This is a genomic window from Saccharopolyspora hirsuta, from assembly GCF_008630535.1.
GTDB classification, from domain to species: domain Bacteria; phylum Actinomycetota; class Actinomycetes; order Mycobacteriales; family Pseudonocardiaceae; genus Saccharopolyspora; species Saccharopolyspora hirsuta.
The window spans coordinates 112,517-226,424 of record NZ_VWPH01000015.1 but is presented as its reverse complement, the minus strand read 5'-3'; the positions used below and the strand labels follow the sequence as shown (position 1 = coordinate 226,424).

Below are 113,908 nucleotides of genomic sequence, written 5' to 3'. Positions count from 1 at the left end.
CCCGGCGCCAGCGGCTCCAGCTCCCATGCCGCCACGAGCACCACCCGCACCGGCCGCGCCGCCACCAGCACCACCGACCCCGGTCGCACCACCCGCACCGAGCCCACCGGCACCGGCGCGACCTCCGGCACCGAGCGCGCCAGCACCGGCACCGGCGCCCAGCCGACCGGCACCCATACCGCCAGCACCACCGGGCTTGCCGAGCCCCCCAGCGCCGCCGGGTTTGCCGATGCCACCGGCACCGCCGCCGCGAATCCCACCGGCACCGCCCGGCCCGTTGGGGCCGCCCACGCCGGGGCCGGGCATCAACCCGAAGCCGCCCGGATCACCGGTCCCGCCGCCGCGCCCGGGCAAGCCCGGCAGACCACCGGACGGACCACCGCCCTGCCCGCCCGGCACCCAAGCGGACCCGGTACCGGCCGGAGTGGTGGACCCGCCACCACCACCGGAGATGCCGCCGCCCGGAACACCACCGCCACCGGGAACGCCGCCACCCCTGGACCCGCCCGGGGTCACGCCGGAAGGCGAAACGCCGCCCGGAGGACGGACCTGCGGCGGATCGATCGGCGGCGGCGGAGGTGGCGGCGGGGGCGGAGGCGGCGGCGCGGGCTTGTCCTCGAGATCCCGGAACGCCGGAACAGAACTGTCCACATTGGCGTAAGTCGGGGTCAGCACCCGCCCCATGGTCTCCTGAGCGGCCCGCTCGGCCTGCTGCCGCTCCCGCATCTGCGCGACCGCGTCGGTGCCGCCGGCAATCGGGTTGGCAAGCCCGATCGCGACAGACCGCCCGTAGTGGTGCCCCTCGGGCTCCGGCACCATGAGCTTGGCCTGCCCAGCAGCGGACCCGGCCTCCTCGATCTTGTTGCCGGTGGCCTGGAAGGCATCAGCGCTGTTCGTCATCCACCGCACCAACGGCTCGGAAGACTGGTTGGCCGCATCAGCGGCCTCGCCCTCCCAGCCGCCTTGAATGGCGGAACCGGCCTCCTGCTGCAGCTCCGGGCCGAGCGCCCGCAGCTTCTCAGCGATCTCCCGCCACTGGTTGGCGGCCTCGGCGGTCTTGCCCTGGTCCAAGGACCGCTGGTTGGTGTCGTAGAGCTCCTGGTGCCCGTAGGCCTGCCAGTTCTCCTGCTGGGTGATCGAAGTGGGATCGACGTCCATGCCAGCTGTCAGCTGGCGGTTCTGCCGCTCCAGGCCCTCCCGGAGCCGCGCGTTCTCCTGCTGAGCCCGCTCAGCCGCCTCCTGCCGAGCATTCTCAGCGCGGGAGTCGTACCCGAACAGATCAGCCCCGACGTCGTAGACCTGACCGGCACCTTCAGCAACGGCGTTGCCGACGGCCTTGACACCGTCGACCACCGCGCCACCGATATCACCGGCGACATCACCGGCCCACTCCCAAAACCCCATCAGTCCCCCAAGACTACTTCGGCAATCTCGGCGCGATCTTCTCAGCGATCTTCAACGCCTCACCGCACTCGTCCATTTCCTTGGCACGAAGCAAGCTCACGTCGACGAGGACCACGCCACCGCCTGCATCGACCAGTGCCGTGCACACGTCAGCCTGTGTCGCGTTCTTGCTGACACCGGTCGCCGCCGGACGCCCGTCGACCTGGGTCTGATCGAACTTCGCCCAGCTATCCTGCTTCCCGTATTCCTCGACGGACTTTTCCTCGTTCTTCGAGATGGTGATCCCGAATTCCAGGCTGTCAAAAGCGCAGCCAGGCTCCGAGGAGATACCCTCTTGTTTCTGCCCAGGCCCTTCGAAGCCGAGCGAGGAGAGCTCCTCCGGGGTGAGAACGGTGCAGGGATCAACCTGACCGAGCCCGATGTTCTGCTGAGTTGAGGCGGGGGCATTGGTCGTCTCCCCGCCGGTGCCACACCCAGCGGCGCCCAGTAGAGCAGCGCCTGCACACACGGCGACCACATTTCGAGACAGCATCCTCACGCCTGACTACCCCTTTGCAAGTCTTCACTGATCTGCTCGTCGGTAGCAACGTAGTCCCTCGCCGCTTCACGGAAGAGATCCGCCTTCCGGATCAGCTCGTCACGCAAGGCACCCAGCAAGTCCGCTGCGCCAGTCCCCTCACCGTTCGTGGCTTTCAGACCGAACTTCGCCGCCAGCTCCTGGGCCGATGAGTAATCGCCCAGCCCGCCAACACGATCCAGCCCCGCAGCGACTCGAACAAGCTGGTTAACTTGCATTGCTTTCCGCTCGTACACATCCGCTGCCTTGTTGGCGGCGTCGGGGTTCAGCTTCAGCTGCCCCGAGGAGATCTGCTGCCCGAGCTTGTCGTTCTCCTGCTTGATCGCGCCCAGCGCAACACCAGCGCCGACGAAGCCGAGGGCTGCTCCTGCCCCCATCCCCAGGTCCCCCGACATCTGCGCGTCCGCCATCCGTAGCCCCCTCCGGCACCGATCGATCGACCGGAGGTAAAGCTAGCGAACCCGGCAGATTACACGCGATCAAACACGAAAGATGATCACGTGATCAGCGGCACATCACTCGTTCAGCCCAGCCAGGAAGGACGCCCACCTGGCACGAGAGAACACCAGCACCGGCCCGTCCGGATCTTTCGAGTCCCGCGCCGCGACCAAGTCAGCGGCGGCGGCCACCTCCACACAAGCACCGTTGTTGCCGCTACGACTGGACTTTCGCCACTGCAAGCTGGATGGGCTGACCTTCACTGTCCGCCTCCGCGTCACGTCTTTACCAGCTTCCTGATCAGCGCGAGCGATTCATCAGGCTGCATGGCAGTTTCCTGAAGGTTCTTCGCAGTCATCATATAGGTGGCCACCTGATCGGGGTCCTGGAGATACACGGCGCCGTCCAGCAACTCCGTGTAACCAATGGGCTTGGCGGCATCGAACTCGAACACGAAGAACGGCCCACTCACCGCGGCATGCGGCCCATCCTGGGGACGGATCACCTGAATCGTCACGTTCGATCGTTCCGCCATCCCAAGGAGATGACGGTACTGATCACGCCTGACCTCATCGTCACCAATACGACGAAGCAGGGCCGATTCCTCAATCACAGCGTGGAAGTCGAGGGGCTGAGCCGCGACCAGACGGTCAGCCCGAGCCAAGCGGAACGACACGAAGCGCTCACTGTGATCTGGCCGCACGAAGCCGGTTGCCATGGTCGCCGCGCGAGCGTACTCCTCCGTCTGCAGCAGCCCAGGTAGCAGCGCTGTCTCGTAGTCGAACTCGGACTTCGCCAACCCTTCGAGCCCCACAAAGGTCTTGAACCAGTCCGGAACCACGTTTGCCCAGGGCGCCCACCAGGTACGAGCGTCAGAGCGACCAGTCAGGCTGACCAGCCGATCGGTGTCATGCCGAGGAACGCCGTAGAACTCCAGCAGCGCCGCGATCTCCGACGGTTGTTGCTGGTAGCGCCCCGTTTCCAGATGTGTGATCTTGGCGTGACTGCACCCGAGCACACCGCTCGCATCCGACACAGTGCGCCCCGCTTGGATTCGGTAGCGCCGGAGTTCGTTGCCAATCAGCCATCGCAGCGCCGAGGAATCGCCACGCTCAACCACGCCTGCCTCCAATCACGCCGGAAGTTCAAGTGTGCCGCTCCGAATCGCGCCCCTTTCGGGTGACCAGCCAGGACGTCCACTCAATTCGGTAATCGATTAGCTAACAAGTTAGCACTAGCGTTAGCTTCGTCGTGACCTGGATCACAGGGAGGTTGTTATGCCGGGGTTGCCGTTGTGGAGCCGGGAGGAGTTCATGGCCGCTCTGCAGGAGCTTGCGAGAGAGAACGCTCCTCGGGTGTTCGCGCTGTGCGAGGAGGTCGGCGATCGGCAGGACGGGCACGTCGAGTACTGGGGCATGGCCTTCGACGACGGCGCCGACGTCGTCAGCGCCTCCGGCCAGCTGCGGGCCAGCTTCCAGTCCGCCGAGGCCGCACTGGACCGCCTGTCCAGGCGTGCGAACCTGCACCTCGTCTGGGTTTGACCACGCGGAACCCCGCCGAGGGGCGCCGGACCGGGTGCTCTCGGCAGGGTTCGCCGTCCTCCCACCCCTGCAGCCGAGGGGAGCCGACCTGCATCAGGAGCCTGATGACATGCGACCACGCGCTCGCCAGTACCTTCTTACGCTGCGCTAGCCTGCTCGCGTGGTGACAGGTGAGCTGAAGAACAAGATCGACCGGCTGTGGGATGCGTTCTGGTCTGGAGGGATCTCGAACCCACTAGAGGTGATCGAGCAGATCACCTACCTCATGTTCATCCGTCGCCTTGACCAGATTGAACAGGGTAAAGAGCGCAAGGCGCGCCGCGCCGAGAAACCGGCGGAGAACCTGCTCTACACCGAGGACACACAGCACCTCCGTTGGTCGGTGTTCCAGAACAAGGCCCCCGAGGACATGCTGACCACACTCCGGGACGGTGTCTTCCCGTGGCTGCGCAACCTCGGCGGCGAGAATTCGACCTACGCGCACCACATGAAGGACGCGCGGTTCACCATCACTACTCCGAACCTGCTGACGAAGGCCGTGTCGATGATCAGCGACATCGACATGCGCGACAAAGACACCAAGGGCGATCTGTATGAGTACATGCTCAGCAAGATCGCGACTGCCGGGCAGAACGGCCAGTTCCGCACACCCCGCCACATCATTCAGCTGATGGTCGAGATGATGGCGCCTCAGCCGGGCGACGAGATCTGCGATCCCGCGTGTGGCTCGGCCGGGTTCCTGGTGGCCGCCGCCGAGTATGTCGAGCGCACACACCGCGACGCGCTACTTGCGCCGGAACAGCGAAAGCACTTCAACGAGAGCATGTTCCACGGCTTCGACTTCGACAGCACGATGCTGCGGATCGGCAGCATGAACATGCTGTTGCACGCGGTCGAGAACCCGGACATCCGGTACCGCGACTCACTCGGCGAGAACGTTGCTGACGACGCCAGCCGCTACTCGATGATCCTCGCGAACCCGCCGTTCGCAGGCAGCCTCGACTACGACGCGACCGCAAACGACCTGCAGAAGGTCGTCAAGACTAAGAAGACCGAGCTGCTGTTCCTCGTGCTCTTCCTGCGGCTGCTCAAGAACGGCGGCCGGGCCGCGGTGATCGTGCCGGACGGCGTGCTGTTCGGATCCAGCAAGGCCCACAAGACCGTGCGGAAACTGCTGGTGGAGGATCACAAACTCGACGCAGTGGTCAAGCTTCCCAGCGGCGTGTTCAAGCCCTACGCGGGAGTGTCGACCGCGATCCTGTTCTTCACCAAAACCAACAGCGGCGGCACCGACAAGGTCTGGTTCTACGACGTCACCGCGGACGGCTTCAGCCTCGACGACAAGCGCACCCCACTACTCAGCGCGGAGAAGCTTGGTCCGGTCGTCGACGGTGCACTGACCGACGACGAACACACCAAGAACAACCTCCCCGACGTCCTGGCCCGATGGCACCGTCGCAGCGGCAGCGAACAGGACCGCGCACGCACCGAACAGAGCTTCTGCGTCCCAAAGGAAGAGATCGTCGCGCAGGGCTACGACCTCAGCATCAACCGCTACAAAGAGATCGTCCACGAAGAAGTCGAGCACCGAGCGCCCGGCGAGATCCTGGACGAGCTTGATCGAATCGAGACCGAAATCCAGCAGGGCATGAGCGAGCTCAAGGGGATGCTGGGATGACTTTTGAGTTGGTTCCCCTTCATGAGGTAGCCGAATTTCATAGCGGCGGCACGCCTGATCGGAACCGAGCAGATTATTATTCGGGACGGATTCCGTGGGTCACAGGCGCAGACCTTGACGAAGACGGATCAATTCTGCCTCGTTATATGATTACAGACCAAGCCATTAGCGAATCTTCCACAGGCATTGCCAAAAAGGGCGACTTGCTGCTTGTCACCCGCACAAGCCTTGGAAAGGCCGCCGTGGTGCCTAGTTCCCTTATCTGCTTCAGTCAAGACATCACCGCGGTCCGCACAAACCCCGAAAAGCTCGACGCGCGGTACCTATGGCATTATATTCGATCACAGGCATCCTACTTTGCAAATCGAGCGCGTGGAGCTACAATTAAAGGTGTCACACGCGACGTAGTTCGACATCTACCTATTCCGCTCGCGCCACTACCCGAGCAGCGGCTTATCACGCGGATTTTGAATCACGTGGACTCGTTGCGCGCCAAGCGGCGCGAGGCAATTGCCTTGCTTAACGAGCTTTCCCAGTCCATCTTCCTCGACATGTTCGGCGATCCCGTCAGCAATCCACGGGCATGGACCGAAACAAAACTTGGCGACATGATAGTCGACAACCCAAAAAATGGCCTCTACAAACCGCAGAAATTTTATGGCTCGGGGTATCCGATCGTGCGCATCGATTCTTTCTACTCCGGCAAATTGATCGACCACGGCAAATTCAAGCGAGTCTCAGTAAGTGACAAGGAAGCGGAACAATACTTCCTCAAGGAGGGGGATATCCTAATTAATCGAGTCAATAGCTTGGAATACCTAGGCAAGAGCGCCCTCGTTGAAGGGCTCAGCGAACCGACCCTTTATGAATCAAACATGATGCGGTTTTCCGTAGACCGGAAACTCGCCGATCCTGCCTTTGTGAACACAGTACTGCAAAGCGGGCACATCAAGGGGCAAATTGCCTCAGCAGCGAAGAAGGCTGTCAACCAGGCAAGCATCAACCAATCCGATGTGAAGTCCCTTAGCTTTTATCTTCCCCCGCTCGACTTGCAGAGAGAGTTCGTTCGACGCAACGCAAGAATTCATTCTCACAAGGTAACTATGTTGAACGCGCTCGCTGAGCTCGACGCCCTGTTCGCTTCCCTGCAACACCGCGCCTTCCGCGGGGAGCTGTGGACGGAGGAGATCACTCCGGTAGCCTGATCGCGACGTCACGCTGAAGTGGGGGAGTCGCGACTGTGAGTAACTTCGGGTTCCTGCAGGCTGAGTGGCCGGATCTCCATCGGGAAGCCGTGCAGGCCGAACGGTTGGCGTTCGCTGACCCTCGGGCGTCAGCGTTCTACTCGCGCCGGGTGCTCGAACTCGCGCTGGAGTGGATCTTCGACGCGGATGCTTCGGTGAAGCGGCCGTATCGGACGGACCTGGCGTCGATGATCGCGGAGCCGACGCTCGTGAAGGTCGCGGGTCCTGGACTCCGGGCGAAGATGGACGTGATCCGGCTCCAGGGCAACCACGCGGTGCATCGGCGAGCGCCAGTCGCGAACCGGGATTCCGTGCGCGTGCTCGCTGAGCTGTTCCACGTGCTGTACTGGATGGCTCGCACCTACAGTCGCGACCAGCAGAACCTCCCCGCGCCGGGGCGTCAGTTCGACACCTCCGTGATCCCGCGTCCGGTGCCCGCCGAGGTGCGGATCAAGAAGCAGCGGGAACTCAAGGAGCAGGCCGAGAAAGCCGCGGCGCAGGCCGAGGAGCTTGCGGCGGAACGACGAAAGGCCAAGGAACTCAGCGCCGAGATCGTCGAGCTGCAAAAGCAGATCAAGGCTGCCAAGGCTGCCAACACGTCCATCCCGGACACCCACAACTATAACGAGAAGGAAACCCGCACCCATCTCATCGACCTGCTGCTCAAGGAAGCAGGCTGGGACCTGGACAAGCCGGAGGATCGCGAGTTCCCGGTGTCCGGACTGCCGGAGTCTGCCGCTCCATCCGGCAAGGGCAAGGTCGACTACGTACTGTGGGACGACGACGGCAAGCCGCTCGGACTTGTTGAGGCCAAGCGCACCACGAGGGACGCCAGGACCGGCCAGCATCAAGCCAAGCTCTACGCCGACGCACTCGAAGCCCGCTACGGGCAGCGGCCATTGATCTTCTACACCAACGGTTACGACACGTACTTCTACGACGACCTCAACTATCCGGCACGCCAGGTTCAGGGCTTCTACACCAAGGACCAGCTGCGTGAGGTGATCCAGCGTCGCGCGGGTCGTCGTAGCCTCATGAAGCTGCCGATCAACGAGGAGATCGCGGGACGCTACTACCAGTCGCGTGCAATTCGGCGGATCGCCGAGTCCTTCGAGCAGGACTCAATGCGCCATGCGCTGCTGGTGATGGCGACCGGAACCGGTAAGACCCGCACCGTCGTAGCCCTGACCGACCTGATGATGCGGGCTGGCTGGGCGAGCCGAATCTTGTTCCTCGCTGACCGCACCGCGCTGGTAAAGCAGGCGACCAACGCGTTCAAGCAGCACCTGCCTGGTACCCCGGTGGTCAACCTGCTGCAGGAAAAGGACCCGCACGCCCGCGTGTTCGTCTCGACCTATCCGACGATCATGAACCTGATCAACCAGGTCGACGAGGAAGGCCGGCGGGTGTTCGGGCCGGGGTTCTTCGACATGGTCGTCATCGATGAGGCCCACCGGTCGATCTTCCAGAAGTACAAGTCGATCTTCGACTACTTCGATGCGCTGCTCGTCGGGCTAACCGCCACGCCCAAGGATGAGATCGCCCGCAACACATATCGGGTATTCCAGCTCGAAAACGGTGTCCCCACCGACGTGTACAGTCTCGACGAGGCCGTTAACGAGGGCTTCCTCGTGCCGCCCCGCGCGGTCGAGGTGCCGCTGAAGTTCCAGCGCGACGGGATCAAGTACGACGAGCTCTCTGAAGAGGAAAAAGAAGAGTGGGAAGCCCTCGACTGGGGCGACGACGGACCGCCAGCCGAGGTCAGCTCCGCCGAGTTGAACAAGTACCTGTTCAACGCCGACACCGTTGACAAGGTCTTGCAGACCCTCATGAAGTACGGCCTCAAGGTCGACGGCGGTGACACGCTCGGCAAGACCATCATCTTCGCGGCCAACAGCAAGCACGCGGAGTTCATCGCCGAACGGTTCGACGCGAACTTCCCGCACTACAAGGGATCGTTCGCGAAGGTCATCACCTACAAGAAGGAGAAGGCGCAGAGCCTCATCGACGACTTCTCCGACCCGGCCAAGCACCCGCAGATCGCGATCTCGGTCGACATGCTCGACACCGGCATCGACGTGCCCGAGGTCGTCAACCTCGTCTTCTTCAAGCTCGTGCGGTCAAAGACGAAGTTCTGGCAGATGCTTGGCCGCGGAACCCGACTCGCACCCGACCTGTTCGGGCCGAACAAGAGCAAGGACGGGTTCTACGTCTTCGACGTCTGCCAGAACCTCGAGTTCTTCCGGCAGGACATGCCGCCTGCGGAAGGCAACATCCCGCCGTCGCTGGCGCAGCGGTTGTTCGAGAAACGGGCGGATCTGCTGCAGATTCTCGACGGTCAGATCGAGGACTCCCAGCGCACGACAAAACCTGACTCCGATGGTGCGCACAGTGACGCGGGACTGCGCTGGGATCTGGCAACACGGCTCCACGACGAGGTTGTCCAGATGAACCCGGACAACTTCCTGGTGCGGCCACACCGGGAATACTTCGACACCTTCGCTGACTTCTCCGCCTGGTTGGAGTTCACCCCCGAAGCGCACGCACAGGTCGTCGACCACCTCGCCGGGTTGCCGACCGCGTTCCGCGAAGCCACCGACAACGGGGAGGAAGCCAAGCGCTTCGATCTGCTCACGCTCCGGCTGCAGCTGGCAATCCTGCACGGCGACCCTGGGTATGACAGGTTGCGTGACCAGGTGCGCGAGATCGCTTCCGCACTGCTCGATTCAACGAGGATTCCGGCAATCAGGGCACAGCAGGAACTCCTCGACGAGATCAGCGGTGACGAGTGGTGGCAGGATGTCACGCTGCCGATGCTCGAGAACATGCGGCGCAAGCTGCGCGGACTCGTCCGGCTGATCGAGACGACGCAGCGGAACCCGGTCTACACCGACTTCGAAGACGAGTTGGGCGAGCTGACCTCCGCTTCGTTGAGCGGCATGAACCTCGGCACCGACTTCAGCCTGTTCCAGCACAAGATCCGGATCTACCTGAACACCCACCAGGACAACATGGTCGTCCAGAAGCTCCGGAGGAACCGGCAGATCACCACGACCGACCTTGCTGAACTGCAGAAAGTCTTCGTTGAGAACGGCCTGGCAACCTCCGCGGACCTCGACCTCGTGCACGAACGCGGTGGTCTCGGGATCTTCCTGCGCTCGATGACCGGACTGGAACGGGAGTCCGCGGTGCGGGCGTTCGACCACTTTCAGCAGGGCAAGACGTTCACCGCGAACCAACTACACTTCCTCCAGATGATCATCGACCACGTGTGTCGCAACGGCATCGTCGAGGTCGAAGCGCTCTATGAGTCGCCGTTCACGTCATGGGCTCCATCCGGTCCCGAAGACCTGTTCACCGACGCCGAGGTTGACGGCATCGTGTCGGTAATCCGGTCCCTCAAAGAGACGGCGATCGCCTCAGACGAGGTAGCGTAGGTAGGCATCGTGAGTTTAGCCCCGGAGGGCCTTTCTTCCAAACCGCGACCGGAACGGCAGTAGCAGGACCGATGTCATAGTGCGGACGGCCACCAAAGGCACCGGTGCTGCAGGGTTTTCGCATCGGTCAACGCGAACGGTGCCCCTTGCCCTCCGTATCCACCAAACTGTTGGTCTCCAACAACCGCTACGGGACCGCCTTCTACTGCGCGAAACCCGCCAGGCGACCAGGGTGATCGGCATCTCGAGACCGCTCTTGCCCAATTCCGTCAACCGCCCGCTGACATAGATCCACCTATGCCCGCACACCCCGGCGCATGGTGGCCACCCGGCCGGTGGCGCCCCTCGGCGCGCTGGCCTCTGCTCTGCTGCCGTTCCAGGTTTTGCCCCTCGGCTCCGGAGCTAGCCAAGTGAGCACCTAAGTGATGGTCTGCCTGGCAGCCCTCCTCGGCGCATCGGAGGCTGCACGACCCGAGCGGCCTACAGCAGGTCGGCCTGGTCTCGGCTCCCTCGGTACTGGCATTGGCGACGAGGGCGGTGGTATCTACGAGAACCTGCGCGCCGCCTGGGCTCCATGGCGATCACAACCGCGACCCTCGCGGTCGACGACGCCTACCTCCACTCCCGCCCGAACTGCTGGCCCCTCCCCCGGTCTCGCCGATGAGGACGCGGGCTGACCACACTCGACGCGGTCTGCATCGACATATCATCCCGTATACGCCCCCGGTTTTCCCGCCATCCCAACTAAAGATCTTGCTGCATGACTGACGAACTAGCCGGTACAGCTCAGGCTGAACCAACGCGCGAATTGCCGAGCCTGTCTGAGCTGACTCCGGCAACAACCGCTCTCCCCTGCCTAGTGCTAGTTTCGATCTGTTGCGCAACGAGTTCGGTCGCAGCGCCACGTGTACCGATCCAACCGTCACCCAGCAATCCCGTAAAGAGCGTGTTGTTCAAGTAACGGGGAGTCGACCTGTAATCAATTCTACGCCCCTTCTGTCCAGGTTGCAGATCGACCTCCATCAAAGCTTCAACATGTTCACGAGAGAGGTACATTCCTGGCACAAGGTCTTGAGTCCCAGGATCAAAGGGAACCGGGTCGCAAAACTTAAAGAAGGTCGCCGATTGAATCAAATGTATGTCGTCATGCCGGACATTAGTTTTACATGCATCGTCAATAGTGCGCATCCGAGACAACTCACGACCGAAGTTCTTATCACTGTCTGGCCAATACGTCAGCTCCTCTCCGCTAGAATTAAACTTCTTATACTGAACAAGAACAAATGAGCCATGGAACTTGTTCCAGTAGATTAGATCCACCCCAGTCTGCCGTTCCAGCTCTCGCGCGTTTGCATAGTAAATCAGCAGCTTGCGCTCACCTCTGCCATATCTCCTAATCGTATAATCAATGGAGCCGCCGTGCGACCAGCCAGGAACATACCCCATGTCGTTACGAATCAGGTCATCCTCGTGAGGTACAGCCTCACCCGGTATATCCCGATAGAATCGATCCGAATCCACGGATGACGGCCATTCTCTGATAATATCGCGTCCCATCGAGAAGGCAGTCAGTAGGACATTGCTCGCATCGCGCTGACTTATCGAATTCTCGGTGGCATTTCCAGTCGGCAGCGGAAGCGCCACCTTCCTCAGCAGCTGTTGCAAAATTCCGGCGAGCGCCGGGAGCTCCTGACTGATAGCAGAAATCACACGACTTCCGAGCCCCGTAGTAAGTGGACCATCAAATCGCAACAAAGCAGCGTCACTCTTAAGCTGTGCACTTATTCTAGAGAATGACACCAGGTCTGGCAGTGGATAAAACTCTTCGATTTCGATGCGCCGTTCGTACGAGCTCACCCGCTTACCAGGGACCGCTATCCCCAGGCCAACGACACACTCCTGAGAGCTATTTACGGCGTCAAGGAATACCACAAGGTAGCGACGCCGGAGCTTCCAGTCCTTGACGGGCGGAAGTGGACAAGCGAAAGCTGGACTATCAAAAAGATGCAAGGACTCGTTCAGCAGCTTCGCGCGCATAACGCCGGTAAGTCGGAGCAGCGCGACTCGGGGTTCCATCCGTCTAGCCTCGCATCCCACGACGAGGAGTTCGTGCCCTCCCCTAGCTAGCAGGTGCGGCGAAGCTGTTCCTCGCGACCGTGCACAGGCGCGACCGGCGAGATCTCCGAACGGTTCGAGCTGGACGAATCCGACTAGATCAAGCCGTTAGGAATCCATGGCGCGACGCATTCAGCCCGCTTCACCGAAACCAGGGGCCGGTAGACGTCGACCTATCCGGGCGGCGGGAGCAGGGCCGAGGCCGTGGCGCGGATCGCTTCCAGGGATGCCGTTACCGCTGGGTGTTCTCGGTGGCCGAGGCGGGTTGCCGCGGTGATTCGGCGGGCCGGGGCCGGTTCGCCGTGGAGGGGGAGGCGGACGACGGGCCAGTCGTCGTGCAGGCGGGCCAGGCGCGGGACGAGGATGATGCCGAAGCCGTGGGCCACCAGGGCCGCTCCGGTGTCCCACTCGTTGGCGTAGTGCGCGATGTTCGGGGTGAACCCGGCCGCCATGCAGGCCGTTCGGACCAGGTCGTGGTAGGCGCCGCCGGGGAGCGCCACGATCCACGGCTCGTCGGCCGCGTCGGCGAGGGTCACCGCGCGCAGCTCCGTCAGGCGGTGCCGTGCGGGCACCACCAGGTCCAGCGGGTCGTCGAGCAGCGGCTGCTGGTCGAAGCGCTCGTCGGCCGTGGACGGGGTGTCCGCCGAGTTGATCACCAGGGCGAGGTCGGCCTCCCCGGCCAGCAGCAGGTCGAAGCACCGGGCCGGTTCGGCTTCGATCACCCGGACCCGCAGGTGCGGGTGGCGCTCCCGCAAGGCGGCAGCGGCGGGTGGCAGCAGGTTGGTGGCAGCGGTGGAGAAGCCGCACAGGGTGAACGAACCGCTGGGTTCGTCGGCGATCGACGCGAGCTCGGCGTAGGCGCGTTCGGCTTGCGCTTGAAGCGCTTCCGCGTGGCGCAGCACCGTCCGGGCCGCCGCGGTCAGCTGGATGCCGCGGCCGCGCTGGGTCATCAGCTCGACGCCGAGTTCCTCGGCCAGCTGGCGCAGCTGGTACGAGACCGCCGACGGGGTGTAGTGCAGCGCGGCGGCAGCGGCGGTGACCGTGCCGTGGTGGGCCACCATCTGCAGCACCTTGAGCTTCGGATCGATCATTCAACTATTTTGCACGGTCATCTCGAAGATCGTTTGATTTTCCTTCCGGGTCTCGACGGGCAGCCTGGATGCCGTGACGATGCCGAACCCTCCTGTCGACCGCGCCCGCGAGATGCGCACCGGCGTGTACGTGCTGGTCGTGCTCACCGCCGGTGCCTACCTGCCCAGTCCGCTGTACCCGGCCTACCAGGGGGCCTTCGCGATCAGCGATCTCGCGATGACGCTGATCTACGCGACGTTCGCGCTGGTCAGCGCACCCGCGCTGCTGCTGTTCGGGTCGGCGTCGGACGCCCTGGGACCGCGGTCGGTGCTGCGGGCCAGCATCGCGCTGGCCGCGCTCGGCTCGGCCTGCTTCGCCTTCGCCTCCGGCCTGGGGTGGCTGCTGGTCGGGCGGGCCGCGCAGGGGCTCGCGCTGGGTGCGGCGACCGGGGCGGCGACCACGTTGATCAGCGAGCGGGCCCGGCTCAACGGCGCGGTGCTGGCCAGCACGGCCTTCGTCGCGGGCACCGCCGCCGGACCGATCGCGGGCGGCATCCTCGCCCAGCACGCACCGGCACCGCAGCTCCTGCCGTTCGTCCTGCACCTGGCGCTGCTCGGGATCGGCTGGCACCTCGTCGCGAACCTCTCCGGACGCGCACCGCGGACCGCTCGGTGGGCGCCGACCCGCCCGGAGATCCCGCAGGGGGCCCGGCTGCACTTCGCCGCCGCAGCGGCGACCGGGTTCCTCGCCTGGACGGCGGCGGGCCTGTTCCTGGCGGTCATCCCGGCCCTCCTCGACCGCAGCGGCCAGAGCGACCAGGCGGTGACCGGCGGCATCCTCGGCGCGGTGCTGATCTGCTCGGTGCTGACCCAGCCGCTCGTGCCCCGGCTCGGCACGCGCTCCGCGCAGCTCGTCGGGCTCGGCGCTCTGCTGACCAGCCTCGCCCTGCTGGCCAAGACCGCTGGAGGTTCGCTCCCGATCACCCTGCTCGCGGCGATCGTGGCCGGAGCCGGGCACGGCCTGGCCTACAGCGGCGCGGCGGCGGCCGTCGACGCGGTCGCACCGGCGGGCAAGCGCGGCGCCATCACCGGCGCGCTGAACCTGGCGTTCTACCTGGGTGCCGGGCTCCCCGCCATCGCCGTCGGACTCGTCACGCTCGAATACCCGCTGTCCAGCGCGACGTCGTGGGTCACCACCGCCGCAGCCGCGCTCGTCCCCCTGGCAGCTGCGGCGGTCGCCGTCACCCACCGCCCGGACCGGCACGCGTCCGGAACGCCGGGCGAGCGGGTGCTGCGTCGCTCGCGCTCTGCGGCAGCCGCACCGGAACCACGGCCGCAGCGAGCCACGACCTCGCGCCCCAAGCGCACCGCCACTCACTCCAGTCGTTCCCCGATCGCGTCGGCGAAGCGCTCTTCCGGCTTCAGGTGGCGCAGCTCCGGTTCGGCACGACGTCTCACCCGGCGCTGATGTCCTCGGGTGGTTGGAGGGAGAACGGGCAATCCGGTGCTGGAAAAAATCTGTTGCCGGTGCGGTGGGCCGCCGCCTAGCCTCCTCGGTACACAGGAAAGGAGGTGGTCCGACGTTGAATACCAACAGGACTTGTGAGGTGGCTGTCCGCTAGGACCGCCCACGGCACTCCAGCCGACCCGGCGTGCGATCGTCCTGCGGGACGCGACGCGGGTGAGCGGTCGGCGAATACCAGGCAGCTACCCGACCCCGGGGCCCCGAACTGCGTCCGGTTCGGCCCGTCGGACCACCGACGGGAAGCGGCCCCGGGGTTGCCTGCTTTCCGGGCCCGCCGCAAGTCGACTTCGACGAGTTCTCCATCCTGCTCCGGTCCGCAACCGCAAGTCCTGGTGCAGCACCTCAACAAGGTGTCGCATACGCCGCAGGCTCACAACCCGCCCTCGCAACTCGCACCGCCGCGGGTTCACGGTGCCCACCCCTCAGGGGTTCCTTCCGGCGAAGATGGCCCAACTGCCGTGTATTGGTCATGCATAGGCTGGGCACCCGGAGTCCGGGCGGGCGCTGAGGTTCCGCTACCGGCACCGCCGCGCAGAACGAGGTTGGAGAAGCTGAATACAGGAATCCCCTATCCCGCTGCGGGATTCACCACTGGGTGCGGTCTTCGCGACTTCCTAACGTGTCGGTCACCACTGACCTTGCGTGAGGACGTCTGATGACATCGACCCGATCCGCGGAGCGGTCTTCCAGCGTGCTGCGGGTGGGGGTGGCCGCCGGGGTCGGCACCTCCCTCGAACTGTACGACTTCACCATCTACGGCACGGCCGCGGCGCTGGTGTTCGGCGACGTCTTCTTCAAGACCGGCGACGCCTGGCTGGGCACCTTCCTCAGCCTGTCCACCTTCGCCGCCGGGTTCGTGATGGCCCCTCTCGGTGCCGCCGTGTTCGGCTGGATCGGCGACCGGAAGGGCCGCCGCACCGCGCTGTCCGCCGCGTTCCTGCTGATGGGGCTGGCCACGCTGGGCATGGGCGTGCTGCCCTCGTACGCCGTCCTCGGCGTCGCCGCGCCGCTCCTGCTCGTCACGCTCCGGCTGCTGCACGGCGTCGCGCGCGGTGGGGAGAGCGCCGGTGCCGCGGTGCTCGCGATCGAGCACGCGCCCGTGCACCGGCGCGGCGTGTACGGCTCGTTCGTGGCCCTGGGCTCGCCGATCGGGACGATCATGGCGAACTTCGCCTTCGCCCTGGTCCTGTTCCTGCCCGACGACGACGTGCGGGACTGGGGGTGGCGGCTGCCGTTCCTGGCCGGTGGGCTGGTCCTGCTCCTCGGGCTGTGGGTGCGCAAGGGCGTGGCGGAGAGCCCGGTCTTCCGGACGATGGTCGCCGACGAGGAGCACGACAGCCGGTCGAAGCAACCGCTGCTGGACGTGATCAGGTCCGACTGGCGCCGCATCGGGCTGACCGCCGGGATCAACATCGGGCTCACCGCAACCACTTTCACGCTGGTGACCTTCATGCTGTCCTACGCCACCGCCAGCGCTCCCGAGGGGCTCGGGCTGCCCCGGCAGGCGATCGTGAACGGCTCCCTGCTGGGCCTGGCCTGCCACGCGGTCCTCAACATCACCTCGGCGTGGCTGTCCGACCGCATCGGGCGCAAGCCGGTGATGCTCACCGGTGTCCTGCTGTCCCTGACCGCGGCGCTGGTGCTGTTCCCGATCTCCTCGGCGGGCACCGTCGCCGCGGTCAACACGGCCGTCGTCCTGGGCTTCGCCGGGACCGGGGTGCTCTTCGGGCCGATGTACACCTACTTCTCCGAGGTCTACCCCCGCGAGAAGCGGCAGTCCGGGGTCGGTCTCGGCTACCACCTCGGCGCCGTCCTCGGCGGCGGCATCACGCCGATGATCGCGAACCGGATCATCGCCACCACCGGCAACCCGCTCAACGTCGGCTACTACCTGGCCGCCCTGCTGACGCTGTCCCTGGTCTGCCTGCTGGCCCTGCCGGAGACCGCCCCGGCGCGCCTGGCCAAGCGAGCCGCCCGCACCGGGGCCAGCGCGCCGATGCGATGATCCCGGGACGTGCTGACAGGGGAGGTTGTCCGTGCGACGAGCGCCCAAGGCCCTGCTGTTCGACGTGCAGGGCACCGCGGTGGACTTCCACTCGACGGTCACCGCGGAGGCCCGGCGCATCAGCGCTGGTCGCTGCCCCGAGGTGGACTGGGCGGACTTCGTCCACCGCTGGCGGGCGGCGTACTCCGCAGCGCTCGCGGACACCCGCGGCGACCGGTGGACCAGCGTCCACTCCGTCTACCGCGACTCCCTCGACCGGCTGCTGCAGCAGGACGGCATCACGACCTTCACCGGGCCCGAGCGCGAGGAGCTCGCGCTGGCCTGGCAGAAGCTCGTGCCGTGGCCGGACACCGTTGAGGGCCTGACCCGGCTGAAGACCCGCTTCACCGTCGCGACGCTGTCCAACGCGGACGTGTCCGCCGTGGTGAACCTGTCCAAGCGGGCCGGTCTGCCGTGGGACGCGGTCTTCACCGCCGAGATGGCCGGGGCGTTCAAACCGGACCCGGTCACCTACCGGATGGCGGCGACCTACCTCGGCCTGCCACCGGCGGAGATCATGATGGTCGCCTGCCACAAGTACGACGTCCGCGCCGCGGGCGCGCTGGGCATGCAGACCGCGTTCGTGGCCCGCCCGCTGGAGTTCGGCCCCGGCGGTGCCCCCGACGTGTCCTTCGAGGACGAGTTCGACGTCAACGCGACCGACTTCCTCGACCTCGCCCACCAGCTCGGCTGCTGACCGATCACATCCGGGCCGCGGTGATCAGCGCGCCCACTAAGCTGGTCGGATGACATCGGTCAAGCAGTTCCAGGTCGCTTTCGACTGCGCGGAACCCATGCGCGTCGGCCGCTTTTGGTGCGAGGTGCTGGGGTACGTGGCACCGCCGCCGCCGGAGGGGTTCAGCACCTGGGAGGAGTACAACAACTCGCTGCCGGTCGAGCAGCGGGACTCGTGGTTCGTCTGCTCCGATCCCACCGGGGTGGGCCCGCGGCTGTTCTTCCAGCGCGTTCCCGAGGGCAAGGTGGCCAAGAACCGGGTGCACCTCGACGTGCGGGCCGCGACCGGGCTCGTGGGCGAGGAGCGCCTCGCCGTGCTCGAGGCCGAGTGCGCCCGGCTGGTCGCGCTCGGTGCGGTGCGGGTGCGGCTGCTCCCCGCCGACGGCGAGGAGGAGTCGTGCATCGTGATGCAGGACGTCGAGGGCAACGAGTTCTGCCTCGACTGACGTCCTAGGACGAGATCATCCGGACGAACTCGGCGGCTGCCGGGGAGAGCGGGCCGCGGCGCCAGAACAGGGCGCCGCGGCGCACCACCCTCGGCCGCAGCGGGCGGACGACTGCGCCGCGCTCCCCCGCTTCGCGGGCCAGCGACCTCGGGAGCAGCGTCGCCCCGGCACCGGCCAGCACCAGCGGCACGACCATCGCCTGGTGCGCCGTCTCCACCGCGACGCGCGGCTTCGCGCCCTGCGCTCCGACGGTGTCCTCGATGACTTCGCGCGTCGCCGTTCCGCGCGGGGTCGTGACCCAGTTCAGCTCGGCGAGCTCGGCGCGGCAGAGGCGGTCGCGCTCCGCCGACCCCGGCGGGAGCACCGCCAGGATCTCGCGGCCTTCGAGCACGACGTGCTCCAGCTCGGCGACCCCGTCCGCGGCGGAATCGGCCATGCCGAGCTCGGATTCACCGCTGCGCACCGCGCTGGTGGCGCCCGACCCCAGCTCGTGGTCGGACACGCGCACCGCGACGTTCGGGTGGCTGCGCAGGAACGCGCCGAGCAGGTCGGCGAGCGGGTCCACCGCGAGCGTGGTCTGCGCGACGATGTCCAGCCGGCCCTCGGCGAGCCCCAGCACCCGGCGCACCGAGTCCGCGGCGGTGCTGAGGTCGCGCATGACCTGCCGGGCCGGTTCCACCAGCGCCTCCCCGGCGGGGGTGAGCGCGACGCCGTGCGGGAGGCGGTGGAAGACCTTGCCGCCCAGCTTCTGCTCCAGGGAGCCGATCGCGTGCGACAGCGAGGGCTGCGCGATGCGCAGCGCTTGGGCCGCGCCGGTGAAGCTCCCGCTCTCGGCGATCGCGAGGAAGTACTCCAGCTCCCGGCGTTCCATGCGGCTCCTCCTCACGCGTCGCGGGCGCAGCGGAAGCCGGTGTTGCCGGTGGACGTGTCGGGCGTCAGCCCCTGGCGGGCCGACACCCGGTAGCGCCGGCAGTACGACTCGTGGCACAGGTACGAGCCGCCGCGAGCGCTGCGGCGTCCCGGGCCGAACCAGTCGGCGCACCACTCCCAGACGTTCCCGGTGGTGTTGTACAGGCCGAAGCCGTTCGGCGCGAACTCGGTGACCGGGCACGTCCCGTACCAGCCGTCGGCCCGGTCGTTGCGCTGCGGGAAGACGCCCTGCCAGACGTTCATCCGGTGCTCCCCGCCGGGTTCCCGCTCGTCTCCCCACGGGAAGGCGCAGCCGGACAGCCCGCCGCGCGCGGCGTACTCCCACTCCGCCTCGGTCGGCAGCCGCAGCCCCGCCCAGGTGCAGTAGGCCTGGGCGTCGGTCCACGACACGTGCACCACGGGATGATCCGCACGATCGTCCACATCGGACCCCGGGCCTTCGGGGCGGCGCCAGTAGGCGCCCTCCACCTGCCGCCACCACGGTGCTGAGGCGACGCCCCGGGTGGGCGGGAAGTCGTCGGGCAGCAGGCCCGCGAAGACGAAGGACCAGCCCCACCGCTCCGCCTCGGTGCGGTAGCCGGTGGCGGCGGTGAACTCGGCGAACTCCGCGTTGGAGACCGCGGTGCGGCTGATCCGGAACGCCTCGACCCGAACCGTCCGCACCGGTCCTTCCTCGGGGTACTCCCCGCCGCCCATGAGGAACGAACCGCCGTCGAGCCGCACCATGCCCTCCGCGCGCGGAGCAGCGGCGGGCTCGACGGCGTTCGCCGCCGCCTCGGGCCGTCCGGCCGAGGGGGCGCAGCAGGCCCGCTCAGTCATGGGCGGCCTTGAACCGGGCGCGCTCGTCGGCGGCGTCGTGCAGGTCGTCGCCCAGGTCGACGCGGACCCAGCGCAGCTCGCCGGTGAAGGCGTTGTCGGCCACCGGGTAGTCGTCGGTGACCGGGGTGGCGCGGTCGACACCGATGTCGAAGGTCTCGTCGAAGGCGAAGTAGTACGGGATGGTCTTCGGGACCACCACCTCGCCGACCTGCTCCCCGTCCACGTGCAGCGTCACGTCGCCGCCCCGGCCGACACCGCCGCCGTGATAGGCGAAGTCGACCCGGATCTCGTGGCGGCCGGGCGCCAGCGGTGCGCGCGCCCGCGCCGTGTGCACATCGAGGCCGAAGTAGTTGTAGGCGTAGCAGAGCCGCCCCTCGTGGAAGTACACCGACCAACCGCCGAAGCGACCGCCCTGGGCGATGATCACGCCGTCCGCTCCCCCGCCGGTCTCGACCTCGGCGGTGAACCGGTGCGAGCGGTTCTTGACGTTCGGCGCGGTCTCCTCGGTCAGCCGCTTGGCCCCGGCGTGGAAGGTGATCGACCGGCGCTCGCCCATGAGGTCCAGGCGCCCGGCCTCCTTCGGGTTCTCCCGCTCGGTCATCCGGTCGTCGAGCGGGAACACCCCGTAGCGGCCCGCTTCGACCAGGAACAGCTGCTTGAGCTCGTTGAGCTTGCCCGGGTGCTCGGCGGAGATGTCGCGGGCCTGCGTCCAGTCCACCGAGGTGTCGTAGAGCTCCCACTCGTCGTCGTCGAAGTAGCGCCGCTGCTCGCCCTGGACCATCTCCCACGGCGTTCCGTGGCGGGTCACCGCCATCCAGCCGTCGTGGTAGATGCCGCGGTTGCCGACCATCTCGAAGTACTGCAGCCGGTGCCGGTCCGGCGCGTCGGCGTCGTTGAAGCTGTAGAGCATGCTGGTGCCCTCGATCGGCTTCTGGGCGACCCCGTCCACCTCGACGGGGTGCGGGATGCCCGCCGCCTCCAGCACGGTGGGCACCACGTCGATCACGTGGTGGAACTGGTGCCGGATCCCGCCCCGCTCGGCGATGCCCCGGGGCCAGTGCACCACCATCCCGTCGCGGGTGCCGCCGAAGTGCGAGGCGACCTGCTTGGTCCACTGGTAGGGCGTGTTCATCGCCAGCGCCCAGCCGACCGGGTAGTGCGCGTGGGTCGTGGCGTCGCCGAGCGCGTCGGCGTTGTCCAGGATGAACTCGGCGCTGTCCGGGATGCCGCTGGCGAAGCGGTGCTCGTTGAGCGTGCCGCCGAGACCGCCCTCGGCGGAGGCCCCGTTGTCGCCGAGGATGTAGATGAACAGCGTGTCGTCGAGCGCGTCGAGCTCCTCCAGCGCGTCGACGAGGCGGCCCACCTGGTCGTCGGTGTGCTCGGCGAAGCCCGCGTAGAGCTCCATCAGCGACGCCGCCGCCCGCTGCTCGGTGGCCGACAGCTCGTCCCAGTGCGGGACGCCCTCCGCCCACGGGGCCAGCTCGGCGTCCTCCGGCACCACGCCGAGCTCCTTCTGGCGCTGCAGGGTGATCTCGCGCTGCCGGTCCCAGCCGTGGTCGAACGCGCCCCGGTACTTGTCCCGGTACTCGCGGGGCACGTGGTAGGGCGCGTGGGTGGCGCCGAACGGCAGGTAGACGAAGAACGGGTGGTCCGGCTTCAGCGACCGCTGGTCGCGCACCCAGTCGATGGCGTGGTCGACCAGGTCCTCGGAGAGGTGGTAGCCGTCCTCCGGGCGGCGCGCGGGCTCCAGCGGGGTGGTCCCGTCGAACAGCAGCGGGTACCAGTGGTTCATCTCGGCGCACAGGAAGCCGTAGAACTTCTCGAAGCCCTCCCCCGTCGGCCACCGGTCGAACGGTCCCGCGGCGCTGACGTCCCGGGCCGGGGTCTGGTGCCACTTGCCGAAAGCCGCGGTGTTGTAGCCGTTCCCGCGCAGCACCTGCGCCAGCGTGGCGGCGCTGCGGGGGCGGATGCCGTTGTAGCCGGGTGCGGCGCTGGCCATCTCGGTGGTCACGCCCATGCCCACGGAGTGGTGGTTGCGGCCGGTCAGCAGCGCCTGCCGGGTCGGCGAGCAGATCGCGGTGACGTGGAAGCGGCTGTAGCGCAGGCCGCCGTCGGCGAGCCGCTCGGCCGTCGGCATCCGGCACGGCCCGCCGAACGCGCTGGGCGCCCCGAACCCCATGTCGTCGATGAGCACGACCACGACGTTGGGCGCCGATTCCGGCGGGCGCACCGGTCGCACCGGCTCGAACCGCTGGTCGCGCGCGTCCAGCGCGGTGGCCGGCGGTCCGACCTCGTCCGGGATCGGCAGGCGCTCGCGGGAGCGGACCGCATCGCTCATCCCCAACCTCCTGGCAGCGTCGAGCCCCGCCGCGATGCGCGCAGCACCGGGCGGAACCACCGAACGGGAATTGTCACCGGTCACCCGGCGATCACCGCGAACCCTAGCGAACCGAATTCGCCCCACCAAGCGGCCGAACGCGCCGAAAACCCGTGCACCGCACGAAAACCCGAGCGTACGGGCAGGTCAGGCGACCAGCTGAACGGCGGGAGACCGATTTCGAATATTGCCGATAGAAGCCTTCTATACCCCTGATTCACCGAATCCCGCGCTCACGAATCCCCCGAAGCGCTCGGGCGCTGCCGCGCCCCCGGGGGCCGCGAGTGCGTCCGGGGCCACACCAAAACTCGATGCACTCTGCATCCGAGGGTGCAATAATGCACTATGCAATGAATCGTGCAACGAACATGCGCAGGCGGCGTATGGCGGCGACGGCTGCGCAGGTGACCTCGATCGCCCGCAGGCTGACCGCGGAACGCGGCCTGTCGGGATTCACCGTTGAAGAGGTCTGCGAGCAGGTCGGGATCTCGCGGCGCAGCTTCTTCAACTACTTCGCTTCGAAGGACGACGCGGTCCTCGGAGTTCCCGCCCGCAAGGACGACGACGAACTGACCGCCTGGTTCGTCGCCCGCGGCAACCCGGAGGCCCCCGGGCTCTCGCCGACCCTGCTCGACGACCTCGCCGAGCTGGCGGTGCAGCGCTGGGACGCCTCGGGCATCACCGCCGAGGGCGTGGCCGACGTCCGCGCCGCGTTCGAGCGGGAGCCCAAGCTGCTCACCAGGGGATTCGAGCGGCTGCTGCGCGACGAGCAGTCCGACGTGGAGCTCGTCGAGCAGCGCGAAGGACTGGCCCCCGGCGACCTCCGGGCCGCTGCCGCGGTGCAGCTGATCCAGGTCCTGGTCAGGGCGACCGCGCGGGAGTTCCTCGACCCGACCAGCACCGACCCCTTCGCGGAGATCCTGGGCCGCCGGCTCACCGCCGCCCGCGAGCTCCTCGCACCGGAACACGACCCCGAACGGAAACCATGACCACGACCGCTCCCGCCCCGCTGCTGCTGACCCAGCGGCGGATCTGGATCATCTTCAGCGCGCTCATCGCGGGCATGCTGCTCGCCAGCCTGGACCAGACGATCGTCTCGACCGCCCTGCCGACGATCGTCGGTGATCTCGGCGGCGTCGAGCACCAGGTGTGGATCACCACCGCCTACCTGCTGGCGACCACCATCGTGATGCCGATCTACGGCAAGTTCGGCGACGTCCTCGGCCGCCGCCGGTTGTTCCTGGTGGCGATCGCCCTGTTCACCCTCGCCTCGGTGGGGTGCGCCTTCGCCACCGACTTCTGGGCGTTCGTCGTGTTCCGGGCCATGCAGGGCCTGGGCGGCGGCGGGCTCATGATCCTGTCGCAGGCGATCATCGCCGACATCGTCCCGGCCAGCGAGCGCGGCAAGTACCTCGGCCCGCTCGGCGGCATCTTCGGCCTGTCGGCCGTCGGCGGTCCGCTGCTCGGCGGGTTCTTCGTCGACCACCTGAGCTGGCAGTGGGCGTTCTACATCAACATCCCGATCGGCATCGGCGCGTTCATCATCGCGCTGGTGGCGCTGACCCTGCCGAACAAGAAGGCCTCCCAGCCGATCGACCTGCTCGGCGTCCTGTTCCTCTCGCTGGCCACGACCTGCCTGATCTTCTTCACCGACTTCGGCGGCGACAAGGCGCACGGCTGGACCGCGCCCGAGACCTGGGCCTGGGGCGCCGGACTGCTGGCCTCGGCCGTCGCGTTCGTGATCACCGAGGCCCGCGCCGCGGACCCGATCATCCCGCTGAGCCTGTTCCGCAACCCGATCTTCATCAACGCCACCGCGATCGGCCTCACGCTGGGGCTGGGCATGTTCGCCGCGATCGGCTTCCTGCCGACGTTCCTGCAGATGTCCTCGGGCACCTCGGCGGCCGTCTCCGGCCTGCTGCTGCTGCCGATGATGGTGGGCCTGCTCGGCACCTCGATCGCCTCCGGCGGCATGATCACCAAGACCGGGCGCTACCGGATCTACCCGATCCTCGGCACCATCATCACCGGCGCGGCGATGGTCATGATGACCACGCTGGCCGCGGACACCCCGATCTGGCTGATCTGCGTGTTCCTGTTCGTCTTCGGCGCGGGCCTCGGCCTGATCATGCAGGTGGTCGTGCTGGTGGTGCAGAACGCGGTCCCGGCGGCCATGATCGGCACCGCGACCAGCACCAACAACTACTTCCGCGAGGTGGGCGCCGCGCTCGGCGTGGCGGTGTTCGGCACGATCTTCACCACCCGCCTCACGGAGAACCTCACCGCGGTCTTCACCGGGGCGGGGGCGTCGGCGGCCGATGCTTCGACCGCCACCGCGACCCTCGACCCGAAGACGCTGAGCCAGCTGCCCGAACCGATCCGCGACGGCGTGGTCACGGCCTACGCCGACGCCCTGGCCCCGGTCTTCTGGTACCTCCTGCCGTTCATCGGCATCGCCTTCCTGCTCGCCCTGGTCCTCAAGCAGATCCCGCTCTCGGACGTGGCGGGCCTGGTCGACCGAGGCGAAGCGATCGGCGGCGAAGAGGCGGAACGCCTCGAAGCCGAACAGCGCAAGGCCAAGACGGCGGAACCCGTCGCTGCGGGCGACGACACCCCGACCACCTGACGACTCCTCCGGGACGTGGCCTCCGCGCGAGGCCGCGTCCCGGATCTGGGCGGAGCATCACAGCTGCTGTCCGTTCGTTGCGACTCACGAGTGCACGGTGCGTTCCGGTAGCGTTCCGCAGCGTGGCTCAGGAGACGAACGACGGCACGATGACCACGTGGACGATCCACGGCGAAAAGCTCGTTGACGACACGCGGCGTCTCAAGCTGAGCATCGCCTCGGTGGAGCTTCCCGACGGCGTCCGGTTCGAGCAGTACGTCCTCCGGATGCCCAAAGCGGCCATGACCGTGGTTGTCGACGACGACCACGTCCTGCTGATCTACCGGCACCGGTTCATCCTCGACCAGTGGGTTTGGGAGCTGCCCGGTGGTTACGTCGACCCGGACGAGGCCCCGGAGCTGACCGCAGTGCGGGAAGTCGAGGAGGAGACGGGCTGGCGTCCGCTGTCGATCGAACCGTTCGGGACCTTCCAGCCGATCACCGGCAGCGCGGACTTCGAGAACCTCCTGTTCCTCGCCGAAGGCGCTGAGGACACCGGCCGGGCCGCCGACATCAACGAGACCGCCCGCGTCGCCTGGATACCGCTGGCCGAGATCCCGGAGCGCATCGAGCGGGGCGAGATCCCCGGGGCAGCGGCGCAGGTAGCGCTTTTCAAACTCCTGGCCACCCGGAAGGGCTAGCGTTCCAGAATCCCGGCCGCTCGGAGTTCCTCACCGAGTTCGGCCACGACGGGAAGCGAATCGTGGCGCTGAAGTCGCCGCGCGAAATCCCGCAGATACCCGACCGTCCGAGCGGACTTCAGGCTGCTGGCGAGGCGCAACGCTTCACGTCCGACTGCACAAGCTTGTTCGACTTCGCGGAGGTCCGCCAGAATCGAAGCGAGCAGCGCGGTGTTGAACAGCCTTCCTCGTTCGTAGCCCGCAGTCATCTCCAAGGAGCGACGAGCGAATCGTTCCGCTTGCTCCAGCTCCCCGAGCTCGCGCAGGCAGTGGGCCATCTTCGCGGCGAGGTAGGCCTCGTCGTAGTACGCCAGCCACGTCGGCCTGTCCTGCTCGGGCGCGCGGGTGTAGGCCTGCTCCGCCTCGCGAAGTGCCGCGATGCTGGCCCGCTTCTCCCGCAGCAGCGCGAGCCCATGAGCCTCCATCACAGCGGTTTCGGACACCAGGGCAGCCAGTCCGGTTCCGGAGGCGGTGTCGCGCGCGGCTTGCGCCAGGCTGACCGAGACGGGGCCGTTTCCGGCGTGCGCTGCCTGGTGGCTCATGCCCGCGAGCATCTCCGCGGCCAACGCCGAGTCCCCCGCCTTCTGGCACAGCTGCAGCGCGCGGTGGAGGTGCCGTCGACCGTTCATCGTGTCACCGACGTCGTAGGCCATCCAACCGGCGAGCTGGTTCAGCTCGGCAACCGCGACGACGAACTCCTGAAGAGCGGCACCGGTTCGAGACCGGTGCAGTGCGGGCGCAACCTCTTCGACCAGGTAGGTGCTGACCATCGCCCGTGCGTGCCCGCCACCGAAACGGTTGTCCAGCTGGCGAAATGTCGTCGTCATGTCCCGGAGCGAATCGACGTCGATCGGATCGGGCAGACCGACCGACCCGCTTCGCGGAGGTCGACTTCGCACACTGAACCAGCCGAACCCCGTCGTCGCACGGGGCTTCGCGGGGGCGCTTTCGGGCAGTTTGAACCACAGCACTCGTTCGGGAACGTGCAGCGTCGTGGCCCACGCGGTCAGTTTGGCGAGATCGCTCGGCGGGCTCGCCGACCGTTCAAGTCGGCTGACCTGCGCCTGGGTCAGGTGAAGCCAGCGCCCGACCTCGGCTTGGGTCAGCGCGGGCCGGTGTTCGTGCCGGTAGGCGTGGAGGAACTGCCCGAAATGCCGCGACCTCAGGGCCTCGGTCACCGCAGGGCGCCGCCAGAACTCATCGTCCTTCGCAGTTGGTCGGCGCATTCCTGGACGACCGAATCGACGCGAGCAGGGACTGCAGAGGGTGCCCGGGTTGTCGTTGGCCAACCCTGCACCGCACCCCTCGCACGAGCGTCGGCCTGTCGCGCCCATTTCACCTCATCCGGCCAGTTTCACGGCAAAGTGTAGGGAGCACGACGGGCTGTCACGCACGGATATGCCTCGGACGCATATCGCAATCCGGTCCGTCGTTTCCAGACTCCACCTCGCGCCGGAAAGTCATGTCGTCGGCGCACATCATCCACACCCGCTCGACGTCCAGGACAAGCCGAGGAGGTAAGCACATGACCGAAGTCATCCCCGACTGCGCACCCGCTCGAACGCTCATCTCCGCAGAACTGTTCGACCGGCTCTGCCATCGCATCACCATCGACGAGAACGTCGAACTCGGATTCGCCGCCCAGATCGTGGACCAGGCACTTGCGTTCCTCGGAGCATGCGCGCGATTCCCCGGCAACCGCCTCGCCCCGTCCAAACCGGTGGACATCGGATGGCACGCGTTCATCCTGTACACCCTTGAATACGAGGCCTTCTGCCACCGCGTGGCGGGACGGTTCATCCACCACGTTCCGCAAGACGTGCCCGGCGCACCCGAGCACTCGAAGAACCCGGCCAGCGTCCGGGACTGCACCGTCGACGCGATCCGACGCGCGGGGTACATCGTCGACCCAGAGCTGTGGACCTCGGATGCTTACAGTTGCGGCACCTGCCACGAAGACGGCAACTGCGCCGCGTCCGGCGTCGACGGCAACGAGAACACCGAGAACCGCACCGCGTAGCCGAACAGGGGACCGACGTGATCAGCTGGAACGACCTACCCGCATCGGTGCAGGACGCCGTGCAGGGCCACGTCGGCCCCATCTCGGCCGCTGCCGCGGTCCGCGGTGGGCAGAACAGCGACATCGCCGCAGTTCTGCACCGCGACACCGCCCTTCCCGTGTTCCTGAAAGGCGTGCGCGGTGTGTCGCGGCGGATGCGCTGGCTCCGCAACGAAACGATCGCCGCGCCGCTCACCGGCGGCTTGTCCCCGGGCGTGCTGTTCGCGGAGGACGTCGAGGAGTGGCTGGTCGTCGGCTTCGAGCACGTCACCGGCCGGGCTGCCAGCCTCGCACCGGGCTCACCGGACTTGGCGCTCGTCGCCGAGGCGGTCAACCGCATCGGGACGCAACCGGGTGGGAGCCTGCGCCCGCTTCGTGATCGGTGGAGCGTGACCGACTGGTGGCACAAGCTCGCCATCGCAGCTCCCGACGTAGTGGACGGGTGGGACGTCGACGCTGCCACGCGGTGGGCGCGGACCTTCCCCGAACTCGCCCGCGGCGACCGACTCGCACACACCGATCTGCACGGCGAGCAGTTCCTCATCGACCACGATGAGGTCCGCGTGATCGACTGGGGCTACCCCGGCTGCGGTGCCCCGTGGGTCGATGCGGCGTTCATCGTGCTGCGGCTCATCGAAGCCGGTCACCACCCCGGCGAGGCAGAACGATGGGCGCGAGCCCACCTGGTGCACTTCACCGATGGCGAACACCTCACGGCTTTCGCGATGCACATAGCGGGTCTGTGGGGATACTGGGCCGCCACCGGTGACATTTCCGGCGCACCGGGCCGGGCCCAACTCGCCCGCACGTACGCCGCGTGGCGGTGTGGTGCGGGTCGATCTTCCGGGTGACCCCGGTCAGGAGTTCTGGGTGGCGGTGAGGAAGATCGGGGGTTCTCCTCCTCCGTGGCACTCCACCGCTGCTCCGCTCACGTAGGAGGCCAGGTCGGAGGCCAGGAAGAGGGCCACGTTGGCGATCTCCTGCGGGCGGGCCATCCGGCCGAGCGGGATGGTTCGCTCGATCGCTGCGACGGTTTCGTCCCCGCCGTAGTGGTCGCCGGTCAGCTCGGTGCGGCACAGGCCGACGTTGATCGAGTTCAGGCGCACCTTCGGCGCCCACTCCACCGCCAGGGAGCGGGTCAGGGAGTCCAGGCCCGCTTTGGCCGCTCCGTAGGCCGCTGTGCCCGGTGACGGGCGCAGGGCGCTGACCGAGGAGATGTTCACGATCGCGCCACCTGTTTCCTGCTGCTGCATCGCCGCGTTCGCGGCTTGGGCGACGAGCAGCGGGCCGGAGAGGTTCAGGGCGAAGATCTTGTCGTGGAAGCGCGGTGAGGCGTCCGCCGCCATCGCGTACGGCGCTCCCCCGGCGTTGTTGACCGCCACGTCGAGGCGGCCGTGCTGGGCCAGCAGGCGGTCCACCATCTCGCGGACCGAATCCGGGTCGCGGACGTCGCAGCGCAGGTGCGTCGTGCCCGGCTCCGGATCGTCCACTTCGGAGCGCGCGCAGGTGACCACCTGCGCTCCGGCCGCCGCGAAGGCGGCGGCGATGGCCCGGCCGATGCCCTTGGTGCCCCCGGTGACCAGGGCGACCCGGCCCGTCATGTCCAGCTGAACCGCCATGCGTTTCCTCCGGTGGTCGAGACCCGCCCACCAGGTTACCAAGCAAATGCTTGGGCAAGAAGTGTCCTAGGGCAGGAAGCGCGACCGGCCGTTCGCGGCGAACTGCTCGCGCAGGGCCTGCTTGTCCTGCTCGGTCATCCGCGCGTACGACGGCGTGCCCCGGCCCTGCCACCAGTGCACCTCGTCGGTCGTGCGCCAGCCGTCGGCCTGCATCTCCTTCTTGCGGAGCTTGTTCGACCCGGTGGTGGGCAGCTGGCTCGACACCCGGACGTAGCGCGGAACTCCCTTGGGGCCCAGGTCTTCCTGCGCGGCGAGGAACTCCGCGAGGTGCAGGTCCTCGAACCGGGCGCGGGTTTCCAGCGCCGCCATCACCTGGTCGCCGGAGCGCGGGTCGGGCACCGCGAAGACCCCGGCGGCGATGATGTCCGGGTGCCGCCGGAGGACCCGTTCGGTCAGCAGGGCGGAGATGTTCTCGCCGTCCACCCGGATCCAGTCGCCCGACCGCCCGGCGAAGTACAGGTAGCCCTCGCCGTCGAGGTAGCCGAGGTCGCCGGTCCAGTACCAGCCGTGGCGGACGCGCTCGGCGTTGGCGGCCGGGTTCTTGTAGTAGCCCTCGAACTTCGCGGCACCTTCGGTGTCGACGATCTCGCCGATGGCCTCCTCCGCGTTGCGCACCCGGCCGTGCTCGTCGAGCTCCGCGGGCGGGCACGTCTTGCGGGTTTCCGGGTCGACCACGCGGACACCCGCGTGCGCCGGGACTCCCAGCGCCGACGGCGGCCCGGCGGGTGCTCGGTTGATCATCCCGGCGCTTTCGCTCGACCCGTAGCCCTCGTGGAGCGTCGCGCCGAAGCGGCGCTGGAACTCGGCCCGGTCCTCGGGGGAGGCCTCGGTGCCGAACCCGTGCGTCAGCGTGTTGTCGGCGTCGTCGGGGCGTTCCGGCTGATCGAGCAGGTAGCCGATCGCCTTGCCGACGTAGGTGAAGTAGGTCGCGCCGTAGTGGCGCACGTCCGGCAGGAACCCGGACGCGGTGAACTTCGGCGCGAGCGCCACGCACGCCCCGGCGAGCAGGGCCGGTGCCCAGAGCGCCATCAGGGCGTTGCCGTGGAAGAGCGGCATGCAGCAGTAACAGACGTCGTCGCGGCCGATGTGGTACTTCGCGGTGTTCTGGCAGGCCAAGCCGACGAGGCGTCCTTGCGAGCAGATCGCCGCTTTCGAAGCACCCGTGGTGCCGGAGGTGAACAGCAGCAGCATGCGGGTCGCAGCGCTGACCGACGGGTCTCGGAACGGCTCGGCGGGGGCCGGTGGCTCCGCCGAGTCGACGAGCAGGAAGCGGTCGCGCGGCACGCCGATGTCCAGGCCGTCGAGGAGCTCCGAACCCGCGGTACCGGTCACCACCAGCTGGAGGTCGGTGTGCCGCACCTCCGCCTCCAGGTAGGAGCCGCGGCGGGTCGGGTTGATGCCCACCACCGTCGCTCCGCTGAGCGCCGCAGCACCGAGCCAGAGGACGAACTCCGGGACGTTGTCGAGGAGGATCCCGACGTGGAACGGGCGGTCCTCCTCGCGCAGCTGCCGCAGCCGGGCGGCGCGGGCCGCGCTGTCCCGGACCACCTCGTCCCAGGTCCAGGTCCGCTCCCGGCTGCGCAGGCCGGGACGGTGGTCGCCCAGCCGGTCCAGCAGCAGGTCGGCGATCGTGTCACGTCTGCTCATGGCGGTTCAGCCGACGTATCCGGTTTCGGTGCCCCAGGTCGCCGACCGGGGACTGCTGCGGTCGACCAGCACGCAGCGCGCGCCGGTGAAGTTCGTGGGCATGCAGCGGTTGTTGTGGTTGCACAGCGATCGCACGCCCGCGTCCGCCCGGATGCGGTTGATCAGGTCCGGTTCCCGCAGCAGGGCGCGCGCCATCGCCACGAACTCGAACCCCTCGGCCATCCCCCGGTCCATGATCGACCGGTTCGTGATGCCGCCGAGCAGGACCATCGGCAGCCGCACCGCGGCCCGGATCTGCCGGGCGTCCTCGAGCAGGTAGCCGTCCTGGTAGGGGTACTCGCGCAGCACCGCGCGGCCGAACAGCTTGACCCCGAGCTTGACCGGCTGGGGCATGACCTCGGCGAAGGCCGCCAGCGGCGCATCGCCCTTGAACAGGTACATCGGGTTGCTCAGCGAGCTGCCCGCGGTCATCTCCAGGGCGTCGACCGAACCGTCGGCCTCCAGCCACCTCGCCACCGCGATCGCCTCGTCGAGCCAGAAGCCGCCCGGCACGCCGTCGTCCATGTTCAGCTTGGCCAGGATCGCGATCCGGTCGCCGACCGCGTCGCGCACCGCCGTCATGACCTCCCGCGCCAGCCGCGCGCGGTTCTCCAGCGCGCCGCCGTGCGAATCGGTGCGGCGGTTGAGCTTCGGGCTCAGGAACGAGCTGGCCAGGTAGTTGTGGCCCAGGTGCACCTCGACCGCGTCGAACCCGGCCTCGATCGCCATGCGCGCCGCCCTGGCGTGGTCCCGCACGACGCGGCGCAGGTCCTCCGGCGTCGCCTCGCGCGCGAAGCTGAGCGTGGTCTTCTGGAACTGCCTGCTCGGCGCGAGAGCCGGTGCGCCGTTGGCCTTGGGGTTGGCGACCGGTCCGGCGTGGCCGATCTGCGCGGACGCGGCAGCACCCTGGTCGTGGACGGCATCGGTGAGCTTGCGCAGGCCCGGGAGCGCTTCCGGGGTCCACAGGACCTGGTGCCGGTCGGTGCGCCCCTCCGGGGACACCGCGCAGTAGGCGACCGTGGTCATGCCGACGCCACCGGCGGCGTGCCGGACGTGGAAGTCGACCAGGTCCCGGGTGACCTTCCCCCGGTGGCTGAGGCCTTCGTAGGTGGCCGCCTTGATCGTGCGGTTGCGCAGGGTCAGCGGGCCGATCTTCCCGGGGCTGAAGACGTCCGGGGCGGGGTGGGAGGTGGTGGTCACGAAGCACTCCTGTTCCGCGAGGGTGGTTCAGCCGAAGAACGCCTGGCCGCCGTCCAGCGGCACGGTGGCGCCGGTCAGGTAGCGCAGGTCCGGGCCGACCAGGGCGACGACCGCGCGCCCGATGTCGGCCTCGCAGTCGCCGATGCGGCCGAGCGGGATGGACTCGACGAACTCGGCGGCCGCCTCCGGGTTCCGCTCCGTCCAGGCCGCGAGCCCCGGTGACAGCGCGTGGGGCGCGATGGCGTTCACCCGGATCCCGTCGCGCCCCCACTCCGAGGCAGCAGTCCTGGTCAGCGAGCGCAGCGCCTGCTTCGCCGCGGCGTACGCGCCGTAGGTCGAGGTGTCCCACCGCACCGCCGCCGAGGTCACGAGGTTGATGATCGAACCTCTGCGCGCTTTCAGGTGCGGGTGGCAGGCCTTCATGAACGCGAACGCCGCGAACGGCGCGGTCCGGAAACCGCGCTGGAAGTCGTCGTCGCTCATCGAGAGCAGCGGCCCGAAGCTGCCGGTGTAGGCGTTGTTGACCAGGACGTCGATCCCGCCCAGCGCCCGCACGACCTGCTCCACCAGCGGTGGGACGGCGGCGGTGTCGGCCACGTCGACCGGGAACGGTTCGGCCCGGCCACCGCGCTCCCGGATCAGCGCGCAGGTGGCTTCCAGCTTCGCCCCGGTGCGCCCGGCCACCGCCACGGCCGCGCCCTCCCCGGCCAGCGCGAGCGCGATGCCCTGCCCCACGCCCTGGCCCGCTCCCGTGACCAGCGCGACCTTGTCCCGCAAGACAGCCATGCGATCCCTCCTGCTCGATGCACTTCCCGACCGCAACAGTGCTGCGATCGCCCTCCCGCCGAGCGCTCTGTCCCGCTCAGCGGGAGGGCGGCCGGGCGGCGCGCGGGCGATTTCGCGCTCCGCCCCCACGGTCAGCGCGGTCGCGGCAGGTACTTGGCGATGAACAGCCCCTCCGCCGAGACGCAGACCTCGCCGCGCGCCTCGATCGCACCGGTCGTGCGGATCTTGCGGCCGTCCGCGGCGACCTGCCGAGCGGTGACGGTCAGCGGCTCGAACAGCGGGGTCGGCCGGTGGTAGCGCAGGGTCAGCTCCGCCGTCATGCCGGGGAGCCCGGCCCGGTGGTTGGCCACGCCGAGCGCGTGGTCGAGGAGGAGCGCCGAGATCCCGCCGTGCACGTGGCCGGGCGGGCCCTGGTACGGCAGGCCGAGCGTCAGGACGCCGCGCACCGAGCCGTCGGCCCGAGCGGTCAGGTGCAGCGGCGGTGCGATCGCGTTCTCCGGGCCGGTGACGGGGTCGTGGCGGGTGAAGTCCTCCCGCGCCCACATGTCGACCATCCGCTGGTCCCGCTCAGGTGCGTGCTCGTCGAGGTGGTCCGCGACGGAGTTGAGCTGGTCGGCTATCCGGTCCATCTCGGCCGTCGAGCTGCCTCCGGCGCGCAGCAGCGACTCGATCACCCGGCGGGCCGCCGCCACCGCCGCATCGACACCGTCCTCGCGGGGAGCGCTGGTCAGGTCCGGAGCTGCGGTCACGACGCCACCCCCGAGGCGGCGCGGTTCGGTTCCGGGTCCCGGGGCAGGCCGAGGAGCCGCTCGCCGATGATGTTGAGCTGGACCTCGGTAGTGCCGCCCGCGATGGACAGGCACCGGGTGTTGAGGAACTTCCAGGTCGCGCCGGGGGAATCCGCGGTCGGGCGGTCGAGGTCGGCGTGCAGCGCGGCCGGGCCCTGCCACTCCATCGCGGTCTCCCACACCTGCTGTACGTGCTCCACCCCGAGCAGCTTGGCGATGGACGACTCCGCGCCCGGCTGCTGCCCGCTCAGCGAGCGGATCGTCTGGCGGAGGCCGAGCAGCGCGCCCGCTTGGGCGTCGGCGAGGATCTGCCCCAGCACCGCGAGGCGGTGCTCGTCGGCTCGTTCGGCCGCCAGTTCCAGCAGGGCTTCGCCGCCCGCGCCCAGCGACGAGTCCTGCGAGAGCGCGACCCGCTCGTTGGCCAGGGTGGTGCGGGCGAGCTTCCAGCCGTCGCCGGGCTCGGCGACCAGCATGTCGTCGGGCACGAAGACGTCGTCCAGGAACACCTCGTTGAACAGCGCGTCCCCGGTGAGCTCGCGCAGCGGCCGGATGGTGATGCCCGGGGAGCCCATGTCGAGCAGGAAGTAGGACAACCCCTCGTGCTTGGGCGCTTCCGGGTCGGTCCGGGCCAGGAGGATGCCGTAGTGCGCCTCGGTCGCCACGGAGGTCCACACCTTCTGGCCGGTGATCCTCCAGCCGCCGTCGACCTTCTCGGCCCTGGTGGCCAGACCGGCCAGGTCGGATCCCGCGCCCGGTTCGGAGAACAGCTGGCACCAGGTGATGTCCCCGCGCAGGCTCGCCGGGAGGAACCTGCGCTGCTGCTCCTCGCTGCCGTGCCGGATCAGCGTCGGCACCACCCAGTTCCCGATCACCATGTGGGGGGCCCGCACCTGCGCGGCCCGCATCTCCTCCGCGATGGTGAGCTGTTCGACGGCGTCGGCGCCCCGCCCCCACGGCTTCGGCAGGTGCGGCGCGGTGTAGCCGCGCTCGGCGAGGAACGCCGCGCGCTCTTCCCCTTGCAGCGCAACGGCTTCGGCCAGTTCGGCGCGGACCTCGGCCCGGATCTCCTCGGCCTCCGGCGGAAGCTCCACCGACACCTCGCGGCGAGCACCGCCGAGGGCGAGCCGCGCCACGCGCTGGTGCCAGTGCAAGGTGGGGCCGAGCAGCAGTCGGGTGGTCTGCGCCCGGCGCAGGTGGAGTCCGGCGTCGTGCTCCCAGGTGAACCCGATGCCGCCGAGGACCTGGATGCAGTCCTTCGCGGTGCTGAACCCCGCCTCGACGCTGGTGGCTCCCGCGACCGCGGCGGCCAGGGCGACTTCGTCCGCAGCATCACGGGAATCGTGCGCGCGGGCGGCGTCCCAGGCGCAGGCGCGGGCGGCCTCGGTGCGGGCCAGCATCCGCGCGCAGCGGTGCTTGACGCCCTGGAACTGCCCGATCGGGCGGCCGAACTGCTCGCGGACCTTGGCGTACTCCGCCGCCGTCGTGGTGCACCAGTCGGCGATTCCGCACGACTCGGCCGCGAACAGCGCGGCGGCCAGGTCGTGGGGTCGATCGGCCGGGATCTCCAGGACGTCCGCAGCGGGCACCTGCACCCCGGCCACCGTCACGGCGGCGAGCCGCCGGGTGAGGTCGTGGCTCGGCACCTCGCTCACCTCGGCCGCGCGCCGGGGCAGCACCACCCACGCGTGCTGCCCGTCGCAGTCGACGCGGAGGACGAGCACGTCCGCGAGGTGGGCGCCGAGCACGGGTGTGGCGGTTCCGGTCACGAGCAGGCCGCCGTCGGCGCGCTCGGCGGTGAAGCCGTCGCCGAGCGCGAGCGCACCGGTCGCCGTGCCGTCGGCCAGTGCGGGCAGGTGCTCGTGGTGGCCGGCTTCCGCGAGCACCGCGCTGGCCAGCACGGTCGGCAGGAACGGACCTGGCGCCATGTTGCGGCCGAGCTCCTCCAGGACGACCGCGAGTTCGAGCAGTCCGAAACCCGCGCCGCCGACCGGCTCCGGGAGGTGCAGCCCGAACAGGCCCTGCTCGGCCAGCTGCCCCCAGAAGGGCGGCAGCTGCTCGGTCTTGGCGTCGACCGCCGCGCGCACCTCGGTCTCGGTGATGTGCCGTCCCGCGAAGGCCCGCACCGAATCCCGCAGGTCCCGGTGCTCCTCGCTCAACCCCAGGGTTTCCCGTGCCATCTCAGATCCGTTCGACGATGGTTGCCGTGCCGCGCGGTCGAATCCCGCGCAACTAGAATTCGTTCTCCACGCATCTAATCGGCAGACCAGCGGGCCCGACATGGTCAGACCCGCTCAGTGGGACGGCTCGGGATCGAGAAAGAGGACGCTCACGGGGCGTTGGAGCGGGCGGCGAGGAGCAGGTCGCAGGCGAGGTGGATCTCCACCTCGACGTCGGCCATGGACAGGCGGCCGTTGAGCGCCGAGCTCAGCATGCCGTACCAGCACTCGATGACCAGGCTCACGAGGCGGACGTCCTGGGCCGTGGGGCGGTCGATGCCGAGCATCCGCAGCACCGCCTCCTGCATCGTCTTGTCGATGCGGATCGCCTCGTTCACGGTCGCGGCGTTGGCCTGCACGTTGGACTGCAGCATCGCGCTGGCCAGCAGCGGTCGGCTCAGCAGCTTGCGGCTGGAGCTCAGCAGCAGCTGGCGCACCGCGCCCACCGGGTCCTGCCCGTCCCGCGGCGGGCGCGCCAGGGCGTCCAGCTGCTCCACCTGCTCGGCCAGCACGGCGGTGAACAGGTGCGTCTTGGAGGGGAAGTAGCGGTACAGCGTGGCGATCGCGACCCCGGCCTCCTTCGCCACGTCCTGCATCTGCACGCGGTCGAACCCGCGCTCGGTGGCGAGGGCCGCGGCGGCCCGCAGGATCCGGCGCTGACGCGCCTTCTGCTCCTGCGAGCTGGGCTCGGCGGCCGGTCGGGCCTCGGCGATTCTGGGCACCTGTCCCCCTCGGTCGATCCGGTCCCGCACCCGATTGTGCGGGTGCCCCCGGGACCGTCCCCGCCAACGTACCGCTCACCGGGACCCGCGGTTGCCGACCTCGGTCGACCGCTGCCGGAGTCCTCAGTGGACCCCGTCGGCCAGGCGCATCACCAGGTGCCCCCGGCGCAAGGGGCGTTCCCCCTCGCACGGTTCGCGCAGCATCCGCCCGACCTCGACGAACCCGGCCTCGCGACCCAGCTGCGCCAGCTCGTCGATCGGCCACTGGTAAGCCGTCGCCACCTTGTGGTCGAACGGGGCGACCGGGCCGTCCCCCGCCTCGAAGAAGCCGAGCAGCAGGTGGCCACCGGGCGCCAGCACCCGGCGGAACTCGGCGAAGAACGCGGGCACCTCCTGCGGCTGGGCGTGGATGATCGAGTACCAGGACGCGATGCCGCGCAGCTCGTCGTCGGCCAGGTCCAGGGCGTCCATCGAACCGACCTCGAACCGCAGGTCGGGGTAGGTCTCGCGGGCGATGTCGATCATCGCCGGGGACAGGTCGACGCCGAAGACGTCCAGTCCCAGGTCGCGGAGGTGCGCGGTCACCGGCCCCGGGCCGCACCCGAGCTCGGCAACCGGTCCGGGCTCTCCGGCCCGCACGTGCTCGGCGAACGCAGCGATCACCGCCCGGTCCAGCGGCAGGCGTTCGAGGTCGTCCCGGGCGAGCCCGGCGTAGAGGGAGGCGACGGCGCTGTAGGCGTCCGCCGCCGCGCGGGAGGTGGAAGAAGTCACGACCGAGGACCGTAGCGGTCAGGTCCGACGGCGAGCGGTCAGGTCCCGGCGCTCGCCGTCAGCATCCGGTCCAGCGACCAAGCCCGCTCCGCGCGCATCTGCCAGGGGCGGGTCTTCCGCGGGTGGAGCGCGTCGGAGACCCGGCGGGCGGCGTCCACGACCAGCGGCGCCACCGTCTCCAGCGGGGCGTGGACGCGCCCCACCACCGAGATGCTGCCGACCGGACCCTCCGGGCCGCGGACCGCGACCGCCGCGCACGCCAGCGAGCGGACGCACTCGCCCCGCTCGAAGGCCAGGCCGCGGCGCCGCCGGATGCGGTCGAGCTCCTGGTGCAGCGCGGCGAGGTCGGCGATGGTCCGGTCGGTCAGCCGTCCGATCCGGTCGCCGAGCAGCTCGTCCACCGCTTCGGGTTCGAGCCAGGCCAGCATCGCCTTGCCCAGGGCGGTGGAGTGCGCGGGCGCCCGGCCGCCCACCCGCGAGGGCACGAACGTCGCGAACCGCCCGCCCACCTTGTCCAGGTACCGGACCTCACCCCCGTCGAGCACCGCGAGGTGGACGACCATCCCGGTCCGCAGCTGCAGCTCGTGCAGCAGCGGAGCGGCGGCGCTGCGCAGCTCGCCGTCGGCGTCGCCCCGGCTGCCGAGGCTGAGCACGCGCCGACCGAGCGAGTACCCGGCGGCCCCGTGCTGCAACCAGTCGAGCCGGACCAGCTGGTCCAGGATCCGGTGCGCGGTCGACCTCGGCAGCCGGGTCCGGCGGGCGACGTCCTCCAAGGTCAGCCGGGCCGAGCACCGGTCGAAGGCGTCGAGGATCAAGGTCATCCGCTCGACCATGGACGGCGGCAGTCGAGGAGGGTCAGCGCTCTCGGAAGGGACTCCCACGGTTCCCCCTTCAGCCCGGCCACCGAGGACAAAACTGAAATGAATTACACCAACGTGATCGACGGTAGCAGCGCCCCGCGCAAGGCGGAAGCCTCCCAGCGCCCACCCGGGTGTTCCCGGTGACCGGGACGGGCGTGGAGTTCTCGGCGCCGCTCGGCTACACCTGATCGACGATTCCGACGAGGAGAGCAGCGTGCGATGAGCGATCGGGACGACATCGTGGAGCGGCTGGCCGAACTCGCCGCCGCGATCGACGCCCGCGACTGGGACTCGGTCCGGGCCGCCTTCCTCCCGAACGCCCACGCCTACCGCCAGGACGGCGCGGACGCGATCGTGCGGCACCTCAGCGAGCACCTCGGCGGATGCGGCCCGACCCAGCACCTGCTCGGCAACCACCGCGTCGCGGTGGACGGGAACACCGCGCGGTCGCTGACCTACGCCCGCGTCCACCACGCCGGGGCGGGCCCGGCGGCCGGGAAGTCCTTGGAGTGCATGGGCGAGTACGACGACCGCTGGGTCCGCACCCCGGAGGGCTGGCGGCTGTCCTCGCGCGTCTTCGACATGCGGATCTTCCAGGGCGACTTCGACGTGTTCCGCCCAGCCGAACCCTGACGCAGTGCGTGCGCCGAACGCGCGGCCGGTGTGGCCGCGGCGTCGAACCTGCTACTTTCCGGGCGGGTTCCGATGGGAGCGGGGTGACCGGTGAGAGCGTCGGAGATCGTCCAAGCCCTCGAAGGCCTTCCGGGGATCCGGCCGACGGAAGCGGAAAGCCGCGTGTCCGTGCACGTTCCCGCCCTCGACGACACCGTCTCCATCGACGCCGCCGCGGTGACGCGGTACCAGCGGATCTGGGCGCCGAACGGCGATCCCGCCGTGGAGTTCGTCCTGGAGGACGGGGGCGGGGCGAGACCGCTGATCATCACGGTCGGCGATGTCGTCTACCAGCCGGTGAGCCCGCGGGCGGTCCTCGGCTCGGGCCTCGGCATCGAGATCACCGACGCGCCGCACCTCGTGTCCTACGCGGAGATGGAGGACGCAGCCGAACGCGCGGCCAGGAGGGCCGAGGGACCGGGGCCGTTCGACTTGGACAGCCTCGGCGCTTCGTTCCTCCTCGTGCGGTGCTTCATCGTCGCCGCCACGCTGAACGGACTTCGGCCGGTGCGCAGCGTGGCGTGGTGGCAGCGGGGGTGGGACGCCCTCGGCGGGGATCTGTGGCCGTCGAACTACCGGGCGGACCCGGTGTGGGACGAATTGGCGCTGGAGGCAGCGGACCTGGAGCTGACCAGCTCCGCTGCGCGCGAGGACGGTGGAGCGGCGGCCGCGCGCGTGGGCGTCGAAGACTTCCGGCGGCTGGAGCCGACGCTGACCGCTGTCGGGCTCGACGAGGACTTCGCCTCGCTCTGGCGGGCATCCGTGCCGATCACCCCGGCGCGGTTCGCCGAGATCCTGCTGAACCGGGTGGACGACGCGCGCGCCGACGTGGCTCTCTACCCGGAAGGCGCCGGTAGCGTCGACGTGACGGTGCGGAACCAGGACTCCTCGGCGCTCCTCCAGTTCAGCTGGCCCGACGCGGAAGAGCTGCACGTCGACGAAATCCGGATCACCGGTTCGCTGGCGCACACCGGCCTGTTCCAGCGGCTGATCTTCAACACCGAGCGCCTCGCCAGCGCCTTGGGGTTCCAGCGGATCACGCTGCTGGCCAGCGAAACCGGTGCACTCGCGTTCGCCAGGACGGGCTACCCGAGGGATCCCGAGCTGCACCGGGCGATGCTGCGGAACTTCCGCTGACCGCCCTCACGGACGCAGCCTGCGCCGCAACCTGGCCATCGCCTCGTTCCCCACTGCTGCCTCGGTCTTCTCGTACAAGGCCGAGCAGTGCTCCACCGCCCGCGCCAGGTCGGCCCGGGCCGCGGAGAGCTCGCCGCGCAGCTCGTCCGCTCTCCCCTCCGCAGCGCGGCGGATGTCGCGCACCTCCCGGGAACGGGTCTCGCGGATGCTGTCGGCGGTCGCCGCCACGTATTCGGCGCGTTCCGCACCGCTCCCGTCGCCGCCGATCGCCCGGCCGATCTCCACGAGCCGCGCCACTTCCCCCGCGGGCAGGAAGAACAGCGTGGTCGTGGAGAACGCGCTGAGCGAGGCCTGCCTGCCCCACCTGGTCAGCAGGCCGGACTTCCGGTCGACCAGCGGCGCCAAGGTCAGGTAGAACTGCGGATCGACGGTGGTCAGCAGCGGCCTGGATTCGTCCAATGTGGAGCGCACCGCGTCCACCGCTCGCACCTGCTCCTTCAGGGTCGCGGCGAACTCGGCGGAGCCCTCCGGCGTGCCGCCGTCCCCCAGGAGCCCCTCGGCGAGCGCCAGGAGCCGGTCCCCGCGAACGCACACGTCCTGCAGGGCCACCACCACGTGCACCAGGTGTTCGGCAACCCGCGCGTCCTGGCTGATCCGCCGCCCGTCCAGGAACCGCTCCCAGTACGAGGACAAGATTTCCGCCAGCTTCGAGAGCAACTCGAACAACGCCATCTCCTCCCTCGGGGGGGCGAGGCGAGTGTACTGAGCCCCGGCCGATGCCGGGACCCGTTCGCCCGGGACTCAGTGCGTTGAGCCACACGTACGAGCTATCCTGATACCCCCGGGGGTACTGTCGGGACAGGAGGCGAGAGAGATGCAGATGAAACCCGAACTGCTCGGCGATGCGCTGACGCGGCTGAAGCGGGCGCAGGGACAGCTGGCGAGCGTGATCGAATCGATCGAGGACGGCGACGACTGCGCCGCCGTGCTCACCCAGCTCGCCGCCGTTTCCCGAGCTCTCGACCGCGCCGGGTTCAAGATCGTGGCCAGCGGCATGCGGTACTGCCAGCAGGCCCGGGACGACGGGGAGGAACCCCCGATGACCGAGCAGGAGCTCGAACGGCTCTTCCTCGCCCTCGCCTGACCCGAACCGCACGACAGGTGCGACCAGAGCATACCCCAAGGGGTATCGGAGGTGAACGGACGTGACAGCACCGCCCCAGGTCGGCCAGCTCCAGGTCGAGGTCGTCGAGACCTCCTCGCTGGGCGACCGCAGCTACCTCGCCACCGACGGCCGGCACGCCGTGGTGATCGACCCGCAGCGCGACGTGGACCGCATCATCGGCGCCGCCGGGCGCGCGCGGATCGCGCTGGTCCTCGAAACGCACGTGCACAACGACTACGTCTCCGGCGGGCTGGAGCTGGCCCGGCTGACCGGCGCCGAGTACGGCATCGCCGCGGCCGACCGGGCACCGTTCGCGCACCGCCCGCTCCAGGACGGCGACCTGCTGGAGGTCTCCGACCGGCTCCAGGTGCGCGTCGTGGCCACTCCCGGGCACACCTTCCACCACCTGTCGTACGTGCTGGAGGACGCCGGTGAGCCGGTCGGCGTGTTCACCGGCGGTTCCCTGCTCTACGGGACGACCGGGCGCACCGACCTGCTCGGCGACGAGCACAGCGAGGAGCTGGCCCGGCACCAGCACCGGTCGGCGCGCAAGCTGGCCGACCTGCTGCCCGCCGGGGCGCAGATCTGGCCGACGCACGGGTTCGGCAGCTTCTGCTCGGCGACGCAGGCCAGCGGCGACGCCTCGACGATCGGCGAGCAGCGGGCGGTGAACCCCGCGCTGTCGCTGGCCGAGCAGGACTTCGTCGAGACCACGCTGGCCGGGCTGGACGCCTACCCCGCGTACTACGCGCACATGGGCATCCGCAACATCACCGGCCCGGAGCCGCTCGACCTCCGCGCCCCGGCCGAGGCGCCCCCCGGCGAGCTCGCCGAGCGCCTGCGGCGCGGCGAGTGGGTGGTGGACCTGCGCTCCCGCAAGGCCTACGTCGACTCGCACCTGGCGGGCACGGTCAGCCTCGGGCTGGACGGCCCGATGGCGACCTGGCTGGGTTGGATGATCGAGTGGGGGTCGCCGATCACGCTGGTCGGCGAGTCGCGCGAGCAGATCGCCGACGCCCAGCGCGAGCTGGTCCGCATCGGCATCGACCAGCCCGCCGCGGCCGCGACCGGGCAGCCCGCGCAGCTGGCCGCCGACCCCGCGCAGCTGACCAGCACGCCGACGGCCACGTTCGCCGACCTGGCCGCCGCGCTGGACGGACGGCCCGGCGAGCTCCCGCCCGCCGACGTCGTGCTCGACGTGCGGACGAACAACGAGTGGCGCGCCTCGCACGTCGAAGGCGCCGTGCACATCCCGCTCTACGAACTGGCTTCCCGGGTCTCCGAGGTCCCGGCGGGTTCGGTGTGGGTGCACTGCGGCAGCGGCTACCGCGCCGCGGCCGCCGCCTCGCTGCTCGAATCCGCCGGGCGCGCGGTCGTCGCCATCGACGACTCCTTCGCCGACGCCCGGTCCTCCGGCGTTGCCCTGACCACCGCTGAATGACGACAGCTGAAGGAGAAGCATGACCGACCCGTTACCGTCCACCGTGGATGTCGCTGCGGCCCGGAAGCTGGTGAGCTCCGCACCCCGCACCCGGCTGATCGACGTGCGCACCCCCGGCGAGTTCGCCGCTGCGCACATCCCCGGCTCGCACAACGTTCCGCTCGACCTGCTGCGCGCGAACAGCTCCGAGCTGTCCGCCCACCACTCCGACCCGGTGGTGCTGGTCTGCGGATCCGGCGCCCGGGCGGAGGAGGCGCGAAACCTGCTGGCCACGGCGGGAATCGCGCAACTCGCCGTGCTCAAGGGCGGCATCGGCGCTTGGGAGCAGCAGGGCGCTCCGGTCACGCGCGGCGCCGGGAAGTGGGCGATGGAGCGGCAGGTCCGGCTGGCCGCCGGTTCCCTGGTGCTCACCGGTGTCCTGGGCAGCCTGGTCGCGCCGAAGCTGAAGTGGCTGGCCGGGTTCATCGGCGCCGGGCTCACCTTCTCGGCGCTGAGCAACACCTGCGGCATGGCCCGGGTGCTCTCGCTGCTGCCGTACAACCGCACTCCCGAGCAGGACGCGTCGACGCTGCTCGCCGCGCTGACCCGATGATCCTGGCCGTCGTCTTCGGCGTCGTGATCGGTCTGTCCACCGGTCTGCTCGGCGCCGGTGGTTCGATCCTGGCCGTCCCCGCCCTGGTGTACGGCGTCGGCCAGCCGATGAGCACCGCGGTCCCCACCGCGCTGGTCGTGGTGGCCGCGTCCGCCATCGGCGGGCTGTGCTCCCGGAACCGGCTGCAGCTGGTGCAGTGGCCGGTGGCGCTGGTGTTCGGCGTCGCCGGGATCCCCGGGGCGATCGGCGGGGCCGCGCTCGGCCGATCGCTGCCGCAGGACTGGCTGCTGCTGGGCTTCGCCGTGCTGATGACCGTCGTCGCGGTGCGCATGTTCCGCGGCGGCAAGGAGCACAGCGGCGCCTGCCGGACCCCGGACGGGGAGATCGACCACCAGCGCTGCCTGCCGAGAACGGCTGCCGCCGGTTCCGGGGTCGGCGTGCTGACCGGCCTGTTCGGCGTCGGCGGCGGGTTCGTCGTGGTGCCCGCGCTGTCGATCCTGCTCGGGTTGACCGCGCCGCAGGCCATCGCGAACTCGATGGTGGTGATCGCGATCAACTCGATCAGCGGGTTGTTCGCGCACGCCGGTGCCGCGGCCCAGCTCGACATCGGCGTGCTGCTGGCCTTCGCGGCCACCGCGATGCTGGTGTCGGTCGCCGCCGCCCGCTTCTCCGAGCGGCTCCCCGCGAGCACCGTCCGCCGCGCGTTCGCCTGGGCGGTCCTGGCCGTGGCCGCGGGCGTGGGCATCTCCTCGGCGATCGGACTCGCCACGGCGTAGCGGAAGGAGCGAGGTCGGCCGCAGTTGCGGTCGGCCCCGCTCCGCGCCTACGGGAAGACGATCCGCTTCAGCGATTCCCGCAGCTCGGCGACAGCTTCGGCCGACAGCCCCTCGAAGTACCCGCTGTGCGCCTGGTCCACCAGCTCCTGCGCCTCGGCCCGCACCCGGCGCCCTTCAGCGGTGGCGGCGATCAACCTGTTCCGCCGGTCCGCCGGATCCGGGGTGCGCGCGACCAGGCCGCGTTCCTCCAGCTCGTCGATCAGCCCCACGATCTGGCTGGGATCGAGCCCCATCGTGGCCGCGACGGTCCGCTGGTTCACGCCCGCCGCGTGCTCGCAAGCCAGCACGAGCACCGAGTAGGAGCGCACCTTCAGCCCGAGCGGGACCAGCGCCTTGTTCACCGCCCCGAGCACCATTCCCCCAGCTCGGGAGAGCAGGAACCCGATGTCGTCTGCCAGCAGCTGCGGCCGGGTCTGTGCCATGCACCCTCCTCCGTGTACCCCGCAATCCTAGCAGATTTAAATCATTGACTTTTTCAATGATGGATGCTTGCCTGTGATCCATCCGACAGGAGGGGCACCGATGGATCTGAGCAACAAGGTCGCCATCGTCACCGGCAGCGGGCGGGGGCTCGGGCTCGCCTACGCGAAGGAGCTCGCCCGCAACGGCGCGGCGGTGGTGGTCAACGACGTCGACCGGGCGACCGCGGACGCGGCCGTCGCCGAGGTCGTCGCGGCCGGTGGCCGGGCCACCGCCGTCGTGGCACCGGTCGGCACGGCGGAAACGGCCGAAAAGCTGGTGGCCGCCGCGGTCGAGTGCTTCGGCCGACTGGACGTCCTGGTCACCAACGCGGGCATCCTGCGCGACAAGGTGCTGTGGAAGATGACCGACGAGGACTTCGACGCGGTGATCGACGTGCACCTGCGCGGCACCTTCACCTGCGTGCGCGAGGCCGTGCTGCGCTTGCGCGAGCAGGGCGAAGGCGGCCGGATCATCTGCATCGGCTCCCCCGCCGGGCAGCGCGGCAACTTCGGCCAGACCAACTACTCGGCGGCCAAGGCCGGAATCGTCGGCATGGTCCGCACCTGGGCCGTGGAGCTGAAGCGCGCCGGTATCACCGTCAACGCGGTGTGCCCGGTCGCCGCGACCGCCATGACCGAGACGATCCCGTTCCTCGCACCGCACATCGAGGCGATGAAGCGGGGCGAACCGCTGCCCCCGATCATCCGCCGCGAGGTCGGCATGGGCACCCCCGAGGACGCCGCCGGAGTCGTGTCCTTCCTCGCCTCCGACGCCGCAGCCGAGATCACCGGACAAGCGCTGTCGGTCGGCGGGGACCGGCTGGCGCTGTGGTCGCACCCCCAGCTGACCGCCACCGCCTTCCACGACGGCGGGTGGTCCGCCGAGGACGTCGCCGCCGCGTGGGGGCAGACCTTCGCGGACTCGGTCGAGTCGGTGGGCGAGGAGTTCCCGGCGGAGGTGATGCCGAGATGAGCCCGGCCCGCTACGAGTGCGGCATCGACTTCGACGCGATCGAGGCCATCGACATCCACACCCACGTGGAGATCGACAGCCGCGGACACCGATCGCTGGACGACGAGCTGATGGCCGCCTCCGAGAAGTACTTCAAACCCGGCGCGGAGCGCACGCCCGGCATCGACTCCGTCGCCGAGCACTACCGCGAGCGCAACATGGCCGCCGTCGTGTTCACCGTGGACGCCACCTCGGCCACCGGGCACGGCCCCAACTCCGTCGAGGAGATCGCGGAGCTGGCCGCCGCCCACAACGACGTGCTCATCCCCTTCGGCTCGGTCGATCCCCGGCAGGGCAGGGCCGCAGTGGAGCGGGCCCGCGCGCTGCTCGAGGGGTGCGGCGTGCGGGGCTTCAAGTTCCACCCGAGCTTGCAGGGCTTCGAGCCCGACGACCGGCAGTTCTACCCGCTCTACGAGGTCATCGCGGAGGCAGGCGTGCCCGCGCTGTTCCACACCGGGCAGACCGGCATCGGCGCCGGGCTGCCGGGGGGCCGCGGCATCAAGCTCCGCTACTCCGACCCGATGCTCCTCGACGACGTCGCCGCCGACTTCCCGGAGCTGACGATCGTGATGGCCCACCCCGCAGTGCCCTGGGTGGACGCCCAGATCTCCATCGCCACCCACAAGGCCAACGTCTACCTCGACCTGTCCGGCTGGTCGCCGAAGTACTTCCCGCCCCAGCTGGTCCGGGCCGTGAACTCCGTGCTGCGCGAGAAGGCCCTCTTCGGCTCCGACTTCCCGGTGATCCAGGTCGACCGCTGGCGCCGTGACTTCGCCGCGCTCGACATCAAACCCGAGGTGGCACCGCTGATCTTCATGGAGAACGCGCTGCGCGTTCTGGGCATCAAGCGCTGAGCACACCGACAGGAGTCCCCATGACCACTCACGTCGCGACCCTCGCCGACCTCAAGCCGCTCGAAGGCGAGCCGCTGGGAACCAGCTCGTGGATCGAAGTGCCGCAGCAGCGGATCAACGCCTTCGCCGACGCCACCGACGACCACCAGTGGATCCACGTCGACCCCGACCGCGCCCGGGCCGAAAGCCCGTTCGGCGGCCCGATCGCGCACGGCTACCTGACGCTCTCGCTGATCATCCCGATGTGGGGCGAGGTGCTGGAGGTCGACAGCGCGACCACGGCCGTGAACTACGGGCTGAACAAGGTCCGGTTCACCAACCCCGTCCCCGCCGGCGGCCGGGTGCGCTTGCACGCCGCGCTGCTGAAGGTCGAGGACCTGCCGAAGGGCGGCGTGCAGCTGACCGTCGACGGCCGGATCGAGCTGGAAGGCGCCGAACGGCCCGCGGTGGTGGCCGAAGCGGTGTACCGGTTCTTCGAGTAGCAGGACGCCGAACCGATCGCGCCCGCACCAGGAGCTCGCCAGCAGAACCTTCGAGGAATGTGGAGAGAAGTGTGCCAGCCGGACGAATGCGCACGAGATCGGTCCTGACCAAGGCGGCTGTCGCGACCACGGTGGCTGCCCTGGCCTTCACCGCGAGCATCAGCGCGAGCGGCGCGGAGCCGCAGGTGGACCTGCTGTCGGCCAGGCCCGGCCCGACCGGGACGACCTTCTGGGACGTCCACGAGCAACCCCCGGAGGAGGCGGAGCCCGGCGACATCCACTGGGTCCAGCCGCGAGCCGACGCGCCGAGCGGGGCCCGGGGGTGGAACGTCGTCTACGTCTCGGAGATCCAGCCCGGGGTCAAGAAGTACGTGTCCGGCGAGATCTACGTGCCGGAGGGCAGGAGCAGCGCCCAGCGGGACGTGGTGCTCTGGAACCACGAGACGACCGGATTGCCCGACAGCTGCGCACCATCCCGTCGGAGCCTGGTCGAGGGCGACCGGTCGCGGGTGCCAGCGATCCGAGCTCTGCTGGACCAGGGCCACATCGTCGCGATGAGCGACTACCCCGGACAGGCGCTGCCGGGCCCGTCCCACTACATGGTCGGCCAGGTCAACGCGCGGGCCTCCCTGGACGTGCTCCGCGCCGTGCGGAACCTCCCCGAGCTCAACGCCTCCAACCGGTTCGTCCAGTACGGCTGGTCGCAAGGCGGCCAGACGACCATGCACGTCGAATCGATCGCCCGGACCTACGCCCCCGAGCTCGAAGGCCTCGGATCAGCGCTCATCGCACCCGCCGTCCGGATCCGCGAGCTGACCCTCAACTCGATGCGGAACCCGGAACTGGCCGGGTACGTCATCGCGACGCTGCCGGGAATCAAGGCCGCTCATCCGCAACTGCGCTACAGCGACTTCCTCACCGGCGAGGCCGTGGAGCAGCTGCCGGTGCTGGCCGACGGCTGCTTCGACATCTGGGACAGCGCGAGCTCGCTGCGCGACCCGTACCAGCCGGGCGCCATGTCCCCCGACGGCGCTTGGTGGAAAGCGCTCACCGCAGTCGACGACTTCCGGCCCGCGGGCTCGATGCCGTTCGCCATCTACCAGGGATCGGCCGACACCACGACCCCGGTCGAGCTGACCAGCCGCGAGCGCACCGCCCTCTGCCAGGCCGGGTCCGAAGTGGACTACCACGAGTTCGGCGGGCTCGACCACGAGTCCGTCGTCCCGGAGGCCGCCGAGCAGTTCCCCGACTGGGCCGCGGACCGGTTCTCCGGCGAGCCCGCGCCGAGCAACTGCCCGCAGTCCTGATCGACGCTCGCGCGCCGGGCCCGCCAGAACGACCGCCCGGCGCCGGGCGCAGATCACCGGTCGACCTGTCGGAGCCCGGACATCCCGAAGGAGGCCCACCGCATGCGCAACGAAGGCACCGGCACCTGGCCGCACCGCCGCGCCCGTCTCTCCTCCGGCAAGACCGCGATCACCTTCCGCGGGCGCGCCACGACCTACCGAGAACTCGACGACCGGGTCACCCGGCTGGCGCACGCGCTGCGCTCGCTCGGTGTCGGCCGCGGCGACCGGGTCGCGCTGCTGAGCGCGAACCACCCGGCGTACCTGGAAGCGCTGTTCGCATCCGGGTTGCTCGGGGCGATCTTCGTGCCGCTCAACGCCCGGCTCACCGCGCCCGAGGTGGAGTACGCGATGCGGGACTCGGGCGCCGCAGTGCTCATCCACTCCGGAGCGCTCGGCGATGTCGCTCGGTCCGCCGCCGGTGCGGCGACCCGCGTGGTGCTCGACGGCGCGGCCCCGGAGGCGGTCGGTTACGAGGCGCTGATCGCAGCCGCCGACCCGTCCCGCATCGACGAGGCGGTGTCCCACGACGATCCGTGCTTCATCATGTACACCTCCGGCACGACCGGCCGCCCCAAGGGCGTGGTCCTCACCCACGGCAACATCGTGTTCTCCGCGATGAACGCCGTCATCGACCTCGACCTGGACAACCACGAGACGGCGCTGGTGTGCGCGCCGCTGTTCCACACCGCCGCCCTGGACTTCGTGGCGCTGCCGACCCTGCTCAAGGGCGGCAGGGTGGTCATCGAGGAGGGCTTCGAACCGGGCCGGATCCTCCAAGTGCTCGAACGCGAGCGGATCACCTACACCTTCGGCGTGCCGACCATGTTCGACGCGCTCAGCACCCACCCCGCCTGGGAGGCGACCGATCTGACCTCGATCCGGCGGGTGATCGTCGCCGCGGCTCCCGTCCCGCCGCGCACGCTGCGCGCCTGCACCGAGCGCGGGATCAAGATCTGCCAGGGCTACGGCCTGACCGAGACCGGTCCGGGCGCGCTGATACTCACGCCCGACGACGTGGAGCGCAAGCTCGGCACGGCCGGGGTCCCGCACTTCTTCACCGACGTCCGGATCGTCGACGCCGATGGGCACCAGGTCGGCCCCGGCGAGCGCGGCGAGATCCAGATCTGCGGCCCCAACGTCATGCGCGAGTACTGGAACCGGCCGGACGCCACCGACGACGCCTTCACCGACGGGCGCTGGTTCCGGTCCGGCGACATTGGCGTCGCGGACGCCGACGGGTTCGTGACCGTCGTGGACCGGCTCAAGGACATGATCATCTCCGGGGGCGAGAACATCTACCCCGCCGAGGTCGAGGCGGCGGTGCTGGAGATGCCGGGCGTCACCGGCTGCGCGGTCTTCGGCGTGCCGCACGAGAAGTGGGGCGAGGTGGGCTGCGCCGCGGTATCGCTGGAGGACGGCTGCCACCTCGACCACGAACGGCTCGTCGCGTTCCTCACCCCGCGGCTGGCCAAGTACAAGATCCCCAAGACGCTCGTGGTGCTGGACGAGATCCCCCGCAACGCCACCGGCAAGGTCCGCAAGGACGTGCTCCGGCGCCAGTTCGCCTGAGCCGGTCGGCGGTGTTCCCGACCTGCCGCCCCGCTCGTCACGCCCGATCGAAGGAGCACCATGCCCGCCACCGATGCGACGAAGCATCTCCCGGCACCTGGACGTGCGAAGGAGGTGCGCCGGGTGGTGCTGTCGAGCTACCTCGGCAGCACCCTCGAGTACTACGACTTCCTGCTCTACGGCACTGCTGCGTCGCTGGTGTTCGGTCCGGTGTTCTTCGCCGACCTCCCCCCTGCCGCCAGCACGATCGCCTCGCTCGGCACGTTCGCGGCGGGCTACCTGGCGCGCCCGCTCGGCGGAGTCCTCTTCGGGCACTTCGGCGATCGGGTCGGCCGGAAGGCGATGCTCGTCCTCGCCATGACCGTGATGGGCATCGCGTCCGTCCTCATCGGACTCGTCCCGCCCGCCTCCGCCATCGGCCCCTGGGGCGCGATCGTCCTGGTAGTCCTGCGAATCCTCCAGGGCATCGCGATCGGGGGCGAGTGGGGCGGGGCCGCGCTCATGGCGCTCGAGCACGCCGAACCGAGGAGGCGGGGCTACCTCACCGCGTTCACCAATGCCGGTGCACCGACCGGTGCCGTGCTCGGCACGCTCATGATGACGCTGTTCGCCCTCCTGCCCGAGGAGGAGTTCATGGGGTGGGGCTGGCGCGTTCCGTTCCTGCTCTCGGCCGTCATGCTCGCCGTCGGGCTCTTCGTCCGGACCAAGGTCTCGGAAAGCCCGATCTTCCGAGCAGCTGCCGAGCAGGCCGCTGCCGACCGCGCCGAGCAGAAGGGCGCCCCGCCGATCGTCGAAGTGCTGCGGCGCCCCAAGACCGTCGTGCTGTCCGCGCTCGCGTGCCTGGCGAGCTTCGCCCTGCAGACCGCGTTCACCACCTTCGGCATCACCTACGCCGTGGAACACGGAACATCCAGGCCAGATGCCCTCCTCGGCTTCGCGATCGGGCAGTTCTTCGCGATCTTCTTCATCCTCGGCTTCGCCCGGCTGTCCGACCGGCTCGGCCGCCGCCCGGTGATGCTCTTCGGCCTCGCCGCGATGAGCGTCCTGGTCCACCCGATGCTCCACATGCTCACGACGGGGAACTTCGCCGTCGTCGCCACCGCTTTCACGCTGTACACGTTCTGCCACGGCGCCACCTACGGGCCGATGGCGGCCTACATCTCCGAGCAGTTCGGCACCCGCAGCCGCTACACCGGGGCGTCGCTCGGCTACCAGCTCGCCACCCTGCTCGGCGGCGGATTCACCCCGGTCGTCCTGGCTTCCCTGCACGCGTCCTCGGGCGGCTCCACCACCTTGGTGGGCGGGTTCATCATCGCGCTCGGCGTCCTCAGCGGTGTCGTGCTGCTCCGCACCCGCGAAACCAAGGACAACGACCTGACCGCGGCCTAGCCGCAGAGCACGGCGGCCGGGTTGGTGCGGGTGAGGGCGTCGATCCGGTCGTCGTCGACGCCGAGGGCGCGCAGCTGTTCGGCGAAGATCGTCGGCACGTAGGCGAAGCCGTTGCCGCCGTGGCGGGTCCACATCTGCTTCAGGAACACGTCGTGGCTGAGCAGCACCTGGTCGCCGTGCCCGGCCTGGACGAGCCCGGCCACTCCGGCGGCGGTCGTCGAGGTCGACGGTGCCGCGCCCTCCTTCGGGAAGGTGATGTCCATGCCGATCATGTCGAACTCCAGCCACACCCCGCGGTCGGCGAGCCGCCGCTGGTACGCGGAGTCCTCCGCCGACGGGTCCATGTGCGAGAGCACCACGCGGTCCGGGGCCACGCCGATCTCGTCCAGCACGATGTCCAGCACCTCGTCGCCGCGGCGCTGCCAACCCGGCAAATGGATCATCAGCGGGACCGCGGGGTGGTCGAGCTGGGCGAGCGCTGCGGCGCGCAGGGAGGCGCGCTCGGCCGGGGTGAAGTCCGGCGACACCCCGATCTCGCCGATGATCCCCGGCTTGGCCCGGTGCTCGCCGACGCCGCCGGTCAGCTCCTCACCGATGCTCGCGGCCTGCGCCTCGACCGCCCGGGCCGCGATGCGCTCGCCCTCGAACTTCTCCAGGTAGGCGCCGCAGCCCATGACGATGTTCAGGCCGGTGCGCCGGGCCACCTCGACCAGCTTGTCCGGGTCGCGGCCGATCGCGGCGCTGGAGGTGGCGTCGACGATGGTCCGGCCGCCCACCGCCTGGAACGCGGCGATCTCCGCCACCACGTCCGCCACCGGCTTGGGGGCCAGGTTGTCCGCGCAGCAGTACGGGTCGTGCCGGAGCGCCCACGCCGCCCCGGCGTCCACCGCGCGGTCCACGAGGAACTGGCTGAACGCGTAGCTGGGTTCGTCGCGCACCCCGGACAGGTCGTTGAACAGGTGCTCGTGCGGCAGGACCAGGCCCAGCTCCGCCGCGGGCACCGGGCCGGTCACGGTCTGCGCGGTCATCGCGCCTCGGCCTTCCGCGACGGGATCATCCCGATCCCGGCCGCGACCAGCGCGAGCACGGTGCCGATCACGGTGGCGAGGTGGATCGGGTGCCCGACCGAGGGCACCACCAGGTCCAGCAGCAGCGAGCCGACCAGCTGACCGGCCACCGAACCGAGTCCGAGCAGCAGCAGCCCGAGGCCGCGCACCAGCAGCGCCATGAACCCGATCGACAGCAGGCCCAGCACCCCGCCGGTGTACATCCACCACGTCGGCGGCAGCGAGAACTGCGCGGTGCCCATCGCCAGCCGGACCAGCAGACCGGCCAGCAGCACCACGAACCCGACGAGGAAGTTGAAGGTGATCGACACCAGCATCGAGCCGGTCTCCCGCGCCACGGCGGCGTTGCCCGCCGGTTGCCACCCGGCCAGCAGGCCCGCCGCGAACGGCAGCACGGCCAGCGCGATCGCGTGCGGCACGTGGAAGTTCGGCGAGATGGTGACCGCGGTGGCCGCCACCGCCAGCACCGCGCCGAGACCGCGGGTGACCGAGATCGGCTGCTTCACCGTGGCGGTCACCCCGATGCGGTCGCAGATCACCCCGGAGATGACCAGGCCCGCGATCAGCGTGATCTGGAAGACCGCGACCCCCAGCACCCCCACCGACACGCCCTCGGAGAGCACCACCGCGCCGCCGCACAGCCCGGCCAGGTAGTTCCACCAGCCGATGCGGCGGCTGCGGATCAGACGCGGGATGCTCAGCGCCTGCCGCCGCGTGCTGGGGCGGGCGAACACGATCACCAGCATCAGCACCAGGCCGCTGCCGAAGGAGATCACCGCGGCGCTGTTGCCGTCGCCGACGGTCGCGCCGAGCGCGCCGTTGACCGCGGACTGCATCGGGCTGAGGGTCCCGGCCAGGACCGTCAGCAGCACCAGGACGGTCGTGGTGGCTCCCCGGGCCGCCCGGCCGGTGGTGGTCGGTGGGCTCAGCTCGGGGGCGGGCGTGTTGGTCATGGCGGTGCGACTCCTTTGTCGTCCTCGCTGCACCGGTGGGTTGCTGCGGATTGCTCTAACGCGCGCTGAGGGGACTACCGATCGCCCGCCAGCCAGGAAACCGCCTGGTGGAACAGCCGACGGTACCCGTCCCACTCGAGGAACTCGGTCGGCGCCCAGTGCGGCGAGATGTCCGAGGCGAAGGCCAGGGTGCGGCCCGCTCCTTCGGCGCGCACCGCCAGCAGCGGCCGGGACTCGACGGTGGCGAGCACGGTCGCGTCGGACTTGGCGACCAGCTTCTGGTAGCCGAGCAGGGCGGGCCACTGCGCGTCCAGGCCCTCGGTCACCGGGTGCTCGGTGCCGGTGAGCTCGCCGCAGACGCCTTCGGGGCTCTCGACCCGGTCGTCGTGGGGCAGGATCTCCACCGGCAGCACCTCCTCGATCGGCGTGTCGTGGAAGTTCGCCTTGCCCTGGAAGCCCTGGAAGCTGAGGTAGCCGCCCGCCATCGCCAGGCCGCCCCCGGCGCGCACCCACTCGGCCAGCAGCTTGAGCCGGTTCGGGAACCGGCGGCCCTGGTTGAACACCTGCGGGTGCAGCAGCAGCGAGTTCGCGCCGATGTCCGACAGGATCACCACGTCGTACGCGCCGAGCTCGTCGAGCGACGCGGGGAAGTCGGTCGCCACCGCGTGCGACGGCAGGTGGACCACCTCGTGGCCCTCCGCGCGCAACGCCGCGAGCAACGCCTCGGCCCCGATCTCGAGCTGGGCCCGATCGATGGCGTCGAATCCCTTGACGTCGGTCGTCCTGGCCACCCAGGACTCCCCGGCCAGCAGCACGCGGCTCAATTCCGCCTCCCCGGTTGGAATCTGTTGCGCAAATTTTGCGCTCGATGTTGCGCAAACTAATCCGCGCCGAACCCGCCGTCAAGAGCCCACCTGCGCCGACTAGCCGATACACTGCGCACGGAGCACTCGACGGAAGGGGCGCGGATGACGTTGACGCGCGTTGCGCAACGTGCGCAAGTCTCGACCTCGACGGCCTCGCGGTACCTGCGCGGCCAGCTGAAGGTGCAGCCCGAGACCGCGGCGCGGATCGACGCCGCCGTCCGGGAGCTGCACTACGAGGTGCGCCCGTCAGCCACCGCGGACGGCGGGCGCGAGCACGCACCGGTCGTCGCGCTGGTCGTCCCGGAGCTGGCCAACCCGTTCTTCGCCGCGCTGGCCGAGGAGATCGCCACCGCGGCCGCGGTCAGCGGCGCCTCGCTGGTCATCGGGGTCACCGGTCGGCAGGCGCAGCGCGAGGCCAAGGTCAGCGATTTCGTCGCCGGTGCCGAGGACATCGACGGGATGATCTACGTCGGGATGCACCGCGAGAACCCGCGGCTGCTGCAGGCCATCGCCGACGGGCTGCCGGTGGTGGTGCTGGACGAGGAGATCGCCAACACCGCCGGGGTGGACACCATCGGGGTGGACAACTACGGCGGCGCCTACCAGGCCACGGCCTACCTCGCGCAGCTCGGCCACCGCCGCATCGCGCACATCGCCGGACCCCGGGAGCTGTCCACCACCCGCGACCGGCTGCGCGGCTACCGCGACGCGATGGAGCACGCCGGGCTGGAGGTCGACGAGGACCTGGTCCTGCACGGCCCGTACACCGAGCAGTTCGGCGCGAGCACCTTCCCGTACCTCACCGGCGCGGCGCAGCCGCCCACCGCGGTGTTCGTCGGCAGCGACATCGCCGCGGTCGGCGTGCTCGGCGCCGCCGAGCTGCACGGCCTGAGCATCCCCGACGACCTCTCCGTGGTCGGCTGCGACGGCATCCGCGTCGGCGAGTGGCTGCGCCCGAAGCTCACCACGCTGCAGCAGCCCGTCGCCGAGCTGGCCCGCGGCGCCCTCGAACTCGTCCACGCCCGCATCGCCGACCCCGGCGGCGGCACCGTGCGGCGGAGCCTCCCGCTGCAGCTGGTGATCCGCGGATCCGCCGTTCCGCCCAAGCACTGACCCCGGAGGAGCCCCGTGCCCGACCCGATCGAGCTCGCCCAGCAGCTGATCCGCCTCGACACCCGCGCGGCGGGCGAGAAGGCGGCCGCCGAACTGCTCGCCCCGCTGCTGACCTCCGCCGGTTTCGACGTCGCCGTCGACGAGCCGCGCCCCGGCCGGGCCAACCTCGTCGCCAAGTTCGGCACCGGCACGCCGATCACCCTCACCGGCCACCTGGACACGGTGCCCGCCGACCCGGCGACGTGGTCGTTCGACCCGCACAGCGGCGAGATCGACGGCGACCGGCTGCGCGGCCGAGGCAGCAGCGACATGAAGGCCGGAGTGGCGGCGATCGTCGCGGCCGCCGTGCAGACCGCCCGCACCGCGCCGGAAGAGCTGTCCGCGCAGCTGGTGTTCACCTTCGGCGAGGAGACCGGCTGCGAAGGTGCCGCCCTGCTGCCCGAGCTCACCCCCAGCCCCGCGCTGCTGGTGGCCGAGCCGACCGCGAACCGGATCGTGCTGGGGCACAAGGGAGTTCTGTGGCTGCGGCTGACCGCGCACGGCCGCAGCGCCCACGGCTCGCGCCCCGAGCTCGGCGAGAACGCGCTGGCCGCGCTCGCCGAGACCGCGGTGCGCATCCACCGCGACGCGAGCTGGCCGACCAGTCCGACGCACGGCCCGGCCACGGTCAACGTCGGCGCGTTCCACTCCGGCGTGCAGCCGAACCTGGTGCCCGACCGCGCCGAGCTGATGCTCGACATCCGCACCACCCCGGAGTTCACCGCCGCCGACGCGCGCGAGGCGATCGCCGAACTCGCCCTGCCCGGCACGGAGATCACCGACGAGCTGGACCTGCCAGGTGTCGCGACCAGCGCCGACGACCCGCTGGCCCGAGCGGTCGTGGCGGCGCTGCGCCCGGACTCCCCCGACCAGCAACCCGAGTACGCCACCTACTTCACCGACGCCTCGGTCCTGGCCCCGGCGCTGGGCTCCCCCGCGGTGATCGTCTACGGCCCGGGCGACCCGGACCAGGCCCACGTCAGCGACGAAACCTGCTCGGTGACAGCAATCCGGGAAGCCACCGAAGCCATCACCCGCCTCCTCACCACCTGGCCCTCCGTCCGGGAGGCCACCGACACCGGTCAGGGCACCCGCGGCACGGTCCTCAAGGACGCGGCAACTCGCGCTTGAGGACCTTCCCGGTGGCGGTCATCGGCAGCGCGTCGACGAACTCGACCACGCGCGGGTACTTGTAGCTCGCCAGCCGCTCCTTCGACCAGGCGACGAGCTCGGCTTCGGTGATCCGCGCGGATTCCTCGCGGATCACGAAGGCCTTGACCTCCTCCCCGCGGCTTTCGTGCGGAACACCGACGACGGCGGCGAGGGACACGGCCTCGTGGCTCATCAGCACCTCCTCGACCTCCCTCGGGTAGACGTTGAACCCGCCGCGGACGATCAGGTCCTTGGCGCGGTCGACGATGTAGTAGAAGCCGTCGTCGTCCCTGCGGGCGAGATCGCCCGTGCGGAACCACCCGTTGCGCATGACCCCGGCAGTCGCGTCGGGCTTCCCGAAGTAGCCCTTCATGACGTTGTGGCCCCGAACGGCGATCTCGCCGATCCGGTCCGCGCCGACCACCGCGTTCCACTGCTCGTCGACCAGCCGGACCTCGACGCCCCAGACCGGGAGGCCGATCGAACCCGGTCGCGGGGCACGCCCCGGCGGGCTGAAGATCGCCAGCGGCGAGGTCTCGGACAGGCCGTAACCTTCGTGGATCTGAACGCCGAAACGCTGCTCGAACCGCGCGTGGATCTCCACCGGCAGCGCGGAGCCGCCGGAGATGGCCAGCCGCAGGTTCCCGGCGATCCGACCCACGTCGACGCTCCCGTCGAGCGCCCCCAGCAGACCCCAGTACATCGTCGGCACGCCCGCCAACACCGTGACGTCCTCGCGGGCCATCAGCTCCAGCACCGCGCTCGGTTCGAACCGCGGCACCAGGACCAAGGTCGCACCGACCGAGAACGCCGCGTTCATGTTGATGCTCTGCCCGAAGGAGTGGAACAGCGGCAGGGCGACCAGGTGCGTGTCGGGTTCCGCCGGGGTGCTGTCGAAGAGCTGGTTGGCGGTCAGGGCGTTCAGCACCATGTTGGCGTGGGTGAGCTCGGCCCCCTTCGGCTGCCCGGTCGTGCCGCTGGTGTAGAGGATCACCGCGGTATCGGTCGCCTCGCGGACCACCGTCTCGAACTCGGTCGGCTGGGTCGACAGCGCCTGCATCAGGGTCTCAACGCCACCGAACGGCGCGGCGGCTCCGGGATCGGCGGTGATGATGAACAGGTCCTCGCAGGCCTCGGCCCGAGCCGCGGCAGCCCGGCCGTACTCGCCCGTCGGCAGGCCCGGCGACCCCTCGAAGCAGAAGTAGGCCCGGGCGCCGGAGTCGTTGAGGTGATGGGCGATCTCCCGGTCCTTCAGCAGCACGTTGAGGGGCACGACCACGGCTCCGGCCTTGAGGATCCCGTAGTACACAGCGGGGAACTCCGGCAGGTTCGGGCAGGTGACCGCGACCCGGTCCCCCGGCTCGATCCCCCGGGACACCAGGAGGGCGGCGACGCGGTTGGCGAGTGCTCCGACCTCCGCGTAGGTCAGCCTCCGGTCGCCGCACACCAGGGCATCGCGCGTTGGACAGCTGCGGCTCGAGTCGTCGAGGAACACGGCCAGGTTCAGCATGCTGATTTCCTTGCAGATCGCTGGGAAGTGGGGGCTACCGCGCGGTCACGCGAGTGCGTTGACGATGTCCTCGTCCGGTCGGCCGAGCTCGCGGACGAACTCCTCCGCCGCCGGCCACGGCCCGTATCCGGAAGCGGGGTTCAGGTGCCCGACGGCCCCGAGGTCGACCAGCCGACTCCCCCACTCCCTGGCCAGCTCGGCGACCCGTGCCAGTCGGGCGAGGGGGTCGTTGGTGCTCGCCGCGACGATGCTGGGGAACGGGAGCGGCTCACGCGGTGTCGGGAGCCACCCGTTGTCGCGCAGCTCGCCGGGCCTCGGATAGCCGTCGGGCAGCGGGGATTCGAAGTCCGGCGGGGTCGCCAGCAGCGCGCCCCGGATCGGGCGGGAGTGCCGCTGCGCCCAGTGGACGGTGATCATCACCCCGGCGCTGTGCGCGACGAGCACGATGGGCCCGGAGACCTCCGACACGACGTGGTCGAGCGCCGCAACCCGGGCATCCAGGCTGAGCTCGTCGTGTTCCAGCGGGGGCACGGTGCGGGCGTTCGGCAACGTGTCGGCGAGACGGGTCTGCCAGTGCTCGGCGACGTGGCCGCGCAAGCCCGGGACGATCACTGCGGTCGGGGTCTCGGCGTTGTTCAACTCCTGCTCCAATCCCGTGCTCCGCTCATGCCGAAGCACGTTGGTCGTGCGCCGCGGGCTGCCGCAACGCGGCGGGGTAGCGGCGTTTTCCGATCAGCAGTGCCGCGATGGCTCCGAGGTAGGCCAGCGGCGCGAGCTGCAGCGCCCCCAGCAGGCCGAGGTGGTCGGCCAGGAGCCCGATGGCGAAGGGCCCCGCGGCCAGGCCCAGGATGCTGTTGGCCAGGGTCAGCGCACCGAACCCGCTGGCCCGCACGGACGCGTGGGTGAGGTTGGCGACCATGGCGGTGGCCGGGCCCGACGCACCGGCCGAGAAGAACGCACCGGCACCGATCACCACCAGCTGGGCAGTGCTCTCGCCGAGCTGAAAACCGGTGCCCAGCAGGACAGCAGCGGCCACTCCGTAGCCGGTCGAAGTGGTCCACTTGCGCTCCGGCCGCAACCGGCTGACCCGGTCGGTGATCGCACCGCAGCTGATCATCCCGGCGCCGATGAGCAGGACCAGGACGGCGGAGACGATACCGGCCTCGTCCGGGTTCATGCCGTGGTAGCGGTTGAGGTAGCTGGGGGTCCAGGCCAGCAGCACGGCGGCGACGAACATCTGCAGGCCGCTGCCGAGGTAAGCGGAGAGCACCGAGACGTTCGAGAACAAGCTGGAGAGCGGCGCCCGGGTCCCCTCCGGTTCGCCGACCGCGGCCCGCGCTTCCTCGTACTGGTAGCGGTCCAGCTTGCGCTGGGTGATGGAGAACCGGAACAGGACGACCAGGACCAGACCGACGACGGCCATGAGGGCCAAGGCCCAGCGCCAACCGAACCGGACCGCGATGATGCCGCCGAGGGCGACACCGATCGTGGACCCGAACGAGCCACCGGCCATGAACGCACCGCCCAGCGTGGCGCGGACGTGGGGCGCGAACACGCTGAGCACCACCGCGATGCCGACGCTGCCGTAGGCCGCTTCACCCACCCCGACGAGGAATCGGGCGCCGAGCATCTGCCCGTAGCCGGTCGCGATCGCGCACAGCAGCGTCGCCCCGCTCCAGACGATCGCCATCAACATCAGGCTGCGGACGCGCCCCCACCGGTCGGCGAGGATCGAGAGGGGGAACGTGAGCAGCCCGACCATCATCGCCACGACGCTGGTCAGCGACGCCAGCTGGGAGTCGGACAACCCCCATTCCGCTTTCAGGAAGGGAAAAACCGCGCTGAGAACCTGCCTGGACATGTAGTCCGACAGCAACAGCCCGAAGGTCAGGGCGAAGACGATCCACGGGTAGACCCGCGATCCCGCCACCGCGCGGCCAGGTCTTCCGGGCACTTCCTCGGCGGGCAGGGCGTGCGACTTCATCGTCACTCCTCGACTGGCTCTTCCGTCCGGTGTGCAGCTCGTACCCCTCGTGAAGATTCACGACCGGGGCGCGGCTCCCGGTGGGTTCCGCGCCCCGGTCTCCCCCCTGGACGCCGGTGGGTGCTCCGGCGCCTAGGCGTGGTGGGTGAAGCCGACCTGCCCCGGCTTGCGGTTCGGGGCGAACCCGACCTTGGCGAGGGTCTCGTCGGCGTCGGCGTAGGTCTCACCGAGCTTGTAGATCTCGCGGGCTTCCTTGCCCGTGGCCACCTCTCGGCCGAGCTCCCCCGCGATGCGCACCAGCTGCTCGATCTGCTGGACCGAGGTCTTCTTCTCGCCCTTCCGTCCCCACAGCGTGTCCTCGTTGCCGCACCGGACGTGCAGCCCCATGGCGATCGCCATGGCGTTGACCGGCAGGACGCTGCGCATCAGGGTTTCCAGCGTCAGCACCGCGCCGTCGGGGCAGCGCCGGACGAACTCCATCATGTTGTACGGGTTCGGACCGTCGAACCCGCCACCGATGCCGACCCAGGTGACCATGAACGGTCCGGTGTGGACACCGCGGCGCATCAGCCGCTCCACGGTCTCCAGCTGCGGGATGTTGGCCAGCTGGAAGTGCGGCTGGATGCCAGCGGCCCGGAGGCGCCTGAGGTGCTCCTCGACCCAGCCAGGACCGGCCGGCACGAACATCTCGCGGTAGGCCTCGGCCACCGCCGGGCGGGTGAGCGAGGTGCCCGCGATGTCGTCCTCGGTCATCAGCTCCATGATGTTCATCTGGTTGGTGTTGATGGCGATGGTCACCTGGTCCGGGGCCGGGTCGAGCTCGGCCAGCATGTGCCTGGTGTCGTCGCTGAGCCACTTGGCCTCCGCGCCCTCCCCTTCCGGCGCGAAGGAGATCGAACCGCCCACCTGCAGGATCATGTCCGGGACGGCTTCGCGCAGCCGCCCCAGCAGCTCGTTGAACTTCGACAGCCGCTTGGAGCCCTTGCCGTCGAGCTCGCGCACGTGGATGTGCAGCACGGTGGCCCCGGCCTCGTAGCAGTCGACCGCCTGCTGGACGTGCTCGTCCATCGTCAGCGGCAGGTCCTCCCGGAAGTCGTCCGGCTCCCACTCGGGCCCGTAGGGGGCCGCGGTGATGACGAGCTTCTCCTGGTTCTCCGGGAACAGCGAATCGTCGTGGAAGTGCATGCGTTCCTCTCCTCCTGGCGGATGGCGGGGTGGAAATCTCGGCGGAGATCAGAACGGCCGGTCGCCCACGATCCCGGCGCGCTCCATCTTGCGGACCGCAGGCCAGTAGTCCTGCACCGCGTAGTGCTGCGTGGACCTGTTGTCCCAGATCGCGACGCTGTTCTCGCTCCACCGCCAGCGCACCTGGTACTCCGGGATCGCCGCCTGGCTGATCAGGTAGTTGAGCAGGTCGCTCGCGCCGGGGGCGTAGTCGCTGCCGAAGCGGACGTTCTCCGGCGTGTGGTAGTTGACGAAATGCGTGGTGAACGCGTTGACGAAGAGGATCTTCTCGCCCGTTTCGGGGTGGGTGCGCACCACCGGGTGCTCCGCGTCGGGGTAGCGGGCCTTCAGCTGGTGGCGCTGCTCCACCGGGAGCGCAGCGCCGAAACTGGCCTCGATGCTGTGCCGGGCGCGCAGCCCCGCGATCCGGGTCTTGATGTGGTCGGGGAGCTTCGCGTAGGCCTCGACCATGTTGACCCAGATGGTGTCGCCACCGACCTCAGGTCCTGCCACGCACCGCAGCACGCACCCCATCGGCGGCTCCGCGCGCCAGGTGGCGTCGCAGTGGAACGCGTTCTCGTAGTGCTCGGCCGGGCTGTCGAGATCCTTGTAGATCCGCACCAGTCCCGGGTGGTCCGGGTCGCTGCCTGCCACCGGGTGGTCCTCGAGGGATCCGAAGCGCTCCGCGAAGGCCACGTGGTCGGCCCGGCTGAAGTTCTGGTCGCGCAGGAACAGGACCTTGTGCTGGAGCAGCAGCGAGTGCAGTTCCGCGAACAGCTCGTCATCGCGCGCGACGTCGCCGAGGTCGACGTCGAACAGCTCGGCGCCGATGGTGCAGGTGAGCTTCTGGTGCTTGATCCGGGACGTCTGGACCGCACTGGACATGACAGTTCCTCCGCAGGTTGGTTGATCGTGCTGCCGCCTGGATCTCCGGTTGCCGGGTCAGACGGAGAAGACCGAGGAGCCGATGCTGCGGCCCGATTCCAGGTCCCGGTGGGCTTGCACCGCGTCTTCGAGGGCGTAGCGCTGGTTGATGCCGATCTCGATCCGCCCGTTGGCCACGTGGTCGAACAGCTCCCCGGCCAGCTCCGCGCGCTCGGCGGGGTCGGCGATGTAGTCGGCGAGCGCGGGACGGGTGACGAACACCGATCCCTTGATCGCGAGCTGCATCGCGTCGATGGGCGGGATCGGGCCGGACGCCGTGCCGAAGCACACCAGCAGGCCCCGTCGGGCCAGCGAATCGAGCGAGGCCTGGAAGGTGGTCGCGCCGATGCTGTCGTAGACGACCGGAACGCCCGCGCCACCGGTGATCTCCCGGACCCGCTCGGCCACGTCCTCGCGCCGGTAGATCACGACGTGGTCGCACCCGTGCGCACGCGCGACCTCGGCCTTCTCATCGGTCGACACGGTGCCGATCACGTTGATCCCCAGCAGCTTCGCCCACTGCAGGAAGATCAGCCCCACTCCCCCGGCCGCGGCGTGCAGCAGGACGGTGTCCCCTTCGCGCAACGGGTGGATGCGGCGCAGCAGGTAGGCCGTGGTGAGCCCGCGCATGGTCATCGAGGCGGCCGTGTCGAATCCGATCCCGTCCGGCAGCGGGATCAAGGGATCCGCGGCCATCACGCGCTCGGTGCTGTAAGCGCCGAGCGGGCTCCCGGTGTAGGTGACCCGGTCCCCTTCCCGGACGTGCTGCACCCCTTCGCCGACGGCCTCGACGACACCGGCCGCCTCGACTCCCATGCCGGCGGGCAGCGGTGCCGGGTAGAGACCGGTGCGGAAGTACGTGTCGGCGAAGTTCAGCCCGACCGCCTCGTGGCGGATGCGGACCTCACCCGGCCCGGGGGCTCCGACGTCGACCGCCTCCCACCGCATGACCTCGGGGCCACCGGTCTGGTAGAAGCGAACGGCATTCGCCATGGCCTCCTCCGTTCCGGCCGGAGGCGGTGCTCCAGCCATCTCTGCGTCCGTGTCCGGTTCGCGGCCCGGGTCGGCCGCGGGGATTCGGGGTCAGCTCCACCGGGTCTCGTGTTCGACGACGTCGCGGGGCTCCACCCCGCCACGTCCTCGGGGACCGCCGTACCCGGCCGTCTCCCAGGCGAAATCCGCTGGCAGCCGACGTCCGTCGTGGAGCGTCAGCCAAAGCCTGCGCAGGAGTTCCGCGGCGGTCGAACCGGTGTTGTGCTGCACGTGCCCGTGCAGGACCGAGTAGTTGTTGAACAGCTGGAGGTCACCGGGCTCGATGTCGATGCCGAACCGGAACTCCGGCGAGTACGCGAGCTCGTCGATCAGATCGAGCAGCGCCACGTCCGCAGGCTCCAGCCGAGCCACGTCCGGGTAGCGCTGCGCCGATTCGATGTCCCTGCGCGCATAGCGGAAGCTCAACCTCCCCCCGTACCAGCACGCCAGCGGAACCGAGCGGTGAGGGGGTTCACCGGGGAGCTGCTCGCCCCACCTGTCGAATCCGAAGTGCCGGTACATCCGCTCGACCAGCGGCGGATCGCGCCGGAGCACCTCGTTGTAGAGCGCGGCCGAGCTGACGACGGTGCTCCGCCCACCGGCCCGGGAGCTCAGCATCGCCACGACATCGGACCCGCCGGTCCGGAGCTCCGGCTCCACCTGCCACCCTGCCGGGACGGCAACCGCGCACCGGATGCGAGCGAGCTTGCGGCCGAAGGAGTCCTGCGAGACCGGGAAGCCCAGGTGCTGGGCCATGCCCCAGAAGATCGTGTTGATCTCGGCCGCGTCGTACCGGTCCACCGGAACGCCCTTGAGCACCGCGAATCCGCGTCCGTTCTCCAGCGCGTGCGCGATGCGCCGCAGCTCCGCCCCGAGCGTCGGGAGGGGAAACCGTTCGCGGGTGAGCTGAAGGAGCACGATCCCGTGCTTCCGCACCGACTTCAGCGCGAGCTCGAGCTCGTCGAGGTGGGCGGGCGAGAGCTCGAACCGCCACTCGGCGGGGTCGACCAGATCGGCCGCCCGCCACGCCGCAGCAGTCCGGCAGGGCTCGCGCAGGACCTCGGCGGGAGAAGTCCGGCCGGAGTCCAGCACTCCGCTCTGCACCGCTGGTTCAGCCATGACGTCCTCCATCCGGGGCTCGGAGCCGGATCGGCTGTGGTGGAAGCGACATTAGGCTCCTGGGGACGCCCCGGCTTATCCTCGCGGGACAGAATGCTCATCATTCGGGGACATCGCGGAGGCCTGCCATGAAACCCCTGGCCCGGTACGCAGCGCTGAACAGCTACGTCGAGGTGAGCCGCGCACTGGGCATCGAACCAGCGGGAATGATGCGAGGCGTCGGGCTGGACCCGGCGGGAATCGCGGTCCAGGACAGGTGGATCCCCGCCGCGGCCGTCGCGCGGCTCCTCGAGCAGTCGGCAGCGGCATCCGGGCACCAGGACTTCGGGCTGCTGCTGGCCGAACGCCGCCGCTTCTCCAACCTCGGGCCGCTGAGCCTGGTCATCCGCGAAGAACCCGATGTCCGCAGCGCTTTGACCATCCTCATCCGCCACGAGCACATGTACAACGAAGCGCTGCGGATGCGGATGGCCGTGCTGAACGGGCTGGCGACCGTCCGGATCGGGTTCGAGCTCGGCGATCAGACCGAAACCAGGCAAGCTGCGGAACTCGCCCTGGGCACCCTGCACCGGCTGCTGTGCGGCTTCCTCGGGTCGCTCTGGCAACCGGTCGCAGTCTGCTTCGCGCACCGCGCGCCGGCGGATACGAGCACGCACCGGCGGATCTTCGGCTCCGCGATCAAGTTCGAGCAGGAGTTCAACGGGATCACGTTCTACGAGAACGACCTCGATGCGCCCAACAAGATGTCGGATCCCCTGATGCGCACCTACGCCTACCAGTTCCTCGATTCGCTGGAGGCGCCGAAGGACACCTCAGCGCGGGAGCGGGTCCGAGAACTGATCGAGCTCCTGCTGCCCACCGGGCGGTGCTCCGTGGAACAGGTCGCGCGCAGTCTCGGCGTGGACCGGCGGACCGTTCACCGGCAACTCGCCGACTCCGGGGAGACCTTCTCCTCGATCCTGCGCGCGACGAGGGCCGAGCTGGCCGCGAACCTGGTGGGAAACCGGCGCTACACCTTCACGGAGATCGCGGATCTGCTGTCCTTCTCGTCCCCGGGCAACTTCTCCCGCTGGTTCCGCGGGCACTTCGGTTGCAGTCCCAGCCAATGGCGAAGCCAGCAGCACAGGTCCGGCTAGCCCCCAAAATGCGCCCCCGCAACGGCGAAGCGGGCCGCCCCCAGCAGGAACGGCCCGCTCTGCGGTGCTCGGGTCAGCCGACTCGACGGGCCTGGCGGATCTGCTCGCGCAGCACGTCGGGGCGGTCGCTGATGATCCCGTCCACCCCGCGGTCGATCAGCGTGCGCATCAGCGTTGCGTCGTTGACCGTGTACGGGTTGATGGCCATCCCGTGCGCGTGGACCGCGGCGATGTACTCCGGCGTGGCCTGGGCGTGGTTCGGGTTGACCTGGTTCGAGTAGGTCGCGACCTCGGCGAGCTCGGCCTCGGACGGCGCGCCCAGCACGCCCACCTGCACGCCCGGCAGCAGGCCGTGGAAGTCGCGGACGAAGTCCCAGTTGAAGCTCTGCACCACCAGGTTGCGCGCCTTCGGGTCGGGCCGCACCCACTCCGGCCGCTTCCGCAGCTCGTCGGCGATGCGCTCGGTGATCCCCGGGTACAGCTCCGGCGACTTCGCCTCCAGCAGCAGGCCGGACGGCCCGCGCTGCAGCTCGTCCAGCACCTCGGCCAGGGTCGGGACGCGCTCACCGGCGTACTCCGGCGCCTTCCACGAACCGGCGTCCAGGGTGCGGATCTCGTCGAGGGTGAAGTCCGAGACCCGCCACGGGGCGCGGTCCGGGAACTTCTGCTCGACGTCGGTGGTGCGGGCCAGCGTGTTGTCGTGCACGACGACCAGCGCGCCGTCCTCGGACTGCTGGACGTCGATCTCGACCAGGTCGGCCCGCATCTGCGCGCCGAGCCGCACCGCGGCCAGGGTGTTCTCCGGTGCGTAGGCGGATGCCCCGCGATGTGCGATGGCGGCCACATCGGCCCCGGCGGCCGTGACGGGGGTGGCGACCGCTGCGGGTGCCAGGCCGATCGACGCCACCAGTGCGGCTGCTGCGGCAACCACGGTTCGGCGCAACATGCGAACTCCTCGTCTGCTTTGTCCGAAACGTCGAGCAGATCCTGCGCGCGCCGCCCGTCCACCGGATGATCAATGCCGGACGCGCCGGTGTCCCGCGCGTGAACCTTCGCCGCAGGCCGCGAACCCCGCGATTTCAATGGAAATCGGACGTCCGATTTCCATTGAAATCGCGGAGCACCGCACCGCACCGGACGACTACGCCCGCCCGCCGGACTGCTCCTCGGCGAGCTCGGCCAGGATCCCGGCGACGAGAGCAACCCGGTCGGGGATGCGGTCGACGATCACGTGCTCGTGCAGGGCGTGCGCGCCCTCGCCGGACGCGCCGAGGCCGTCGAGCACCGGAAACCCCAGGGCGGACACGAAGTTCGCGTCGCTCCCGCCGCCGACGCTGATCGGTTCCAGCGGTGCGCGCACGGACGCGGCGACCTCGTCGGCCAGCTCGAACAGCTCCCGGCTCACCGGGGTGAGCCGCATCGGCGGGCGGCTCCACCGCCCCTCCACCTGCACCTGGACGCGCGGGTCGGCGGCGGCCAGGTCGGCGAAGACGGCATCGATCCGCTCCACTTCGGACTGCTCGGCGACCCGGACGTCGATGAGGCAGGTGGCCTCCCCCGCGATGACGTTGCGGGCGGTGCCGCCGCTGATCGTGCCGACGTTGATCGACGTCCCGCGGTCGAGGTCGGCCTCCCGGGAGATCCGGTGGATGATGTCGGCGAGCGCGTGGATCGCGCTGGCTCCCCCGGTCGGGTCGTTGCCGGAGTGCGCCTCCACGCCGCGGGTGGTGATGGTGAAGATCCCGACACCCTTGCGCTCCGCCTTGACGTCCCAGCCCACGCCCGGCTCCAGCACCAGGGTGGCTCGGCAGTCCGGCGCGGCGCGCTCGATGTGCGGCCGGGACATCGGGCTGCCGAGCTCCTCGTCCCCGTTGAACATGAACCGGACCGCCGGGCACGGCAACCCGGCCTCCCGCAGCGCCAGGACCGCCCAAACCCCGGTGACCAGACCGGTTTTCATGTCGTAGACGCCCGGCCCGGTCGCCGTCCCGTCCTCCCGCACGGCGAACGGCCAGCGGTCCACCGTCCCCGCTGGCCACACCGTGTCGTAGTGGCCGACCAGGAGCACCGGCGCGGCGGTGGTCCCGGCGTAGGTCACCTCCAGCAGGTCGCCGTGCTCGGCGTGCTCGTGGCGGACCACCTCGGTCGGCTCGCCGAGCCGCTCCCGCAGCCAGGCGAGGATCGAGTCGGCGGCATCGTCCAGCAACGCCTTGCCGGTGCTGGGCGTCTCGTGGTGCACGAGCATCGAGACATCGCCGAGCAGCTCGTCCAGCCGACCTCGGCACCACGTGGACAACGCCTTCGCGGACAATTCGAGCACCTTCCTGCGCGGGGAACGGGTCATCGGATCGGAACGCCGGGGCCCAGCGGGAGGCCGAGGGCGTACCAGGCCAGGAACATCAGCACCCAGACGGTCAGGTTGACCAGCGCCAGCGGCAGGACCAGCGACATGAGCGTGCCGATCCCGGCGGACGGGCGGTAGCGGCGGATGAACCCGAGCGCGATCACGAAGTACGGGCTCATCGGGGTGAGGCTGTTGGTGGGCGCGTCGGCGATGCGGAACAGCGCCTGCGTGGTCTCCGGCTGGATGTGCAGCAGCATCAGCATCGGCACCAGCACCGGGGCGACCAGCGCCCACATCGCCGAACCGCTGGTGAGCAGCAGGTTCAGCACGCTGATCAGCAGCACCGCGCCGAGGAAGATCACCACCACCGGCGCGTCCATCGAGTCCAGCAGACCCGCCCCGCCGATGGCGATGACCTGGCCGATGTTGGTCCACTTGAAGTAGGCGAGGAACTGCGAGACGGCGAAGAACAGCACCAGCACCGGGACCAGCTCGCGCAGCCCCTGCCCCATCAGCTCGGGGAAGTCCTTGGGCGAGGTGATGGTCCGCACCGTCACGCCGTAGACGGTGCCGATGACCATGAAGAACAGCATCATGACCACCGCGACGTTGTCCATCAGCACCGAGTCCACGATGGACCCGTCCTCGCCGCGCAGCGGCGAGCCGCCCGGCAGCACCGCGAGGACGACGACGGCGAGGTACAGCGCGGCGGCGACCAGCGCCCGCCGCACGCCCTTGCGCTCGGCCGCGGACAGCGACATGTCCGGCAGCTCCTCGACGTCGGTCAGCTCCGGCTCGGCGGCGTTCATGGCGGCGACCCGGCGGGCGACGACGAGCTCGGTCACCACCGTGATCGAGACCGACAGCAGCAGCGAGGACGCCAGCGAGAAGTAGTAGTTGGCCACCGGGGTGACCACGTAGCTCGGGTCGATGGTGTGCGCGGCCGAGGTGGTCAGCCCGGCGAACACGGCGTCGGAGGCCTCGATCACCGGGCTGATGCTGCTGGCGCCGCCGACCGCCACGTAGGCGACCACGGCGCCGATGATCGGGCTGCGGCCCACCGCGCGGAACGCGATCATCGCCAGCGGGATCATCACCACGAACGCCGCGTCCGAGGCGATGTGGGCGAACATCGAGGTCAGCGCGACGGCGAAGGTGACCAGCCCGGCGGGCACCCTGGCCAGCGCGGCCCGCATCATCGCGGCCAGCAGCCCGGACTTGTCCGCGATCGCGACGCCGAGCATGACGACCACGATCATCCCGAGCGGCGGGAAGTTGACGAAGTTGTCGATCAGGTCGCCGAGCATCATCTGCACGCCGGGACCCGAGATCAGGTTCTTGACCTCGACGACCTTGCCGTCCACCGGCGAGACGGCGGAGACCCCGAGCGCGGACAGCAACCAGCTGGCCAGCACCACCAGCGCGCTCAGGATCACGAAGAGCCAGAACGGGTGCGGCAGCTTGTTGCCCACCCGATCCACCACGTCGAGCGCGCGCATCACCAACGACGTCACCGAACGCCGCTGCTTCGCCACCGTGCCCAAGACTTCCTCCCCTCATCACCGGTCGGTGATTTGATCCAGCATCAAACACACGAGTGGAGTAATGTGTCAACATCGACGGATAGGTCGGGCGAATAGTTCACTTCGAGGTGACACTGTGCAACATCTGGATGACGCGGACCTCGACCTCGTCGCCGCGCTGCAGCTCGCGCCCCGCGCGCCGCTGAACGCCGTGGCCGAGGTCCTGGGCAGCTCGGCGACCACCGTCGGCCGCCGGATCCAGCGCCTGCAGGACCAGCGCCTGCTGCGCTTCATCTCCACGGCGCACTGGTCGCTGCTGATCACCGGCAACCCGTACGTGGTGTGGATCAAGTGCGAACCCGGCGCGACGACCGAGGTCGCCGCCGCGGTCCAGCAGATCCCGGAAGCCCAGTCCATCCTGATCACCAGCGGCGACGCGGACATCTACTGCACCATCTACCCGCTGCCCGGAACCGACCTGCGCGGCCTGCTGACCCGCACCCTCCCCGCGACACCGGGCATCGCGTCCATCCAGTCCCACCTGGTCCTGAGCATGTCCCGCCACGCGGTGTCCTGGCACCTGAACCGCCTGACCCCAGAACAAGAAGCAGCGCTCCGCGAGCACGCCGACGCCGACCCGGGCTCACCCCCGGAAACCCTGGACCCGCTCAGCGAAGCCGAGTTCGCGGTCCTGCGCCTCCTCGTCGAGGACGGCCGCCTCACCGCCGCGCAAGCGGCCCGAGAACTGGACGTGAGCCGCTCGACGGCGTACCGCCTGATCCAGTCGGTCCTGGAGAAGGGAGCGGCCCGCCCCCGAGTGGAGATCGAACCGGCGGTCCTGGGCTACCCGATCACGGCCCTGCTGACCCTGGACGTCCAACCCCAACACGTCCCAGAGGTCCTGAAATCCCTGGGAGCCCACCCGTCCGGCCGCTTCACGGTGATGACGGCAGGCCCAGCAGCGATCACCCACCACGGAGTCTTCCGAGACGAAGCGCACCTGGCCCGCTTCACGACCGAAGACATCGGAGCCCTCCCCGGCATCAACGGCCTGAACATGTCAACGGCCCTAGCAGTCCTCCGCCGCCAGTGGATCCCCCGAGAAAACGACATCCACCTCGGACAAAAAGTCCACGACACCCTGGGGCCCAACTGACCTTCGATCACCCCAGGGTGGAGGCTCGGGGTTGGAGGTGGGGGGTGAGGGTTTTCGAGGCGCAGGGTTGGTCGTTGATCAGGCGGACCAGGGTTCGGGCCGCTTCTCGGCCCATCTCCCACATCGGGGAGCGGATGGAGGTCAGGGGGACCGGGAGCTGGGCCGCCAGGGGGACGTCGTTGAAGCCGACCACCGCCACGTCGCGGCCGACCTGCAGGCCCGCGTCGCGGATCGCCCCCATCGCACCTATTGCGGCGAAGTCGTTGACCGCGAAAAGCGCTGTGGGGCGCGGGTTCAGGCGGAGGAGGGATTCCGCCGCTTCGCGGCCGCCGCGCACGTCGAAGCTCGACTGCACGACGTAGCCCTCGCGGATCTCGACACCCGCTTCGGCGCACGCGGTTCGGAAGCCTTCGGTTCGTTCGACTCCGGTGGAGGCGTAGGGCTCGCCCGCGATCACGGCGAGGTCCCGGTGGCCGAGCTCGAGGAGGTGTTCGGCCGCGAGGCGGCCTCCGTGGAGGTCGTCGCAGGTGACCGAGAGGATTCCCGGTAGCCGGCGGGAGGTCAGCACCACCCGGTTGCCGCGGTCGACCAGCTCCGGCACCAGGTCCGCGTCGCTGCGGGCGTCGCCGAGGATCAGGCCGTCCACCCTGGCCGCCAGCAGCGTTTCGACCCGCATCCGCTGGGTCGCCAGGTCGTCCCCGCTGTTGGCCACGACCGTCTGGTAGCCCGCGTCGGCCGAGCCGCTCTCGATCCCCTCGTAGATCGTGGCCAGCACGATGTCGGTCAGCCTCGGCACGACGACGCCGAGCATGGTGGACCGGCCGGTGCGCAGGCTCGCCGCGGCCGGGTTGGGCAGGTAGCCCAGCTCCTGGGCCACCGCGCGGACGCGCTCGGCGGTCCGCCTGCCCACCCCCTCGCCACCGCGCAGCGCGCGGGAGACCGTGGTCGGGTGCACCCCGGCGGCTTGGGCGATGTCGGCGAGCGTCGCGGGTCGCGAGGAGCTCTCCGCAGCTGACCCCGGGTCGGGTGCCCCGAAGTCGACCATTCCGTCAGCCACCGTGATCTCTTCCCTCCGCAGTCCCGATCACGCACATTGTCCCCCACCCCAAGTCCCCTCTTGACGGCGATCGGCATCCCCCGCATGATGCTACGCAATCGTTAGCGCAATCGATAGCGCAATCGTTGGCGGAGGCACTGTGCAGCACCTCGTCCTGCTGGGTACCGGTGGCACCATCGCCACCCGCGGTACCGCTCTCGGTCGCCGGGTGGCCGCGAACGCCACCGAACTGCTCGGCGCAGCAGAAGCCGTCTGGGACCTCACCGGGATCGACGTCGAACCCCGGGACCTGACCGGGATCACGAGCTTCGCCGCCGGGGTGTCCGACGTGCTCGCGCTGGTGGCGGCCGTGCGGCAGGCGGCGGCCGAGGCAGACGGCGTGGTGATCACGCACGGGACCGACACGTTGGAGGAAGCGGCGTTCCTGCTCGCCCTGGCCCACGCCGGTCCGCAGCCGGTGGTGCTCACCGGGGCGCAGCGCCCGTTCGACGACCCGGCACCGGACGGTCCGCGCAACCTGGCCGCCGCACTCCGCTGGGCCGCGGCTCCGGATGCCGTCGGTACCGGGGTGACCGTCGCCTTCGCCGACGAGATCCTGCCCGCGATCGGCGTGCGCAAGTCGCACACCCTCGCGCTCCGGGCGTTCTCCGCACCGGGGCGGTCGCCCGTCGGTCGCGTCGACGAGGCGGGTGTGCGCGCGATCGGGACCTCCCCGCACGCACCGCTGCTCGCACCCGGCACCACCGAACTGCCCAGGGTGGACGTCATCCCCCAGTACCTCGGCGCCGATGCTTCGGCTGTGGACAACGCCGTCGCCCAGGGCGCGCGGGGTGTCGTGATCGCGGCCTTCGGGTCGGGCAACACCACGCCCGCCACGACCGAGGCGTGCCTGCGGCTGCTGGAGGACGGCATCCCGGTGCTGATCACGAGCCGAACCGGCGAAGGCGCGGTGACCGGCCTCTACGCCGGGGGGAGCGCCGATCTCGCGGCGGCCGGAGCCGTGTTCGCCGGGGACCTCTCCCCCTGGCAGGCCCGACTGCTGCTGGCGGCCGCGCTGTCCACTGAGGACACCGACGCCGCGCGGCTCTGCCTCGGCTGGCTGCGCGACGTCGGCGCGGTCGGCCGTTGATCCCCGAGAACAGCGAAAACCCGAACACGAAGGGAAAGTGAGCGCCATGGCCAAGGAGATCCTGGTGGCCTACGGAGTCGACGTCGACGCGGTCGGCGGGTGGCTCGGGTCGTACGGGGGCGAGGACTCCCCCTGCGACATCTCGCGCGGCCTGTTCGCGGGCGAGGTCGCCGTGCCGCGGATGCTGGAGATGTTCCGCCGCGCCGGGCTGCGGACGACCTGGTTCTGGCCGGGCCACTCCATCGAGACCTTCCCGGAGCAGTTCGACGCCTGCGTGCGGGCCGGGCACGAGATCGGGGTCCACGGCTACAGCCACGAGAACCCGATCGCGATGACCCGCGAGCAGGAATCGGCCATCCTCGACCACTGCATCCAGCTGATCGAGACCCGCACCGGCAGGCGCCCCACCGGGTACGTCGCGCCGTGGTGGGAGTTCTCCCCGGTCACCAACGAACTCCTGCTGGAGCGGGGCATCAAGTACGACCACTCGCTGATGCACCGCGACTTCGAGCCCTACTACGTGCGGGTCGGCGACTCCTGGACGAAGATCGACTACGACCGGCCCGCCGAGACGTGGATGAAGCCGCTGCAGCGCGGTGAGGAGTCCGACCTGGTCGAGATCCCCGCCTCCTGGTACCTCGACGACCTGCCGCCGATGATGTTCGTCAAGGCCAGCCCGAACAGCCACGGCTTCGTCAGCCCCCGCGACCTCGAGGTCATGTGGCGGGACCAGTTCGACTGGGTCTACCGCGAGTGCGACTACGCGGTGTTCACCATGACCGTGCACCCCGACGTCTCCGGGCGCCCGCAGAACCTGCTCATGCACGAGCGGCTCATCGAGCACATCAGCGGGCACGAAGGCGTCCGCTGGGTCACCTTCGACGAGATCGCCGACGACTTCCTGCAGCGCAACCCGCGCCGCTGACCCCACTCCGGGAGGCGGGCGCCGACCCGCCTCCCCTCTCCTCGGGAGTCCCCTGCCATGACTGGAAAAACCGGTTCTTTACCACCCGGCGGCAGACCGCTGGGCGAGCGCATGATCCGCAGGGTGTCGCTGGTCTGCTTCCTGGCCTGGGTGTTCAGCGTCTTCGACCACACGCTGTTCGGGACGCTGCTGCCCGAGATCGCCGCGGACTTCGGGTGGAGCCCGGCCGAGAGCACCGCGGTGGCCACCTGGGTCACCGCCGGGACCTTCGTGGTCTCGCTCGCGGTGGGGCCGATGCTCGACCGGTTGGGCCGCAAGCCGTCGTTGATGATCACCACCGCGGGTGCCGCGGTCACCTCGGGGCTGAGCGCGCTCACCGGCGGCAAGCTCTCGATGGTCCTGGTCCGCTCGTTCTCCGGCCTCGGCTACTCCGAGGAGGTCGTCAACAGCGTCTACCTCAACGAGGTCTACGGGCGCAACGGCAAGCGCGGCTTCCGGTACAGCCTGGTCCAGAGCGGGTGGCCGATCGGAGCGCTGCTCGGGGCCGCGCTCACCGCCGCGTTCCTGCCGACGATCGGGTGGCGCGGGGTGTTCCTGTTCGCGACCTTCCCGGCGATCGTGATCGTCCTGCTGGCCTGGCGCCTGCCCGAGTCGCCGGTGTTCGTGAACATGCGGCACGTGCGGCAGCTCCGGAAGGACGGCCGCGACGCCGAGGCCGACGAGGTCGCCGCCGCGGCGGGCATCGACGACGAGCGCACCGGAACCCTGCGGGACGTCTTCGCCCCGGGCCTGCGCAAGCACACCATCAGCCTGTCGGCGGCGTGGTTGCTGAACTGGATGGCTATCCAGGTCTTCTCGGTGCTGGGCACCACCGTGCTCATCGAGGCCAAGGGCGTCTCGTTCGACAACGCCCTGATCGTGCTGATCCTGGCCAACGCCGCCGGGTTCGGCGGCTACCTGTTCCACGGCCACCTCGGTGACCGCATCGGCCGCCGCCGCACGATCATCATCGGCTGGTTGCTCGGCGGCGCGGTCATGTCCGCGATGCTGCTCGGCCCGGCCGCACCCGGTTTCGTCATCCCGCTCTACGCGCTGGGCCTGTTCTTCCTGACCGGGCCGTACGCCGCGCTGCTGTTCTACATGGGCGAGTCGTTCCCGGCCCACGTCCGCGGGATCGGCCCGAACACCGCGCACATCATGGGCCCGGTCGGCGCGATCGTCGGCTCGGCGGTGCTGTCGGTCCTGGTCGGCGCGGGGTTGTCGATGACCGCCGCGGCCTTCTGCGCCGGTTCGCTCGGCCTGCTCGGCTCCGGGCTGGCGATGCTGGGCACCCGCCGGATCGACCAGCAGTCCGACGCCGGGGCACCGGCCGCACTGTCCACCGCTGCTCGAACAGGAGATCCGAGTTGAACACCGAGAACGCAGCCCGCGACGACGGCCTAGCCGGGAAGGTCGCCGTGATCACCGGTGGCGCGAGCGGGATCGGCCGGGCGCTGGCCGCGGCCTACGCCCGCGCCGGTGTCACCAGCGTCCTCGGCTACCACCCCGGCGACCCGCACGACCCCGCCGCGGCGGTGGCCGACGTCGAAGCCGCGGGCGGCCGGGCGCTGGCCGTCGCGGCCGACGTGACCGACCCGCGTGCCGTGCAGAACCTGGTCGAGACCGCGACGGGCGAGTTCGGCAGGCTCGACATCGCGGTGGCCAACGCCGGGATCCTGCGCCGCGCGCCGCTCGCCGAGATGACCGACGAGCGCTGGGACGACATGCTGAACGTGGACCTCACCGGCGTTCTGCGGCTGCTGCGCTCCGCTGCGGGCGCGATGCGCGAAGGCGGCGCGCTGGTCGCGGTCTCCTCGATCGCCGGTGGCGTCTACGGCTGGGGCGACCACGCCCACTACGCCGCGGCGAAGGCCGGTGTGCTCGGGCTGATCCGCTCGCTGGGCGTGGAGCTGGCGCCTCGCGGCATCCGCGCCAACGCCGTCATCCCCGGGCTGATCGAAACCCCGCAGTCGCTGGACGAGGAGAACTCGCTGGGCCCGGCCGGGCTGGCCGCAGCTGGCGGCGGCATCCCGGCCGGTCGGGTCGGCCGCGCTGACGAGGTGGCGCGCGCGATCCGCTTCCTGACCTCCGACGACGCCTCCTACATCACCGGACAGCACCTCGTCGTCGACGGCGGGCTCACCGTCCGATTCCCCGACTGACGGAGGGACCGCAGATGAACGACCCCACCCTGGCCGGGCGGCGCTGCCTGATCACCGGTGCCGCCAGCGGCATCGGCGCCGCCATCGCGGTGGCGTTCGCGCAGGCCGGTGCCGCGCTCGCGCTGGCCGACCTGGATCAGCAGCGTCTCGAGCGCAGCGCGGACGAACTCCCCGGAACCCGGCACGCCCTCGACCTCACCGACCCCGACGCGGTCCGGGCGCTCACCGAGGACGTGCTGGCGCAGCACGGCGGAATCGACGTCCTGGTCAACTGCGCCGGAATCCTCACCGAGGTGCCGCTGGTGGAGATGGACCTGGCGACCTGGCAGCGCATGGTCGACGTCGACCTGACGACGGTCTTCCTGACCTGCCGCGCGGTGGTGCCGCACATGCTCGGCGCCGGAGGAGGCCGGATCATCAACGTCGCCTCCCAGCTCGGCCAGAAGGGCGGTGCCGGGCTCACCCACTACAGCGCGGCCAAAGCGGGTGTCATCGGCTTCACCAAGGCGCTGGCCAGGGAGGTCTCGGCGCGGGGCGTCCTGGTCAACGCGATCGCGCCCGGCCCGATCACCACACCGATGATCGACGACCTCAGCCCGGACTGGAAGCGCGCGAAGGAGGCCGAGCTGCCGCTCGGCCGGTTCGGCCTCCCCGAGGAGGTCGCCCCCACCGCGGTGCTGCTCGCCTCCGACCCCGGCGGCAACCTCTACACCGGCCAGACCCTCGGCCCCAACAGCGGCGATGTGATGCTCTGAACCATGTGCGGAGCCTGCGGAACGAGCCGAGCGGGGTGGACCGAGCGCATCGCCCCGCTGACCCCGGGATCGGCCCCGCGCCGGGCCCGCGCGCTGACCGCGCTCCTGCACGCCACGACGTCGGCGACGGCCCGCCGCACCAGGGTCACGACCTGGCCCGGCGGAGGGCTGCGCTGGCAGAGCCCGAAGGGCTGGGAGTTCGCGCCGTCCCTGCTGGCAGCGGCGCGAACCCTGACCATCCAATTCGGACCGCTGGTACCTCCGCCCCGAAGCATCCCGACACCGCCCCGAGAACAGGTCCTGCCCTTCGCGGTCACCGCGGAAGCGACCGCGGTGTGGTGCGCCGCAGCAGTGGAAGCGGGGTGGGCGGAACTGCCCTGCACGCTGCGGCTGGGCGCTAGGACGATCGAGCTCCACGAAGGCCGGGTCCACGACCGACCCCACGAGCGGCCGACCCTCACAGCGTCCTACGAGACGACCGAACTGGCCGCGCACTGGGCGGACTCCCTGCGCGACTTCAGCACGTGACGGGCTGGGCATCGGTCCGTTGCGCTCCACAACTGGCGCCCGCTGGTGATCCTGCTCTCGCTCGCCGCGCTCCAGCTGCCCGTCGGCCTCGCCCTGACCTCGGCCGAGGCCGGAGGGTGTCCCGAACCGGGCGGGCCCGGCGGACTCGCGTCCACAGAGGACCGATCGGGAACTACCCGACAAACCACCCAGGGGCAGGTACCCTTCGGGCAAGCGCAGTCGGCGGGCGGTGCGGGGTGAGCACGCTTACCCTGATCGGCGACAGATCAACAACGCCCGTGCTGCACGACGAAACGCCAGCGGAGGGGCCGTGCTCGAGATAACCGCGCTGACCTGGGTGCTCACCATCGTCCTGATCATCGCGTTGCTGGCCGTCGACCTGATCATGGCCGCAGTGCGGCCGCACCGGGTCGGGTTCGCCGAGGCCAGCGCGTGGTCGGTGGCCTACGTGCTGGTGGCGATCCTGTTCGGCGTGTGGTTCTCGATGCAGTACGGCGGGCAGTTCGGCACCGAGTACTTCGCGGGCTACATCGTCGAGAAGAGCCTGTCGGTCGACAACCTGTTCGTCTTCGTCATCATCATGACCACCTTCGCCGTCCCGGAGGCGCACCAGCACAAGGTGCTGACCTTCGGGATCGTGCTCGCGCTGATCATGCGGGCGATCTTCATCGCGGTCGGCGCGGCCCTGCTGTCGCTGTTCTCCTTCATGTTCCTGGTCTTCGGGCTGCTGCTCATCTACACCGCGGTGCAGCTGTTCCGGCACCGCGACGAGGACCCCGACGTGGAGAACAACGCGGTGGTCAACGCGGCGCGGCGGTTCCTGCCGGTGTCCGACGACTACGTCGGCGGCAAGCTGGTCACCCGCATCGACGGGCGGCGGGTGGTCACGCCGATGTTCATCGTGCTGATCGCGATCGGCAGCGTGGACCTGCTGTTCGCGCTGGACTCCATCCCGGCGGTCTTCGGCGTCACCGCCGAGCCCTACATCGTCTTCACCGCCAACGCCTTCGCGCTGCTCGGCCTGCGCGCGCTGTTCTTCCTGGTCAAGGGTCTGCTCGAGCGGTTGGTCTACCTCTCGACCGGGCTGTCGCTGATCCTGGTGTTCATCGGCGTCAAGCTGATCCTGCACTGGTTGCACGTGGACATCGACGAGCGGGTGCCCGAGATCCCCACGTCGATCAGCCTGGCGGTGATCATCGCGGTGCTGGTGGTGGTGACCGTGGCGAGCCTGATCAAGACCCGCCGCGACCCGTCGGCCAAGGCGCACCCCGGGTCGCTGCGGGCGCACCGCTCCCCCGTCGACGCACCGGACCACCAGGACCGGTAGCGGTCAGCCGCCCAGCTTGCCGAGGAACCAGTCCACCGCCCGGTCGACCGCCGCGCGGGCTTCCGGGTTGGCGCCGTGCCCCTCGAAGCCGTGCGCGGCGTTCGGGATCTCGATGACCTCGAGGTCCGCACCGGCGTCGCGGGCCTTCTCGACGAACGCGTCCTGGGTGGGCACGAAGTACTCGAACTCGTCGCCGACCCGCACCAGCAGCTTGGGCAGCTCGGGGTGCGCGGACACCGCTTCCACGGCGTTGAACCGCGGCGCGTCGCCGGGCCAGTCCGGCGGCGGGGCGAGCACCGGGTAGGTGAAACCGACGGCGCGGAGCCACGACGGCGCGGCGCGCAGCCACGAAGCGGCGATCGGGCCGCCGCCGGAGAAGCACCACAGCGCGATGCGGTCGCCGTCGACCTCGTCGAGCGCGCGGGTCCGCTCGACCACCGCGGCGACGTCGTCCGCGGCCTCCGGGTAGAGCTCGTCGGAGTGGAGGCGGTGGTTGAAGGTGATCCCGACCAGCCCGGACGCCGCGACCAGGGCGCCGTAGCCGATGAACCCCTCCCAGTCGCGCGGCCGGGGCTCCACGTCCTCGGGGACGGGGCCGCCGTGCACGAAGATCACCGCCGGGCGGGGCCCGGTCGCCTCGTCGGGGAGGTGGACGTCCATGACGTCGTCGCGGATTCGCCGCACGGGCTGGACATCGTGGAAGAACGGGACCTCGGCCATACCGGTATTCGATCAGAGCCGCCCCGGCCGCGTCCGGCTTTTGATCAGGGAACCAGGACGATCTTGCCGACCACGTGCCCGCGCTCCACCTCGGCCAGCGCCGCACCTGCTTCGTCGAGCGGCCGGACCTGCGTGACGCACGGGTCCAGCTCCCCGGAGACGACCAGCCGCGCCAGCTCGTCGAGCACGGCGGTGCTGCGGTCCCGCTCGACCGCCCGGCCGCCGAGCTCGGCGACCAGCGGTTTGTCGGCGATCGACAGCAGCATCGACCGGTCCTCGACCAGCTCGGCCACGGTGCGCAGCGCCGCACCGCCGACCAGGTCGAAGACGGCGTCGACGCCACCGGGCGCGGCGGCCCGCACCCGGTCGAGGACACCGTCGCCGTAAGCCACCGGGGTCGCGCCGAATCCCGCGACGAGATCGTGCTTGGCCGGGCTGGCCACCCCCACGACCGCGATCCCCCTGGCCCGCGCGAGCTGCACGACCGGGATCCCGACACCGCCGCCAGCGCCGTTGACCAGCAACGTCGCGCCTGCGCGCAGACCGAGGCCCGCCAGCGCGTCGTGCGCGGTGCCAGCCGCGACCGGCAGCACCGCGGCCGCCTCCGGTGCCAGCGCGGCGGGCCGGTGCGCGGCGAAGGACGCGGTGACCAGCGCCTGCTCCGCCCAACCGCCGACCATGCCCGGGCAACCGCCGAACACCTCGTCACCGACGGAGAACCCGGTCACCCCGGGTCCGAGCGCCGTGACCGTCCCGGCCACCTCGCGCCCGAGGACCGCGGGCCCGGCAACGCCGTAGGTGCCCTCGCGGAGCCGCCAGTCGCCCGGGTTCACGCCCGCAGCGCGCACCCTCACCAGCAACTCGCCCGGCCCGGGCTCGGGCACCGGCACGTCGAGGAAGGTCTCCTGCTCCGGACCGCCCGCCTCGGAGAACCCGTACGCCCGCACACCGCACCTCTTCGCCGTTCGCCTGCAACGCCCTCCGAAGCATGCCAGATCCCGGTCGGGACGGACCCGCGCACAGGTCCGTCCACAGGGGACCGGGATCAGCTCGCGGGGACGGGCTGCTGGATCGGAGCGCCGGTCTTCTCCCGGACCTCGGCCTCGGTGACGCCGGGTGCGAGGGAGACCAGCTGCAGGCCGTCCTCGGTCACGTCCAGGACCGCCAGGTCCGTGATGATCCGGTTGACCACGCCCGCGCCGGTGAGCGGCAGGGTGCACTGCTCGACGATCTTCGGGGTGCCGTCCTTGGCGACGTGATCGGTGAGCACCACGATCCGGCGCGCCCCGACGACCAGGTCCATCGCCCCGCCCATGCCCTTGACCAGGGCGCCCGGGATCGTCCAGTTGGCCAGGTCGCCGTTCGCGGCGACCTGCAGGGCGCCCAGGACCGCGATGTCGATGCGCCCACCGCGCATCATCGCGAACGACGCCGCCGAGTCGAAGTAGCTGGCCCCGGGGTTGACGGTGACCGTCTGCTTGCCGGCGTTGATGAGGTCGGCGTCCTCCTCGCCCTCGTACGGGAACGGCCCGAGGCCGAGGATGCCGTTCTCGCTCTGCAGGGTCACCCGCACGCCGTCCGGGATGTGGTTGGCGACCAGCGTGGGGATGCCGATGCCGAGGTTGACGTAGTCGCCGTCGCGGAGTTCGGCGGCCGCGATCGCCGCCATCTCGTCACGGGTCCAGGTCATGGTTGCTCCTTCGAAGAGTGGCTTGCGGACGCCGGTCAGCCGCGCGGGCGCACGGTGCGCTTCTCGATGTCCTTGACCCGGGGACGGGCCTGGACCAGCCGGTCGACGTAGATGCCCGGGGTCACCACGTGCTCCGGGTCCAGGTACTCCTCGCTGAGGTGCTCGACCTCGACCACCGTCACCTTCCCGCAGGTCGCCACGACCGGATTGAAGTTCCGCGCGCTCGACCGGTAGACGAGGTTGCCCGCCGGGTCGGCGGTGTGGGCGTGCACCAGCGCCACGTCGGCCACGATCGCCCGCTCCTGCACGTAGGTCTTCCCGTCGAACTCCGCCAGCGGCTTGCCCTCCGCGACCGGGGTCCCGACACCGGCGCGGGTGTAGAAGGCGGCGATGCCCGCGCCTCCGGCGCGCATCCGCTCCGACAGCGTGCCCTGCGGGGCGAACTCCACGGTCAGCGTCCCGTCCAGGTACTGCTCGGCGAACAGCTTGTTCTCCCCCACGTAGGAGGCGATCACCTTGGTGACCTGCTGGTTCTCCAGCAGCAGCCCGAGCCCCTTGCCGTCCACGCCCATGTTGTTGGAGACCACTGTCAGCCCGGTGACCCCGCTGTCGCGGACGACCTCGATGAGATCGTTCGGGTTGCCGCACAGGCCGAAGCCGCCGACGGCGATCGTCATCCCGTCTTCGAGCACCCCGGCCAGCGCCTCGGCCGCACTCGAGCGCAGCTTGGACACCTGATCACCTCTCCATCGGTCCGCTGGACGAACAGCCAGCAGTAAAGAGCCGCGCCCGCGTTCACCGCAAGAAACGGCGGCGAATCGCGGTCGAACCGTTCGATCGGCGACCGAGATCAGCTCGATGCGTTCACTCAGCGGACGCTACGATGATGGCCGTGAGCACAACCTCAGTCCTGCTCAACCGCACCTCAGGGGACCGTGACGCGAACCAGCCACAAGAAACCCCCAAACGCAAGATCAACCCCTAAACGCAACCACCACTGTGAATCGCGGAGAGGCGGGACTGCATGAGCACCAGCTCGAACGCCCACCTGGTCGGCCGGGTCGGCGCCGTGCTCCGCGCGCTGTCGGCCACCAACGAGACCGGGGCGGCCACCAGCGACCTCGCCCGGGCCACCGACCTCCCGCGACCGACCGTGCACCGCCTGCTCAGCTCGCTGGCCGAGGAGGGGTTCGTCGACCGCGACCGCCGCACCGGCCGCTGGTTCCTCGGCCCGGAGCTGTACCTGCTGGGCCAGACCGCGGGTACCCGCTACGACGTGACGCACCACGCCCGCGAGAGCGTGCACCGGCTGGCCGCCAAGACCGGCGAGAGCGCGTTCTTCTCGGCCCTGCGAGGTGCGGAAACGGTGTGCCTGCTGCGCGAGGACGGCGACTTCCCGATCCGCTCGTTCGTGCTCTACGAAGGTGCCCGCTTCCCGCTCGGCGTCGTCTCCGCGGGCCTGGTGATCCTCGCCTTCCTCGACGACGCGGAGATCGACGCCTACCTGGACAGCACCGACCTGACGACCCGCTGGGGCCCGTCGCACTCCCCCGAGGCGATCCGCGAGCGGATCGCCCGAACCCGCCGCGAGGGCTACGCGGTCAACCCCGGCCTGATCGTCGAGGGCAGCTGGGGAATGGCGGCGGCGGTCTTCGACCGGGAGGGCCACCCGGCGTGGGCCCTGACCCTGACCGGCATCGAACCCCGCTTCCGCCCGGACCGCCAACCCGAGCTCGGCGCCCTCCTCCTCCACGAGGCCCACACCCTCACCCGAACCCTCGACACCCCGGGAACCCGCTGAGGGGAACCTGAACTCCGTCCTGGCTCACGAGAGCGCCGCGAGTCTCGCGGTGTGTCCGGGGATGTGCTCGGTGGCGCGGAGTCCGACCAGGTCGCCCCAGGGCAGGTGCTGGTCCGGGAAGGTCCGGCCCTCGCGGTTGGTCAGGCGGAGGAGCACCGGTGTCGCGGCGGCGTGATTCGGGATCGTCCTGATCACCGAGGCGAGGTCGGCGGCGTTGCGGCGCACCATGTCGATCCGTCGGCGGTGGCTGGTCGAGGCGATCAGCGCGGCGATGGCGGCTTCGTCCATTGCACTGCTGTTGTCGACGACCGGCGGCACGCCGGTCAGGACGTCGCGGGCCGCAGCAGCGAGGATGCGGTCGCTGAGCGCGATGTGGCTGAGCGTCCAGTCGACGGCCGATCGCGCTTCCGCGGCCAGGGCGGCCGTGTCGGCCTCGACGGCGGTGAGCAGATCGCGATACGCGGCTTCGATTTCTGCGGTGTCCACTGTGGTCTCCTGGGAACGCTGTCAGCTGGTGGCGGGAGTGCGGCGCAGTGCGAGCAGCACGATCAGGCACAGGGCTGCCACGACGGCGGCGAAGGCGCGCACGGCGGGGACGAGGCCGATGCTGGTGGCGAGGAGGCCGACTCCGATGACGGGGAGGCCGACGCCGCTGTAGACCACCACGTAGAAGCTGGACAGGACTTCGGCTCGGCGGTCGGCGGGAGCGGCGTGGTTGATCGCGGTGAGGCCGCCGAGGAACACCAGGCCCTGGCCGGTACCGGCGAGCGCGGTCGCGACCAGCAGCAGGGCCAGCGATGACACGCCGCCCGCGACGGCGAGCAGGACGAGACCCGCGGCCAGCACCGGAAGGCCAGCGCGCTGCAGGGTGTGCGGCGGCTTGCCGTAGGCGATGAGCTGGACGATCGCCGAGAAACCCAGCATCAGCGCCACGGCTCCCCCGCCGAGCAGCAGGTTCGCGCTGTTCGCGAGCGCCGCGACGTAGGTGGGGATGAGCGCGAGGAACAGCCCGATCACGGCGAACGCCAGGAAGTTGGCCGTCCCGCTGGTCGCGAACAGGGACCGCATCGCGGCGGGGACCTCGGGGCGGCGTGGTCGCCACCGCGCCGTGCGCGCATCGGGCAGCATCCAGATGGCGAGCGCCGCCGGGAGCAGCAGCACGATCTCGAGGACGAACGGCAGCACGTGAGGCGCCGGGGCGTATTGGGCGAGCACACCCGCCAGCACAGGCCCCAGACCCAGGCCGCCCACGGACACCACAGTGGACACCAGCGCCGCTTTGCGGTGGTTGCCAACGGGTTCCAGCTCGGTCAGCGCTGCGGTCAGCGGACCAGCCGCCATGCCGACAGCGAGCCCCTGGAGAACTCGGGCGACGAACAACCACCCCGTGTCCGACACGAGCGCGAAACCCGCCGATCCCAGCGCCGCTGCCACCACCGCGGGCAGCAGCACCCGGCGCCGACCGATCGCGTCCGACAGCGGCCCCGCCACCAGCAGCGACGGGATCAGCACCGCCACGTACGCGGCGAAGATCAGCGTGACGACCAGGGGCGAGAACCCGAAGCGCTCCTGGTAACCCCGGTACAGCGGTGTCGGCAGGTTCGTGCCGGTCAACAGGATCAGCAGCGCGTACGCCACGGCCCAGAAGCGCCGTGCCCGCCCACGTCCACCTGGTGCGCGAGCAGGACGGTCCCGTTCCTCGATCTTCATCCGGACCCCCATCAGCTATGTTCGGATTCGCCGAACATAGCACATGTTCGGATCTCCCGAACATGTTTGGTAGGGTGGGGGTCATGGCAAGCCGAACCGCGACCGAGCTCGTGCACCCCGCCAGGGAGGAACTGGCGTTCACCGCCGTGGCCAACGCGCTGAGCGACCCGGTGCGGCTGGCCATCGTCGCGCGCCTGGCCGATGCCGACGGCGAACTCGCCTGCGCGACCTTCGAGCTGCCGGTCAGCAAGTCCACGCAGAGCGGGCACTTCAAGGTCCTGCGCGAAGCGGGTGTGATCCACCAACGCGACGAGGGGACCCGGCGGCTCAACCGGCTCCGCCGCGCCGATCTCGACGCGCGCTTCCCCGGGCTCCTCGACCTCGCCATCCCCCAGGGCCGCGAGGCGATCGCCAGCTGGTCGCGCTGAGCACGAACGGCTCGTGAGCGTTTTCTGGCGCTATGGCACCAGAAAACGCTCACGGTTCTCAGCTCGACAGTTCGGCTAGGACGGTCTGCACGACCTTGTCGCGGGACAGGCCGTAGCGGTCGTGCAGGGTCGGCAGGGCTCCGGCGGCGAGGAACTCGTCCGGCAGGCCGATCGGCACCACCCGGCGGGACAGCCCGGCGCGGACCGCCGCCGAGGCCACCGTCTCGAAGAGGCCGCCGACCACGGTGTGGTTCTCCAGCGTCACCGCCAGGCGGTCGGTGTCGACCTCGGCCAGGACGGTCTTGGCGTCGAACGGCTTGATCGTCGGGGTGTGGACCACGGCGGCGTCGACGTTGTGGGCGGTCAGCTCCTCGGCCGCCTGCAGGGCCCGCATCGTCATGAGACCGCTGGAGATGAGCACGACGTCCCGGCCGCCGCGCAGGACCGCCGCCTCGCCGAGGCGGAAGGTGTAGTCGTACTCGTCGAGGACCGTCGGCACCTTGCCGCGCAGCAGGCGCAGGTAGGTCGGGCCGTCGCTGGCCGCCAGCTGCGGGACCGCCTGCTCGATGTCCACCGAGTCGCACGGGTCGACGATCGTCAGGTTCGGCATGCCGCGGAAGATCGCGATGTCCTCGGTGGCCTGGTGGCTCGGCCCGTAGCCCGTGGTGAGGCCGGGCAGGCCGCCGACGATGTTGACGTTGAGGCCGGGTTCGGCGATGTCGAGGCACAGGAAGTCGTAGGCCCGGCGGGCGGCGAACACGCTGTAGGTGGAGGCGAAGGGCACCAGGCCGACCTCGGCCATCCCCGCCGCCGCGCCGAACAGCAGCTGCTCGGCCATGCCCATCTGGAAGAACCGGTCGGGGTGCTCCTCGGCGAAGACGTGCATGTCGGTGTACTTGCCGAGGTCCGCGGTGAGCCCGACGACGCGCTGGTCGGACTCGGCGAGCGCGGCGAGGGCGTGGCCGAACGGCGCGCTCGTGGTCCGCTGCCCGGGGTCGGCGAACGAGGCGATCATCGCCGAGGTGGTGAGTCGCTTCGGCTTGGTGGTCGTCACTTGGCCCCTCCCTCGTGTCCGGCGGACAGCTGCTGGCGGCACAGCTCCCACTCGTCGGCGTCGATGCGCATGAAGTGCGCCTTCTCCCGGGCCTCCAGCAGCGGTACGCCCCGGCCGATCCGGGTGTCGCAGAGGATCACCGAGGGCTGGCCGGTGTCGGCGGACCGCTCGGCGATCGCGTCGAACGCCGCCAGCAGGGCGTCCACGTCGTTGCCGTCGACCCGCTGGGTGAACCAGCCCGCGGCGGCCCACTTCTCCTCGGCCGGTTCGATGCTCAGCACGGACTCGGTCCTTCCGTCGGCCTGCAGCGCGTTCATGTCGACCAGCGCGGTGAGCCGCCCCAGCCGGTGGTGCGCGGCGCCCATCGCGGCCTCCCACGTCGAGCCCTCGTCGAGCTCGCCGTCGGAGAGGAAGTTGACGACCCGGGCCTGCGAACCCCGCAACCGCAGGCCCAGCGCCATGCCCACCGCCACGGTCAGCCCGTGGCCCAGCGAACCCCCGGAGATCTCCATCCCCGGCGTGTAGGAGGCCATGCCCGACATGGGCAGCCGCGAGCCGTCCGAGCCGTAGGTCTCCAGCTCCTCCACCGGAACGGTCCCGACCTCGGCCAGCGCGGCGTAGAGGGCGATGGCGTAGTGCCCGGTGGAGAGCAGGAACCGGTCGCGCTCGGCCCAGTCCGGGTCGTCGGCGCGGAAGCGCAGCTGGTCGACGTAGGTCGCGGCGAGCACGTCCGCCACCCCGAGCGCCTGGCCGACGTAGCCCTGCCCCTGGACCTCGCCCATGTTCAGGATGTGGTGGCGCATCCGGTGGGCGGCTTCCCGCACCACCTCAGCGCGCGGGCGCTGATCGACAGCGGTCATCGTGCGTTGTTCTCCTTCCTCAGCGGTTCCGCACCGCGGAGACGTCGGTGGCCCGCGCTGCGGTCGAACCGGTTCGCGCGGGCGCGGTTTCCGCGCAGAACCGGGCGGCGAAGGTGGAGATCGCCCCGAGCGCCACGAACAGCAGGGCCGGGCCGACCCAGCCCATGACGCCGAAGAGCGCGGTGGCCAGGAACGGCAGCAGGCCCGCGATGACCGAGGCGCCGTTGTAGCCGAGCGAGATGCCGGACGAGCGGACCTCGCTGGGGAACTGCTCGGCGAACCACGACGCCTCGACCGCGAAGATCGGGTCGTGGCTGAACAGCAGCCCGAGCGCGACGGCGACCACGGTCGCGATCCCGGCCCCGGTGTTGACCAGGAAGAACATCGGGAAGCCGAAGGCGATGGTGAAGATCGAGCCGATCAGGAACACCGGTTTGCGGCCGATCCGGTCCGACAGCGCGCCGAACGCGAGGTGGCTGACCAGCCCCAGCGCCGAGCCGACGATGGTGCCCAGCAGCACGTTCTGCTTGTCGGTGAGCGAGGCCAGCACGACGTAGGACAGCATGAAGCTGGTCGTCACGTAGTACCCGCCGGTCTCGGCCAGGCGCAGCGCCATGATCCGGACCACGACCCGCCAGTCGCGCCGCAGCACGTCCAGGGCCGGGGTCCTGCGGATGGCGCCCGCGGACTTGACCTTCGCGAACTCCGGCGACTCGCCCACCCGGTTCCGGATGTACATCCCGGCGGCCACCATGACCACGGAGGCCAGGAACGGCGCCCGCCACACCCAGTCCCCGGTGAACAGCGCTTCGGACAGCAGGAAAGCTCCGTTGGCCAGCAGCAGACCGGCCGGGATGCCGATCTGCGGCACTGCGCCGAAGAAACCGCGCTTGCGCTCCGGCGCGTGCTCGACGGCCATCAGGACCGCGCCGCTCCACTCCGCGCCGAACCCGATGCCCTGCACGATGCGCAGCAGGATCAGCAGCAGCGGGGCCAGGACCCCCACCTGCGCGTAGGTCGGCAGCACGCCGACGAGCACGGTGGCCACGCCCATCACGGTCAGCGACCACATCAGGACCCGCTTGCGGCCCAGCCGGTCGCCGTAGTGACCGGCGAGGTATCCGCCGAGCGGGCGGAACAGGAATCCGACGGCGAGCGTGGCGAACGAGGCCAGGACGCCGACGATGGCGTTGTCGGAGTGGAAGAAGGCGGTGCCGAAGTAGGCGGCGGAAGCGGTGCCGTAGATGAAGAAGTCGTAGCTCTCCACGGCGGTGCCGATCATCGACGCGAAGGAGACCTTCGCGGGGTTGTCCCGGGTCGAACCGGACATGGCAGCACTCCTGAGGTCGGGGGAACCGGTCAGCGGGACGGGTAGGTCTCGATCACCCGGGAGTCGTCCCGCATGATGAGTCCGGAATCCGCGGCGCGCCGGTACCGGTCGCGCGCGACGTCGAGCAGCGGGGTGTCCGCCCCGACCCGGGCGGCGGCCTCGGCGACCAGCCCGGAGTCCTTGACGAAGATGCCGATCGTGCTGGTGACCTCGACGTCGGTGCCCCGGAGCATGCGCGGGCCGCGGTCGGAGAGCATCCAGGAGGCGGCGGCGCCCTGCTCGACCATCGAGAGCACCGAAGCCCGGTCGAGACCGAGGCGGTCGGCGAGCGCGAGCGCTTCCGCGGCGGCCACGATGTGCACCGAGCACAGGTGCTGGTTGACGACCTTGATCGCCTGCCCCTCCCCCAGACCCTCGCCGACCTCCCGGACCGTGCCGAAGCACTCGAGAACATCGCGCACCGCCGAGATGTCGGCGCTCGCACCGGAGGTGAACAGGGTCAGCTCACCGGTGCGGGCGCGCGCCACGCCCCCGGTCACGGGCGAGTCCACGACGATCGCACCGGCCTCGACCAGCCGCGCGCCCTGCTCGCGCACCGCGTCGGGGCCGACGGTGCTCATCACGATCCAGCGCTGGCCGGTCACCGACCCGGCGAGCGCGCTGGTGACGAGCTCTTCGAGCTGTTCGGGCGTGGCGACCATGACCGCGACGACCGAAACGCCCGGCACGTCAGCGAGTTTCGCGACCGCGGGCACTCCGGCCGCGGTCGCGCGCTCCACTGCGGACGGAAGCGCATCGACACCCGTCGTCGGGTAGCCAGCGGCGACGAGGCGCTGCGCCATCGGCAGGCCGATCGCGCCGACGCCGACGAAGGCGAGGGAAGGGGCAGACATCGTTGTCCTCCATGCGTGCGGGCAGCACGGATCGCGCCCGGCCGGATTTCGGCCGAGCTGGTACCGGGGGCTGGATCAGGACTTGGCGGCCAGCGACGACCAGACCTCGAAGTGGCGGCGCATGGCGAGGCGGGCGCCTTCGGCGTCGCGCTCGGCGACCGCCTCGACGATTCCGTAGTGGACGGTGTCGACGACCCGGGTCTGGCCGGGTTCGACCGGCAGCCGCTCCACCGCGAGGCGCCGCCGTTCGACGACCTCGGTGCGCAGGGCGTGGCTCAGCCCGTCCTGCAGGATCCCGAAGATCGGGTTGTCCACGATCAGGAACAGCTTGCGGTGGAACTCCAGGTCGGCTTCCAGCGCGCGGGCGTCGTCACCCGCCGAGCTGGCCTGCACCATCTCGTCGACCAGCCGCCGGAGCTCGTCCACGTCGTCGGCGGTGGCCAGCCGGGCGGCCGACTCGGCCACCGAGAGCTCGATCATCTCGCGCGCCGACCGGAACTCGCCGGTGCCGAGCTGGCCGAGCTGGCGGGACAGGTCGAAGTACAGCCGGATGAAGGTGGCGTCCGGGACCCGCAGGTAGGACCCGCGCCCCTGGGTCCGCTCCACGAACCCGAGCAGCTCCAGCGTGGCGAGCTCCTCGCGCAGCGCGCCGCGGCTGATGTCGAGCGCGGCCACCAGCTCCCGCTCGGTGGGCAGGCGCAACCGGCCGGTCGCGGCCTCCGGCGTCGCCTGCTCGGCGAGCCGCTGCACGAGAAACGACAGGTCGACGCCCATCCCACTGCCTCCTCACCAGCCGCGACCCAGATTGGTCCGACTAATGCAGGAACCGTAAGGACCTGAAACCGCAGCTGTCAAGACATTGGTCAACCAATCTGCTCGGAGGACGCCGGTCAGTCCTGGAGGTCCACGACGGCCTTCACCTCGTCCGGTCCGGTGTCGAAGACCTCGGTCCAGTCGCGCAGCGGGACCCGGCGGCCGATCAGGGATTCCAGCCAGCCGCGGTCGGCGGCGGCCAGCGCCCGCACCGCCTGGTCGTAGTGGCGCAGGTTGGCGTTCACGCTGCTAACGATGACGTCGTTGTCGAGCATCAGCTCGTCGTCGATCACCGGACCGGCGGGGAACGGCTGGGTGCGGTGGTGGCCCGCGAGGCCGGTCAGCACCGTGATGGCGTTGCGCGCGGTGTGCTGCAGGACCTCGAACACCAGCCTGCCGGATCCGGTCGTCTCGATCACGATGTCCGGCTCGCAGCGCAGATCGTCCAGCGAGGTGTGGTAGGTGGCGCCCAGCGCGCGGACCAGATCGGGCCTCGGCCCCTCGACGACCTCGTCGAGCACGTGCACCTCCAAGCCGCGCTGGACGCCCAGCAGCGCGCCGAGCAGGCCGATCGGACCGGCCCGGGTCACCAGCGCGCGGTGCGGGGCGAAGTAGGCGCGCCGACCGATCATGTCGACCTGCTCCCAGGCCTTGGCCACCACCGACGCGGGCTCGGTCAGCACCCCCAGCGCACCGAGCGCGGGACCGACCCGGATCGCGAACCGCGGCTCGACGGTCCACTGCTGCGCGCCGAAGCCGTCCAGCCCCCGGATGCCGCACTCGGTGTACCGGCCGTTGAGGCAGAAGTCCCACTGCCCGGCGGCGCAGGCCTCGCACGGCTGCGGATCGGGACGCCGGACGACACCGACCACGTGGTCACCGTCGTGGAACCCGCTGATAGCCGGGGCGTGGAGCACTTGGCCGACGGATTCGTGGAAGAGGACCATGCGGTCCCGCCCCGGCGGCAGGACGCCGCGCCCCCGTTCGGCGACGTCGCGATCGATGCGGCAGTACCCCGCCAGCAGCCCCCGCACGAGCAGTTCGCCCGGCTGCGGAACGGGATCGGGCAGCTCGGTGACCGCCGACAGCTCCGGTCGGCCGGGCACCACGGTGGCAGCCTTCACCACGAGCCCCCTCTCGCGACGTCGAGCAGGAACCGGCCCGAGTTCGCTCGCCCGCACTCGATGGCACTGCCAACCAGGCCCTGCTGTCAACGGGTCTTCTCCGGGTGGTCGGCGGGTATCGTGCTGCGGGTGGAACTGCGGCAGCTCGAGCACTTCCTGGCCGTGGTGCGCAACGGCAGCTTCACCGGCGCGGCGCGGGAGGTGCACGTCGTCCAGTCGGCGCTGAGCTCGTCGATCCGCAAGCTCGAGGCCGAGCTGGGCGCCCAGCTGTTCGAGCGCACCACCCGCCGGGTGCTGCTGACCGAGGCGGGGCGGGCGCTGGTGCCGATGGCGCACCGGATCGCGGCCGACGTCATCGCCGCGCGCGGCGAGGTGTCCGCGGTGGCGGGGCTGTCGCGCGGCCACGTGGCCATCGGGACCATCCAGGCGCTGACCGACGTCGACCTGCCCGGTCGGCTCGGGGCGTTCCGGCGGGACCACCCCGGGGTTCGCATCCGCGTGCGCCAAGGGCTCATGCCCGATCTGATGGCTTCGGTCGGCAGCGGCGAGCTGGACCTCGCCTACCTCGCGTTCGACGGACCGCTCGCCGAGGACCTGGTCAGCTTCGCCGAGTGGCGCCAGGAGCTGGTGCTGCTCTGCCACCCCGAGCACCGGCTGTCGCGGCGGCGCCGGGTCCGCCTGGCGGAGCTGGACGACGAGCCGTTCGTGGACTTCAGCGGCAGCGGGCTGCAGGAGCTGGTCGCCCGCCGGTTCGCCGAGGTCGGGATCCGCCGCGACCCGGTGTGCGAGGCCACCCACATGCCGCTGCTGATCGAGCTGGTGGCGGCCGGTCTCGGCGTGAGCATCGTGCCCCGGCTGATCGCGGAGCGGTCCGGGCTCCCGCACGCTCGCGTCGAGCAACCGGCCCTGGCCCGGTCGATCTACCTCGCGGGTCGGCTGCCGGAACCGGTCAACCCGGCTGCCCGCGCCCTGCTCCAGCACCTCGTGGACTGACGTCGGCCGCGAGCAGGAATCCGGTGCCCGCCAGGAGCGCGACCAGTCCCAGCGAGGTCGCGCCGGTGATGACCAGGACGAGCCCGATGACCAGGAACCGCAGGGCGAAGGCGCGCAACACGCCGCGCTCGGCCCTGGTGTGACAACTCGCCATGAACTCAGTGTTGGCCAGGGCTCATTGCGCGGTCCAACGCTTGTTTTCGATGGGATTCATCTCCGAGATCGATGGATGGCCTCCGTCCGGCTCGGGATGCCTTCCCCGCGACCGTGCCCATGTCCGCAGGTGAGAGCCCCTCCAGGCCTGATCGGGGAAGGCATCCCGGCGGACGCGCGGTGAACGGCGCGGGCGATTCCCCTGCCGTGCTGCGGTTCTCGTCACGTTGTGGCCGCAGAGGCCGGATTCGATGCTGACCGCGTGCTGGAGTTCATCGCCCTGTTGGCGGTCGGTGTCGCGGCGGGGGCGTTGAACGCCGTCGGCGGCGGAGGCACCTTCGTCGCCCTACCCGCCCTGGTGGCCGCTGGCCTGCCGCCCGTCACCGCGAACGCGTCGTCGACCGTGGCGCTGCTGCCCGGCGCGCTCGCCAGCGCGTGGGCGTACCGGAACGATCTGGTCCAGGTCGGGACGACGTCGAGGACGGCGCTGACCGCGGTCGGTCTGCTCGGCAGCGCGCTCGGCGCCGGGCTGCTGCTCGCGCTGCCCTCGGAGTCCTTCCGCGTCGCGGTGCCCTGGTTGCTCGCGTTCGCGACCGTGATCCTGGCGTTCGGGCGCAGCATCTCGCAGCTGCTCTCGAAGGCGATCGGTCACCCGGTCAACATGAGCGCCAAGACCGTCCTCATCGGACACTTCGTGCTCGCCGCGTACGGCGGCTACTTCGGCGGTGCCGTCGGGATCCTCATGCTGGCCTTCTGGAGCGTCGGCCTCGGGCTCGACCCCGCGAAGGGCAACCCGACCCGGGTCGCGCAGCTCGCCGCCATCTACGCCACGGCCGCCGCGCTCTTCCTCGTCGCCTCCGACGTCTGGAGCTATCCGGTGCCGGTGCTGGCCGTGCTGCTCGGCGCGATCGGCGGCGGCTTCGCCGGTGCGCGTCTCGTCCGCCGGTTGCCCGCTCGCGCCTTGCGCGGGATCGTCCTGACCACGGCGGTGACGATGACCGTCCTGTACTTCCTCCGCAGCTGATTCAGCGGCTCGGCCGGAATGCGATCGCACGCGTGCTCGCCGCGACCTCCGGCCAGCGCTCGTCGGCCGGATCCGCCGGAAAACCCAGCAGCGGCGCCAAGCGCTTCCACGCGCCGGGGTGGTTCTGCTGGTAGGCCGACAGCACCCGCTGCACCTCCGGACCGTCGAGGAAGCGGTGCTCGGGCTCGGGCCACCGGTGGCCGCCCAACCGCACTTCGATGGCCGGTGCGGCCTGGATGTTGCGGTACCAGTCGGGGTTCTTGCCCCACGCGGCCACCACGACGACCTCGGGCACGTCCGGGTCGTAGCGCACGACTTCCACGACCACCTCCCGCCGGGCCCCGGTCCGCCGCCCTCGGTGCGCGAGGTAGACGAACCGGTGCCCGGCCAGCCACCCGAGACGAGCGCGGTAGAGGTAGATCGGCGCGCGCAGCAGAATTCTCAGCAGGCCGCGCGGTTTTCGATCGGTCAACGCCATCGTGATTCCCCTCGTGCCGCCTGGTCGCGGAGCTGCCCGGTCTTCATCGCGGGGTCTCCACCATCCGGCGCAGGACCGGCAGCACGGCCTCGGATGTCAGCGACGGGTCCAGCGCGCGCTGCATCATCACCCCGTCGATCGCCGCCCCCACCACTGCCGCGGTGGCCTCGGGTTCCGGCACGCCGCGAGCGGCGAGCCAACCGGCCAACCACGCGCGGAACTCCGCGATCACGCCCGCGACCTCGTCGCGCAGCTTCGGATCGCGCGTGGCCGCGAGGTAGGTCTCGGTGAACACCACCGAGGTGGCGTCGTCACCGGTGTACCCGTCCAGCGAGGACACCAGGAGCTCCAGCGCCTCCGCCGGGGTGCCCGCCCGCTCCAGCAACGGTTCCAGCGCCCCGCCGACCTCCCGCATCACCGCGACCGCCGCCGCGGACAGCAGCACCTGCACCGACGCGAAGTGGTAGTGCACCAACCCCGCGCCCACCCCGGCGCGCTCGGCCACCATCCGCGTGCTGACACCACCCCACCCGCGCTCGGCGATCAACTCCGCCGCAGCACCGAGCAGCCGCTGCCGAACCTCACGCCCGCGATCCGCCGCGCTCGGCGACACGGAGCACCACCTCCCGGTTTGGGCAGTCGCCCAAGGCAACTGCCCAAACCGTAGCACCGGCGTCAACGGCGACGCATACGTGCGGTGTGGATCTCAGCTCTCCCCTGTCCCGCGCGGGCGGTTTCCGCCGAGCGCGGCTGGGAACCCGCCCGATCAGCCGCGAGCGTCAATGCCGTCCAGCGATTCCGCGCTCGTCTCGGGGGCCCACGCCCAGCACACGAGGGCACCGATGAACAGCACCACGACACATCCGCCCAGCGCGACGCCCATGCCGTACCCGCTGGCGACGAGCGGCAGCAGGAAGGTGCTGGCCGCGGAGCCGATCCGGCTGGCGGCCACGGCGATCCCCACACCGGAGGCGCGGAGGTCGGTGGGGAAGAGCTCGGGCGGGTAGACGAACTCCAGGTTGACCGCTGCCGCCAGCACGAAGGCGAATGCGGTGAACAGGCTGACCGAGATGACAGGGCCGCCGATGTCGGCGAAGGCCGTCAGCGCGGCCAGCAGCGCACCGCCTGCGGCGAAGGTCCCGATCAGGAAGAGCCGTCGGGAGATCTTGTCGATGATGAGCAGACCGACGATCGCACCAGCCAGCAGGAAGACGTTGTAGAGGGCACCTGCGCCCAGCTTGCTGGTCACTCCGAGCGCCTCCATGACCTGGGGCGAGAAGGTGCCGAGGGCGAAGAACGGGATGACCTGGCAGACGTAGAACAAGGCGCCGACAGCGGTGCGCTTGCGGTAGGCCGGGCTGAACAGAGCACCCGTACCACGTCGGTTGGCGCTCGGCGTCGCCGTGGGCGGGTGCACGTTCGGGCCGAGGTGGCGTCGGACGACTGCCGCCGCCTCGGCGTCACGTCCGTGCCGGGACAACCACAGCGGCGCCTCGGGGACTCCGAGCCGGAAACCGAAGACGAGCAGCGCCGGGATCGCACTGATGGCAAGCATGTAGCGCCAGGCATCCTCCCCCTGCCCGGCGAGAAGGAACCCGACCAGGTATGCGAAGACGTATCCGGCAGCCCAGGCGACAGCCAGCAGGCTCATCAGCCTGCCGCGGAACCTGAGCGGCGCGTGCTCGGTGACCAACGACTTGCTGACCACGTAGTCAGCCCCGAGCACCAGGCCCAGCAGCAACCGCAGGACCAACAACTGCCCCGGGGTCTGGACGAAGAACTGCACCAGCGACAGCACGGCGAACGCCAGCATGTCCCAGGCGAAGATCTGACGACGCCCGATGCGGTCGGCGATCGGGCCGACGACGACCGCGCCGAGGAACAACCCGACCAGGGTGGCCGCACCCAGCAACCCGATCCACAGTGGAGCGAGACCGAGGGAGGTGGTGGCGGCAGCGATGACGATACCGATGATGCCGAGGATGAAGCCGTCGCTGAACTGCCCGCCGGTGCCCGCGACGGTCACCTTGATGTGGAAGCGGGTGAGCGGGGCATCCTCGTAGGCGAGAGCAGTGGTGGCGCTGCGGGCGGAAGTGCTCATGCCGTCCTCCCCCCGCTGCCGGGGCCCTCGAGCAGTCGGCCGGTGGCGGTTTCGTAACCCTCGGTTGCCGCCATCTCGACCCACTGGTCCAACGCGCCGGTGAGGTTGCGCTCCCGGTGAGCGCCGTTCCAGGCCAGGCCGTTGACGCAGCGTCGGGCGAAGGTTTCGGCGGCAGCGGTGACGTCGTCGAAGATGCTCGTCAGCGCGTCGAGGACCACCGGCTCCATGACGTTGAGCTCGAGCTCACCGGCCGCCACGGCGCAGTCCACCGCGAGGCCCTGACCCCGGACCCGGTAGCTGAGCTGCATGACGTACTCGGGAATGACCGGATTGACCTTGGCAGGCATGATGGACGACCCGGCCTGGACTGCGGGGATCGTGAGGTCGCCGAACCCGCCGTGCGGGCCGGAGGACAGGATCCGGAAGTCGGCGGCGATCTTGGCCACGGCGATCGCAGCGCGGACCCCAGCCGCGGCGATCTCGGAGTACGGATCGAGGTGCGCCAGGCTGTCGTAGCGGTTCTCCGCACTGGTGATCGGTCGCCCGGTGAGCTCGGCCAGCACCTCGGCGCACCTCTCGCCGAACCCGTCCGGGGCACCGATGCCCGTGCCGACCGCGGTCGCGCCGATCGGCACCGAGCTCAGCGCTGCGGCGGCGTCGGCCAGCCCGGCCGCGACGCGGCTCGTCACCGCGGCGTGGCCCCGGTGGGTGTCTCCTGCGGTGAGCGCGACCGCGTCCTGCAGGCACGTGCGCCCGAGGTGCGGCGTCCGGTCGAACTCGGCTGCCTTGTCCGCGAAGGCGGCAGACAGCTCGCGCAACGCCGCGACCGGCACCTGGACCAGGTCGAGGATCGTCAAGGCCATCGCCGTCGGGTAGGTGTCGTTCGTCGACTGCGACGCGTTGACGTGGTCGTTCGGGTGGATCTCGACCCCGCCGATCGCGCTCGCCCGCGCCGCGATCACCTCGTTGACGTTCATGTTCGCCGTGGTCCCGCCGCCGCCGTGCACCAGCGGGGTGGGGAACTGGTCGGCGTGCTCACCCGCGATGACCTCCTGACACGCGGTGACGATCGCGTCGCAGCGGGCCTCGTCGAGCACCCCTGACGCGCGGTTGACCCGCGCGGCCGCGAGCTTGACCCGGGCGTAGTTGCGCACGAACGGCACCAAGTCACCGAAGGTGCGACCACGCACCGGAAAGTTCTGCACACCCAGCTCCGTCTGTGGCCCGTAGAGCTGTCGCCGCGCCGTCGTCACGTCCATCTCGGCAGTCATCGGCCGTCTCACTCTCCTCTTCGAAAGCGACCTGGTACAGCGGTTGTCCGCAGTGCCGGAACGCTAAGGCGCAACACCCGATCAGTCCATCCATGTTGCTCGCACGACAACACGTCAACCATTGCGAACAGGCAAATTCCAGATATTCAAGATCGATATGTTGTTCGTGCAGCAACATGGGTGATACTCCTCGGCATGGATTCGGGAGCCGAACGCGTCGCCGCGCTCCTCCTCGCCTTCGGCACGGGCGGCGCGGGAAACGATCACGGGGTGAGCGACCTCGCCCGGGCCGTCGGGCGAGAGAGAAGCCAGGTCTCGCGGATGCTCAAGGCGCTCGAACGCGGCGGCCTGGTCGAACAAGACCCCCAGACCAGGCGCTACCGGTTGGGGTGGAGCCTGCTGGTGCTGGCAGCGAGCGCCGGAGACACAGCGCTGCTCCGTGCGGCTCGACCCGCGCTGCGCGGGATCGTCGCGCGCACCGGCGAGGTGGCGCTGCTGTCCGTGCAGCGCGGGAACAGATCGTTCACCGTCCTGCGCGAGGAATCGAACCAATCACTCCGCGCCGGTGGATGGGTTGGGCGGAGCTCCCCGATGCACTGCACGGCCTCCGGCAGAGCTCTGCTCTTCGACTCCGACGACGAGCTGGTCGAAGCGCTCACCGAAGCGGACCTCCGAACACCCATCTCCGGCCCAGCCGCACCGCGAAACCTCGACGAACTCCTGGAACGACTGCACGACGAGCGCGCCAGGGGCTACGCGACGGCCAGCGAGGAGGTGGAGATCGGCCTGACGTCGGTCGGAGTCCCGGTCCGGGACCACTCCGGCACCCTGATCGCCGTCATCAACATCTCCGGGCCCACTTCACGCCTGATCGGGCGCATCGACGAATCGGCCCGACGGCTGCACGCCGCAGCGACTGCGATCGAGACTGCGCTGAAACTGCCGTACCAGAGCACCTAGGCCTCCGGCCCGGGCGAACGGGCTGCGCTCGATCTGATCGCTCTGCGGGGGGGCGAACGCCGAGCTGGCCTGCCACGCGTGGTGGCAGGCCAGCTCGATCCGTCTCGTCACGCCAGGCCGATCACCTTGGGGACGAAGAGGATTGCCACGTAGTAGGCCATGAACTGGACTCCTGCGTTCATGCCGAACAGGCGGTTCGCCACTCCTGCGAACGTCGCGATCAGCAGCGTCGCCGCCACGCCGAAGGCGCCGCCCTCGTACCAGGAGATCACCACGATCAGACCGGCGAAGGCTCCGATGAGGGCTTCGTGGCTGACCTTGCGCATCACCCACAGGCTCGCCGAGCGGGCGAAGTTCATGCTCAGCGGGTAGGCCACGATCGCCGCCAGCGCCACGCCGACCAGGCCGAAGGCCAGGAACTGCCAGGTCGACATCATCGTGTGCAGGTTGTTCACCTGCCCCGTCGCCTCGTCCACGCCGTACACCGGCGGGGCGTTGAACAGCGGTGCCGCCGGACCTGCCGCGACCGGGCTCAGCGGCAGGCCGAACGCCACCAGCGGGATCAGCGTCTCCGCCAGGTAGGTCGACTCCGTGGTGCCGTTCTTGACCGCGATCACCGAGGTCAGCCGCTCGTAGACGTGCTTGATGCGGGAGCCGACGAGCTCGCCTGCGAGCACCGTCGTGGCCACCGGGCTGAACACGAACGTCGTCGAGCTGACCCCGGCGGCGGCCGAGGTGAGCGCGATCTGGCGCGGGCTGAGCACCTTCACCGGGTTCGGCAGGTAGCCGCTCCAGTCCTTGACCTCCGGGGCCAGCCAGAACTCCTTGCGCCCGGTGCGGGGCAGCGACGCGCGGCCGGTGCGGGAGCCGAGCTGGAGCAGGTCGGCGATCAGCGGCCCGACGGCGATGCCGAGGAAGAAGCTGATGCTCAGCGTCTCCCCGATCGCGTTCTTCGACAGCGCGTTGACCGCGGTCACCAGCAGCACGAACGGCACGATGCACGCGATGCTGGTCCACCGCCCCGGGGAGAAGTAGCCGATCAGCACCGCGGCGACGACGAACACGTACGGCGCGGCGGCGGTGATGTGGGTGCCCAGCGGGGCGAGCACCGCGGCGAGGCCGACCGCCACCGGCACCGCGATGAACGCCGAGAGGATCGCACCGGAGATCGCCTTGCGCAGCGCGATGTGCGGAATTCCCAGCCTGCGGAGCATGTTCGCCTCCGGCAGCAGCGGCACCGCCGTGGTGTCGCCGGGGATTCCCAGCAGCGTGGTCGGGATGGCGTGGGTCATGTGCTTGGAGACCGCACCCGCGATGAAGAAGGTGAACACCCCGACCGGTGGGACGCCGAGCATCACGACCAGCAGCGTCAGCGGTGCCAGCGTCGCAGTTTCGTCCGTGCCGGAGACCATCCCGATCGCGGAGAAGACCACCGCGCCGATCAGGCCCATGCTCAGGGCGATCAGGACGTCGTGGAGGATCACGGCTCGACCTCCTGCCGCCGGGCGAAGGCGTCGTGGAGACCGACCGAGCGCAGTTCCCGCGCCGCGTGCGGCGAGAGCGCACCGGTCGATCCCCTGCCGTTGGCCGCCACGATCTCCTGGATCGCGGCCTGGTGCTCATCGGGTGAGAGCGCGTGCTCGCGCACGGTTCGCTTGGGTGGGAACAACTTCGCGCACACCACCGCCGCCACGATGCAGCCGAGCAGGCCTGCCAGGAGCGAGTACCCGTCCTGCAGTTCCGGGCTGACCGACGTGCCGCGCAGGGCCGCCCCGGCCGCGAGCAGCGCACCCAAACCCGTTGCGGCGCCGAGCAGAACCGAGATCCACAGGTGCTTCGGGTTGACCGCGTCGCCCCAGACCTGCACGTACTCCGGGTCGCTGCTCATCGCCCGGCCTCCGCGCGCAGCTCGGCGAGGACCTTCTCCGCGTGGTCGATGCGGACCGCCTTGTCCCCGACCAGGCGCGCGACGACCGCCGCCAGCTCGTCCTCGGCCGCTCCGGCGGCGACCGCGACGTTGCGGGCGTGCAGCGACATGTGGCCGCGCTGGATTCCTTCGGTCGCCAGCGCCCGCAGCGCGGCGAAGTTCTGCGCCAGGCCGACCGCGGTGATGATCTCCGCCAGCTCGGCGGCGGTCGACACCCCGAGGACCTGCACCGCGCGCTGCGCCACCGGGTGGACCTTGGTGGCGCCGCCGACCAGGCCCACGGCCATCGGCAGTTCGAGGGTGCCGACCAGGTTCCCGTCCGCGTCCCGCTCGAACCGGGACAGCGCCGTGTAGTTCCCCTGGTCGCTGATCGCGTGCGAGTGCGCCCCGGCTTCCACGGCGCGCGTGTCGTTGCCGGTCGCGAGCACCACCGCGGTGATGCCGTTCATGATGCCCTTGTTGTGGGTCGCCGCCCGGTACGGATCGGCCTCCGCCAGCGCGGCGGCGTGGACCACGTCGGCCACCACGTCGGCACCGCCCACCGCTTCGGCGTCGAAGACCGCGCGCGCCCGGGCCAGCCGCAGGTCGGCCTTGTTGGTCAGGATCCGCAGCAGCGGCCGACCGCCCGCGATCCGCCCGGCGCGGTCGGCGATCGCCTCGGCCATCGTGTTGACCGCGTTCGCCCCCATCGCGTCGCGCACGTCCACCACCAGGTGCGCGACGACGTAGCGCTGCACGCGGGAGTCCACCAGCCGCACCACCAGGTCGCGGACCCCGCCGCCGAACTCGACCAGCCGCGGGTCCTGCTGGTTGGCCAGCGCGATCAGCTCGTGCCGCGCCTCCAGCAACCGCAGCCGCGCGGCCTCCGGGTCGGCGGTGTCGACGATCTGCACCTGGGCCTGCATGAGCGGATCGGTGGACGAGGTGGTGAACCCGCCGCGCGCCCGGGCGATCCGGGCGGCGTTGCTGGCCGCGGCGACCACCGACGGTTCCTCGGTGGCCATGGGCACCAGCACGTCGCGTCCGTTGATCGTGAAGTTGGTCGCCACGCCCAGCGGGATGCCGAGCACGCCCACCACGTTCTCGATCATGTGCTCGGCCTGCTCCAGCCCCAGCCCGGCGCTGGGGTCGAACACGGCCAGGTCGCTCTCGTCCGCACCCGCGTGCGCCGCCACCAAGGCCCGTCGCTGAGCGACGGAGCGGTCCTTGAAGCCTGCAAGCCGACTGGTCGACACCGTTCCTCCTGTGCGGGTGATCGGCGGCCGCCTTAGCGTCGGCGCGGCCGCGTCGCCGTTCCGTATGCCGAGGAACTGTAGGCAGCGGTCCGCCCGCGGGACATGGATCAACGTCCCAGCAGGGCACATCGAGAATGTGGCGATCGCACATGCCGATCGCCGTCGGCGAGGGACTGCGCACCCAGCGCTACGAGTCGAGCCGGAAACGCCGTCGCAGCCCCTCCAAGCGCACTGCCACGGAGAGGCGGAAGAACGGCTCCGGCTCGCGCCAGGAGTCGCCGAGCAGGCTCGTGATCCGGTCGATCCGCTGCAGCACGGTGTTGGTGTGCACGCCCATCCGCCGGGCCGCGCGGACGGGGCTCGCGTTGCAGTCGACGAAGTGGCGCAGGGTGGTCAGCAGCTCGGTGCCGCGCTCGGCGTCCCAGCGCAGGACGGGGCCGATCATGCGGTCGACGAACTGGTGCGCGCTGGCCGGTTCAGCGGCGAACATCGAGGTGTAGGGCGCGTACTCGTCGGCATCGGCCGCCGCGGACTCGACGCCGAGCGCGGCGAGGACCTGGCTGCAGTCCCGGACCGCGGCGAAGCGAGCGGCGAGCTCGCCGAGGGCGTCGGCGGGCCGCGCGGCCACCGCCAGGACCTCCTCGACGCCCGTTCCCGCGCGCACCCGGTCCCGCACCGCCGCTGCCGCCTCCCGCGGATCGGTCTCCGGCACGACGAGCGTGACCACGCCCTCGACCTCACCGGCCAGGCCGGACGTCGAGGCCAGGGCGCGCAGCGCCGCCCGGCGGTGTTCCGGGGCGACCACGGCGACCACGACGGTGCGCAGGTCCTCCGGGCGCACCCGGCGTGCGCGCAGCCGGGCCGCGAGGTCGGAGTGCCGACGCACGTCGGGGCTGAGGACGTCGTTGAGCAGCTCGCCGCGGACCCGGTCCTCCGCGTAGCGGACGGCGTCCTGCTTCAAGGTCAGCAGCGCGGTGATCTGCGCGGCGCGCTCGATGGTGCGCTGCTCGACGGCGCCGAGCTCCACCGCACCATCCCCGATGAGCAGCCCGCCGAGCACCATGTCCCCGGCGAGCACCGCGACGGCCGCGCGGAAGTCGCCCGACGGCTCGACCGGCGTGCACCGGCCCGACCGCCTGCTCTCGGCGAGCGCGGACCGGACCGGCGAGGAGTCGATCATCCCCGCCGCGCTGCCGTCCGAGGAGGCGAGCACCGCGTGGTGCTCGTCGACGATGACCACAGGTCGCTCCAGCGCATCGCTCAGCGTCCGGGCGACATCGGTGGCTCCGCCACCGCGCAGGACGGCCGCGGTCAGCTCCTCGTGGACCTGACCGGCCCGTTCCATGGCCTCGACGTGCTGGGCCAGCTCGGCGTACGCGCGCTGCGTCTCGTCCGCGGCGTCGCGCGCCTGCGAGAGCAGCCGGGCGGTCTGCAGGACGACCGCGACGTTGTCCGCGAAGGCCGACAGCAGCGCGACCTCCTCCGGGGAGAACGCGTGCTCGCTGCGGTTGGCGGCGAACAGGACGCCCAGCACGTGCTCCCCCGCGATCAGCGGGACCCCGAGGATGGAGACCAGGCCCTCGGCGCGGACGGCGGTGTCGATGCTGTCCGCGTGCGGCACGTCCCGCAGGTGCGCGTAGTGCGACGTCCACTGTGGAGCGCGGGACTCGACGACCTTGCCCGCCAGCCCCGTGTGCGGCGGCACCCGCAACCGCTGGAACGCGGACGCGATGGCCCCGGCGGTGGACCGCACCCGCAGTTCGCGGGTCTGCTCGTCGAACTCCGACAGGTAGGTGACGTCGGTCCCGGCGAGGTCGTGGGCGCGCCGCACCAGGCCGGAGACCAGCTTGTCCACGTCGTGCAGCGCGGCGAGCTCCCGCGCGCAGGAGAACAGCGCGGACAGCTCCCGGTCGCGCCGGTGCAGCCGGGCCACCACGCCCTGCAGCTCGCGCACCCGCTGACCGACCTGCGCCACCGACTCGGCGTCGAGCTGCTCGGCGGACAGCAGGTCGGCCACCGCGTCGTGCTCGTCGGGCAGGCCCTTCGCCGCCAGGTCGAGCAGCGCCAGCACCGCGTCGACCGAAATGCGCCCGCCCGGTGGCCCGGAAGCACTCATCCCCACCACCTGCGCGAATCGTCCACCGCCCTGTCGACGCATCGTACGCAGCGCAGGTGAGGACCGGCGGCGGCGTGCTCGGGGGAACGCACGCCGCCGCCGGGGTTCATCAGCCGCCGATGGTGGCGGTGTCGATGACGAAGCGGTAGCGGACGTCGCTGTTCTCCACCCGCGCGTAGGCCTCGTTCACCTGGTCCGCGGAGATCAGCTCGATCTCCGCGCCGATGCCGTGCTCGGCGCAGAAGTCCAGCATCTCCTGGGTCTCGGCGATGCCGCCGATCATCGAACCGGCCAGCACCTTGTTGCCGCCCAGCAGCGAGAACGCGCTGTAGGACAGCGGCTCGCCGGGGGCGCCGACGTTGACCATCGCGCCGCCCACCCGCAGCATGCCGAGGTAGGCGTCGACCGGGAGCTTCGCCGAGACCGTGTTCAGGATCAGGTCGAAGCGGCCCTGCAGCGCCTCGAAGGTCGACTCGTCGCTGGTCGCGTAGTAGTCCTTCGCGCCGAGCTTGAGGCCGTCCTCCTGCTTCTTCAGGCTCTGGCTGAGCACCGTCACCTCGGCGCCCATCGCGGCGGCCAGCTTCACCGCCATGTGCCCGAGCCCGCCGAGGCCGACCACGGCGACCTTCTTGCCCGGGCCCGCACCCCACTGGCGCAGCGGCGAGTAGGTGGTGATGCCGGCGCACAGCAGCGGCGCGGCGACGTCCAGGCCGATGCCCTCCGGGATCCGGCACACGAAGGAGTCCTTGACCACCACCTGCTGGCTGTAGCCGCCGTAGGTGTTCTCGCCGTCGAAGCCGACGCCGTTGTAGGTCTGGACGTTGCCCTTCACGCAGAACTGCTCGGTGCCCGCCCGGCAGTACTCGCACTCGCCGCAGGAGTCGACCATGCAGCCGACCCCGACCCGGTCCCCGACCTGGTACTTCGTCACGGCCGAACCGACCGCGGCGACGACGCCCGCGATCTCGTGCCCCGGGACCATCGGGAAGATGGCCCGGCCCCAGTCCTCCTTGGCCTGGTGGATGTCGCTGTGGCAGATGCCGGCGTAGGCGATGTCGATCAGCACATCGTCCGGCCGCAGGTCACGTCGCTCGATCGTCGTCCGCTCCAGGGGTGCCCCCGGGGTCGGGACGGCGATAGCGTTCGTGATCGTGCTCATGAATCCTCCGTGGAAAAGCCGTGCAGCGGGTCCCGATCATGTGAGAGACCTCTTACATTCACGACGTGAGAGGGCTCTTACATATTCCGACCGGGCGATGTGATCCAGGACATGGGCGGCAAGTACCACCACGGCGACCTGCGCGCGGAGCTCGTGCGCGTCTCGCTCGACCTGATCGCCGAACGCGGGCTGACCGGCTTCTCGGTGGCCGAAGTGGCGCGGCGCGCCAAGGTGAGCCCGGGCGCTCCCTACCGGCACTTCCCGGAGCGGGAGAGCCTCCTGGCAGCAGCGGCGGCCACGGTCGCGTGCCAGCTCGCCGAACACGTGCAGAGCGCGGTCGAGGCCCACGACGACCCCGCGGACGCGCTCGCCGCTGCCGCCGGGGCCTACACCGGTTACGTGATCGAGCGCCGGGCGGGCATGAACGTCATCTACGCGGAGGGCCTGCAGGGCCCCAAGCACACCGAGCTGCACGAGCAGACCCGCAGGCTGTCCGACCAGTTCCTGATGCTCTGCCTCGCGGTCTCAGCAGCACCCCAGGACGCGCTCGAACTGATGGAGCAGCTGTTCACCCAAGCCCACGGCTACGGCATGTTCTGGCTCGACGGCGTCTTCACCAGGCACGGCTACTCCCCCGCCCAAGTCGTCCAGAAGTCCACCGCAGCAGCCCGCGCGGTGATCGACGGCCACCGGCACGCCGCGTCGGCGGAGGAGTAGCCGGGGCTTGCTCAGCGGCCTTCGGCTCGGGCGAGTTCGGCCTTCCACTCGCGGAAGCCCTCCTCGGTGCGGCCTCGGCGCCAGTAGCCCGAGATCGACACCTGGTCGCGGGTCAGGCCGCGCTCGCGGAACAGGTGCGGGCGGATGCGGCGCATCACCTCGTGCGCCTCACCATGCACGAAGGCGTGCACCCGCCCCGGCAGCCACTCCAGTTCTCGGACCGCCGCTTCGAGCACACCGTCCGCGCCGATCTCCCGGCGGTGCAGGAAGGTCACCTCGCCGCGGGCCGGGACGTCGAGCTTCGGCTCGTCGGCCTCGGAGTCGACCAGCAGGATCGCGCGGACCACGGCGTCCGGCTGCAGGTCGGCCAGCGCCGCGCTGATCGCCGGGATCGCCGTCTCGTCGCCCACCAGCAGGTGCCAGTCGGCCGTCGGGTCGGGCCGGTAGGCGCCGCCGGGGCCGTTGACCATCAGCTGGTCCCCGGGCGCGGCCGTCGCCGCCCAGCGCCCCGCCACGCCCTCGTCGCCGTGCAGCACGAAGTCGATGGCCATCGTGCCGCTCTCGACGTCCGGGAACAGCGCCGTGAAGGTGCGCACGGTCGGCAGGTCCTCGGCGGGCATCACCCCGCGCAGCGCGCGGACGTCGATCGGGTCGGGGTAGGTCACGCCCGCCTTCGGGAAGATCAGCTTGACGTACCTGTCGGTGCACTCGCTGCCCGCGAACGCCGACAGGTCGTCGCTGCGGAACCACACCCGCCGCAGGCAGGGCGTCACCAGCTCCGCGCTGGTCACGGTCAGGTAAGTCGTCAATCGGACTCCTCGGCTAGCCGGTGCGGGGAAACCCACTTCGTTAGGCAAGGCTAACTTGTCCGGCCGCCCGGTGGCCAGCACGGGACCCGAACGGATGCGCGTGCGGGATCGCCGGTTCCGGTAGCACAGCTCCTCCACAGTGGATCGTCGGGCCGGAGGTCCGGCTCCCGCGCGCACCCCTATCATGATCTTGAACCGGGGCTCATCCGCTCCGCCGTCGCACCCGGCGCAGCGAACATCTCGCGCCGACGCCGAAACCACCAGCCAGGCACGGGAAAGGCGCATGTCCACCTCCGTCGCGCTCGCCACCGAGCAGACCCTGCCGATCCGCCGCGTGGCGCCCCAGGCACCGCCGCTGCGATGGCGGATCCTGGCGATCGCCGCGATCGTGGTGGCCGCGTTCAACGCCCGGACGGCGGTGACCGCGGTCGGTGCGGCGCTGCCCGAGATCCGCGCCGCGCTGGGGCTGGGCACCGCAGCGGTGTCCGTGCTCACCGCGCTGCCCGCCCTCTGCATCGCAGCCACGACGTTCCTCGTCCCGCTCCTCCGCCAGCGCGAAGGAACGCTGACCAGCGTCGTGCTGTTCCTCGGCGTGCTGCTCGCCGGGCAGGCGGTCCGCATCACCCACGGCCAGTGGTCGCTGCTCGCCGGGACCGTCCTGGCCTGCTGCGCGATCGGTGGGCTGCAGGTCCTGCTGCCCGCCGTCTGCCAGCAGTTCGGCGGTTCGCACGCCGCCGCGCTCACCACCCTGTCGGCCAGCGTGATCGGCGCCGGGGCGGCCACCGCGACCGCGACCACGCCGTGGCTGACCTCGATCGGCGGCTGGCGCACCGGGCTGGGCGCCTGGCTCCTGCCCGTCGCGCTCGCCCTCCTGCTGTGGTTGCCGCTCTCCCGCACCACGACGAGCATCGCGGCCCCGCAGCTCGCGCTGCCCCGGCGCGGCTCCCTGCTCCGCAGCGCCCGGGCCTGGTACCTGACGATGTTCATGGGCCTGCAGTCGTTGCAGGCGCTGTCCCTGCTGTCCTGGCAGCCGGTCCTGCTGCGGACCACGGGCGTCGGCCCGGTGCACGCCGCCGCGCTCAGCGCGGGCACCCTCGTGGTCAGCATCGTCGCCTCGGCGGTCATCACCGCCTCCTGCTACCGCAACGCCGCGCTCATCGGCACCTGGATGGTGCTGACCACCAGCAGCGGTGGGATCGGCCTGTTCGGGCTGCTCATCGCCCCGAGCACCGCGCCGGTCGTGTGGGCGGGGCTGCTGGGCGTGGGCATGTCCGCGCTGGCACCCGCCATGGCCGCGATCCCCGCGCACACCACCGACAGCGGCGAGACGACCCGCCTGTCGGCGATGACGCAGGGCTACGGCTACCTGCTCGCCGCCCTCGGCCCGGCCCTGATCGGCGCCCTCACCGACGCCTCGGCGACCGCCGACTGGGCGCTGACGGCCCTGCTGTTCTTCAGCCTCCTCCAGTTCCTCTTCGCCACCCTCGCCGCACGCCCACCGCACGACCTGCACACCTGAGCCCGTCACCCCAGCATCAGCAGGCCGCGCACGACCGCGGCGGCTCCGCCGAGCAGCGCGACGACGATGATCAACCGCCGCCCGGTCCTCGCCGCGATCCGCTTGTCCAGCCACTCGCCCGCGAGCGCACCGACCAGGAGCGCCGCTCCGGCGCACGCCCAGCCGAGCCACGGCACCGGCGGAATCCCCTTCGAAAGCAGGGAAACGACGTTCACCGCGAGCAGGTACGCCTGCGCCGTCGGGATGAGCACGCGTCGCGTCCACCGCTCGGACAGGGCGTAGACCGACACCATCGGTCCGCCGACACCTGCGGTCACGCTCATGAACCCGGACAGCGCACCGGCGACGAGCGCACCCGGCACCCCCCGCAGCAACCGGTGCCGATCCGCCAGCGCGGTGATGCCGACGGCGAGGACCACCATCGACCCGACGAGGACGAGCAGCGGCCCGGGCGGCGCGGCACCGACCACCAGGGCCCCGAGCGGGATGACCGCGATCGCGGGCACCGCCAGCATCAGCACGGACCGCCAGTCGGTGTCGCGCCACGTCCGCGCCAGCACCACCGCGCACAGCACCATGGACAGCGCGTTCGACATGCTGACACCGATGTGCGGTCCCACCGCGGCGACCATCAGCGGGCCGCCCACCAGGCCGAAGCCCAAGCCGGTCGTGCGCTGGGTGAGCGCTCCGATCAGCACGGGCAGCGCCAGCAGGACCGACGTCGCCGCGGTCACAGGGTCAGGGCGGCGTACTGGACCTCGGTGAACTCCTCGAGCCCGACGTCGGCGCCCTCCCTGCCCAGGCCCGACTGCTTGGTGCCGCCCATCGGCGCGAAGGCGACGCTGGGCAGGGCCTCGTTGACCCCGAGGATGCCCACGTCCAGCTGCTCGCCGATGCGCCACCCCGCGCCGAGATCCCCCGCGTACACGTAACCCGCGAGCCCCATCTCGGTGGCGTTGGCCGCGGTGAGCGCCTCGTCGACGGTCGAGAACCGGAAAACCCCCGCCGCCGGGCCGAAAACCTCCTCCCGGGCGAGGCCGACGTCGGTGGGAACACCGGTGAGCACGCACGGTGCGACGTAGCTCCCGGTCCCGGGCAGCTCCTGCTTGCCGCCGTGCAGCTGAGCACCGGCTGCCACCGCTTCGTCCACGAGGCCGCGAACGGCGGCGGCGCGCTCGTCGTCGATCACCGGGCCGAGGTCGGGGCACGGATCGGCGAGCCCGCTGCCCACCGTCATCGCCTCGATGCGGGCGGCGAGCTTGGCCACGAACTCGTCGTGCACGCCGTCCTGGACGAAGAACCGGTTCGCCGCGATGCACGACTGCCCGGTGTTGCGGAAGCGGGCCAGCACCGCGCCCTCGACCGCGGCGTCCACATCGGCGTCGTCGAGGACCAGGAACGGCGCGTTGCCACCGAGTTCCAGCAGCGGCCGCACGATCCGGCGCGCCGCCTGCGCCATGACCAGCCGACCGACCCGCGTGGAACCGGTGAAGGAGACGACCCGCACTGCACGGTGCGCGAGCAGCGCCTCGGTGGCCTCGGGAGCGGGCCCGTGCACGAGGTTGACCACACCCGGCGGCAGTCCGGCATCGGTCAGGCAGCGGATCATCTCGGTGGCCGCGAGCGGCGCCTTCTCCGAAACCCTCGCCACCACCGTGCAGCCCGCGGCGAGCGCTGGGGCGAGCTTGCGCGCCTGGATCGAGCACGGGAAGTTCCACGGCGTCAGGCTCGCGACCACCCCGGCCGGTTTGCGGCGCACGAGGTGCCGCCGCACCGCGACCTCCTCCTGCACCACCGCCCCCTGGGGGCGTCGCGCCTGCTCGGCGAACCAGCGGAAGTACTCCGCGGAGAACGCGATCTCACCGCGCGCTTCGGGCAGCCGCTTGCCCGCCTCTCGGGCGAGCAGCTCGGCCAGCGCGTCGGCGCGCTCTTCGATGAGGTCGGCAGCCGCCGACAGCAGTCGGCCGCGCTCGCGGACCCCGGTACCGGCCCAGCCCGCGAACGCGGCCGCGGCCGCATCCGCCGCCGCGACCGCATCGGCGGCCGCCTGCTCGGCACCGGTCCAGTCCAGTCGGCCGACGAGGCTGCCGTCGGCCGGGTCGTGGACGTCCAGACCCGCCTCGCGGGAGGTCCAGCGGCCGTCGATCAGGACTGTGGGCTGGGTCGGCATCGGTTCCTTCTCCTGTGCTCGGTGTGTCAGTTCGAGTTGGTCGGCGCGCGGTCCGCGCCGACGGTGGTCGGGGCGGTGGTGTCCTCGTCGCCGTGCTCCTCGACGTCCTTGCCCACGGGGTCCCACCGGATGAGCAGCAGCGCGGCGATCGCGACGAGCGGCGCGAGCACGATCGCCCCGATCGTGAAGCGCATGCCCTGCGCGTCCAGCAGCACCGGGAACGCGAAGGCGCCGATGATGCCGCCGACCCGGGTGATCGCCTGGGTGTAGCCGCCGCCGATGCCCCGGATGGCCGTCGGGTAGGACAGCGTGCCCATCGCGGTGCCGACGTAGCCGGCGCCGAAGTTGTGCGCTGCGGAGAACAGCGCGATGAGGATCACCGAGATCGACGCGGCGAGCAGGTGGAACGCCCCGCTGATGATCGCCAGGCAGCCCGCCGTGATGGAGAAGCCGATGAGCCCGAGGCGCCGCAGGCCTAGTCGCTGCGTCCCCGCGACGCACCCGAGCGCGCCGATCGCGCCGATCACGTTGACCGCGCCGGAGAGCACCAGCACGACGATGATGTCCCCGGGGAACAGCTCGTCGAAGATCTTCGGCGTGTAGAGGGAGATCGCGTAGTACTGCGCCGCCTGGCAGACGACGAGGATGCTGACCAGGACCGTCCGCGCGGTGTACGGCGAGCGGAACAGCGCGAGCAGGCTGCCGGGGCGGAACCGCTCCTTCTGCTGCGCTGCGCGCCCGCCGTCCTCCTCGACAGTGACCTCGAGGCCGTAGTTCTTGCGCAGGATCTCCGCGGCCTTGTCCAGGCCCTCGTACTTGGCCGCCCACATCGGGGATTCGGCGGTGTAGATGAACCGCAGGACGAGCACGATCAGCGCGGGCACCGCGCCGAGCCCGATCGACCACCGCCACAGCTGGTCGCCGATTCCCATGAAGTGGAACGGGATGATCGCGAAGAACGCGACGGCCGCCGCGCTGGTGGACATCACCTGGGCCATCGTGACGTTGCGGCCCTTGTTGGAGATCGCGCTGTACTCGGCGACGAAGGCCAGCGCCACCGGTACGTCCAGCCCGACCCCGACGCCCATCAGGAACCGCCACAGGCAGAACAGCTCCGGGTTGGGCGCCGTCGCGGACAGCACGGTGGCGCCCACGAGCAGGAAGAGCGTGATCATCAGCATCTTCGTGCGGCCGACGCGGTCGGTGAGGTAGCCGCCGAACAGCCCGCCGACCATGGCGCCGATGAGGATCACGGTGGAGATGAACGGCAGCGAGTGCAGGCTGATGCCCGAGTTGGTGAGGTTGAACTCGGAGGTGATCTGCACGGTCCCGAGACCGAAGCTGCTCAGATCCCATCCGTCGACGAAGATGCTGCCCAGCGCGACGATCTTGACCAGCACGGGGTTCTTCGGACGGATCCGACCCGAGTCGATCAGGCGCAGGACGTCGTCCGGCTTGCGGAGCACGACGGCGGCGTTGCCTGTCATGGAGCGTTCCTTTGCGTGACAGTGGTAAGACCTCTTGCCAGAAGCTAAGCTAGCGCGGACATCGCGTCAAGATTTGCGGTCGCAGGGAGAAGAGATGTCAGCGTTGACGGATCAGTACATGTTGCGCGAGGTCGAGGAGGTGACGACGGACCCGGAGTCCGCGGGCGCGACCGCCAGGGTGCGCGCCGTGCTCTGCAGACCGGGAGACGACGGTTTCGGTTACCTCACCGGCGAAACCCTCGCCGAGCAGGGCATCGAGACGACCATGCCGAACCTCCCCGACCTCGCGACACCGCCCCTGCGCACCCGCGACGTCGCGGTGCAGGTCCGCTGGGCCGGGCCGGAGGCCGTCCGCATCACGATCGGCCCGGCCGACGTGCCGCGTTTGGCGCCGGAGGGCACCGAGCACGGCATCGTCGTCGAGCCCCGCTACGTCGAGACGCGCACGACGGTCGAGCAGGACGAGCACAACGTGGTGCTGACCGGCGGCCGCCTGCGCGTCGTGCTCGGACGGCGCCCGTTCTCGTTGACCGTCCAGGACATCACCACCGGCGCGACGCTGCTCACCACGGCCGGGAAGTTGCGCCAGGTCGCCGGGTTGCCCATCTCCCCCGCCGCCACCGTCGGCGAATCCGCGGCCATCAACCTCGAACTCGGCCCCGACGAGGAGGTCCTCGGCTTCGGCGAGCAGTTCGGCCGCCTGGTCAAGAACGGCCAGCGCCTGCGCCTGCGCGTCGAGGACGCCCTCGGCACCGGCACCGGCATGGCCTACAAACCCGCCCCGGTCTGGTACTCCACCGCGGGCTACCTCGCACTCGTCAACACCGGGGCCACCGTCAACGCCGACGTCGGCCACTCCCGCAACGGCGTGCTCGGCATCGAGGCGGAGTGCGGCGAACTCGACCTGTACGTGGTCGCCGGGCCCGAACCGAAGCAGGCGCTGACGACCTACACCCGCCTCACCGGGCGCGGTCCCGTCCCCCCGGTGTGGGCGTTCGGCTACTGGCTCGGCCGCTGCCGGTACCACTCCGCCGCCGAGATGGCGGAGGTCGGCCGCGCGCTGCGGGAGCGCGACGTGCCCTGCGACGTCCTGCACCTGGACCCCGACTGGCTCGTCGTGGACCGGCTCAACTGCGACTTCATCTGGAACACCGACCGCTTCGGCGACCGCGCGGAGTTCGTCGCCGCGCTCGACCAGCTCGGGCTGCGGCTGTCGGTGTGGGAGCTGCCCTACCTCGACCCGGCCTCACCCCGCTACGCCGAGGCCGCCGAGCGCGGACACCTCGTCACCGACTCCGACGGCGAGATCGCCACGATCGCCGGTACGCCCGTCCCGGACGGCCGTCCACGCGCGCTGGTCGACTTCACCTCACCCGAGGCCCGCCGGTGGTGGCAGGACATGCACGCACCGTTCCTGGACGACGGCGTCGCCGTGTTCAAGACCGACTTCGGCGAAGGCCTGCCCGACGACGTCCGGCTGGCCGACGGGACCGGTGCCGAGCACGCCCACAACCTGTACCCGCTGCGCTACAACGGCGCCGTCAGCGAGGCCATCGCCGAGCGGACCGGGCGCGCACCGCTGGTGTGGGGGCGTTCCGGCTGGGCCGGTTCGCACCGCTACCCCGCGCAGTGGGGCGGCGACGCGGAGTCCACAGTGTCCGGAATGCGCGCCACGCTGCGCGGTGGGCTCTCCCACGCCATGAGCATGCCCGGGTTGTGGGGACACGACATCGGCGGCTTCTTCGGCCCCGAGCTGACGCCTGAGCTGTACGTGCGATGGACGCAGTTCGGCGCGCTGTCGCCGCTCATGCGCGCGCACGGGCTCCGCCCGCGCGAGCCCTGGGCGTTCGGCGAGGACGCGTTCGAGATCGCCCGCGAGTGGATCCGGCTGCGCTACTCGCTGCTGCCGTACCTGTGGCAGACCGCCCACGAGTCGGCGGAGCGCGGGTGGCCGGTGCTGCGCCCGCTGGCGCTGGAGTTCCCCGCCGACGACCTCGCCACGACCAGGGACGACGCGTTCCTGCTCGGCTCCGACCTGCTCGTCGTCCCGGTCTTCGACGATGCCGGTAAGCCGGTGCGGCGCCGGTTCTACGTGCCCGAAGGCGGTTGGACGGACCTCGTGACCGGAAAGCGCTACGAGGGTCCCGGGCTGCACGAGGAATCGGTACCGCTCGAACGCATTCCGGTCCTGGTGCGGGACGGAGCGCTGCTGCCCCGCGTGGAGCTCGGCGAGCACGTGCGGCGCACCGACGAACTCCTCGACGCGCCTTGGACCCTGCACGCGTACGGAGAAGTCCCCACCACCGCAACGCTGCTCGACTTCAACTCCCGCCCGTTCACGGTCTCGGTGAACGGCGATCAGCTCACCACCAGCTCGTCGACGCCGATGAGCCTCGTCCGCCACACCCCGCAGGAGGCGCGGTCATGACCTCGTCCGAACCCACCCGGCGCAGCACCTCCTGGTTCGGCGCCGAAGGCAAGATGGGCTTCGTCCACCGCTCGAAGCTCTACAACTCGGGCCGCTCGCCGGAGATGTTCGACGGCCGACCGGTCATCGGGATCTGCAACAGCTGGTCGGAGCTCACGCCCTGCAACCGGCACCTGCGCGACGTCGCCGAGGCGGTCAAGCGCGGCGTGCTGCTGGCGGGCGGTTTCCCCCTGGAGTTCCCGACGATGTCGCTGGGCGAGACGCTCATGCGCCCGTCGGCGATGCTGTACCGGAACCTGATGGCGATGGAGGTCGAGGAGAACCTCCGCTCGTACCCGCTCGACGGCGTGGTCCTGCTCGGCGGGTGCGACAAGACCGTTCCCGCGCAGCTGATGGGCGCGCTGAGCGCCGACCTGCCCGCGA

The 113,908-nt window shown here is 70.3% G+C and carries 107 protein-coding genes (2 of these 107 cut by a window edge); 45 read left to right on the top strand and 62 right to left on the bottom strand.

What is annotated here, in order from left to right; translation table 11 throughout:
* From F1721_RS35430 to F1721_RS28865, 5 genes are all read right to left on the bottom strand, one after another.
* A protein-coding gene (locus F1721_RS35430) for a PPE domain-containing protein (RefSeq protein WP_170301637.1) crosses the window boundary here: on the bottom strand, positions 1 to 1,404 show its 5' portion. 117 nt of this gene lie to the left of the window's left edge; the window shows 1,404 of its 1,521 coding nt (coding positions 1-1,404); it begins with the start codon at positions 1,402 to 1,404; its stop codon lies off the left edge, out of view.
* A gap of 13 nt (positions 1,405 to 1,417) precedes the next feature.
* Complete coding sequence (locus F1721_RS28880; protein WP_246155376.1) at positions 1,418 to 1,936, bottom strand: DUF3558 domain-containing protein; 519 nt, start codon at positions 1,934 to 1,936, stop codon at positions 1,418 to 1,420.
* A 2-nt stretch (positions 1,937 to 1,938) separates the two neighbouring features.
* Entirely contained in the window at positions 1,939 to 2,391 is a 453-nt protein-coding gene (locus F1721_RS28875; RefSeq protein WP_150069954.1) for a hypothetical protein, read from the bottom strand.
* A 105-nt stretch (positions 2,392 to 2,496) separates the two neighbouring features.
* Complete coding sequence (locus F1721_RS28870; protein ID WP_150069953.1) at positions 2,497 to 2,682, bottom strand: DUF397 domain-containing protein; 186 nt, start codon at positions 2,680 to 2,682, stop codon at positions 2,497 to 2,499.
* A 14-nt stretch (positions 2,683 to 2,696) separates the two neighbouring features.
* A complete protein-coding gene (locus F1721_RS28865; protein ID WP_150069952.1) occupies positions 2,697 to 3,539 on the bottom strand; it encodes a helix-turn-helix domain-containing protein in 843 nt (280 codons plus the stop codon).
* A gap of 157 nt (positions 3,540 to 3,696) precedes the next feature.
* On the opposite strand from F1721_RS28865, the gene F1721_RS28860 reads away from it, so the two are divergent.
* From F1721_RS28860 to F1721_RS28845, 4 genes are all read left to right on the top strand, one after another.
* The gene (locus tag F1721_RS28860; protein ID WP_211840667.1) at positions 3,697 to 3,960 is read left to right on the top strand and encodes a hypothetical protein; all 264 of its coding nucleotides are present in this window, start codon (positions 3,697 to 3,699) and stop codon (positions 3,958 to 3,960) included.
* 160 nt (positions 3,961 to 4,120) lie between these two features.
* On the top strand, positions 4,121 to 5,638 hold the full coding sequence (locus F1721_RS28855; protein WP_150069951.1) for a type I restriction-modification system subunit M: 1,518 nt from the start codon (positions 4,121 to 4,123) through the stop codon (positions 5,636 to 5,638).
* Entirely contained in the window at positions 5,635 to 6,843 is a 1,209-nt protein-coding gene (locus F1721_RS28850; RefSeq protein ID WP_150069950.1) for a restriction endonuclease subunit S, read from the top strand. The genes F1721_RS28855 and F1721_RS28850 overlap by 4 nt, the downstream gene beginning before the upstream one ends.
* A gap of 35 nt (positions 6,844 to 6,878) precedes the next feature.
* On the top strand, positions 6,879 to 10,319 hold the full coding sequence (locus F1721_RS28845) for a DEAD/DEAH box helicase family protein (RefSeq protein WP_150069949.1): 3,441 nt from the start codon (positions 6,879 to 6,881) through the stop codon (positions 10,317 to 10,319).
* A 786-nt stretch (positions 10,320 to 11,105) separates the two neighbouring features.
* Here the strand turns inward: F1721_RS28845 and F1721_RS28840 are convergent.
* Positions 11,106 to 12,176, bottom strand: coding sequence for a hypothetical protein (locus tag F1721_RS28840; protein ID WP_150069948.1), 1,071 nt, complete (start codon positions 12,174 to 12,176; stop codon positions 11,106 to 11,108).
* A gap of 431 nt (positions 12,177 to 12,607) precedes the next feature.
* Positions 12,608 to 13,525, bottom strand: coding sequence for a LysR substrate-binding domain-containing protein (locus F1721_RS28835; RefSeq protein WP_150069947.1), 918 nt, complete (start codon positions 13,523 to 13,525; stop codon positions 12,608 to 12,610).
* Positions 13,526 to 13,604: 79 nt separating this feature from the next.
* On the opposite strand from F1721_RS28835, the gene F1721_RS28830 reads away from it, so the two are divergent.
* The 4 genes from F1721_RS28830 to F1721_RS28815 all read left to right on the top strand — a co-directional run bounded on the left by F1721_RS28830 (position 13,605) and on the right by F1721_RS28815 (position 18,254).
* Positions 13,605 to 14,972 carry an MFS transporter gene (locus F1721_RS28830; protein ID WP_150069990.1) on the top strand — a complete coding sequence of 456 codons (1,368 nt, stop codon included), beginning with the start codon at positions 13,605 to 13,607 and terminating at the stop codon, positions 14,970 to 14,972.
* A 712-nt stretch (positions 14,973 to 15,684) separates the two neighbouring features.
* A complete protein-coding gene (locus tag F1721_RS28825) occupies positions 15,685 to 17,034 on the top strand; it encodes an MFS transporter (RefSeq protein WP_150069946.1) in 1,350 nt (449 codons plus the stop codon).
* A gap of 31 nt (positions 17,035 to 17,065) precedes the next feature.
* Positions 17,066 to 17,770, top strand: a complete 705-nt coding sequence (locus tag F1721_RS28820) for a haloacid dehalogenase type II (protein WP_150069945.1) — start codon at positions 17,066 to 17,068, stop codon at positions 17,768 to 17,770.
* 49 nt (positions 17,771 to 17,819) lie between these two features.
* On the top strand, positions 17,820 to 18,254 hold the full coding sequence (locus F1721_RS28815) for a VOC family protein (RefSeq protein WP_150069944.1): 435 nt from the start codon (positions 17,820 to 17,822) through the stop codon (positions 18,252 to 18,254).
* A gap of 4 nt (positions 18,255 to 18,258) precedes the next feature.
* Here the strand turns inward: F1721_RS28815 and F1721_RS28810 are convergent, their stop codons facing one another.
* The 3 genes from F1721_RS28810 to F1721_RS28800 are packed head-to-tail and all read right to left on the bottom strand — an operon-like array spanning position 18,259 to position 22,341.
* Positions 18,259 to 19,125 carry a LysR family transcriptional regulator gene (locus F1721_RS28810; RefSeq protein WP_150069943.1) on the bottom strand — a complete coding sequence of 289 codons (867 nt, stop codon included), beginning with the start codon at positions 19,123 to 19,125 and terminating at the stop codon, positions 18,259 to 18,261.
* An 11-nt stretch (positions 19,126 to 19,136) separates the two neighbouring features.
* Positions 19,137 to 20,003 (bottom strand): formylglycine-generating enzyme family protein, encoded by an 867-nt coding sequence (locus F1721_RS28805; protein ID WP_150069942.1) that lies wholly within the window; start codon positions 20,001 to 20,003, stop codon positions 19,137 to 19,139.
* Positions 19,996 to 22,341, bottom strand: a complete 2,346-nt coding sequence (locus tag F1721_RS28800) for an arylsulfatase (RefSeq protein ID WP_150069941.1) — start codon at positions 22,339 to 22,341, stop codon at positions 19,996 to 19,998. The genes F1721_RS28805 and F1721_RS28800 overlap by 8 nt, the downstream gene beginning before the upstream one ends.
* A 407-nt stretch (positions 22,342 to 22,748) precedes the next feature.
* Here F1721_RS28800 and F1721_RS28795 point away from each other — a divergent pair, with 407 nt between their 5' ends.
* The 3 genes from F1721_RS28795 (at position 22,749) to F1721_RS28785 (ending at position 25,686) form a co-directional block, all read left to right on the top strand.
* A complete protein-coding gene (locus F1721_RS28795; RefSeq protein ID WP_246155373.1) occupies positions 22,749 to 23,369 on the top strand; it encodes a TetR/AcrR family transcriptional regulator in 621 nt (206 codons plus the stop codon).
* Positions 23,366 to 25,006: an MDR family MFS transporter gene (locus F1721_RS28790; RefSeq protein ID WP_150069940.1), complete on the top strand. Its 1,641-nt coding sequence runs from the start codon at positions 23,366 to 23,368 to the stop codon at positions 25,004 to 25,006. The genes F1721_RS28795 and F1721_RS28790 overlap by 4 nt, the downstream gene beginning before the upstream one ends.
* A gap of 122 nt (positions 25,007 to 25,128) precedes the next feature.
* Positions 25,129 to 25,686 carry an NUDIX hydrolase gene (locus F1721_RS28785; protein WP_246155372.1) on the top strand — a complete coding sequence of 186 codons (558 nt, stop codon included), beginning with the start codon at positions 25,129 to 25,131 and terminating at the stop codon, positions 25,684 to 25,686.
* On the opposite strand, the gene F1721_RS28780 is transcribed toward F1721_RS28785, so the two are convergent.
* Positions 25,683 to 26,903: a helix-turn-helix domain-containing protein gene (locus F1721_RS28780; RefSeq protein ID WP_170301636.1), complete on the bottom strand. Its 1,221-nt coding sequence runs from the start codon at positions 26,901 to 26,903 to the stop codon at positions 25,683 to 25,685. The genes F1721_RS28785 and F1721_RS28780 overlap by 4 nt on opposite strands.
* Positions 26,904 to 27,250: 347 nt before the next feature.
* Here F1721_RS28780 and F1721_RS28775 point away from each other — a divergent pair, with 347 nt between their 5' ends.
* Both F1721_RS28775 and F1721_RS28770 read left to right on the top strand, forming a co-directional pair.
* The gene (locus F1721_RS28775) at positions 27,251 to 27,745 is read left to right on the top strand and encodes a glycine-rich domain-containing protein (protein ID WP_150069938.1); all 495 of its coding nucleotides are present in this window, start codon (positions 27,251 to 27,253) and stop codon (positions 27,743 to 27,745) included.
* Between the two features lie 17 nt (positions 27,746 to 27,762).
* Positions 27,763 to 28,635 (top strand): phosphotransferase family protein, encoded by an 873-nt coding sequence (locus F1721_RS28770; protein WP_150069937.1) that lies wholly within the window; start codon positions 27,763 to 27,765, stop codon positions 28,633 to 28,635.
* Positions 28,636 to 28,641: 6 nt separating this feature from the next.
* Here F1721_RS28770 and F1721_RS28765 read toward each other — a convergent pair whose 3' ends face one another.
* From F1721_RS28765 to F1721_RS28725, 9 genes are all read right to left on the bottom strand, one after another.
* Complete coding sequence (locus tag F1721_RS28765) at positions 28,642 to 29,403, bottom strand: SDR family oxidoreductase (protein ID WP_150069936.1); 762 nt, start codon at positions 29,401 to 29,403, stop codon at positions 28,642 to 28,644.
* Positions 29,404 to 29,469: 66 nt separating this feature from the next.
* Positions 29,470 to 31,110: a steroid-22-oyl-CoA synthetase gene (gene casI, locus F1721_RS28760; RefSeq protein ID WP_150069935.1), complete on the bottom strand. Its 1,641-nt coding sequence runs from the start codon at positions 31,108 to 31,110 to the stop codon at positions 29,470 to 29,472.
* Between the two features lie 6 nt (positions 31,111 to 31,116).
* Positions 31,117 to 32,349, bottom strand: coding sequence for an NADH:flavin oxidoreductase (locus F1721_RS28755; RefSeq protein ID WP_150069934.1), 1,233 nt, complete (start codon positions 32,347 to 32,349; stop codon positions 31,117 to 31,119).
* A gap of 27 nt (positions 32,350 to 32,376) precedes the next feature.
* Entirely contained in the window at positions 32,377 to 33,135 is a 759-nt protein-coding gene (locus F1721_RS28750) for an SDR family NAD(P)-dependent oxidoreductase (RefSeq protein ID WP_150069933.1), read from the bottom strand.
* A 131-nt stretch (positions 33,136 to 33,266) separates the two neighbouring features.
* The gene (locus F1721_RS28745) at positions 33,267 to 33,884 is read right to left on the bottom strand and encodes a PaaI family thioesterase (protein WP_150069932.1); all 618 of its coding nucleotides are present in this window, start codon (positions 33,882 to 33,884) and stop codon (positions 33,267 to 33,269) included.
* Positions 33,881 to 36,100 carry an acyl-CoA dehydrogenase family protein gene (locus F1721_RS28740; RefSeq protein WP_150069931.1) on the bottom strand — a complete coding sequence of 740 codons (2,220 nt, stop codon included), beginning with the start codon at positions 36,098 to 36,100 and terminating at the stop codon, positions 33,881 to 33,883. Before F1721_RS28740 ends, F1721_RS28745 begins: the two co-directional genes overlap by 4 nt.
* A gap of 149 nt (positions 36,101 to 36,249) precedes the next feature.
* Positions 36,250 to 36,861, bottom strand: a complete 612-nt coding sequence (locus tag F1721_RS28735) for a TetR/AcrR family transcriptional regulator (RefSeq protein WP_150069930.1) — start codon at positions 36,859 to 36,861, stop codon at positions 36,250 to 36,252.
* Between the two features lie 123 nt (positions 36,862 to 36,984).
* Positions 36,985 to 37,632: a class I SAM-dependent DNA methyltransferase gene (locus F1721_RS28730; protein WP_150069929.1), complete on the bottom strand. Its 648-nt coding sequence runs from the start codon at positions 37,630 to 37,632 to the stop codon at positions 36,985 to 36,987.
* A gap of 38 nt (positions 37,633 to 37,670) precedes the next feature.
* On the bottom strand, positions 37,671 to 38,453 hold the full coding sequence (locus F1721_RS28725) for an IclR family transcriptional regulator (RefSeq protein ID WP_246155371.1): 783 nt from the start codon (positions 38,451 to 38,453) through the stop codon (positions 37,671 to 37,673).
* A 258-nt stretch (positions 38,454 to 38,711) separates the two neighbouring features.
* Here F1721_RS28725 and F1721_RS28720 point away from each other — a divergent pair, with 258 nt between their 5' ends.
* A complete protein-coding gene (locus tag F1721_RS28720) occupies positions 38,712 to 39,125 on the top strand; it encodes a nuclear transport factor 2 family protein (protein WP_150069928.1) in 414 nt (137 codons plus the stop codon).
* Between the two features lie 162 nt (positions 39,126 to 39,287).
* On the top strand, positions 39,288 to 40,301 hold the full coding sequence (locus F1721_RS28715) for a hypothetical protein (RefSeq protein ID WP_150069927.1): 1,014 nt from the start codon (positions 39,288 to 39,290) through the stop codon (positions 40,299 to 40,301).
* A gap of 6 nt (positions 40,302 to 40,307) precedes the next feature.
* Here F1721_RS28715 and F1721_RS28710 read toward each other — a convergent pair whose 3' ends face one another.
* Positions 40,308 to 41,027 (bottom strand): hypothetical protein, encoded by a 720-nt coding sequence (locus F1721_RS28710; RefSeq protein WP_150069926.1) that lies wholly within the window; start codon positions 41,025 to 41,027, stop codon positions 40,308 to 40,310.
* Positions 41,028 to 41,175: 148 nt separating this feature from the next.
* Here F1721_RS28710 and F1721_RS28705 point away from each other — a divergent pair, with 148 nt between their 5' ends.
* From F1721_RS28705 to F1721_RS28690, 4 genes are all read left to right on the top strand, one after another.
* The gene (locus tag F1721_RS28705; RefSeq protein WP_150069925.1) at positions 41,176 to 41,445 is read left to right on the top strand and encodes a metal-sensitive transcriptional regulator; all 270 of its coding nucleotides are present in this window, start codon (positions 41,176 to 41,178) and stop codon (positions 41,443 to 41,445) included.
* 61 nt (positions 41,446 to 41,506) lie between these two features.
* A complete protein-coding gene (locus tag F1721_RS28700) occupies positions 41,507 to 42,907 on the top strand; it encodes an MBL fold metallo-hydrolase (RefSeq protein ID WP_150069924.1) in 1,401 nt (466 codons plus the stop codon).
* Positions 42,908 to 42,926: 19 nt separating this feature from the next.
* Complete coding sequence (locus F1721_RS28695; RefSeq protein WP_150069923.1) at positions 42,927 to 43,499, top strand: rhodanese-like domain-containing protein; 573 nt, start codon at positions 42,927 to 42,929, stop codon at positions 43,497 to 43,499.
* Positions 43,496 to 44,275: a sulfite exporter TauE/SafE family protein gene (locus F1721_RS28690; protein ID WP_150069922.1), complete on the top strand. Its 780-nt coding sequence runs from the start codon at positions 43,496 to 43,498 to the stop codon at positions 44,273 to 44,275. The genes F1721_RS28695 and F1721_RS28690 overlap by 4 nt, the downstream gene beginning before the upstream one ends.
* A gap of 47 nt (positions 44,276 to 44,322) precedes the next feature.
* Here the strand turns inward: F1721_RS28690 and F1721_RS28685 are convergent, their stop codons facing one another.
* The gene (locus F1721_RS28685; RefSeq protein ID WP_150069921.1) at positions 44,323 to 44,757 is read right to left on the bottom strand and encodes a MarR family winged helix-turn-helix transcriptional regulator; all 435 of its coding nucleotides are present in this window, start codon (positions 44,755 to 44,757) and stop codon (positions 44,323 to 44,325) included.
* A 100-nt stretch (positions 44,758 to 44,857) separates the two neighbouring features.
* Here F1721_RS28685 and couN point away from each other — a divergent pair, with 100 nt between their 5' ends.
* From couN to F1721_RS28655, 6 genes are all read left to right on the top strand, one after another.
* Positions 44,858 to 45,769: a 4-hydroxyphenyl-beta-hydroxyacyl-CoA dehydrogenase gene (gene couN, locus F1721_RS28680; protein WP_150069920.1), complete on the top strand. Its 912-nt coding sequence runs from the start codon at positions 44,858 to 44,860 to the stop codon at positions 45,767 to 45,769.
* Positions 45,766 to 46,662, top strand: coding sequence for a 4-hydroxyphenyl-beta-ketoacyl-CoA hydrolase (gene couO / locus F1721_RS28675; protein ID WP_150069919.1), 897 nt, complete (start codon positions 45,766 to 45,768; stop codon positions 46,660 to 46,662). Before couN ends, couO begins: the two co-directional genes overlap by 4 nt.
* A gap of 20 nt (positions 46,663 to 46,682) precedes the next feature.
* Complete coding sequence (gene couM, locus F1721_RS28670; RefSeq protein WP_150069918.1) at positions 46,683 to 47,144, top strand: p-hydroxycinnamoyl-CoA hydratase; 462 nt, start codon at positions 46,683 to 46,685, stop codon at positions 47,142 to 47,144.
* A gap of 71 nt (positions 47,145 to 47,215) precedes the next feature.
* Complete coding sequence (locus tag F1721_RS28665) at positions 47,216 to 48,451, top strand: lipase family protein (RefSeq protein WP_150069917.1); 1,236 nt, start codon at positions 47,216 to 47,218, stop codon at positions 48,449 to 48,451.
* Between the two features lie 102 nt (positions 48,452 to 48,553).
* Positions 48,554 to 50,062 (top strand): acyl-CoA synthetase, encoded by a 1,509-nt coding sequence (locus tag F1721_RS28660; RefSeq protein WP_150069916.1) that lies wholly within the window; start codon positions 48,554 to 48,556, stop codon positions 50,060 to 50,062.
* A 60-nt stretch (positions 50,063 to 50,122) separates the two neighbouring features.
* Positions 50,123 to 51,451, top strand: coding sequence for an MFS transporter (locus F1721_RS28655; protein WP_150069915.1), 1,329 nt, complete (start codon positions 50,123 to 50,125; stop codon positions 51,449 to 51,451).
* Here F1721_RS28655 and F1721_RS28650 read toward each other — a convergent pair.
* From F1721_RS28650 to F1721_RS28640, 3 genes are all read right to left on the bottom strand, one after another.
* The gene (locus F1721_RS28650) at positions 51,448 to 52,479 is read right to left on the bottom strand and encodes a phosphotriesterase family protein (RefSeq protein WP_150069914.1); all 1,032 of its coding nucleotides are present in this window, start codon (positions 52,477 to 52,479) and stop codon (positions 51,448 to 51,450) included. The genes F1721_RS28655 and F1721_RS28650 overlap by 4 nt on opposite strands.
* The gene (locus F1721_RS28645; protein ID WP_150069913.1) at positions 52,476 to 53,471 is read right to left on the bottom strand and encodes a DMT family transporter; all 996 of its coding nucleotides are present in this window, start codon (positions 53,469 to 53,471) and stop codon (positions 52,476 to 52,478) included. The genes F1721_RS28650 and F1721_RS28645 overlap by 4 nt, the downstream gene beginning before the upstream one ends.
* Positions 53,472 to 53,545: 74 nt before the next feature.
* Positions 53,546 to 54,286 (bottom strand): glutamine amidotransferase, encoded by a 741-nt coding sequence (locus tag F1721_RS28640; RefSeq protein WP_246155374.1) that lies wholly within the window; start codon positions 54,284 to 54,286, stop codon positions 53,546 to 53,548.
* A gap of 153 nt (positions 54,287 to 54,439) precedes the next feature.
* Between F1721_RS28640 and F1721_RS28635 the strand changes: the two genes are divergently transcribed.
* Positions 54,440 to 55,450, top strand: a complete 1,011-nt coding sequence (locus tag F1721_RS28635) for a LacI family DNA-binding transcriptional regulator (protein ID WP_150069911.1) — start codon at positions 54,440 to 54,442, stop codon at positions 55,448 to 55,450.
* Between the two features lie 15 nt (positions 55,451 to 55,465).
* Positions 55,466 to 56,620, top strand: coding sequence for a M20/M25/M40 family metallo-hydrolase (locus tag F1721_RS28630; protein WP_150069910.1), 1,155 nt, complete (start codon positions 55,466 to 55,468; stop codon positions 56,618 to 56,620).
* Here the strand turns inward: F1721_RS28630 and F1721_RS28625 are convergent.
* The 7 genes from F1721_RS28625 to F1721_RS28595 all read right to left on the bottom strand — a co-directional run bounded on the left by F1721_RS28625 (position 56,595) and on the right by F1721_RS28595 (position 64,434).
* Positions 56,595 to 58,151: a long-chain-fatty-acid--CoA ligase gene (locus F1721_RS28625; RefSeq protein ID WP_150069909.1), complete on the bottom strand. Its 1,557-nt coding sequence runs from the start codon at positions 58,149 to 58,151 to the stop codon at positions 56,595 to 56,597. The two genes, F1721_RS28630 and F1721_RS28625, sit on opposite strands and share 26 nt — an antisense overlap.
* 45 nt (positions 58,152 to 58,196) lie before the next feature.
* Positions 58,197 to 58,802 (bottom strand): RBBP9/YdeN family alpha/beta hydrolase, encoded by a 606-nt coding sequence (locus F1721_RS28620; RefSeq protein ID WP_246155370.1) that lies wholly within the window; start codon positions 58,800 to 58,802, stop codon positions 58,197 to 58,199.
* 13 nt (positions 58,803 to 58,815) lie between these two features.
* Positions 58,816 to 60,135, bottom strand: a complete 1,320-nt coding sequence (locus tag F1721_RS28615) for an MFS transporter (protein ID WP_150069908.1) — start codon at positions 60,133 to 60,135, stop codon at positions 58,816 to 58,818.
* A 132-nt stretch (positions 60,136 to 60,267) separates the two neighbouring features.
* A complete protein-coding gene (locus F1721_RS28610; RefSeq protein ID WP_150069907.1) occupies positions 60,268 to 61,320 on the bottom strand; it encodes a beta-keto acid cleavage family enzyme in 1,053 nt (350 codons plus the stop codon).
* A gap of 48 nt (positions 61,321 to 61,368) precedes the next feature.
* Positions 61,369 to 62,244, bottom strand: coding sequence for a TauD/TfdA dioxygenase family protein (locus F1721_RS28605; RefSeq protein ID WP_150069906.1), 876 nt, complete (start codon positions 62,242 to 62,244; stop codon positions 61,369 to 61,371).
* Positions 62,245 to 62,301: 57 nt separating this feature from the next.
* A complete protein-coding gene (locus F1721_RS28600) occupies positions 62,302 to 63,276 on the bottom strand; it encodes a quinone oxidoreductase family protein (protein ID WP_150069905.1) in 975 nt (324 codons plus the stop codon).
* Between the two features lie 90 nt (positions 63,277 to 63,366).
* A complete protein-coding gene (locus F1721_RS28595; RefSeq protein ID WP_170301635.1) occupies positions 63,367 to 64,434 on the bottom strand; it encodes a TauD/TfdA family dioxygenase in 1,068 nt (355 codons plus the stop codon).
* Between the two features lie 128 nt (positions 64,435 to 64,562).
* Between F1721_RS28595 and F1721_RS28590 the strand changes: the two genes are divergently transcribed.
* Positions 64,563 to 65,570, top strand: a complete 1,008-nt coding sequence (locus F1721_RS28590; protein ID WP_150069903.1) for an AraC family transcriptional regulator — start codon at positions 64,563 to 64,565, stop codon at positions 65,568 to 65,570.
* Between the two features lie 73 nt (positions 65,571 to 65,643).
* Here F1721_RS28590 and F1721_RS28585 read toward each other — a convergent pair whose 3' ends face one another.
* From F1721_RS28585 to F1721_RS28575, 3 genes are all read right to left on the bottom strand, one after another.
* A complete protein-coding gene (locus F1721_RS28585; RefSeq protein ID WP_150069902.1) occupies positions 65,644 to 66,516 on the bottom strand; it encodes a glycerophosphodiester phosphodiesterase in 873 nt (290 codons plus the stop codon).
* A 195-nt stretch (positions 66,517 to 66,711) separates the two neighbouring features.
* Positions 66,712 to 67,881 (bottom strand): M20 family metallopeptidase, encoded by a 1,170-nt coding sequence (locus F1721_RS28580; protein WP_150069901.1) that lies wholly within the window; start codon positions 67,879 to 67,881, stop codon positions 66,712 to 66,714.
* Between the two features lie 29 nt (positions 67,882 to 67,910).
* On the bottom strand, positions 67,911 to 69,413 hold the full coding sequence (locus tag F1721_RS28575) for an AbgT family transporter (protein ID WP_211840674.1): 1,503 nt from the start codon (positions 69,411 to 69,413) through the stop codon (positions 67,911 to 67,913).
* 160 nt (positions 69,414 to 69,573) lie between these two features.
* Between F1721_RS28575 and F1721_RS28570 the strand changes: the two genes are divergently transcribed.
* Positions 69,574 to 70,593 carry an Lrp/AsnC family transcriptional regulator gene (locus tag F1721_RS28570; protein WP_150069900.1) on the top strand — a complete coding sequence of 340 codons (1,020 nt, stop codon included), beginning with the start codon at positions 69,574 to 69,576 and terminating at the stop codon, positions 70,591 to 70,593.
* Between the two features lie 7 nt (positions 70,594 to 70,600).
* Here the strand turns inward: F1721_RS28570 and F1721_RS28565 are convergent, their stop codons facing one another.
* Positions 70,601 to 71,650, bottom strand: a complete 1,050-nt coding sequence (locus tag F1721_RS28565) for a LacI family DNA-binding transcriptional regulator (protein ID WP_246155369.1) — start codon at positions 71,648 to 71,650, stop codon at positions 70,601 to 70,603.
* 139 nt (positions 71,651 to 71,789) lie between these two features.
* Here F1721_RS28565 and F1721_RS28560 point away from each other — a divergent pair, with 139 nt between their 5' ends.
* From F1721_RS28560 to F1721_RS28530, 7 genes are all read left to right on the top strand, one after another.
* Complete coding sequence (locus F1721_RS28560; RefSeq protein ID WP_150069899.1) at positions 71,790 to 72,779, top strand: asparaginase domain-containing protein; 990 nt, start codon at positions 71,790 to 71,792, stop codon at positions 72,777 to 72,779.
* Positions 72,780 to 72,825: 46 nt separating this feature from the next.
* Positions 72,826 to 73,704, top strand: coding sequence for a polysaccharide deacetylase family protein (locus tag F1721_RS28555; protein ID WP_150069898.1), 879 nt, complete (start codon positions 72,826 to 72,828; stop codon positions 73,702 to 73,704).
* 111 nt (positions 73,705 to 73,815) lie between these two features.
* Complete coding sequence (locus F1721_RS28550; protein WP_211840666.1) at positions 73,816 to 75,114, top strand: MFS transporter; 1,299 nt, start codon at positions 73,816 to 73,818, stop codon at positions 75,112 to 75,114.
* Positions 75,111 to 75,905, top strand: coding sequence for an SDR family NAD(P)-dependent oxidoreductase (locus F1721_RS28545; RefSeq protein ID WP_150069896.1), 795 nt, complete (start codon positions 75,111 to 75,113; stop codon positions 75,903 to 75,905). Before F1721_RS28550 ends, F1721_RS28545 begins: the two co-directional genes overlap by 4 nt.
* A gap of 14 nt (positions 75,906 to 75,919) precedes the next feature.
* Positions 75,920 to 76,660, top strand: a complete 741-nt coding sequence (locus F1721_RS28540; protein ID WP_150069895.1) for an SDR family oxidoreductase — start codon at positions 75,920 to 75,922, stop codon at positions 76,658 to 76,660.
* 3 nt (positions 76,661 to 76,663) lie between these two features.
* Positions 76,664 to 77,188 (top strand): hypothetical protein, encoded by a 525-nt coding sequence (locus F1721_RS28535; RefSeq protein WP_150069894.1) that lies wholly within the window; start codon positions 76,664 to 76,666, stop codon positions 77,186 to 77,188.
* A gap of 310 nt (positions 77,189 to 77,498) precedes the next feature.
* Complete coding sequence (locus F1721_RS28530; RefSeq protein WP_150069893.1) at positions 77,499 to 78,515, top strand: TerC family protein; 1,017 nt, start codon at positions 77,499 to 77,501, stop codon at positions 78,513 to 78,515.
* 3 nt (positions 78,516 to 78,518) lie between these two features.
* On the opposite strand, the gene F1721_RS28525 is transcribed toward F1721_RS28530, so the two are convergent.
* The 4 genes from F1721_RS28525 to F1721_RS28510 all read right to left on the bottom strand — a co-directional run bounded on the left by F1721_RS28525 (position 78,519) and on the right by F1721_RS28510 (position 81,659).
* Positions 78,519 to 79,235 (bottom strand): alpha/beta hydrolase, encoded by a 717-nt coding sequence (locus tag F1721_RS28525; RefSeq protein WP_150069892.1) that lies wholly within the window; start codon positions 79,233 to 79,235, stop codon positions 78,519 to 78,521.
* A 44-nt stretch (positions 79,236 to 79,279) separates the two neighbouring features.
* Entirely contained in the window at positions 79,280 to 80,182 is a 903-nt protein-coding gene (locus F1721_RS28520) for an NADP-dependent oxidoreductase (RefSeq protein ID WP_150069891.1), read from the bottom strand.
* A gap of 98 nt (positions 80,183 to 80,280) precedes the next feature.
* Positions 80,281 to 80,925, bottom strand: coding sequence for a CoA transferase subunit B (locus tag F1721_RS28515; protein WP_150069890.1), 645 nt, complete (start codon positions 80,923 to 80,925; stop codon positions 80,281 to 80,283).
* 35 nt (positions 80,926 to 80,960) lie between these two features.
* On the bottom strand, positions 80,961 to 81,659 hold the full coding sequence (locus tag F1721_RS28510; RefSeq protein WP_150069889.1) for a CoA transferase subunit A: 699 nt from the start codon (positions 81,657 to 81,659) through the stop codon (positions 80,961 to 80,963).
* Positions 81,660 to 81,949: 290 nt separating this feature from the next.
* Here F1721_RS28510 and F1721_RS28505 point away from each other — a divergent pair, with 290 nt between their 5' ends.
* Complete coding sequence (locus F1721_RS28505; RefSeq protein WP_150069888.1) at positions 81,950 to 82,726, top strand: IclR family transcriptional regulator; 777 nt, start codon at positions 81,950 to 81,952, stop codon at positions 82,724 to 82,726.
* A 24-nt stretch (positions 82,727 to 82,750) separates the two neighbouring features.
* Here the strand turns inward: F1721_RS28505 and F1721_RS28500 are convergent, their stop codons facing one another.
* Together F1721_RS28500 and F1721_RS28495 are read right to left on the bottom strand one after the other, a co-directional pair.
* Positions 82,751 to 83,212, bottom strand: a complete 462-nt coding sequence (locus F1721_RS28500) for a hypothetical protein (protein WP_150069887.1) — start codon at positions 83,210 to 83,212, stop codon at positions 82,751 to 82,753.
* 21 nt (positions 83,213 to 83,233) lie between these two features.
* On the bottom strand, positions 83,234 to 84,364 hold the full coding sequence (locus F1721_RS28495; RefSeq protein ID WP_246155368.1) for an MFS transporter: 1,131 nt from the start codon (positions 84,362 to 84,364) through the stop codon (positions 83,234 to 83,236).
* A 155-nt stretch (positions 84,365 to 84,519) separates the two neighbouring features.
* On the opposite strand from F1721_RS28495, the gene F1721_RS28490 reads away from it, so the two are divergent.
* On the top strand, positions 84,520 to 84,864 hold the full coding sequence (locus F1721_RS28490; RefSeq protein ID WP_150069885.1) for an ArsR/SmtB family transcription factor: 345 nt from the start codon (positions 84,520 to 84,522) through the stop codon (positions 84,862 to 84,864).
* A 58-nt stretch (positions 84,865 to 84,922) separates the two neighbouring features.
* On the opposite strand, the gene F1721_RS28485 is transcribed toward F1721_RS28490, so the two are convergent.
* From F1721_RS28485 to F1721_RS28460, 6 genes are all read right to left on the bottom strand, one after another.
* Positions 84,923 to 85,918: a transketolase family protein gene (locus F1721_RS28485; RefSeq protein ID WP_246155367.1), complete on the bottom strand. Its 996-nt coding sequence runs from the start codon at positions 85,916 to 85,918 to the stop codon at positions 84,923 to 84,925.
* A complete protein-coding gene (locus tag F1721_RS28480; protein ID WP_150069884.1) occupies positions 85,915 to 86,778 on the bottom strand; it encodes a transketolase in 864 nt (287 codons plus the stop codon). The genes F1721_RS28485 and F1721_RS28480 overlap by 4 nt, the downstream gene beginning before the upstream one ends.
* Before the next feature lie 19 nt (positions 86,779 to 86,797).
* Entirely contained in the window at positions 86,798 to 88,108 is a 1,311-nt protein-coding gene (locus F1721_RS28475) for an MFS transporter (protein WP_150069883.1), read from the bottom strand.
* Between the two features lie 29 nt (positions 88,109 to 88,137).
* On the bottom strand, positions 88,138 to 89,001 hold the full coding sequence (locus F1721_RS28470) for an NAD(P)-dependent oxidoreductase (RefSeq protein ID WP_150069882.1): 864 nt from the start codon (positions 88,999 to 89,001) through the stop codon (positions 88,138 to 88,140).
* 75 nt (positions 89,002 to 89,076) lie between these two features.
* On the bottom strand, positions 89,077 to 89,775 hold the full coding sequence (locus F1721_RS28465; protein ID WP_150069881.1) for a FadR/GntR family transcriptional regulator: 699 nt from the start codon (positions 89,773 to 89,775) through the stop codon (positions 89,077 to 89,079).
* Positions 89,776 to 89,891: 116 nt separating this feature from the next.
* The gene (locus tag F1721_RS28460) at positions 89,892 to 90,938 is read right to left on the bottom strand and encodes a glucose 1-dehydrogenase (RefSeq protein ID WP_150069880.1); all 1,047 of its coding nucleotides are present in this window, start codon (positions 90,936 to 90,938) and stop codon (positions 89,892 to 89,894) included.
* Between the two features lie 129 nt (positions 90,939 to 91,067).
* Between F1721_RS28460 and F1721_RS28455 the strand changes: the two genes are divergently transcribed.
* Positions 91,068 to 91,931, top strand: coding sequence for a LysR family transcriptional regulator (locus F1721_RS28455; protein WP_150069879.1), 864 nt, complete (start codon positions 91,068 to 91,070; stop codon positions 91,929 to 91,931).
* Here the strand turns inward: F1721_RS28455 and F1721_RS28450 are convergent.
* Positions 91,888 to 92,085, bottom strand: a complete 198-nt coding sequence (locus tag F1721_RS28450) for a hypothetical protein (protein ID WP_150069878.1) — start codon at positions 92,083 to 92,085, stop codon at positions 91,888 to 91,890. The two genes, F1721_RS28455 and F1721_RS28450, sit on opposite strands and share 44 nt — an antisense overlap.
* Positions 92,086 to 92,346: 261 nt before the next feature.
* Here F1721_RS28450 and F1721_RS28445 point away from each other — a divergent pair, with 261 nt between their 5' ends.
* A complete protein-coding gene (locus F1721_RS28445; RefSeq protein ID WP_150069877.1) occupies positions 92,347 to 93,108 on the top strand; it encodes a sulfite exporter TauE/SafE family protein in 762 nt (253 codons plus the stop codon).
* Position 93,109: 1 nt separating this feature from the next.
* Here F1721_RS28445 and F1721_RS28440 read toward each other — a convergent pair whose 3' ends face one another.
* The 4 genes from F1721_RS28440 to F1721_RS28425 form a co-directional block, all read right to left on the bottom strand.
* Complete coding sequence (locus F1721_RS28440; RefSeq protein ID WP_150069876.1) at positions 93,110 to 93,586, bottom strand: nitroreductase family deazaflavin-dependent oxidoreductase; 477 nt, start codon at positions 93,584 to 93,586, stop codon at positions 93,110 to 93,112.
* Between the two features lie 43 nt (positions 93,587 to 93,629).
* On the bottom strand, positions 93,630 to 94,199 hold the full coding sequence (locus F1721_RS28435) for a TetR/AcrR family transcriptional regulator (protein ID WP_150069875.1): 570 nt from the start codon (positions 94,197 to 94,199) through the stop codon (positions 93,630 to 93,632).
* A gap of 153 nt (positions 94,200 to 94,352) precedes the next feature.
* On the bottom strand, positions 94,353 to 95,687 hold the full coding sequence (locus tag F1721_RS28430; protein ID WP_150069874.1) for an MFS transporter: 1,335 nt from the start codon (positions 95,685 to 95,687) through the stop codon (positions 94,353 to 94,355).
* Positions 95,684 to 96,958, bottom strand: coding sequence for a lyase family protein (locus F1721_RS28425; protein WP_150069873.1), 1,275 nt, complete (start codon positions 96,956 to 96,958; stop codon positions 95,684 to 95,686). The genes F1721_RS28430 and F1721_RS28425 overlap by 4 nt, the downstream gene beginning before the upstream one ends.
* A 195-nt stretch (positions 96,959 to 97,153) precedes the next feature.
* Here F1721_RS28425 and F1721_RS28420 point away from each other — a divergent pair, with 195 nt between their 5' ends.
* The gene (locus tag F1721_RS28420) at positions 97,154 to 97,918 is read left to right on the top strand and encodes an IclR family transcriptional regulator (RefSeq protein WP_150069872.1); all 765 of its coding nucleotides are present in this window, start codon (positions 97,154 to 97,156) and stop codon (positions 97,916 to 97,918) included.
* A 107-nt stretch (positions 97,919 to 98,025) separates the two neighbouring features.
* Here F1721_RS28420 and F1721_RS28415 read toward each other — a convergent pair whose 3' ends face one another.
* The 5 genes from F1721_RS28415 to F1721_RS28395 form a co-directional block, all read right to left on the bottom strand.
* Positions 98,026 to 99,402 carry a tripartite tricarboxylate transporter permease gene (locus F1721_RS28415; RefSeq protein ID WP_150069871.1) on the bottom strand — a complete coding sequence of 459 codons (1,377 nt, stop codon included), beginning with the start codon at positions 99,400 to 99,402 and terminating at the stop codon, positions 98,026 to 98,028.
* Positions 99,399 to 99,806, bottom strand: coding sequence for a hypothetical protein (locus F1721_RS28410; protein ID WP_150069870.1), 408 nt, complete (start codon positions 99,804 to 99,806; stop codon positions 99,399 to 99,401). Before F1721_RS28410 ends, F1721_RS28415 begins: the two co-directional genes overlap by 4 nt.
* Positions 99,803 to 101,080 carry a hydroxymethylglutaryl-CoA reductase, degradative gene (locus tag F1721_RS28405; protein WP_246155366.1) on the bottom strand — a complete coding sequence of 426 codons (1,278 nt, stop codon included), beginning with the start codon at positions 101,078 to 101,080 and terminating at the stop codon, positions 99,803 to 99,805. Before F1721_RS28405 ends, F1721_RS28410 begins: the two co-directional genes overlap by 4 nt.
* 187 nt (positions 101,081 to 101,267) lie before the next feature.
* Positions 101,268 to 103,196, bottom strand: coding sequence for a helix-turn-helix domain-containing protein (locus tag F1721_RS28400; protein ID WP_170301634.1), 1,929 nt, complete (start codon positions 103,194 to 103,196; stop codon positions 101,268 to 101,270).
* A 109-nt stretch (positions 103,197 to 103,305) separates the two neighbouring features.
* Entirely contained in the window at positions 103,306 to 104,355 is a 1,050-nt protein-coding gene (locus F1721_RS28395; protein WP_150069867.1) for an NAD(P)-dependent alcohol dehydrogenase, read from the bottom strand.
* 111 nt (positions 104,356 to 104,466) lie between these two features.
* Between F1721_RS28395 and F1721_RS28390 the strand changes: the two genes are divergently transcribed.
* Positions 104,467 to 105,072, top strand: coding sequence for a TetR/AcrR family transcriptional regulator (locus F1721_RS28390; RefSeq protein ID WP_246155365.1), 606 nt, complete (start codon positions 104,467 to 104,469; stop codon positions 105,070 to 105,072).
* A gap of 11 nt (positions 105,073 to 105,083) precedes the next feature.
* On the opposite strand, the gene F1721_RS28385 is transcribed toward F1721_RS28390, so the two are convergent.
* Complete coding sequence (locus tag F1721_RS28385; RefSeq protein ID WP_246155364.1) at positions 105,084 to 105,881, bottom strand: siderophore-interacting protein; 798 nt, start codon at positions 105,879 to 105,881, stop codon at positions 105,084 to 105,086.
* 283 nt (positions 105,882 to 106,164) lie between these two features.
* Between F1721_RS28385 and F1721_RS28380 the strand changes: the two genes are divergently transcribed.
* The gene (locus tag F1721_RS28380) at positions 106,165 to 107,400 is read left to right on the top strand and encodes an MFS transporter (RefSeq protein WP_150069865.1); all 1,236 of its coding nucleotides are present in this window, start codon (positions 106,165 to 106,167) and stop codon (positions 107,398 to 107,400) included.
* A 5-nt stretch (positions 107,401 to 107,405) separates the two neighbouring features.
* On the opposite strand, the gene F1721_RS28375 is transcribed toward F1721_RS28380, so the two are convergent.
* Genes F1721_RS28375 through F1721_RS28365 form a run of 3 tightly spaced genes read right to left on the bottom strand, consistent with a single transcriptional unit; the run spans position 107,406 to position 111,057 of the window.
* A complete protein-coding gene (locus F1721_RS28375; RefSeq protein ID WP_150069864.1) occupies positions 107,406 to 108,134 on the bottom strand; it encodes a sulfite exporter TauE/SafE family protein in 729 nt (242 codons plus the stop codon).
* Complete coding sequence (locus tag F1721_RS28370; protein ID WP_150069863.1) at positions 108,131 to 109,570, bottom strand: NAD-dependent succinate-semialdehyde dehydrogenase; 1,440 nt, start codon at positions 109,568 to 109,570, stop codon at positions 108,131 to 108,133. Before F1721_RS28370 ends, F1721_RS28375 begins: the two co-directional genes overlap by 4 nt.
* A gap of 26 nt (positions 109,571 to 109,596) precedes the next feature.
* On the bottom strand, positions 109,597 to 111,057 hold the full coding sequence (locus F1721_RS28365; protein ID WP_150069862.1) for an MFS transporter: 1,461 nt from the start codon (positions 111,055 to 111,057) through the stop codon (positions 109,597 to 109,599).
* Between the two features lie 94 nt (positions 111,058 to 111,151).
* Between F1721_RS28365 and F1721_RS28360 the strand changes: the two genes are divergently transcribed.
* Both F1721_RS28360 and F1721_RS28355 read left to right on the top strand, forming a co-directional pair.
* Positions 111,152 to 113,485, top strand: a complete 2,334-nt coding sequence (locus F1721_RS28360; protein ID WP_150069861.1) for a glycoside hydrolase family 31 protein — start codon at positions 111,152 to 111,154, stop codon at positions 113,483 to 113,485.
* Positions 113,482 to 113,908 carry the beginning of an IlvD/Edd family dehydratase gene (locus F1721_RS28355; protein ID WP_150069860.1) on the top strand. It continues 1,301 nt past the right edge of the window, so only the first 427 of its 1,728 coding nucleotides appear in the window; the start codon lies at positions 113,482 to 113,484; its stop codon lies beyond the right edge, outside the window. The genes F1721_RS28360 and F1721_RS28355 overlap by 4 nt, the downstream gene beginning before the upstream one ends.

Bases quoted from the DNA above. Each gene is read 5' to 3' on its own strand.
- F1721_RS28775 (WP_150069938.1), top strand. From the start codon at position 27,251: ATGACCGAAGTCATCCCCGACTGCGCACCCGCTCGAACGCTCATCTCC.
- couO (WP_150069919.1), top strand. From the start codon at position 45,766: ATGAGCCCGGCCCGCTACGAGTGCGGCATCGACTTCGACGCGATCGAG.
- F1721_RS28720 (WP_150069928.1), top strand. From the start codon at position 38,712: ATGAGCGATCGGGACGACATCGTGGAGCGGCTGGCCGAACTCGCCGCC.
- F1721_RS28645 (WP_150069913.1), bottom strand. From the start codon at position 53,471: ATGACCAACACGCCCGCCCCCGAGCTGAGCCCACCGACCACCACCGGC.
- F1721_RS28740 (WP_150069931.1), bottom strand. From the start codon at position 36,100: ATGGCACGGGAAACCCTGGGGTTGAGCGAGGAGCACCGGGACCTGCGG.
- couM (WP_150069918.1), top strand. From the start codon at position 46,683: ATGACCACTCACGTCGCGACCCTCGCCGACCTCAAGCCGCTCGAAGGC.
- F1721_RS28430 (WP_150069874.1), bottom strand. From the start codon at position 95,687: ATGAGCACTTCCGCCCGCAGCGCCACCACTGCTCTCGCCTACGAGGAT.
- F1721_RS28585 (WP_150069902.1), bottom strand. From the start codon at position 66,516: ATGTTGCGCCGAACCGTGGTTGCCGCAGCAGCCGCACTGGTGGCGTCG.
- F1721_RS28360 (WP_150069861.1), top strand. From the start codon at position 111,152: ATGTCAGCGTTGACGGATCAGTACATGTTGCGCGAGGTCGAGGAGGTG.
- couN (WP_150069920.1), top strand. From the start codon at position 44,858: ATGGATCTGAGCAACAAGGTCGCCATCGTCACCGGCAGCGGGCGGGGG.
- F1721_RS28505 (WP_150069888.1), top strand. From the start codon at position 81,950: ATGAGCACCAGCTCGAACGCCCACCTGGTCGGCCGGGTCGGCGCCGTG.
- F1721_RS28555 (WP_150069898.1), top strand. From the start codon at position 72,826: ATGGCCAAGGAGATCCTGGTGGCCTACGGAGTCGACGTCGACGCGGTC.
- F1721_RS28540 (WP_150069895.1), top strand. From the start codon at position 75,920: ATGAACGACCCCACCCTGGCCGGGCGGCGCTGCCTGATCACCGGTGCC.
- F1721_RS28390 (WP_246155365.1), top strand. From the start codon at position 104,467: ATGGGCGGCAAGTACCACCACGGCGACCTGCGCGCGGAGCTCGTGCGC.
- F1721_RS28660 (WP_150069916.1), top strand. From the start codon at position 48,554: ATGCGCAACGAAGGCACCGGCACCTGGCCGCACCGCCGCGCCCGTCTC.
- F1721_RS28480 (WP_150069884.1), bottom strand. From the start codon at position 86,778: ATGACCGCTGTCGATCAGCGCCCGCGCGCTGAGGTGGTGCGGGAAGCC.
- F1721_RS28860 (WP_211840667.1), top strand. From the start codon at position 3,697: ATGCCGGGGTTGCCGTTGTGGAGCCGGGAGGAGTTCATGGCCGCTCTG.
- F1721_RS28600 (WP_150069905.1), bottom strand. From the start codon at position 63,276: ATGGCGAATGCCGTTCGCTTCTACCAGACCGGTGGCCCCGAGGTCATG.
- F1721_RS28750 (WP_150069933.1), bottom strand. From the start codon at position 33,135: ATGGCTGTCTTGCGGGACAAGGTCGCGCTGGTCACGGGAGCGGGCCAG.
- F1721_RS28490 (WP_150069885.1), top strand. From the start codon at position 84,520: ATGGCAAGCCGAACCGCGACCGAGCTCGTGCACCCCGCCAGGGAGGAA.
- F1721_RS28725 (WP_246155371.1), bottom strand. From the start codon at position 38,453: ATGACCTTGATCCTCGACGCCTTCGACCGGTGCTCGGCCCGGCTGACC.
- F1721_RS28450 (WP_150069878.1), bottom strand. From the start codon at position 92,085: ATGGCGAGTTGTCACACCAGGGCCGAGCGCGGCGTGTTGCGCGCCTTC.
- F1721_RS28420 (WP_150069872.1), top strand. From the start codon at position 97,154: ATGGATTCGGGAGCCGAACGCGTCGCCGCGCTCCTCCTCGCCTTCGGC.
- F1721_RS28470 (WP_150069882.1), bottom strand. From the start codon at position 89,001: ATGTCTGCCCCTTCCCTCGCCTTCGTCGGCGTCGGCGCGATCGGCCTG.
- F1721_RS28380 (WP_150069865.1), top strand. From the start codon at position 106,165: ATGTCCACCTCCGTCGCGCTCGCCACCGAGCAGACCCTGCCGATCCGC.
- F1721_RS28880 (WP_246155376.1), bottom strand. From the start codon at position 1,936: ATGCTGTCTCGAAATGTGGTCGCCGTGTGTGCAGGCGCTGCTCTACTG.
- F1721_RS28810 (WP_150069943.1), bottom strand. From the start codon at position 19,125: ATGGAACGCCGGGAGCTGGAGTACTTCCTCGCGATCGCCGAGAGCGGG.
- F1721_RS28590 (WP_150069903.1), top strand. From the start codon at position 64,563: ATGAAACCCCTGGCCCGGTACGCAGCGCTGAACAGCTACGTCGAGGTG.
- F1721_RS28685 (WP_150069921.1), bottom strand. From the start codon at position 44,757: ATGGCACAGACCCGGCCGCAGCTGCTGGCAGACGACATCGGGTTCCTG.
- F1721_RS28425 (WP_150069873.1), bottom strand. From the start codon at position 96,958: ATGACTGCCGAGATGGACGTGACGACGGCGCGGCGACAGCTCTACGGG.
- F1721_RS28365 (WP_150069862.1), bottom strand. From the start codon at position 111,057: ATGACAGGCAACGCCGCCGTCGTGCTCCGCAAGCCGGACGACGTCCTG.
- F1721_RS28525 (WP_150069892.1), bottom strand. From the start codon at position 79,235: ATGGCCGAGGTCCCGTTCTTCCACGATGTCCAGCCCGTGCGGCGAATC.
- F1721_RS28835 (WP_150069947.1), bottom strand. From the start codon at position 13,525: ATGATCGATCCGAAGCTCAAGGTGCTGCAGATGGTGGCCCACCACGGC.
- F1721_RS28610 (WP_150069907.1), bottom strand. From the start codon at position 61,320: ATGCACTTCCACGACGATTCGCTGTTCCCGGAGAACCAGGAGAAGCTC.
- F1721_RS28800 (WP_150069941.1), bottom strand. From the start codon at position 22,341: ATGAGCGATGCGGTCCGCTCCCGCGAGCGCCTGCCGATCCCGGACGAG.
- F1721_RS28550 (WP_211840666.1), top strand. From the start codon at position 73,816: ATGATCCGCAGGGTGTCGCTGGTCTGCTTCCTGGCCTGGGTGTTCAGC.
- F1721_RS28655 (WP_150069915.1), top strand. From the start codon at position 50,123: ATGCCCGCCACCGATGCGACGAAGCATCTCCCGGCACCTGGACGTGCG.
- F1721_RS28605 (WP_150069906.1), bottom strand. From the start codon at position 62,244: ATGTCCAGTGCGGTCCAGACGTCCCGGATCAAGCACCAGAAGCTCACC.
- F1721_RS28395 (WP_150069867.1), bottom strand. From the start codon at position 104,355: ATGAGCACGATCACGAACGCTATCGCCGTCCCGACCCCGGGGGCACCC.
- F1721_RS28410 (WP_150069870.1), bottom strand. From the start codon at position 99,806: ATGAGCAGCGACCCGGAGTACGTGCAGGTCTGGGGCGACGCGGTCAAC.
- F1721_RS28825 (WP_150069946.1), top strand. From the start codon at position 15,685: ATGACATCGACCCGATCCGCGGAGCGGTCTTCCAGCGTGCTGCGGGTG.
- F1721_RS28695 (WP_150069923.1), top strand. From the start codon at position 42,927: ATGACCGACCCGTTACCGTCCACCGTGGATGTCGCTGCGGCCCGGAAG.
- F1721_RS28765 (WP_150069936.1), bottom strand. From the start codon at position 29,403: ATGGCGGTTCAGCTGGACATGACGGGCCGGGTCGCCCTGGTCACCGGG.
- F1721_RS28575 (WP_211840674.1), bottom strand. From the start codon at position 69,413: ATGCGCGCGCTCGACGTGGTGGATCGGGTGGGCAACAAGCTGCCGCAC.
- F1721_RS28795 (WP_246155373.1), top strand. From the start codon at position 22,749: ATGCGCAGGCGGCGTATGGCGGCGACGGCTGCGCAGGTGACCTCGATC.
- F1721_RS28805 (WP_150069942.1), bottom strand. From the start codon at position 20,003: ATGACTGAGCGGGCCTGCTGCGCCCCCTCGGCCGGACGGCCCGAGGCG.
- F1721_RS28635 (WP_150069911.1), top strand. From the start codon at position 54,440: ATGACGTTGACGCGCGTTGCGCAACGTGCGCAAGTCTCGACCTCGACG.
- F1721_RS28440 (WP_150069876.1), bottom strand. From the start codon at position 93,586: ATGGCGTTGACCGATCGAAAACCGCGCGGCCTGCTGAGAATTCTGCTG.
- casI (WP_150069935.1), bottom strand. From the start codon at position 31,110: ATGAGCAGACGTGACACGATCGCCGACCTGCTGCTGGACCGGCTGGGC.
- F1721_RS28370 (WP_150069863.1), bottom strand. From the start codon at position 109,570: ATGCCGACCCAGCCCACAGTCCTGATCGACGGCCGCTGGACCTCCCGC.
- F1721_RS28465 (WP_150069881.1), bottom strand. From the start codon at position 89,775: ATGGGCGTCGACCTGTCGTTTCTCGTGCAGCGGCTCGCCGAGCAGGCG.
- F1721_RS28790 (WP_150069940.1), top strand. From the start codon at position 23,366: ATGACCACGACCGCTCCCGCCCCGCTGCTGCTGACCCAGCGGCGGATC.
- F1721_RS28650 (WP_150069914.1), bottom strand. From the start codon at position 52,479: ATGACCGCGCAGACCGTGACCGGCCCGGTGCCCGCGGCGGAGCTGGGC.
- F1721_RS28875 (WP_150069954.1), bottom strand. From the start codon at position 2,391: ATGGCGGACGCGCAGATGTCGGGGGACCTGGGGATGGGGGCAGGAGCA.
- F1721_RS28515 (WP_150069890.1), bottom strand. From the start codon at position 80,925: ATGACCTGGACCCGTGACGAGATGGCGGCGATCGCGGCCGCCGAACTC.
- F1721_RS28705 (WP_150069925.1), top strand. From the start codon at position 41,176: ATGCAGATGAAACCCGAACTGCTCGGCGATGCGCTGACGCGGCTGAAG.
- F1721_RS28830 (WP_150069990.1), top strand. From the start codon at position 13,605: ATGCCGAACCCTCCTGTCGACCGCGCCCGCGAGATGCGCACCGGCGTG.
- F1721_RS28815 (WP_150069944.1), top strand. From the start codon at position 17,820: ATGACATCGGTCAAGCAGTTCCAGGTCGCTTTCGACTGCGCGGAACCC.
- F1721_RS28850 (WP_150069950.1), top strand. From the start codon at position 5,635: ATGACTTTTGAGTTGGTTCCCCTTCATGAGGTAGCCGAATTTCATAGC.
- F1721_RS28690 (WP_150069922.1), top strand. From the start codon at position 43,496: ATGATCCTGGCCGTCGTCTTCGGCGTCGTGATCGGTCTGTCCACCGGT.
- F1721_RS28535 (WP_150069894.1), top strand. From the start codon at position 76,664: ATGTGCGGAGCCTGCGGAACGAGCCGAGCGGGGTGGACCGAGCGCATC.
- F1721_RS28625 (WP_150069909.1), bottom strand. From the start codon at position 58,151: ATGCTGAACCTGGCCGTGTTCCTCGACGACTCGAGCCGCAGCTGTCCA.
- F1721_RS28400 (WP_170301634.1), bottom strand. From the start codon at position 103,196: ATGAGTGCTTCCGGGCCACCGGGCGGGCGCATTTCGGTCGACGCGGTG.
- F1721_RS28475 (WP_150069883.1), bottom strand. From the start codon at position 88,108: ATGTCCGGTTCGACCCGGGACAACCCCGCGAAGGTCTCCTTCGCGTCG.
- F1721_RS28615 (WP_150069908.1), bottom strand. From the start codon at position 60,135: ATGAAGTCGCACGCCCTGCCCGCCGAGGAAGTGCCCGGAAGACCTGGC.
- F1721_RS28595 (WP_170301635.1), bottom strand. From the start codon at position 64,434: ATGGCTGAACCAGCGGTGCAGAGCGGAGTGCTGGACTCCGGCCGGACT.